This is a genomic window from Glutamicibacter sp. AOP38-B1-38 (assembly GCF_052377485.1).
Lineage (GTDB): Bacteria > Actinomycetota > Actinomycetes > Actinomycetales > Micrococcaceae > Glutamicibacter.
In genome coordinates this window covers 1-113,166 of record NZ_JBQSWU010000002.1, presented here as the reverse complement: position 1 = coordinate 113,166, position 113,166 = coordinate 1, and the positions used below count along the sequence as shown (strand labels likewise).

At 63.1% G+C, this 113,166-nt stretch carries 109 protein-coding genes (1 of these 109 only partly in view); 27 read left to right on the top strand and 82 right to left on the bottom strand.

From position 1 onward, the window contains the following. The 5 genes from ACT3TP_RS01650 to ACT3TP_RS01630 form a co-directional block, all read right to left on the bottom strand. On the bottom strand, positions 1-41 hold the beginning of the coding sequence (locus ACT3TP_RS01650) for a ComEC/Rec2 family competence protein (RefSeq protein ID WP_444618965.1). 2,230 nt of this gene lie to the left of the window's left edge; 41 of the gene's 2,271 nt are visible here — the first part of the coding sequence; the start codon lies at positions 39-41; its stop codon lies beyond the left edge, outside the window. Further along, positions 38-670 carry a helix-hairpin-helix domain-containing protein gene (locus ACT3TP_RS01645; protein WP_444618963.1) on the bottom strand — a complete coding sequence of 211 codons (633 nt, stop codon included), beginning with the start codon at positions 668-670 and terminating at the stop codon, positions 38-40. The genes ACT3TP_RS01650 and ACT3TP_RS01645 overlap by 4 nt, the downstream gene beginning before the upstream one ends. A 21-nt stretch (positions 671-691) precedes the next feature. After that, positions 692-1,624, bottom strand: a complete 933-nt coding sequence (locus tag ACT3TP_RS01640; RefSeq protein WP_096284752.1) for a DegV family protein — start codon at positions 1,622-1,624, stop codon at positions 692-694. Between the two features lie 9 nt (positions 1,625-1,633). Further along, on the bottom strand, positions 1,634-4,153 hold the full coding sequence (leuS, locus tag ACT3TP_RS01635; RefSeq protein WP_444615669.1) for a leucine--tRNA ligase: 2,520 nt from the start codon (positions 4,151-4,153) through the stop codon (positions 1,634-1,636). Positions 4,154-4,415: 262 nt separating this feature from the next. Next, positions 4,416-4,700, bottom strand: coding sequence for a hypothetical protein (locus ACT3TP_RS01630; protein ID WP_444618961.1), 285 nt, complete (start codon positions 4,698-4,700; stop codon positions 4,416-4,418). 143 nt (positions 4,701-4,843) lie between these two features. On the opposite strand from ACT3TP_RS01630, the gene ACT3TP_RS01625 reads away from it, so the two are divergent. Continuing rightward, on the top strand, positions 4,844-6,634 hold the full coding sequence (locus ACT3TP_RS01625; protein ID WP_444618959.1) for an HNH endonuclease signature motif containing protein: 1,791 nt from the start codon (positions 4,844-4,846) through the stop codon (positions 6,632-6,634). Between the two features lie 111 nt (positions 6,635-6,745). Here the strand turns inward: ACT3TP_RS01625 and glpK are convergent, their stop codons facing one another. Genes glpK through ACT3TP_RS01610 form a run of 3 tightly spaced genes read right to left on the bottom strand, consistent with a single transcriptional unit; the run spans position 6,746 to position 10,749 of the window. Continuing rightward, on the bottom strand, positions 6,746-8,266 hold the full coding sequence (glpK, locus tag ACT3TP_RS01620) for a glycerol kinase GlpK (RefSeq protein WP_096284756.1): 1,521 nt from the start codon (positions 8,264-8,266) through the stop codon (positions 6,746-6,748). 17 nt (positions 8,267-8,283) lie between these two features. Continuing rightward, on the bottom strand, positions 8,284-9,015 hold the full coding sequence (locus tag ACT3TP_RS01615) for an MIP/aquaporin family protein (protein WP_096284758.1): 732 nt from the start codon (positions 9,013-9,015) through the stop codon (positions 8,284-8,286). Positions 9,016-9,069: 54 nt separating this feature from the next. Next, a complete protein-coding gene (locus tag ACT3TP_RS01610) occupies positions 9,070-10,749 on the bottom strand; it encodes a glycerol-3-phosphate dehydrogenase/oxidase (RefSeq protein ID WP_255248380.1) in 1,680 nt (559 codons plus the stop codon). A gap of 162 nt (positions 10,750-10,911) precedes the next feature. On the opposite strand from ACT3TP_RS01610, the gene ACT3TP_RS01605 reads away from it, so the two are divergent. Together ACT3TP_RS01605 and ACT3TP_RS01600 are read left to right on the top strand one after the other, a co-directional pair. Then, on the top strand, positions 10,912-11,865 hold the full coding sequence (locus tag ACT3TP_RS01605) for a sugar-binding transcriptional regulator (protein WP_258137891.1): 954 nt from the start codon (positions 10,912-10,914) through the stop codon (positions 11,863-11,865). Positions 11,866-11,875: 10 nt separating this feature from the next. Beyond that, entirely contained in the window at positions 11,876-12,742 is an 867-nt protein-coding gene (locus tag ACT3TP_RS01600; protein ID WP_444618956.1) for an alpha/beta fold hydrolase, read from the top strand. Between the two features lie 7 nt (positions 12,743-12,749). Here the strand turns inward: ACT3TP_RS01600 and ACT3TP_RS01595 are convergent, their stop codons facing one another. The 27 genes from ACT3TP_RS01595 to ACT3TP_RS01465 form a co-directional block, all read right to left on the bottom strand. Further along, positions 12,750-14,711 (bottom strand): primosomal protein PriA, encoded by a 1,962-nt coding sequence (locus ACT3TP_RS01595; RefSeq protein ID WP_444618954.1) that lies wholly within the window; start codon positions 14,709-14,711, stop codon positions 12,750-12,752. Positions 14,712-14,718: 7 nt separating this feature from the next. Further along, on the bottom strand, positions 14,719-15,924 hold the full coding sequence (gene metK, locus ACT3TP_RS01590) for a methionine adenosyltransferase (protein WP_096284766.1): 1,206 nt from the start codon (positions 15,922-15,924) through the stop codon (positions 14,719-14,721). Positions 15,925-16,001: 77 nt separating this feature from the next. Continuing rightward, a complete protein-coding gene (coaBC, locus tag ACT3TP_RS01585; RefSeq protein WP_444618952.1) occupies positions 16,002-17,237 on the bottom strand; it encodes a bifunctional phosphopantothenoylcysteine decarboxylase/phosphopantothenate--cysteine ligase CoaBC in 1,236 nt (411 codons plus the stop codon). A gap of 67 nt (positions 17,238-17,304) precedes the next feature. Continuing rightward, the gene (gene rpoZ / locus ACT3TP_RS01580) at positions 17,305-17,583 is read right to left on the bottom strand and encodes a DNA-directed RNA polymerase subunit omega (protein ID WP_096284770.1); all 279 of its coding nucleotides are present in this window, start codon (positions 17,581-17,583) and stop codon (positions 17,305-17,307) included. After that, positions 17,576-18,139, bottom strand: coding sequence for a guanylate kinase (gene gmk / locus ACT3TP_RS01575; protein ID WP_096284772.1), 564 nt, complete (start codon positions 18,137-18,139; stop codon positions 17,576-17,578). Before gmk ends, rpoZ begins: the two co-directional genes overlap by 8 nt. A 3-nt stretch (positions 18,140-18,142) precedes the next feature. Next, positions 18,143-18,478, bottom strand: a complete 336-nt coding sequence (gene mihF / locus ACT3TP_RS01570) for an integration host factor, actinobacterial type (protein ID WP_047119171.1) — start codon at positions 18,476-18,478, stop codon at positions 18,143-18,145. Positions 18,479-18,611: 133 nt separating this feature from the next. Continuing rightward, complete coding sequence (gene pyrF / locus ACT3TP_RS01565) at positions 18,612-19,445, bottom strand: orotidine-5'-phosphate decarboxylase (RefSeq protein ID WP_096284774.1); 834 nt, start codon at positions 19,443-19,445, stop codon at positions 18,612-18,614. Beyond that, positions 19,438-22,716 carry a carbamoyl-phosphate synthase large subunit gene (carB, locus tag ACT3TP_RS01560; RefSeq protein WP_444618949.1) on the bottom strand — a complete coding sequence of 1,093 codons (3,279 nt, stop codon included), beginning with the start codon at positions 22,714-22,716 and terminating at the stop codon, positions 19,438-19,440. Before carB ends, pyrF begins: the two co-directional genes overlap by 8 nt. Beyond that, a complete protein-coding gene (gene carA / locus ACT3TP_RS01555; RefSeq protein WP_444618947.1) occupies positions 22,716-23,885 on the bottom strand; it encodes a glutamine-hydrolyzing carbamoyl-phosphate synthase small subunit in 1,170 nt (389 codons plus the stop codon). The genes carB and carA overlap by 1 nt, the downstream gene beginning before the upstream one ends. Next, positions 23,886-24,395, bottom strand: coding sequence for a PH-like domain-containing protein (locus ACT3TP_RS01550; RefSeq protein ID WP_105552154.1), 510 nt, complete (start codon positions 24,393-24,395; stop codon positions 23,886-23,888). Beyond that, entirely contained in the window at positions 24,388-25,692 is a 1,305-nt protein-coding gene (locus tag ACT3TP_RS01545; RefSeq protein ID WP_444618944.1) for a dihydroorotase, read from the bottom strand. The genes ACT3TP_RS01550 and ACT3TP_RS01545 overlap by 8 nt, the downstream gene beginning before the upstream one ends. A 10-nt stretch (positions 25,693-25,702) precedes the next feature. Further along, positions 25,703-26,665: an aspartate carbamoyltransferase catalytic subunit gene (locus ACT3TP_RS01540; protein ID WP_105552156.1), complete on the bottom strand. Its 963-nt coding sequence runs from the start codon at positions 26,663-26,665 to the stop codon at positions 25,703-25,705. After that, complete coding sequence (pyrR, locus tag ACT3TP_RS01535) at positions 26,662-27,231, bottom strand: bifunctional pyr operon transcriptional regulator/uracil phosphoribosyltransferase PyrR (RefSeq protein WP_105552157.1); 570 nt, start codon at positions 27,229-27,231, stop codon at positions 26,662-26,664. Before pyrR ends, ACT3TP_RS01540 begins: the two co-directional genes overlap by 4 nt. Before the next feature lie 420 nt (positions 27,232-27,651). After that, a complete protein-coding gene (nusB, locus tag ACT3TP_RS01530; protein WP_096284788.1) occupies positions 27,652-28,062 on the bottom strand; it encodes a transcription antitermination factor NusB in 411 nt (136 codons plus the stop codon). Continuing rightward, entirely contained in the window at positions 28,062-28,622 is a 561-nt protein-coding gene (gene efp, locus ACT3TP_RS01525) for an elongation factor P (protein ID WP_105552158.1), read from the bottom strand. The genes nusB and efp overlap by 1 nt, the downstream gene beginning before the upstream one ends. Positions 28,623-28,705: 83 nt before the next feature. After that, positions 28,706-29,236 carry a tetratricopeptide repeat protein gene (locus ACT3TP_RS01520; RefSeq protein WP_105552159.1) on the bottom strand — a complete coding sequence of 177 codons (531 nt, stop codon included), beginning with the start codon at positions 29,234-29,236 and terminating at the stop codon, positions 28,706-28,708. Positions 29,237-29,238: 2 nt separating this feature from the next. Next, on the bottom strand, positions 29,239-30,330 hold the full coding sequence (gene aroB, locus ACT3TP_RS01515) for a 3-dehydroquinate synthase (RefSeq protein WP_096284794.1): 1,092 nt from the start codon (positions 30,328-30,330) through the stop codon (positions 29,239-29,241). Between the two features lie 62 nt (positions 30,331-30,392). Further along, the gene (locus ACT3TP_RS01510; RefSeq protein ID WP_096284796.1) at positions 30,393-30,887 is read right to left on the bottom strand and encodes a shikimate kinase; all 495 of its coding nucleotides are present in this window, start codon (positions 30,885-30,887) and stop codon (positions 30,393-30,395) included. A gap of 7 nt (positions 30,888-30,894) precedes the next feature. After that, the gene (gene aroC / locus ACT3TP_RS01505) at positions 30,895-32,094 is read right to left on the bottom strand and encodes a chorismate synthase (RefSeq protein WP_096284798.1); all 1,200 of its coding nucleotides are present in this window, start codon (positions 32,092-32,094) and stop codon (positions 30,895-30,897) included. A 29-nt stretch (positions 32,095-32,123) separates the two neighbouring features. Next, positions 32,124-32,951: a shikimate dehydrogenase family protein gene (locus ACT3TP_RS01500; protein ID WP_105552161.1), complete on the bottom strand. Its 828-nt coding sequence runs from the start codon at positions 32,949-32,951 to the stop codon at positions 32,124-32,126. Next, complete coding sequence (mltG, locus tag ACT3TP_RS01495) at positions 32,951-34,276, bottom strand: endolytic transglycosylase MltG (protein WP_444618941.1); 1,326 nt, start codon at positions 34,274-34,276, stop codon at positions 32,951-32,953. The genes ACT3TP_RS01500 and mltG overlap by 1 nt, the downstream gene beginning before the upstream one ends. A 32-nt stretch (positions 34,277-34,308) precedes the next feature. Further along, positions 34,309-34,782, bottom strand: coding sequence for a Holliday junction resolvase RuvX (gene ruvX, locus ACT3TP_RS01490; protein ID WP_105552163.1), 474 nt, complete (start codon positions 34,780-34,782; stop codon positions 34,309-34,311). Beyond that, entirely contained in the window at positions 34,775-37,465 is a 2,691-nt protein-coding gene (gene alaS, locus ACT3TP_RS01485; RefSeq protein WP_444618939.1) for an alanine--tRNA ligase, read from the bottom strand. The genes ruvX and alaS overlap by 8 nt, the downstream gene beginning before the upstream one ends. Before the next feature lie 19 nt (positions 37,466-37,484). Beyond that, entirely contained in the window at positions 37,485-37,694 is a 210-nt protein-coding gene (locus ACT3TP_RS01480) for a hypothetical protein (protein ID WP_096257770.1), read from the bottom strand. Between the two features lie 11 nt (positions 37,695-37,705). Beyond that, the gene (locus ACT3TP_RS01475) at positions 37,706-38,077 is read right to left on the bottom strand and encodes a DUF948 domain-containing protein (protein WP_096284808.1); all 372 of its coding nucleotides are present in this window, start codon (positions 38,075-38,077) and stop codon (positions 37,706-37,708) included. Positions 38,078-38,201: 124 nt separating this feature from the next. After that, a complete protein-coding gene (gene rpsD, locus ACT3TP_RS01470; protein WP_096284810.1) occupies positions 38,202-38,825 on the bottom strand; it encodes a 30S ribosomal protein S4 in 624 nt (207 codons plus the stop codon). A 190-nt stretch (positions 38,826-39,015) separates the two neighbouring features. Continuing rightward, positions 39,016-40,389 carry a replication-associated recombination protein A gene (locus tag ACT3TP_RS01465; RefSeq protein ID WP_444618937.1) on the bottom strand — a complete coding sequence of 458 codons (1,374 nt, stop codon included), beginning with the start codon at positions 40,387-40,389 and terminating at the stop codon, positions 39,016-39,018. 45 nt (positions 40,390-40,434) lie between these two features. Between ACT3TP_RS01465 and dtd the strand changes: the two genes are divergently transcribed. After that, positions 40,435-40,872 carry a D-aminoacyl-tRNA deacylase gene (gene dtd / locus ACT3TP_RS01460; RefSeq protein ID WP_096284812.1) on the top strand — a complete coding sequence of 146 codons (438 nt, stop codon included), beginning with the start codon at positions 40,435-40,437 and terminating at the stop codon, positions 40,870-40,872. Here dtd and ACT3TP_RS01455 read toward each other — a convergent pair. The 4 genes from ACT3TP_RS01455 to hisS form a co-directional block, all read right to left on the bottom strand. Beyond that, positions 40,869-41,192: a PadR family transcriptional regulator gene (locus ACT3TP_RS01455; RefSeq protein ID WP_096284814.1), complete on the bottom strand. Its 324-nt coding sequence runs from the start codon at positions 41,190-41,192 to the stop codon at positions 40,869-40,871. The two genes, dtd and ACT3TP_RS01455, sit on opposite strands and share 4 nt — an antisense overlap. Next, on the bottom strand, positions 41,185-42,303 hold the full coding sequence (locus ACT3TP_RS01450; protein ID WP_444618935.1) for a hypothetical protein: 1,119 nt from the start codon (positions 42,301-42,303) through the stop codon (positions 41,185-41,187). Before ACT3TP_RS01450 ends, ACT3TP_RS01455 begins: the two co-directional genes overlap by 8 nt. A 172-nt stretch (positions 42,304-42,475) precedes the next feature. Next, a complete protein-coding gene (aspS, locus tag ACT3TP_RS01445) occupies positions 42,476-44,272 on the bottom strand; it encodes an aspartate--tRNA ligase (protein ID WP_096284818.1) in 1,797 nt (598 codons plus the stop codon). Positions 44,273-44,344: 72 nt separating this feature from the next. Then, complete coding sequence (gene hisS, locus ACT3TP_RS01440; RefSeq protein WP_444615658.1) at positions 44,345-45,670, bottom strand: histidine--tRNA ligase; 1,326 nt, start codon at positions 45,668-45,670, stop codon at positions 44,345-44,347. Positions 45,671-45,813: 143 nt separating this feature from the next. Here hisS and ACT3TP_RS01435 point away from each other — a divergent pair, with 143 nt between their 5' ends. Both ACT3TP_RS01435 and ACT3TP_RS01430 read left to right on the top strand, forming a co-directional pair. Further along, positions 45,814-47,172 (top strand): DUF349 domain-containing protein, encoded by a 1,359-nt coding sequence (locus tag ACT3TP_RS01435; protein WP_105569036.1) that lies wholly within the window; start codon positions 45,814-45,816, stop codon positions 47,170-47,172. Positions 47,173-47,230: 58 nt separating this feature from the next. Next, positions 47,231-47,836, top strand: a complete 606-nt coding sequence (locus ACT3TP_RS01430) for a hypothetical protein (RefSeq protein WP_444618932.1) — start codon at positions 47,231-47,233, stop codon at positions 47,834-47,836. 57 nt (positions 47,837-47,893) lie between these two features. Here ACT3TP_RS01430 and ACT3TP_RS01425 read toward each other — a convergent pair whose 3' ends face one another. The 9 genes from ACT3TP_RS01425 to pdxT all read right to left on the bottom strand — a co-directional run bounded on the left by ACT3TP_RS01425 (position 47,894) and on the right by pdxT (position 57,382). Beyond that, complete coding sequence (locus ACT3TP_RS01425) at positions 47,894-50,161, bottom strand: RelA/SpoT family protein (RefSeq protein ID WP_096285285.1); 2,268 nt, start codon at positions 50,159-50,161, stop codon at positions 47,894-47,896. 222 nt (positions 50,162-50,383) lie between these two features. After that, positions 50,384-51,358 (bottom strand): protein translocase subunit SecF, encoded by a 975-nt coding sequence (gene secF / locus ACT3TP_RS01420; protein ID WP_096284826.1) that lies wholly within the window; start codon positions 51,356-51,358, stop codon positions 50,384-50,386. After that, on the bottom strand, positions 51,351-53,048 hold the full coding sequence (gene secD / locus ACT3TP_RS01415; protein ID WP_444618930.1) for a protein translocase subunit SecD: 1,698 nt from the start codon (positions 53,046-53,048) through the stop codon (positions 51,351-51,353). Before secD ends, secF begins: the two co-directional genes overlap by 8 nt. Before the next feature lie 57 nt (positions 53,049-53,105). After that, positions 53,106-53,513, bottom strand: coding sequence for a preprotein translocase subunit YajC (gene yajC, locus ACT3TP_RS01410; RefSeq protein ID WP_096284830.1), 408 nt, complete (start codon positions 53,511-53,513; stop codon positions 53,106-53,108). A gap of 140 nt (positions 53,514-53,653) precedes the next feature. After that, the gene (gene ruvB / locus ACT3TP_RS01405) at positions 53,654-54,703 is read right to left on the bottom strand and encodes a Holliday junction branch migration DNA helicase RuvB (protein ID WP_096284832.1); all 1,050 of its coding nucleotides are present in this window, start codon (positions 54,701-54,703) and stop codon (positions 53,654-53,656) included. A 9-nt stretch (positions 54,704-54,712) separates the two neighbouring features. Further along, the gene (gene ruvA / locus ACT3TP_RS01400) at positions 54,713-55,330 is read right to left on the bottom strand and encodes a Holliday junction branch migration protein RuvA (RefSeq protein ID WP_096284834.1); all 618 of its coding nucleotides are present in this window, start codon (positions 55,328-55,330) and stop codon (positions 54,713-54,715) included. Positions 55,331-55,391: 61 nt separating this feature from the next. Continuing rightward, the gene (locus tag ACT3TP_RS01395) at positions 55,392-56,000 is read right to left on the bottom strand and encodes a crossover junction endodeoxyribonuclease RuvC (RefSeq protein WP_096284836.1); all 609 of its coding nucleotides are present in this window, start codon (positions 55,998-56,000) and stop codon (positions 55,392-55,394) included. Between the two features lie 8 nt (positions 56,001-56,008). Then, positions 56,009-56,767: a YebC/PmpR family DNA-binding transcriptional regulator gene (locus ACT3TP_RS01390; RefSeq protein WP_096284838.1), complete on the bottom strand. Its 759-nt coding sequence runs from the start codon at positions 56,765-56,767 to the stop codon at positions 56,009-56,011. 3 nt (positions 56,768-56,770) lie between these two features. Then, positions 56,771-57,382, bottom strand: coding sequence for a pyridoxal 5'-phosphate synthase glutaminase subunit PdxT (gene pdxT / locus ACT3TP_RS01385; protein WP_105569034.1), 612 nt, complete (start codon positions 57,380-57,382; stop codon positions 56,771-56,773). Positions 57,383-57,593: 211 nt separating this feature from the next. Between pdxT and ACT3TP_RS01380 the strand changes: the two genes are divergently transcribed. Further along, positions 57,594-58,424, top strand: coding sequence for an aldo/keto reductase (locus tag ACT3TP_RS01380; RefSeq protein WP_258133851.1), 831 nt, complete (start codon positions 57,594-57,596; stop codon positions 58,422-58,424). Between the two features lie 101 nt (positions 58,425-58,525). Here the strand turns inward: ACT3TP_RS01380 and ACT3TP_RS01375 are convergent, their stop codons facing one another. Further along, a complete protein-coding gene (locus tag ACT3TP_RS01375; RefSeq protein WP_105649100.1) occupies positions 58,526-58,936 on the bottom strand; it encodes a hypothetical protein in 411 nt (136 codons plus the stop codon). Positions 58,937-59,076: 140 nt separating this feature from the next. Beyond that, positions 59,077-60,216 (bottom strand): CapA family protein, encoded by a 1,140-nt coding sequence (locus ACT3TP_RS01370; protein ID WP_444618926.1) that lies wholly within the window; start codon positions 60,214-60,216, stop codon positions 59,077-59,079. Positions 60,217-60,420: 204 nt separating this feature from the next. Here ACT3TP_RS01370 and ACT3TP_RS01365 point away from each other — a divergent pair, with 204 nt between their 5' ends. Both ACT3TP_RS01365 and ACT3TP_RS01360 read left to right on the top strand, forming a co-directional pair. Then, positions 60,421-62,301: a M3 family metallopeptidase gene (locus tag ACT3TP_RS01365; protein WP_444618924.1), complete on the top strand. Its 1,881-nt coding sequence runs from the start codon at positions 60,421-60,423 to the stop codon at positions 62,299-62,301. Further along, positions 62,301-63,065, top strand: a complete 765-nt coding sequence (locus tag ACT3TP_RS01360) for a GNAT family N-acetyltransferase (protein WP_096284850.1) — start codon at positions 62,301-62,303, stop codon at positions 63,063-63,065. Before ACT3TP_RS01365 ends, ACT3TP_RS01360 begins: the two co-directional genes overlap by 1 nt. 73 nt (positions 63,066-63,138) lie before the next feature. On the opposite strand, the gene ACT3TP_RS01355 is transcribed toward ACT3TP_RS01360, so the two are convergent. Next, complete coding sequence (locus tag ACT3TP_RS01355) at positions 63,139-63,699, bottom strand: dihydrofolate reductase family protein (RefSeq protein WP_096284852.1); 561 nt, start codon at positions 63,697-63,699, stop codon at positions 63,139-63,141. A 381-nt stretch (positions 63,700-64,080) separates the two neighbouring features. Between ACT3TP_RS01355 and ACT3TP_RS01350 the strand changes: the two genes are divergently transcribed. Then, complete coding sequence (locus tag ACT3TP_RS01350; RefSeq protein WP_141393501.1) at positions 64,081-64,275, top strand: hypothetical protein; 195 nt, start codon at positions 64,081-64,083, stop codon at positions 64,273-64,275. Between the two features lie 234 nt (positions 64,276-64,509). Here ACT3TP_RS01350 and pdxS read toward each other — a convergent pair whose 3' ends face one another. The 5 genes from pdxS to ACT3TP_RS01325 all read right to left on the bottom strand — a co-directional run bounded on the left by pdxS (position 64,510) and on the right by ACT3TP_RS01325 (position 69,902). Next, positions 64,510-65,418: a pyridoxal 5'-phosphate synthase lyase subunit PdxS gene (gene pdxS / locus ACT3TP_RS01345; protein WP_096284856.1), complete on the bottom strand. Its 909-nt coding sequence runs from the start codon at positions 65,416-65,418 to the stop codon at positions 64,510-64,512. 165 nt (positions 65,419-65,583) lie between these two features. Continuing rightward, entirely contained in the window at positions 65,584-66,180 is a 597-nt protein-coding gene (locus tag ACT3TP_RS01340) for a hypothetical protein (RefSeq protein WP_096284858.1), read from the bottom strand. Positions 66,181-66,540: 360 nt separating this feature from the next. Then, complete coding sequence (locus tag ACT3TP_RS01335; RefSeq protein ID WP_444619048.1) at positions 66,541-67,107, bottom strand: HIT family protein; 567 nt, start codon at positions 67,105-67,107, stop codon at positions 66,541-66,543. 23 nt (positions 67,108-67,130) lie between these two features. Further along, positions 67,131-69,146, bottom strand: a complete 2,016-nt coding sequence (gene thrS / locus ACT3TP_RS01330; RefSeq protein ID WP_444618922.1) for a threonine--tRNA ligase — start codon at positions 69,144-69,146, stop codon at positions 67,131-67,133. A 120-nt stretch (positions 69,147-69,266) separates the two neighbouring features. Continuing rightward, positions 69,267-69,902 (bottom strand): helix-turn-helix domain-containing protein, encoded by a 636-nt coding sequence (locus ACT3TP_RS01325; RefSeq protein ID WP_444618920.1) that lies wholly within the window; start codon positions 69,900-69,902, stop codon positions 69,267-69,269. Positions 69,903-69,981: 79 nt separating this feature from the next. On the opposite strand from ACT3TP_RS01325, the gene ACT3TP_RS01320 reads away from it, so the two are divergent. Together ACT3TP_RS01320 and ACT3TP_RS01315 are read left to right on the top strand one after the other, a co-directional pair. Beyond that, positions 69,982-70,542: a hypothetical protein gene (locus ACT3TP_RS01320; protein WP_444618918.1), complete on the top strand. Its 561-nt coding sequence runs from the start codon at positions 69,982-69,984 to the stop codon at positions 70,540-70,542. A 33-nt stretch (positions 70,543-70,575) separates the two neighbouring features. Further along, a complete protein-coding gene (locus ACT3TP_RS01315; protein ID WP_444618916.1) occupies positions 70,576-71,478 on the top strand; it encodes an MFS transporter in 903 nt (300 codons plus the stop codon). Positions 71,479-71,832: 354 nt separating this feature from the next. Here the strand turns inward: ACT3TP_RS01315 and ACT3TP_RS01310 are convergent, their stop codons facing one another. Further along, positions 71,833-72,060 carry a hypothetical protein gene (locus ACT3TP_RS01310; RefSeq protein ID WP_096284868.1) on the bottom strand — a complete coding sequence of 76 codons (228 nt, stop codon included), beginning with the start codon at positions 72,058-72,060 and terminating at the stop codon, positions 71,833-71,835. Between the two features lie 65 nt (positions 72,061-72,125). Continuing rightward, a complete protein-coding gene (locus tag ACT3TP_RS01305) occupies positions 72,126-72,677 on the bottom strand; it encodes a hypothetical protein (RefSeq protein ID WP_096284870.1) in 552 nt (183 codons plus the stop codon). Positions 72,678-72,851: 174 nt separating this feature from the next. Here ACT3TP_RS01305 and ACT3TP_RS01300 point away from each other — a divergent pair, with 174 nt between their 5' ends. Beyond that, positions 72,852-73,292, top strand: a complete 441-nt coding sequence (locus tag ACT3TP_RS01300) for a VOC family protein (protein ID WP_096284872.1) — start codon at positions 72,852-72,854, stop codon at positions 73,290-73,292. 31 nt (positions 73,293-73,323) lie between these two features. On the opposite strand, the gene ACT3TP_RS01295 is transcribed toward ACT3TP_RS01300, so the two are convergent. The 4 genes from ACT3TP_RS01295 to ACT3TP_RS01280 all read right to left on the bottom strand — a co-directional run bounded on the left by ACT3TP_RS01295 (position 73,324) and on the right by ACT3TP_RS01280 (position 79,065). After that, a complete protein-coding gene (locus ACT3TP_RS01295) occupies positions 73,324-73,932 on the bottom strand; it encodes a GrpB family protein (protein WP_444615663.1) in 609 nt (202 codons plus the stop codon). Positions 73,933-73,941: 9 nt separating this feature from the next. Beyond that, a complete protein-coding gene (locus ACT3TP_RS01290; RefSeq protein ID WP_444618914.1) occupies positions 73,942-77,397 on the bottom strand; it encodes a DNA polymerase III subunit alpha in 3,456 nt (1,151 codons plus the stop codon). 71 nt (positions 77,398-77,468) lie between these two features. Next, positions 77,469-77,783, bottom strand: a complete 315-nt coding sequence (locus ACT3TP_RS01285) for a hypothetical protein (protein ID WP_444618912.1) — start codon at positions 77,781-77,783, stop codon at positions 77,469-77,471. Between the two features lie 355 nt (positions 77,784-78,138). Continuing rightward, positions 78,139-79,065 (bottom strand): helix-turn-helix transcriptional regulator, encoded by a 927-nt coding sequence (locus ACT3TP_RS01280; protein ID WP_176484121.1) that lies wholly within the window; start codon positions 79,063-79,065, stop codon positions 78,139-78,141. A gap of 137 nt (positions 79,066-79,202) precedes the next feature. Here ACT3TP_RS01280 and ACT3TP_RS01275 point away from each other — a divergent pair, with 137 nt between their 5' ends. From ACT3TP_RS01275 to ACT3TP_RS01260, 4 genes are all read left to right on the top strand, one after another. After that, the gene (locus ACT3TP_RS01275) at positions 79,203-79,646 is read left to right on the top strand and encodes a DUF1772 domain-containing protein (RefSeq protein WP_096284882.1); all 444 of its coding nucleotides are present in this window, start codon (positions 79,203-79,205) and stop codon (positions 79,644-79,646) included. A gap of 154 nt (positions 79,647-79,800) precedes the next feature. Further along, the gene (locus ACT3TP_RS01270) at positions 79,801-80,886 is read left to right on the top strand and encodes an S-(hydroxymethyl)mycothiol dehydrogenase (protein WP_096284884.1); all 1,086 of its coding nucleotides are present in this window, start codon (positions 79,801-79,803) and stop codon (positions 80,884-80,886) included. Next, complete coding sequence (locus ACT3TP_RS01265) at positions 80,886-81,515, top strand: MBL fold metallo-hydrolase (protein WP_096284886.1); 630 nt, start codon at positions 80,886-80,888, stop codon at positions 81,513-81,515. Before ACT3TP_RS01270 ends, ACT3TP_RS01265 begins: the two co-directional genes overlap by 1 nt. Before the next feature lie 102 nt (positions 81,516-81,617). Next, on the top strand, positions 81,618-82,154 hold the full coding sequence (locus ACT3TP_RS01260; RefSeq protein ID WP_444618910.1) for a hypothetical protein: 537 nt from the start codon (positions 81,618-81,620) through the stop codon (positions 82,152-82,154). On the opposite strand, the gene ACT3TP_RS01255 is transcribed toward ACT3TP_RS01260, so the two are convergent. Further along, entirely contained in the window at positions 82,151-82,876 is a 726-nt protein-coding gene (locus tag ACT3TP_RS01255) for an SOS response-associated peptidase (protein WP_444618908.1), read from the bottom strand. The genes ACT3TP_RS01260 and ACT3TP_RS01255 overlap by 4 nt on opposite strands. 148 nt (positions 82,877-83,024) lie before the next feature. Between ACT3TP_RS01255 and ACT3TP_RS01250 the strand changes: the two genes are divergently transcribed. Further along, the gene (locus tag ACT3TP_RS01250; RefSeq protein ID WP_096284893.1) at positions 83,025-83,303 is read left to right on the top strand and encodes a glutaredoxin domain-containing protein; all 279 of its coding nucleotides are present in this window, start codon (positions 83,025-83,027) and stop codon (positions 83,301-83,303) included. A 95-nt stretch (positions 83,304-83,398) separates the two neighbouring features. On the opposite strand, the gene ACT3TP_RS01245 is transcribed toward ACT3TP_RS01250, so the two are convergent. Further along, complete coding sequence (locus tag ACT3TP_RS01245) at positions 83,399-84,136, bottom strand: lipoate--protein ligase family protein (RefSeq protein ID WP_444618906.1); 738 nt, start codon at positions 84,134-84,136, stop codon at positions 83,399-83,401. Positions 84,137-84,257: 121 nt separating this feature from the next. Between ACT3TP_RS01245 and ACT3TP_RS01240 the strand changes: the two genes are divergently transcribed. After that, positions 84,258-84,869, top strand: a complete 612-nt coding sequence (locus ACT3TP_RS01240) for a uridine kinase family protein (RefSeq protein ID WP_444618904.1) — start codon at positions 84,258-84,260, stop codon at positions 84,867-84,869. On the opposite strand, the gene ACT3TP_RS01235 is transcribed toward ACT3TP_RS01240, so the two are convergent. After that, on the bottom strand, positions 84,866-85,684 hold the full coding sequence (locus tag ACT3TP_RS01235; RefSeq protein ID WP_444618902.1) for a thioesterase family protein: 819 nt from the start codon (positions 85,682-85,684) through the stop codon (positions 84,866-84,868). The genes ACT3TP_RS01240 and ACT3TP_RS01235 overlap by 4 nt on opposite strands. 72 nt (positions 85,685-85,756) lie before the next feature. Beyond that, complete coding sequence (locus ACT3TP_RS01230; protein WP_096285289.1) at positions 85,757-86,338, bottom strand: helix-turn-helix domain-containing protein; 582 nt, start codon at positions 86,336-86,338, stop codon at positions 85,757-85,759. Between the two features lie 77 nt (positions 86,339-86,415). Here ACT3TP_RS01230 and ACT3TP_RS01225 point away from each other — a divergent pair, with 77 nt between their 5' ends. From ACT3TP_RS01225 to ACT3TP_RS01215, 3 genes are all read left to right on the top strand, one after another. Continuing rightward, positions 86,416-87,345 carry an NAD(P)/FAD-dependent oxidoreductase gene (locus tag ACT3TP_RS01225; protein ID WP_096284899.1) on the top strand — a complete coding sequence of 310 codons (930 nt, stop codon included), beginning with the start codon at positions 86,416-86,418 and terminating at the stop codon, positions 87,343-87,345. A gap of 46 nt (positions 87,346-87,391) precedes the next feature. Then, a complete protein-coding gene (locus tag ACT3TP_RS01220) occupies positions 87,392-88,402 on the top strand; it encodes a MerR family transcriptional regulator (RefSeq protein WP_444618900.1) in 1,011 nt (336 codons plus the stop codon). A 534-nt stretch (positions 88,403-88,936) separates the two neighbouring features. Then, positions 88,937-89,140, top strand: coding sequence for a cold-shock protein (locus tag ACT3TP_RS01215; RefSeq protein ID WP_096254701.1), 204 nt, complete (start codon positions 88,937-88,939; stop codon positions 89,138-89,140). 77 nt (positions 89,141-89,217) lie between these two features. Here the strand turns inward: ACT3TP_RS01215 and ACT3TP_RS01210 are convergent, their stop codons facing one another. The 10 genes from ACT3TP_RS01210 to ACT3TP_RS01165 all read right to left on the bottom strand — a co-directional run bounded on the left by ACT3TP_RS01210 (position 89,218) and on the right by ACT3TP_RS01165 (position 100,715). Beyond that, the gene (locus ACT3TP_RS01210) at positions 89,218-90,447 is read right to left on the bottom strand and encodes an FAD-dependent oxidoreductase (protein WP_096284903.1); all 1,230 of its coding nucleotides are present in this window, start codon (positions 90,445-90,447) and stop codon (positions 89,218-89,220) included. 51 nt (positions 90,448-90,498) lie between these two features. After that, positions 90,499-91,770, bottom strand: a complete 1,272-nt coding sequence (locus tag ACT3TP_RS01205) for an MFS transporter (protein ID WP_096285291.1) — start codon at positions 91,768-91,770, stop codon at positions 90,499-90,501. A 140-nt stretch (positions 91,771-91,910) separates the two neighbouring features. Beyond that, positions 91,911-92,885 carry a class 1b ribonucleoside-diphosphate reductase subunit beta gene (gene nrdF / locus ACT3TP_RS01200; RefSeq protein WP_096284905.1) on the bottom strand — a complete coding sequence of 325 codons (975 nt, stop codon included), beginning with the start codon at positions 92,883-92,885 and terminating at the stop codon, positions 91,911-91,913. A 210-nt stretch (positions 92,886-93,095) separates the two neighbouring features. Further along, positions 93,096-95,234: a class 1b ribonucleoside-diphosphate reductase subunit alpha gene (gene nrdE, locus ACT3TP_RS01195; protein ID WP_444618898.1), complete on the bottom strand. Its 2,139-nt coding sequence runs from the start codon at positions 95,232-95,234 to the stop codon at positions 93,096-93,098. Between the two features lie 2 nt (positions 95,235-95,236). Then, a complete protein-coding gene (gene nrdI / locus ACT3TP_RS01190; RefSeq protein ID WP_096284909.1) occupies positions 95,237-95,719 on the bottom strand; it encodes a class Ib ribonucleoside-diphosphate reductase assembly flavoprotein NrdI in 483 nt (160 codons plus the stop codon). Between the two features lie 67 nt (positions 95,720-95,786). Continuing rightward, entirely contained in the window at positions 95,787-96,017 is a 231-nt protein-coding gene (nrdH, locus tag ACT3TP_RS01185) for a glutaredoxin-like protein NrdH (RefSeq protein WP_096284911.1), read from the bottom strand. A 450-nt stretch (positions 96,018-96,467) separates the two neighbouring features. Continuing rightward, complete coding sequence (locus ACT3TP_RS01180) at positions 96,468-97,283, bottom strand: PfkB family carbohydrate kinase (protein ID WP_444618896.1); 816 nt, start codon at positions 97,281-97,283, stop codon at positions 96,468-96,470. After that, entirely contained in the window at positions 97,280-98,032 is a 753-nt protein-coding gene (locus ACT3TP_RS01175) for a YggS family pyridoxal phosphate-dependent enzyme (RefSeq protein ID WP_444618894.1), read from the bottom strand. The genes ACT3TP_RS01180 and ACT3TP_RS01175 overlap by 4 nt, the downstream gene beginning before the upstream one ends. 94 nt (positions 98,033-98,126) lie before the next feature. Beyond that, positions 98,127-99,851, bottom strand: coding sequence for a ubiquinone-dependent pyruvate dehydrogenase (poxB, locus tag ACT3TP_RS01170; RefSeq protein ID WP_096284915.1), 1,725 nt, complete (start codon positions 99,849-99,851; stop codon positions 98,127-98,129). Between the two features lie 84 nt (positions 99,852-99,935). After that, positions 99,936-100,715 (bottom strand): YggS family pyridoxal phosphate-dependent enzyme, encoded by a 780-nt coding sequence (locus ACT3TP_RS01165; RefSeq protein ID WP_444618892.1) that lies wholly within the window; start codon positions 100,713-100,715, stop codon positions 99,936-99,938. 135 nt (positions 100,716-100,850) lie between these two features. On the opposite strand from ACT3TP_RS01165, the gene ACT3TP_RS01160 reads away from it, so the two are divergent. Then, the gene (locus ACT3TP_RS01160; RefSeq protein WP_444618890.1) at positions 100,851-101,465 is read left to right on the top strand and encodes a DUF2249 domain-containing protein; all 615 of its coding nucleotides are present in this window, start codon (positions 100,851-100,853) and stop codon (positions 101,463-101,465) included. Here the strand turns inward: ACT3TP_RS01160 and ACT3TP_RS01155 are convergent. Further along, positions 101,462-102,544 (bottom strand): PLP-dependent cysteine synthase family protein, encoded by a 1,083-nt coding sequence (locus ACT3TP_RS01155; protein WP_444618888.1) that lies wholly within the window; start codon positions 102,542-102,544, stop codon positions 101,462-101,464. The two genes, ACT3TP_RS01160 and ACT3TP_RS01155, sit on opposite strands and share 4 nt — an antisense overlap. Positions 102,545-102,935: 391 nt before the next feature. On the opposite strand from ACT3TP_RS01155, the gene ACT3TP_RS01150 reads away from it, so the two are divergent. Next, entirely contained in the window at positions 102,936-103,292 is a 357-nt protein-coding gene (locus ACT3TP_RS01150) for a hypothetical protein (RefSeq protein WP_444615667.1), read from the top strand. A 354-nt stretch (positions 103,293-103,646) separates the two neighbouring features. Here ACT3TP_RS01150 and ACT3TP_RS01145 read toward each other — a convergent pair whose 3' ends face one another. The 3 genes from ACT3TP_RS01145 to ACT3TP_RS01135 form a co-directional block, all read right to left on the bottom strand. After that, positions 103,647-103,952 carry a transcriptional regulator gene (locus ACT3TP_RS01145; RefSeq protein WP_096284927.1) on the bottom strand — a complete coding sequence of 102 codons (306 nt, stop codon included), beginning with the start codon at positions 103,950-103,952 and terminating at the stop codon, positions 103,647-103,649. After that, on the bottom strand, positions 103,936-104,400 hold the full coding sequence (locus ACT3TP_RS01140) for a hypothetical protein (RefSeq protein ID WP_444618886.1): 465 nt from the start codon (positions 104,398-104,400) through the stop codon (positions 103,936-103,938). The genes ACT3TP_RS01145 and ACT3TP_RS01140 overlap by 17 nt, the downstream gene beginning before the upstream one ends. A gap of 171 nt (positions 104,401-104,571) precedes the next feature. Continuing rightward, positions 104,572-107,136 (bottom strand): esterase-like activity of phytase family protein, encoded by a 2,565-nt coding sequence (locus tag ACT3TP_RS01135; RefSeq protein WP_444618884.1) that lies wholly within the window; start codon positions 107,134-107,136, stop codon positions 104,572-104,574. A 234-nt stretch (positions 107,137-107,370) separates the two neighbouring features. On the opposite strand from ACT3TP_RS01135, the gene ACT3TP_RS01130 reads away from it, so the two are divergent. Continuing rightward, positions 107,371-108,222, top strand: a complete 852-nt coding sequence (locus ACT3TP_RS01130; RefSeq protein ID WP_096284933.1) for a 3-hydroxyacyl-CoA dehydrogenase — start codon at positions 107,371-107,373, stop codon at positions 108,220-108,222. Positions 108,223-108,305: 83 nt separating this feature from the next. Further along, a complete protein-coding gene (locus tag ACT3TP_RS01125; RefSeq protein ID WP_444618882.1) occupies positions 108,306-109,988 on the top strand; it encodes an ABC-F family ATP-binding cassette domain-containing protein in 1,683 nt (560 codons plus the stop codon). A gap of 139 nt (positions 109,989-110,127) precedes the next feature. On the opposite strand, the gene ACT3TP_RS01120 is transcribed toward ACT3TP_RS01125, so the two are convergent. Continuing rightward, the gene (locus tag ACT3TP_RS01120; protein WP_444618880.1) at positions 110,128-111,867 is read right to left on the bottom strand and encodes an FAD-binding protein; all 1,740 of its coding nucleotides are present in this window, start codon (positions 111,865-111,867) and stop codon (positions 110,128-110,130) included. A gap of 78 nt (positions 111,868-111,945) precedes the next feature. Here ACT3TP_RS01120 and ACT3TP_RS01115 point away from each other — a divergent pair, with 78 nt between their 5' ends. Next, entirely contained in the window at positions 111,946-112,893 is a 948-nt protein-coding gene (locus tag ACT3TP_RS01115; RefSeq protein ID WP_444618878.1) for a LysR family transcriptional regulator, read from the top strand. Here ACT3TP_RS01115 and ACT3TP_RS01110 read toward each other — a convergent pair. Continuing rightward, positions 112,883-113,166 (bottom strand): pentapeptide repeat-containing protein (locus ACT3TP_RS01110; protein WP_444618876.1); only part of this gene is annotated, 284 nt, incomplete at its 5' end. The genes ACT3TP_RS01115 and ACT3TP_RS01110 overlap by 11 nt on opposite strands.

Sequence of the window (113,166 nt, the reverse complement as noted above, 5' to 3'; positions counted from 1 at the left end):
GCCCCGGCCAAGATCCAAAGCCCGCGGAAGTCCGTCTTCATGGGATCACCAATTCCGACAGCTCCCCCAAGAGCACCGGGCCTATTCCAGAGACAGCGTCGAGTTCCGCGACGCTGGTGAACGGGCCATTTTTGTCCCGGAAGTCGATAATGCGTTTGGCTAGTGCCGGGCCGATGCCCGGCAGGGTCTGCAGGGTCTGCGCATCGGCCTGGTTCAGCGAGATCTTCGCGTTTGGCCCTTGGGCTTGCGGGGCGCCCGGAGTTGCCGAGGCATCACTAGTTCCGGGCAGGATGATCTGCTGCCCGTCGGCGAGTTTGGCCGCCAAATTCAATAGCTCCGGGCGGGCTTTTTTGCTCATCCCGCCGGCTGCTTCGATCGCATCGGTGATCCGCGAACCATCGGGAAGCTCGTAGACGCCGGGCTTTTTCACGGCCCCGACCACATGCACGGTGAGCGTAGCCAGCGGTTCGGTGGCGGCCGGGTGTTCGGGGTCGGCCACCAGCGGAATGGAATCCAGCTCTTCGGCCGCCGGCGGAGGCGAGAAGATGATCGAGAAGGCCACCCAGGCCAGGACCACGAGGACCAGCACGAGGGCAGCGACCCGCGACACGGCGAAGCGCAACCTGGTCGGCCGTGGCGCAAGTTTACTGAAGAAGTCGTGGCGCCCCATGGCCGATAGTTTGCGCCACTACTACGAAGGGAGGGTGTCCTCCGGCTCGGATTGTGGATTCAACGGTCCCACGGCCACGGCGAGCACCCCGATGCCGGTATGCGCCGCGAGCACCGCCGGCAGGGATTCGATCAGCACCTGCTGCGCGCTGAGCGGAGCGAGCTCGTTGGCGATCTCGGTGGCGAGTTCGGCCGCGCCGAAGTGCATGACGCCGATGCGTACCGGCCCCTGGGCCGCGGTAGCAGCCTGGGCGCCAAGCGCCACCAGCCGCGCCTGGGCCCGAGCGAAGGAGCGCGGCTTTTCGATGGGCTGGATCACACCCGCGTCGATGCTCAGGATCGGTTTGACGTTCAGCAGGTTGCCAAGCACCGAAGAGATGGTGCTGATCCGTCCACCGCGGCGCAGCTGCTCCAGGCTCGGCACGGCGAAGTAGACGGAATTCCGCGCCGCGCCGCGGGCGATCTGCTCGAGCATTTCCAGCGGGGCTCCGGCATCGCGCGCGGCCAGCACGTCGGTGACCGCAAAGCCCTGGGGCATGGCGACGGTGCGCGAATCGATGACCTGCACCGGGATTTTGATGTCGGCGGCGGCCAAGCGCGCGGCCTCCACCGTCCCGGAAAGCTGCCCGGAGAGGTGAATGGAGATGATCGACTCGCAACCGGCGGCGGCCAGCTCCCGGTAGGCCCGGGCGAATTCTCCGGGCGCCGGACGCGAGGTCTTGACGGATTTTCCCATGGCGAGCCCCATCATCAGGGCGTTCAGATCTTCGCCGTGCACGTGGTTGTCCACGATGATCGGGATTCCCAGGCAGGCGAAGTCTTCGCTGTCCAGCAATTGTGCTGGCAGGCAGGCGGCGGAGTCGGTGACTACGCCGATTCGGGTACGCGCAAGCCCACGCGGGGCCAGCCATTTAGGCAGCCAGCCCGCGCGTGGGCCCTTGGTGCGTTCGTTCATGCCTTGAGCTTACGGTGCCGGAACCACATTCACGAGCTTCGGCGCACGGACGATGACCTTCAACGGCTCCTTGCCGTCGAGCATGCGAATCACCGTCTCATGGGCCAAGGCCTGCTCGCGCAGGTCATCCTCGGAAATGTCGATCGGAACTTCCAGGCGTGCGCGGACCTTGCCCTTGATCTGGACCACGGCGGTGACGGTATCGTCAACCAGCAGCGACTCATCGACCTCCGGCCAGGCGCTGTTCACGACGCTCGGTGCGTAGCCGAGCTCGGCCCACATGTCCTCGGCGGTGTAGGGGGCGAACATGCTCAGCAGCTGGGCGGTGACGGTGGCCGCCTCGCGGACGGCCGGGTCGGCGGCGCCGGCTCCCGAATCGATGGTCTTGCGCGCCGCGTTGACCAATTCCATGGTCTTGGCGATCACCACGTTGAACTTGCCCGAATCCAGCAGCGCGGCTGCCTCGTGCACGGTGCGGTGGGTGACCTGGCGCAGCGCCTTCTCACCGGTGGTGTAGTCCACGTCCTGTGCGCTGGTGACGTCCTGGGCGATGCGCCAGGCGCGGGCCAGGAACTTCTGCGAACCGCTTGGGGACACATCGGCCCAGTCCACGTCGTCCTCCGGAGGGGAGGCGAAGATCATGGTCAGCCGCACCGCGTCGACGCCGAACTTGTCCAGCTGCTCGCCGAGGTCCACGCCGTTGCCCAGGGACTTGCTCATGGCCTTGCCGCCGTTGAGCACCTGGCCCTGGTTCAGCAGCGCGCTGAACGGCTCGGTCGCGTCGATCAGGCCCAGGTCGTGGATGACCTTGGTGAAGAAGCGCGAGTACAGCAGGTGCAGGATCGCGTGCTCGACGCCGCCGACATACTGGCCTACCGGCATCCAGTCGCGGACCGCCTGCGGGTCGAAGGGGCCCTCGGTGTAGTTCGGGGAGACGAAGCGCAGGAAGTACCAGGAGGAGTCCACAAAGGTGTCCATGGTGTCGGTGTCGCGCTTGGCGTCCGCCCCGCACTTCGGGCAGGGCACGTTGACCCACTCCGCCACGGCGGCCAGCGGGCTGGTGCCCTTCGGCGCCAGCTGCTCACCGCGCAGGTTATCGGGCAGGCGCACCGGCAGCTGGTCATCGGGTACCGGGACCTCGCCGCATTCGGCGCAGTGGATGATCGGGATCGGGGTGCCCCAGAAGCGCTGGCGGCTCAGCAGCCAGTCGCGCAGCCGGTAGTTGACCGTGTGTTCGCCGGTGCCGGCGGCTTCCACGATTTCGATCGCCTTGGCGACCGCTTCGGTCTTGTCCAGCCCGGTCAGCTCACCGGAGTTGACCAGCTTGCCCTCGCCGGCGGTGGCGGTTCCCGACACGGCCGGGTCCTCTTCGCCGGTCTCCACGACCACGCGCACCGGCAGGTCGAAGGTGCGGGCGAAGTCCAAGTCGCGCTGGTCGTGCGCGGGCACGGCCATGATCGCGCCGGTGCCGTAGTCGGCCAGCACGTAGTCCGCCGCCCAGACCGGCAGCTTCTCACCCGAGAGCGGGTTGATCGCGTAGCGGCCGGTGAACACGCCGGTCTTCTCGCGCTCGCTGGACTGGCGTTCGATTTCCGAGAGCGTCTTGACCTGCTCCTGGTAGGCTTCCAGCGCTTCGCGGTGCTGCTCGGTGACCAGCTCGTTGGCCAGCGCGGCATCCGCGGCGACCACCATGAAGGTCGCCCCGTAGAGGGTGTCCGGGCGGGTGGTGAAGACCGGGATCTGCACCTCGGCCAGTTGCTCGTGGGCTTCGATCTGGAAGGTGACCTGGGCGCCTTCGGAACGGCCGATCCAGTTCTTCTGCATCAGCAGCACGCGCTCGGGCCAGTGCCCCTTGAGCGCATCCATGTCCTCGAGCAGGCGGTCGGCGTACTCGGTGATCTTGAAGTACCACTGGTTCAGCGACTTCTTGGTCACGGCGGTGCCGCAGCGTTCGCAGGCGCCGTTGACTACCTGCTCGTTGGCCAGCACGGTCTGGTCCTTCGGGCACCAGTTGACCGGGTGGTCCTTGCGGTAGGCCAGGCCCTTTTCGTAGAACTTGTTGAACAGCCACTGCGTCCAGCGGTAGTACTCCGGATCCGAGGTGTGCAGCCGGCGATCCCAATCCGCGGAGATGGCGTAGCGCTTGAAGCTCTCGGCCTGGGTGTCGATGTTCTTATAGGTCCACTCGGCCGGGTGCGCATTGCGCTTGATCGCGGCGTTCTCCGCCGGCAGGCCGAAGGAATCCCAGCCGATGGGGTGCATGACGTCAAAGCCACGCAGGCGCCAGTAGCGTGCGACGACATCGCCCATGGCAAAGGCCTCCGCGTGGCCCATGTGCAGGTCACCGGAGGGGTAGGGGAACATATCCAGCACGTAGCGACGTTCACGGGTGCCATCGTCGGCCGGCTTGAACACTTCTAGTTCATCCCAAACCGGTAGCCACTTGGACTCGAGGTCCTTGAAGTCGTAGGTTCTGGTCTCGTTCGTCGATGATGTCACTGAGCTCGTCTCACAAACTTGCGGAAAAATTTCCTGACGGAAAAACTTGGTATTGTCTCCAGACACAACAAAAGCCCCCAAATATCCACTCGGGGGTACGGCCGCAGGCCGCTCTTAGACTAGGTCGCGCTGAAAATGCATACAGCGATTCTATCGCAGTTCCCGCCGCAGAGGTGCATCGATGAAGTGCGCGCTGCGCCACGGCAAAAACGGCATGCCCACGATCGCTTCCCCGGCCGCCGGCTGGCACCGCAGCCCAATGAACCCCCTACCCGTCGGCAAACATGGATCCCTACGCTTCGACGCCGCGGATACTCGGCGAATCCAGCAGCCCGTGCATGGGGCCGATCCGTTCGATCATGGCGGGCAGCGGCCTGGTAGCCGTCGAGGAACGCGCTGAGATCCGCCGGGTCATTGCCCGAAAAGCCTGCGCGGCATAGGCCAAGTCCCCCAATCTGGTACTCGGCTCGCCAGCATCCCAGTCGATGAACACCCAGCGCTCCCCTGGCCAGATTCCACGGGGCCAGATCGGGCTGTCGAAGTCCTCGCCCAACGCGGACCATTCTGCCGCATGCATCCAGCCCAGGGGCTCCCCGCTGGATACGAAATGCCGGGGGTTTCCATCGCGCCCAAGGCCGGCGCAAGAAATATTCCGCCAAGCTATCCACAGCCCGTGGACGAAGCCGCGGCGCAGGGCCGCCCCGGCGTAATCATGGAGGCATGAACACGCCAGCACTCATCTCAGCGCTGCACACCCTGTGCAGGGCCCCGCTTCAGCTCGGGGCGCACCTCACCGGTGCCATGCTCGTGCGCCTGGGGATCCTCTGTCTGGCCTTGTTCACCGCCATCGGCCAGCTGGTCCACCAGACCCGCGACCCGCGCCTGGTCCTGGCCCATGCGGATCTGGTCGAGAAGTTCTCCCAACAGGTCCACCTCGCCCAGCTCACCACCGCACTGGATGCGGAGGCCAGCGGCGCGCACGCGCTCAGTCTGGAAACCTACGACGGGCTGCGCGACGGCACCTGCAGCTTCGAGGCGCAGCCCGAACTAGCCGCCGGCCGCACCTGCTATCAGAGCACCGGCGATCTGCTCGCCGCCTGGCTCGGACTGAATTACTTCGAGGCCCAACGCCGTATCGACGATGCCCACCTGCTCATCGGCCGCCGTACGCCGCAAGGCACGATCTGCGAGCCGCGCTTCGCCCAGCTGGCCGAGGTCTATGCCAAGGGCGGCGCCGACCGCCGCAGCATCGCAGCCACCGCACGTCGCCTGGAGAAGCTCGAAGCCACCGACACCACCTTCGACGGCGTGCCCACCGAGCTGAAGGCGCGCGACACCGACGGCCGCTTCCTGGAGGAGCATGCCGCCGAGTCACTGCGGAGCCTGGGGCCAGATGAAGCACGCAAAGACATCAGCTCCCGGATCAGTCTCTACAAGCAGCTCAAAGGCGACAAGCTCCCACCGAAGCTCGGGCTGTTCATCGGCCCGGTGGTCCAAGGCGTGCACGAATTCACCCTTCGCACCCTAGCCACGCAGGCCCAGCTGATCCGTTCGATCGCCGTGCAGGCCAGCGCCCCGCGCACCAAGGCCGGCCAGGCAGCCCGGACCCCCGTGCAGCCCGATGGCAGCACCGAAGCAGCCGATCAGCCCGCCACCGAGCCAACGGCTGCCCGGGCGGCGGAATCCGCCGAATCTATCGACCGGTCCGGCACCGCCGAGGAACCAACAGCCGGAGCACCAACATGGCTGCGCACCGAAAATCCCATGCCCGACTGGGCCCGCGCAGCGGAAGAACCCTCCGGAGCCAAACCCGAGCTGCCAGCGGACGATGCTGAAGCAACGCCCGGGAAGAGCATCCCGGCCAACGCAGAAGTTGCCTCGGACCGCGAGGAGGTCAGCGTCGCACTGCGCAGGCTCAACGCGCTCATGGCGATTCTCGCCACCCCCGCAGGAGGCAAGGCCAAGGCGGTCATCCCGCGATTCATTGTCTACATGTGGCTCAGCGATCTGCAGAATCTGGACCGCGCTTATGGGACTACTTCCAACGGCGTTCGGCTCCCGCCCGGCGAGCTCAGACGGGCTCTTGCCAAAGCCAATGTGATCCCCGTGGTGCTCGGCGGCAACAGCCAACCCCTGGACATGGGAAGATCCAGACGCTACCACGAGGGCTACGTGCGGGCGGGTGTGCTGGCGCGTGATCGCGGATGCATTGTGCCCGGCTGCACCACGGCTCCCGATCACGTGGAGATCGATCACTATAAGCTGCCCTGGGCCGAGGGTGGCACCACAAGTGTTAAATCCGGGGCGGCGGTCTGCCCCGATGGCCACCATAGCCGCCATCTCGGACAGCTTAAGATCGTGGACGTCAACGGCCTGCCGCACGTCATCCTGCCTCCGCATCTGGACCCGGAGCAGAAACCGCGGCGCAACACCTATTGGGATGCGCTGCAGCTCGGTGATGCTCCCGACCCCGATGTAGCTGATCCGGAGCCACCGGAGAACGACGAGTGATGTCCCGGCGTTGAGGGTTAACGACAGCGGGACCCCGAATCAACGATTATCAGTTGATTCGGGGTCCGCTGCTATCGGCTCATCGACAAGGTCGAGGGCGGCGAGGCCGAGTTAGGCCTTCGTGTCCTCATCCACCCAATCGAAGGTGCGAGTCACTGCCTTCTTCCAAAGGCGCAGGCTGCGCTCGCGCTCTTCTTCACCCATGGCCGGTTCCCAACGCTTGTCCTCGGACCAGTTGGTTTCCAGCTCGCCCAGGCCCTTCCAGAAGCCCACGGCCAGGCCTGCGGCATATGCGGCGCCCAATGCCGTGGTTTCGGTAACCTTTGGACGGACCACCGGGACACCTAGGATGTCCGCCTGGAACTGCATCAGGCTCTCGTTGGCAACCATGCCACCGTCAACCTTCAGCTCGGTCAGAGGCACCTCGGCGTCGGCGTTGACCGCATCAAGCACCTCGCGGGTCTGGAAGGCGGTGGCCTCCAGCGCCGCGCGGGCAATATGGTTCTTGTTCGCGAAGCGGGTCAGGCCCACAATGGCGCCACGAGCCTCGGCACGCCAATACGGGGCGAACAGGCCCGAGAACGCCGGGACGATGTAGACCCCGCCGTTATCCTCCACCTTGGCCGCCAGCTCTTCAATCTCGGGAGCCGTGGCGATCATGCCGATATTGTCACGCAACCACTGCACCAGCGAACCGGCCACGGCAATCGAGCCTTCCAAGGCATAGACCGGAGCGGCATCGCCCAGCTTGTAGGCCATGGTGGTGAGCAAACCGTTAGAGGAATGCACGATCTCGGTGCCGGTGTTGAAGATCAAGAAGCAACCGGTGCCGTAAGTGTTCTTCGCGGTACCGGCGGTGAAAGCGGCCTGGCCGAAGGTGGCTGCCTGCTGGTCGCCCAGGATGCCGGCCACGGGTACTTCGCGCAGCAGCTGATTGCCGGCCACGGTGCCATACACCTCTGAGGAAGAGCGAATCTCGGGCATCATCGAAGCTGGCACACCGAAGTCCGCCAGGATCTGCTCATCCCAGGTCAGGGTCTTCAGATCCATGAACAGGGTGCGCGAAGCGTTGGTCACGTCGGTGACGTGCACGCCGCCGTCCACGCCGCCGGTCAGGTTCCACAGCACCCACGTATCAGTGGTGCCGAAGATCAGGTCGCCGGCTTCGGCACGCTCCCGAGCGCCTTCGACGTTGTCCAGGATCCACTTGATCTTGGTTCCGGAGAAATACGTGGCCAGTGGCAGGCCGACGCGGTCCTTGTAGCGGTCGACTCCCCCGTCCTTGGCCAGCTCGTCGACGATGTCCTGGGTGCGGGTGTCTTGCCAGACGATCGCGTTGTACACCGGCTTGCCGGTGTTCTTGTCCCAGACCACGGCGGTTTCGCGCTGGTTGGTGATGCCGACAACTTCGATGTCGTGGCGGGTCAGGTTTTGCTTGGACAGGGCTTGGCCGATGACTTCTCGGGTGTTGTTCCAGATTTCCGCTGCGTCGTGTTCAACCCAACCAGCGGCCGGGAAAATCTGTTCGTGCTCCAGCTGGCCGACCGAGACAACCTCGCCTGCATGATCGAAGACGATGGCTCGGGAACTGGTCGTTCCCTGGTCAATGGCGATGACATATTTTTCACTCATGATTCACATCTCTCTTTCTAGAACAGGAAGCCGGCAGCGACGCCGCCAAGTAGACCACCAATGACCGGACCGGTGATGGGCACCCAGGAGTAGGCCCAGTCGGAAGAACCCTTGCCCTTGATAGGAAGGATAGCGTGTGCCAGTCGCGGACCGAGGTCACGGGTCGGGTTGATGGCGTAGCCGGTAGCTCCGCCGAGGGACAGGCCGATGGCCACCACGAGCAGTGCGACCGCTAGCGGGCCGAGCTGGTGCGGGGTCTTTCCCAGACCGGCGATGACGAAGACGAGCACAAACGTGCCGAATACCTCGGTGACGACGTTCCAGCCATAGGAGCGGATCGCCGGACCGGTGGCGAAGACGCCAAGCTGGCTGCCGGCGTTCTGCTTGTCATCGAGGTGCTTTTTGTAGGCCAGCCAGACGCCAACGGCGCCAAGGAAGGCACCAACGAGCTGCGCCAGGAAATAGAGCATGGTGTTGGCGAAGGTGATGGCGACGCCCGGTGCGTATTCGGTGATATCTGGGTTGATCATCAAGCCCAGGGTCACCGCAGGGTTCAGGTGAGCACCTGAAATACCGGCGATCCAGACACCGCAATAGACGCCTAGACCCCAGCCGAAGCTGATGGCAAGCCATCCGGCGGCGCTACCGAGGGTGCCTTTCAACGCGACGTTGGCGCAGACACCGCCGCCCATGAGTAGGAGAATGAATGTGCCGGCTAATTCGGCAAGAAACACGTGAGTGGACAACATTGACCTCTTAGTGATTTCGTAGGCCGACGGCAACCTGCCGCCGGCCGGTGCAGGTTACGCGAGGATGACCCCATGGCTATCTGCAAGTACCGAGAGCGAATGGTCGATCTCGGCTTCGGTCTGGGACTGATCCCAGCCCATTGGCGTCACGAGGTGCGAGGCGACCTCGATGACCAAACTTTTGGTGACCAGCCCGCGGAAGGCGAGGTTGGTGCGCCGGATGAACACGTCGATCAGGCGACCGACCTGCTCATGCTCGGCTAAGTAGGCAAGTTCTTCAACGGACAGTTCGCTGCTGTGCTCCAGGAGCTGCTCGTGCTGGCCGAGCTGCTCCAGCACGCTGTCGGCCCCGGTGCCGTAGCGCTCGAGCAGCACGCGCAGGCGTGAATGCGGCGCACGCTGCTCGCGGGCGGCATACCAGGCGGCAAGTTCGCCGTCGTTCTTCGGGAAGTTCTTGCCTCCGCCGATGGCCACACCTTCGGTGCTGACCTTCGCGCTTTCGCCCAGGAAATCCAACGCCTTGCCCCCGAGGTTCTCGGCCAGCGCGCGGAAGGTGGTCCATTTGCCGCCGATCAGCGAAAGCATCGTAGTGCTATCGGTCAGGCGGGTTTCTTTCACCTGGTAATCGCGCGAAACGAAGCCCGGAGCGGTATCGTCGTGGTTTGGCAGCGGACGAACGCCGGAGAATTTGTAGACGATATCTTCCTTGGCCACCTCGATCCGCGGGAAGACCTGTTGGATCAGGTCGAAGAAGTAGTCCACTTCCGCCTCGGTACACACCGCAGGATCACGCATATCGTGTTCCAGGTCGGTGGTGCCCACCAGGACGCGGCCGAGCATCGGGTAAATCAGCACGATGCGGCCGTCTTCGTTTTCGAAGAAGATCTCACGCCCGCCGGTGGCGGCAAGCAGTTCCGGGTGGTCCAGCACGATGTGCGAGCCCTTGGTGCCGCCGGTCCATTTGGTTTCCTTGCCAAGCTCCGCGTTGGTCAGGTCAACCCAGGCGCCGGTGGCATTGATGATGACCTCGGCGTCGAAATCAAATTCCGCGCCGCTGAGCACATCGCGCAATTTCGCGGTTCCCGATTCAACGCCGGCAAGCTCCACGTAGTTCGAGGCGCGCGCTTGGTCGCTGGCCTTCAGTCCGTCGCGCAAGACGTCCAGGGTGAGCCGCTCGGGGTTATGCACCGAGGCGTCGAAGTAGGTGGCGGTGTACTTCACATCGTCGCGCAAAGCGGGCAGATCCTTGCGGGCGGCCTTGGCTCCCTTGAAGTTATGCCATGGGGTATTGCGTCCGCCGATGCCGGCGAAGACGTCATACATGATCAGGCCCGCCTTGATCAGCGCCGCACCTCGTTCGGTGGGCTTTCCCGACTTGTGGCTCAAGAAGCGCATTGGAGCGCTGAGCATGCCGGAGAAGGTGGAGAAGATCGGAATCGTGGTCTGCAGCGGTTTCACATAGTGCGGGGCGATCTCCAACAGGGAGTTGCGCTCCTGGACCGATTCGTGGACCAGACGGAACTCTCCGTTCTCCAGGTAGCGGATGCCACCGTGGATCATATGCGAGCTGGCACCCGAGGCGCCTTGGCAGTAGTCCCCGCGTTCCACCAGCGCCACATCGATTCCCTGCATCGCCAGGTAGCGGAAAGTTGCTACGCCATTGATGCCGCCGCCGACAACGAGCACGCGCGCCTTTGGCCGTGCACGAAGTTGCTCTAGCTGGTCCCGATTCACGATTACATGCCCCTTTATTGACGATTGGTACGTGTCAACAGTTAGTCTGGTCACCATGGAACGAAACGGTCAAACGAAATGCACAAACGTGCAGAAAAGGTCCCATTGATGCAGATATCCCCCAGCTCCGGTCCGTACAAACTGCCAAATCCTGGCACATCCGTGCAAGCCAGCCCCAAAGCGAAGGATGCGTTGCGGGCGGCCCAGCTGTATTACCTGCAGGACATCAAGATGGAGGTAATCGCCCGTGAACTCGGGGTTTCACGCTCCACGGTCTCCCGCCTGCTCGCTCATGCCAAACGCACCGGCATGGTGTCGGTGAAGATCAACCCTTCCGCAAATATGTCCGCGCTGCTCGGCAACCAGCTCGCCGAGCAATACGGGATCAGCGTGCATTTGGTGCCTACCGACGGTTCGATGGACGATACCGAACTCCTCCAACGCGTGTCGGCGCACGCCGCCTACCACTTGGGCACCATGGTCTCCTCATCGATGACCATTGGCGTGGCCTGGGGGCAAACCATGCAAGCGGTTTCCGCCGCCTTGAACAGCCATCCCACCCATGATTCGGTGGTCGTCCAATTGAATGGGGCCGCCAACCCGGTATCCAGCGGTGTGCGCTATGCAAGCGAAATCCTCACCCGCTTCGGCCAGGCCTTCACCGCGCGCACCGAACAGTTCCCGGTCCCGGCCTTCTTCGACAAGGCCAGCACGCGGGAAGCGATGTGGCAGGAAACTTCCGTGCGACGCGTGCTGAATATTCAGGAGGAAATGAACCTGGCGGTCTTCTCGCTCGGCGCGGCCGACTCAAAACTCGCCTCCCAGGTGTACCGCGGTGGTTACCTGAGCGAAGCCGAAACGAGGCAATTGCGAGAGAAGGGTGTGGTGGGCGACGTGGCCACCGTGTTCTTCGACAAGCATGGAAATGACGCGAAAATCGAGATCAATGCCCGGGCTACCGGCCCCACCCTCGCCGCGCTGCGCCAGGTGCCACGGCGCTTCTGCGTGGTGGCCGGCCGAGGCAAGATCAACGCCGTTCGCGGCGCACTCAATGGCGGGCTGATCACCGAACTGGTCATAGACGAGGGCACCGCGATGGCCCTCTTGGACGGGTAGGCTTAAGGCTATGAGCCCACGCACCGAATTGGTCACCACCCACGCCCTGTACGGCTCGAACACCAGGGTCTTCAGCTATCCGGCCAGCACCGCAAGCAGCGCCGGGGTCATCTTTGCGATCCATGGATTCCGCGGGGATCATCACGGACTGACCCGGATCATCGAGCAGCTGCCGCAATATACGATCATCGTGCCGGACCTGCCGGGGTTCGGCGCATCCACCTCGATGCAGCTGGCTCACGACGTCGACGGCTATGCCCTGGCGCTCAACGACCTGGCCGACGAACTTCACCTGCCGGCGCACAGCATCTTGCTCGGGCATTCCTTCGGCTCGCTGGTCGCCGCCAAACTCGCCACACAGCGCGGCTTCTCCGCCCTGCTGCTGCTCAACCCCATCTCCGAGTTGGCCCTCGAATCCTCCCAAGCCTTCATCGCCAAGCTCACCGGCTGCTACTACACGCTCTGCGCCAAACTCCCTGCGCCCCTTGGCGAGGCGGTGCTCCGCTCGAAGCTCTTCTCCGACGCGATGAGCCTGGTCATGACCAAAAGCAAGGATCCGGCAATGCGTGCGTACGTGCGCGAGCAACACCGCGCCTACTTCGGCGGTTTCCATTCACGCGACACCCTGGCCCAGTCCTACCAAGCATCGATCAGCTGCACGGTGGGCGGGTACGCCGGGACAATCGGCATCCCGGCCTTGCTGGTTGGCGGCATGCTCGATGAGCTGGGCACCGCGCAAACCCAGGAAACCCTGCGGGCGAGCTTCGCGCACGCCGAACTGGTGATGCTCGAAGACGTCGGACACCTGATCCACTACGAAAAAGCACCCGAGACCGCCGCGGCGATCACCAAATTCCTGGCTCGGATCGACGCCTAAACGGGGATCAGAGCACCTCGTCGGGATCCACCGCGATATTGACCACCGGGTCCTTGGCCGCGGACATCCGCGCGCGCAGGGCGCGCAGCGCCGAGGTCACTGCCGCTCCCTCGGCGTAGGAGTAGAAGACCACATAACGGTGTTCGATCGGTGGCCCGTCGATAATGGTCGGCCCATGGATTTGAAGCCGTTCGCGCATTGCCGGGTCCAGTGCGGCGATCAGCCGTTCGGCCCCGGGGCCGGAGATCACGGCGCTGCGCACCGCTGGCGGCAGGCCAAGTTCACGCCGCTCCCCCAGCTCCCGCTCGGCAAAGCTCGCCGGGTCGTACCTGACCAGCGCGGCCCCGGCCGGGCTGGGCGTTCCGGTGAGCACCACGACCCCGGAGCTGCTGGCCAGGGAGGCTGCGGTGAACCACCGGCTGAGCACCTCTTCGGTGTTGCGCAAGGAGTCATGGGCCATCATCTTGTCGACGTCCAAGAGGAGCACCGCACGGTATCCGGCTTCCACGAAGGGTTCGACCCCCGGAGTGGCGACGACAAGCGCCGGCTTGCCGCTCAGCCGGCGCACCGGCTTCGCACCGGTGGAGGAAATCACCGGCACCTTCGGGAAGGCGAGGCCCAACTCGTCGGCGGTGCGGTCGGCGCCGATGCTGGCGGCGCGGATGCGCGGAGAGCTGCACTCTGCGCACCGGTACTCGCGATACTGCTCTCCGCACCATTTGCAGGCCACATGATGACCGGAGCCGCCCAGCTGCAGCGGACCTTGGCATTGCGGGCAGCGCGCGAGCGTGCGGCAGTCCTGGCAGGCTAGAGCGGGCATGAACCCGGTGCGGGCCACCTGGACCAGCACCGGGCCGGTTTCCAGGGCCTTGGTGGCCTCACGCCAGGCGAGGGACGGGATTCGGGCCCGGGCCAGCACCGGATCTCGTTCCAGTTCAAAATCATTGGTGGTCGCCACCACGCGGGCGGTGTGTGCGCGTAAAATCTCACGCGGCATCTTCAACTCGATGGCCCAGCCGGTAGCGACCAGGCGTTGGGCCTCCACCGAACGTGATGGCGAGGCGATCAGCAACGAGCAGTTTCCGTGCGTGCTGCGCAACAACGCCACCTCGCGCGCATGCTGGTAGGGCGCGCGTTGCTCGCGATGGGATTGGTCCGAATCCTGCCACAGCACGATCAGCCCGAGGTCCGGCACGTGGCATTGGGCCGCCGAACGGGTGCCGATCACGATGTGCACGTGGCCGCCGATGGCGCGCAAGAAATTCCGGTAGCGCGGAGTCGGCCCGTCATCGGCCTGCAAGCGCGCATAGCAATCCTTGCCATAGTGCTCGTCCAGAAGCTCGGCTAGGCGTTCCAGATCGCTGGCATCGGGCACCAGGAGCAGGACCCGTTCCTTGCGCGCCAGCACCGGGCGGCAGGCATCCAGCAGGAATCCTGGCCAGGAGCCAAAGAAGTTCGGCACCCAGGTGGCCACCGCCCGCAACGTGTCCCCATTGGCCCAGGCTTGCAGCGCTTGGGCGCCCTGCTCGTAGTGCTCTAGCTGATTCGGTGATTCGGGCAGGGTGGGCAGCTGGTCGAGCAGCTCTTCTTTTTCCACCTTCGCCGCGCGCGGCGGCACCGCAAGGCGCACCACATCCCACACGGTGCCGGCATAGCGGTTGGCCACCAGCTCGGCGACCTCGAAGACCGGACGGTGCAATACAACCTGGTCGCTGACTAGTTTCGCCAGCGCCTTCAGCTTGATTGGCGAGGGATGGTCTTCGAGGATTTCGGTGATGAACCCGGGCAGCTGCTGCGGGCCGAAGGGCACCTTGACGCGCGCACCCACTCTCGCGCCTTGAACCATCGAGGGCGGCACCTCATAGTCGAAGAGCCGGTCCAGGTGCGGGACCGAAGAATCAATCAGCACCCGGGCAACCCGTTTGATACGGGCCGGCTCGGGTGCTGAGATCAGGGCATCCTGCTGCACCTGGTTCCTAGGCGTTGAACCAGTTGCGCAACGCGTCCACGCGGTCCAGACGCTCCCAGGTGAAATCGTTGTCGTCGCGGCCGAAGTGGCCGTGCGCGGCGGTCTTGCGGTAGATCGGACGCAAGAGGTCCAGATCTTCGATAATGCCCAGCGGGCGCAGGTCGAAGATCTCGTTGATGGCGTGGGTGATCTTGGCCGGGTCAACCGTTTCGCTGCCGAAGGTCTCCACATAGAGTCCCACCGGACGCGCCACGCCGATGGCGTAGGCCACCTGCACCTCGGCGCGGCGGGCCAGGCCTGCTGCGACGACGTTCTTGGCTACCCAGCGCATCGCGTAGGCCGCCGAACGGTCAACCTTCGAAGGGTCCTTGCCGGAGAACGCGCCACCACCATGGCGGGCGAAACCACCGTAGGTGTCCACGATGATCTTCCGGCCGGTCAACCCGGCATCCCCCACCGGACCGCCGATGACGAACGGGCCCGAAGGGTTCAGAATGATTTTCACGTTCGAGGTATCCAGATCCACGCGCTCCAGAATCGGCGCAACCACCTCTTCGGCGAGATCGGCCTTCAGCGTCTCCAGCTCGTACTCGGCGGCGTGCTGGCTGGAAACCACCACGGTATCCACCGAGACCGGGGTGTCCCCGTCGTAGCCGATGGTCACCTGGGTTTTGCCGTCCGGTCGCAGCAACGGCATGCGTCCGTTCTTGCGCACCTGGGTCAACCGCTCGGAGAGGCGGTGAGCGAGGAAGATCGGGGTGGGCATCAGCGAATCGGTTTCATCCGAGGCGTAGCCGAACATCAGGCCCTGGTCGCCGGCGCCCTGCAGGTCGCGCGGCCCCTCGGCGGTACCCTCGCGGGATTCCAGCGAGTTGAACACGCCGTCGTGGATTTCCTGGGACTGCTGGCCGATGGAGACCGACACGCCGCAGCGGGCGCCGTCGAAGCCGTTGGCCGAGGAGTCATAGCCGATATCCAGGATGGTGCTGCGCACGATCTCGGGGATCTCGACATAACCGTTGGTGGTTACCTCGCCGGCCACATGCACCAGTCCGGTGGTGGTCAGCGTTTCGACCGCAACCTTGGAGTTCGGATCCTGCGCCAGCATGGCGTCGAGGATTGCATCCGAGATCTGGTCGCAAATCTTGTCCGGGTGTCCCTCGGTGACGGATTCCGAGGTGAAAAGACGAAGTTCGGGGCTAGTTGAAGTCACCTTTTTACTCTATCTGGTCTGACCGACCGATTGCTTTTAGTTGCGACGTTACGTGACCAAGCGCTATATGGCGCGGCTCACTTTGTGACGCGTGAATGTCCGATTATTGCGTCGGCGATCTGCTCTATGACGACCCGTGCCACGTCCAGCTTGCTTCCCTGGGCCTGCACGCTGGGCGCCTGCGAGGCGAATAGCACCTGAACGCTATTGGTGTCCTCCCCGAAGGTCAGCTGCGCGCCGACCTCGTTGACCACCAGCATTTCGCAGCCCTTGCGTTCGAGCTTGGAGCGGCCGTAGTCCAGCACGCTGCCGTGCTCATCGCCCGTCTCGGCGGCGAAGCCAACGATCAACCCGGGCAGGGTGGCGTCCGCGGAACGCGCCTGGACCACCTCGGCAAGGATGTCCGGATTGCGCACCAGGGTGATCACCGGGGCGGAGTGCTCGTCGCGTTTCTTGATCTTCGAATTCTCGATGGAAGCCGGTCGGAAGTCGGCGACGGCCGCGTTCATGATCAGCACATCGTTTCCCGGCGCTTCGGCAAAAACCGCAGCACGCAGTTCCAGTGCGCTGGAGGCGTGGACCAGGCGGACCCCATGCGGGGCCGGAACCTCAAGGTGCGTCGCGAGCAGCGTCACCTGCGCACCGGCATCACGGGCGGCCTGCGCCAGAGCGACGCCTTGGCGGCCCGAGGAACGGTTGCCCAGGAAGCGCACCGGATCCAGCGGCTCGCGCGTGCCCCCGGCGGTAATCAGGACGCGCTGTCCGGCCAGCAGGGGGGTGCTCAGCAATGGCGCGATCTCGGCGAGGATCTCTTCGGGCTCCGGAAGCCTTCCGGGGCCGGTGTCCTTGCCAGTCAGGCGCCCGCTGGCGGGTTCGATAACCTTCACTCCGCGGCCGCGCAGCGTGTCGACATTTGCTCGTGTGGCCGGGTGCTGCCACATTTCGGTATGCATGGCCGGGGCCATTACCACCGGGGCGCGCGTGGCAAGCAGCGTGCCGGTCAACAGATCATCGGCGATCCCGGCCGCGGCCTTGGCCATGATATCCGCGGTGGCCGGGACGACGAGCACCAGATCTGCCTGCTGGCCCAGACGCACGTGGTTCACCGATTCGACGGCGTCGAAGACCTTGGAGGTCACCGGGTTGCCGGAAATGGCCTCCCAGGTGGCGTTGCCTACGAAGTTAGCCACGTTCTCGGTGGGGATCACGTCCACGTGATGCCCGGCCTCGCGCAGCAAGCGAAGCAACAACACTGACTTATAGGCGGCGATCCCGGCCGAGACGCCCAAAACGATACGCTTCACGCAGTTCATCCTTGGTGATTTATAACCTGGTGGTTAAAGAAAAAGATGGCGTCCGCTCGGGACGCCATCTTTGCTATTAGTCTTCGGTGGCCTCGGCCCGCGAGACCTTGAGCAGCTGATTGTCCAGTTCGCGAAGTGCGATGGTCAATGGCTTCTCATTCAACTTGGTCTCAACCAATGGACCAACATACTCGAACAGGCCTTCGTTCAGCTGTGCGTAGTAAGCGTTGATCTGGCGTGCGCGCTTGGCCGAATTCAGCACCAGCGCGTACTTCGAGTCGTTGGTCTCAAGCAACGAGTCGATCGATGGGTTAATGATTCCCTCTAGATTGGACACAGGACTCCCTTTAGTCATTCTTCAGCCCCATGAGGGCAACAAGCTCTTCGGCGGCACGTGGAACATCGTCATTAACGATGGTTACATCGAATTCCGATTCGGCCGCAAGTTCCAGTTTAGCGGTTTCTAGCCGGCGCTGCTGCTCTTCGGCGGTTTCGGTACCGCGCCCGATCAGCCGGCGCACCAATTCGTCCCAGGATGGCGGGGCCAAAAAGACGAACTTCGCATCGGGCAGCGTCTCTTTAACCTGCCTCGCGCCCTGCAAATCTATTTCCAGCAGTACTTTCTTGCCGTTGGCCACCGCGTCATTAACCGTTGAGCGAATGGTGCCGTAGCTATTGCGCCCGTGCACCACCGCCCATTCCAGCATGTCGTCGTTGTCCACCAGCTGATGGAACTTTTCCGGGCCCACAAAGAAGTAGTGGACTCCATCTTGTTCCCCCGGCCGAGGCTCCCGTGTCGTTGCCGACACCGAGAGCCAGACATCAGGATAATTGTCACGGATGTAGGTAGAGACGGTGCCCTTGCCTACGGCCGTAGGGCCGGCTAGAACGGTTACCGACGCAGCGGTCATTGACTACACTTTCGTTTTTGGCGGAGATTGTTTGAAGTGTTCGGTGATTGCCGTGCGCTGCTTGCGTCCCAATCCGCGCAAGCGACGCGAAGGGGAAATGCCAAGACGCTCCAGCAGATTCGCTGCGCGCACTTCGCCGACACCCGGCACCGACTCCAAGAGGTCCATGACACGCATGCGTCCCACAGCCTCATCTTCGTATACCAAGTCTAGTACCTCCGTGATGGAGATTTTGCCGGCACTGAACTGGGCTTTAATTTCCGCACGGCGGGTGCGGGCGGCCAATGCCTTGGCGCGAGCCCGGATGCGGTCTTCGTCTGAGAGTTCTCGCAGTACCATCGTTCAGCCATCCTTAATGTGTAGTGGACTATGGCTATGTTGTGAACATAGCGATCAAACGCGGTTTTTGCAAGAGTAATCGCGTTGTGGCTACCAGAAACTGTAATAGCCACAACGCGATTCTGCTATTTATTTAGCCGGCGGCCAATAATTCATCGCGTACTTGCAACGCTTTTGCGCGCAATGCGTTTACACTAGGCCCCGCCTGGAGGATGTCGCGGCTGCTCGTGCCTAGCACCTGGCGGTAGCTGCCGGCGAAAGCGGTGGCGATATCCTGTGCTGTAGCCCCTTGGGCGCCGAGACCCGGGGTGAGCAAGGGAGCCTTGGTCAGACTCAGGTCGATGCCCAATTTCTTGGGGGCATCTCCGATCGTTGCGCCGACCACCAAGCCCACATGGCCCATATCTTCAGCATCCGCATTTTCGGCACTGACTTGGTCAATAATCGATTTTGCAACCGACTTTTCCCCGCCTACATGCTGCACGGAGGGCCCCTCCGGGTTCGAAGTCAGCCCCAAGACGAACACTCCGCGACCGGTCTGCGCGGCCAGGTCTATGGCCGGGCGCAGGGACTCGTAGCCCAGGTATGGGCTCAGCGTCACCGCGTCGCTGGCCAGTGGCGAGGCATCGTCCAACCACGCGGTCGCATAGGCTGCCATGGTCGATCCGATGTCGCCACGCTTGGCATCCGCGAGGGTTAAAATTCCCGCGGATTTTGCTGCGCGCAGAGTTTCTTCCAGGGCGGCGAATCCGGCCGAGCCAAATCGCTCATATAAAGCGACCTGCGGCTTGAGAATTGCGGCCGCCCCGGCCATGGCTTCCACCACGGTCAGTGAGAAAGATCGCACTCCGGCGGCGCTGTCCTCCAGCCCCCACGCCCGGAGCAGCCCCGGGTGCGGGTCGATGCCCACACACAGGGGCCCCGAGGCCTCCATCGCCGCCCGAAGGCGGGTTCCGAAGTTAGGCATTGCGGGCCCCGCGCAGGTTCTTGTCGTGCTCCTGCAAGCTGGTGACGTCCCACTCGTATTCGCGCAGCGCGTCGATGGCCTGCACACAGGCGCCGAACTCGGCCACGGTGGTGATGATCGGGGTGCCCACCGAAACGGCGGCGGCACGGATCTCGTAGCCGTCCCCGCGGGCTTCGGAGCCCGTCGGAGTATTCAGGATCAGGCCGATCTGGCCGGCGTTGATCAAGTCCACGATCGACTCGCCGCCTTCGTGGACCTTGCCCACCACCTGGGTCGGGATGCCGTTGCGGCGCAGCACCTCGGCGGTGCCGCCGGTGGACAGGATCTCGAACCCGATGTCGGCCAGGTGCTTGACCGGGATCACGATGGAGCGCTTGTCGCGGTTGGCGACCGAGACGAAGACCTTGCCGCCGGTAGGCAGCGGGTTGTTCGCCGCCGCCTGGGACTTGGCGAAGGCGGTGTCGAAGTACTTGTCGATGCCCATCACCTCGCCGGTGGAGCGCATCTCAGGGCCCAGCAGCGAGTCGACGACCTTGCCCTCCGGGGTGCGGAAGCGAGCGAACGGAAGCACCGCTTCCTTCACCGCGATCGGTGCCGAATCCGGCAGGTGGGTGCCGTCGCCGGTGGCCGGCAGCGAAGTGCCGCGCATTTCGGCGATGCTGTGCCCGACGCCGATCAGGGCGGCGACCTTGGCCAGCTGCACGCCGGTGGCCTTCGAGGTGAACGGCACGGTGCGCGAGGCACGCGGGTTCGCCTCGATCACGTAGAGGATGTCGCTTGCCAGCGCGAACTGGATGTTGATCAGCCCGCGCACGCCCACGCCCTCGGCGATGGCCCGGGTGGCTGCCGCCACGCGGTCGCGCACATCCGGGCCCAAGGTGATCGGAGGCAGGGTGCACGACGAGTCGCCGGAGTGGATGCCGGCCTCTTCGATGTGCTCCATGATGCCGCCGATGTACAGGTCGGTGCCGTCGAACAGGGCGTCCACGTCGATCTCGATGGCGTCTTCCAGGAAGCGGTCCACCAGCACCGGGTGGTCCACGGTGATCTCGGTGGCGTTGGCGATGTAGCGCTCCAGATGCGCCTCGTCATACACGATTTCCATGCCGCGTCCGCCGAGCACGTAGCTCGGGCGCACCAGCACCGGGTAGCCGATGGAGTCCGCAATGGCCTTCGCGTCGGAGAAGGACACCGCGGTGCCGTTCTTCGGGGCGATCAGCCCGGCGTTGTCCAGCACCTGCTGGAAGGCGCCGCGGTGCTCGGCCAGGTCGATGGCCTCCGGGGAGGTACCCAGGATCGGCACGCCGGCGGCCTTCAGCTCGGCGGCGAGCTTCAACGGGGTCTGCCCGCCCAGCTGCACGAAGACGCCGAGCACCCCGCCGGACTGCTCTTCGGCGTGGATGATTTCCAGCACGTCTTCCAGGGTCAGCGGCTCGAAGTACAGGCGGTCGGAGATGTCGTAGTCGGTGGACACGGTTTCCGGGTTGCAGTTGATCATCACGGTGTCGTGCCCGGCGGCGCGCAGCGCCATCACCGCGTGCACGCAGGAGTAGTCGAATTCGATGCCCTGGCCGATGCGGTTCGGCCCGGATCCGAGGATGATCACCGAAGGCTTCTCGTGCGGGAGCACCTCGGTTTCCTCGTCATAGGTCGAGTACATGTACGGGGTGAACGCCTCGAACTCGGCAGCGCAGGTGTCCACGGTCTTGAAGACCGGGCGCACGCCCAGCGCGTGGCGGATCCCGCGGATGACCGCCTCGGACTTGCCGGTCAACGCCGCGATCTGCGCGTCGGAGAAGCCGTGGCGCTTGGCCTCGCGCAATAGCTCCTCGGACAGGTCCTTGTTCGCGGCGATCAGCTGCGCGGTCTCGTTGATCAGCGCCAGCTGATCCAGGTACCACGGGTCGATGGCGGTGGTTTCGAACAGGCGCTCGATGGACACTCCGGAGAACAGCAGGCGCTGGACCAGCGACAGGCGCTCGGTCGAGCCCTTCACGATGGAGGCCAGCACGGCCTCGTGCTCCGCTTCCGGGATCGGCTCGAAGGACAGCTCGGAGCCCTTCTGCTCCAGCGAGCGCAGGGCCTTCTGCAGCGCCTCGGTGAAGTTGCGGCCCAGGGCCATCGCCTCGCCGACGGACTTCATCGTGGTGGTCAGGGTCTTGTCGGCCGCCGGGAACTTCTCGAAGGCGAAGCGCGGAACCTTGACCACCACGTAGTCCAGGGCCGGCTCGAAGGAGGCCGGGGTCTTCTTCGTGATGTCGTTCGGGATCTCATCCAGGGTGTAGCCCACGGCCAGCTTGGTGGCGATCTTGGCGATCGCGAAGCCGGTGGCCTTGGAGGCCAGCGCACTGGAGCGCGAGACGCGCGGATTCATCTCGATGACCACGACGCGGCCGGTGTCCGGCTCGATGGCGAACTGGATGTTGCAGCCGCCGGTGTCCACGCCGACTTCGCGGATGACCGCGATGGAGATGTCGCGCAGGTTCTGGTATTCACGGTCGGTCAGCGTCATCGCCGGGGCGACGGTGATCGAGTCGCCGGTGTGCACACCGACCGGATCGAAGTTCTCGATGGAGCAGACGACCACGACGTTGTCGTTCTTGTCGCGCATCATCTCCAGCTCGTATTCCTTCCAGCCCAGGATGGACTCCTCCAGGAGCACCTCGGTGGTCGGCGAGTACTGCAGCCCGGCGCCCGCGATGCGGCGCAGGTCTTCGGCGTTGTAGGCCATGCCCGAGCCCAGCCCGCCCATGGTGAACGAAGGACGCACGACCACCGGGTAGTTCAGGATCTCGACGGCGGCGAAGGCCTCCTCCAGGGTGTGCACGATGACCGACTTGGCGGACTCGGCGCCGCAGCGCTCGACAACGCCCTTGAACTTCTCGCGGTCCTCGCCCAGCTCGATGGCTTCGATATTCGCGCCGATCAGCTCGACGTTGTACTTTTCCAGGGCGCCGGACTTGTCCAGCGCGATGGCGGTGTTCAGCGCGGTCTGGCCGCCCAGGGTGGGAAGGATCGCGTCCGGGCGTTCCTTGGCGATGATCTTCTCCACGACCTCCGGGGTGATCGGCTCCACGTAGGTGGCGTCGGCGAATTCCGGGTCGGTCATGATGGTGGCCGGGTTGGAGTTGACCAGGATGACCCGCAGGCCCTCCTCCTTGAGCACGCGCAGGGCCTGGGTGCCGGAGTAGTCGAATTCGGCCGCCTGGCCGATGACGATCGGACCCGAACCGATGACGAGTACTGAGTTGAGATCGGTGCGCTTAGGCATTACTTGCTGTCCTTATCTGCGGCGGAATTCATCGCGGAAACGAAACGGTCGAATAGGTAGGCGGCATCGTGGGGGCCGGATGCTGCCTCCGGGTGGTACTGCACGGAGAACGCCGGGATGTCCAGGCAGGACAGGCCCTCGACCACGCGGTCGTTCAGCGAGAAGTGCGAGACCTCCACCTGGCCGAAGCGGGCCACCGGTGCGGTGACGGCTCCCTCCAGCGGCGCGTCGACGGCGAAGCCGTGGTTCTGGCTGGTGATCTCCACCCGCCCGGTGGATTTGTCCATCACCGGCTGGTTGATCCCGCGGTGCCCGAAGCGCAGCTTGTAGGTGTCGAAGCCCAGCGCGCGGCCCAGGATCTGGTTGCCGAAGCAGATGCCGAAGTACGGCATGCCGGCGTCCAGCACGGAGCGGACCAATTCCACCTGCTTGGTGGCGGTGGCCGGGTCGCCGGGGCCGTTGGAGAAGAACACGCCGGTGGCGCCGGTGGCCTTGATATCCTCCAGGGTCGCATCGTGCGGCAGCACGTGCACGCGCAGTCCGCGCTCGGCCAGGCGGCGCGGGGTCATCGACTTCATGCCCAGGTCCACGGCGGCGACGGTGTGCAGCGGTTCGCCGGTGTAGCCGTGCTCGGCCGGTTCCACGGTGTAGGCCTTGTCCACGGAGACCTCCGCGGAGATGTTCCGCCCGGCCATTGCCGGCTGCGCCTTGACCAGCGCGACGAGCTCCGCGTCGGAGCGGTTGGCCTCCTCGCCGGAGAAGATGCCGGACTTCATGGCGCCCGCGTCGCGCAGGTGGCGGGTCAGCGCCCGGGTGTCCACGTTGCGGATGCCCACGATGCCGTAGCCGACCAGGTCCTCGTCCAGGGTGCGCTCGCTGCGCCAGTTGCTCGGACGGCGGGCCGCGTCGCGGACCACATAGCCCGAGGGCCACATGCGCTTGGACTCCGGGTCTTCGCTGTTCACGCCGGTGTTGCCCACGTGCGGGAAGGTCTGGACGACGATCTGGTGCGCGTAGGACGGGTCGGTCAGGGTTTCCTGGTACCCGGTCATTCCGGTGGTGAACACTGCTTCACCGAGGGTCGTGCCCACGGCGCCGTAGCTGCGTCCACGGAAGATGCGGCCATCTTCGAGTACCAACACTGCTGGTAGGTTGCTCAGGGAATTCACTTAGTTTGTCTCCTGCTCGGCCGCGTCGGCTTGGTGCGACGCCAGCAACTGATAAATCTTGGCGGTGTCCTCGTGGTAGCGAGGACGGAATCCGGTGTCGAAGGTGAAATCATCCTTCACCCAGGTGATCACGATCAGCCCGTCTTTTTCGACGAACTTTCCGACCATGCCCGAGGAGCGGGTCACCTTCACGTAGGCGGTCCAGGGAATGTGCACATCGCTGGTGCCCGGGCGCATCAGGTGGATGCCGGCCTCGCCGAGCTCCAGGCTGGCGTTGGCGCGGACCCCGAGCTGGTGCACGGCGATCCGGTCAAGCCAGTCCTCGAACCGGGTGGTGGCCACGTACATGCCCTCGAAGCTGTGCTCGCGCCGGTCCGCGAACCCGGCGTAGGGTGCCGGGATGCCGGACTGCCGGCGTTTCATATTGCGCCAGCCGATCAGGATCAGCGCACAGAACAGTACGACGATCCCGAGGGTGACCAGCGCCGAGGTGAGTTCGCCGCTAGTCATTGGCTACCCGCGGGCTGGCCAGCGCGCCATCGAGCACCGTGGCGTGGCCGTGGTAGAAGGTGGCGTGCACGGCGCCGGGCAGCTCCATGCCGGCGAACGGCGAGTTGCGCCCCTTGGTGGCCATGGCGGCCGGGTCGACGATCCAGCGCGCTGCCGGATCGACCAGGGTCAGGTTGGCCGGCTCCCCCACGGCGATCGGCCGGCCCTGATCGCTCAGGCTGCCGATCTTCGCCGGGGTCTGCGAGGTGATCCGGGCGACGTCGGCCCAGGAAAGCAGTCCGGTCTCCACCAAGGTGTGCTGCACGATCGACAGGGCGGTCTCCAGCCCCGTCATGCCCATCGCGGCCGCTCCCCATTCGCAGTCCTTGGCCTCGGAGGGGTGCGGTGCGTGGTCGGTGCCGATCACGTCGATGGTGCCGTCGGCGACGCCGGCGCGCAGCGCCAGCACGTCCTCTTCGCGGCGCAGCGGCGGGTTGACCTTGAACACCGGGTCGAAGGTCTTGACCTTCTCATCGGTCAGCAGCAGGTGGTGCGGGGTGACCTCGGCGGTGACCTGGATGCCGCGGGCCTTGGCCCAGCGGATGATCTCCACCGAGCCGGCGGTGGAGACGTGGCATACGTGCAGGCGCGCGCCGACATGCTCGGCCAGCAGCACGTCGCGGGCGATGATCGACTCTTCGGCCACCGCCGGCCAGCCGGCCATGCCGAGCACCGCGGAGACCTCGCCCTCGTTCATCTGCGCACCCTCGGTGAGCCGTGGCTCCTGGGCGTGCTGGGCGATCACCCCGTCGAAGGCCTTCACATATTCCAGCGCGCGGCGCATCAGCAGCGGGTCCGAGACGCAGATGCCGTCATCGGAGAACATGCGTACCTTGGCGCGCGAGTCGGCCATCGCGCCGATTTCGCTCAGCTGCGCGCCGCCGAGGCCCACGGTGACCGCACCTACCGGGCGGACGTCCACCCAGCCGGCCTTGCGGCCCAGTTCGTAGACCTGCTCCACGACGCCGGCGGTATCGGCCACCGGGGTGGAGTTGGCCATCGCGTGCACCGCGGTGTAGCCGCCCTTGGCGGCGGCCTTCGATCCGGTCTCCACCGTTTCGGCGTCTTCGCGGCCCGGTTCGCGCAGGTGGGTGTGCGGGTCCACGAGGCCCGGCAGCAGCACCATGCCGGCGGCGTCGATCACCGTGGCGCCTTCGGCAGCGGTGATGGTGCCGATCTCGGCGATCTTGCCGTCACTGATCAGCACGTCGGCGCGTTCGCCACCGAGCACAGAGGCCTGTCGAATCAAATACGTCATAATCAGTTCCTTAGATCAGGTCGCCGGAGAGGAGCATATACAGGCTTGCCATGCGCACCGCGACGCCGTTGGTGACCTGTTCCAGGACCATCGAACGCGGCGAGTCGGCGGCAGCCGAAGAAATTTCCAGGCCGCGGTTCATCGGGCCCGGGTGCAGGATGAGGGTTTCGTCCCCGTTGGCTTCCAGGGCCTTCAGCCGGGTGTCGTCCAGTCCCCAGTAGCGCGAGTATTCGCGCGGGTTGGGGAAGAAGGCGTCTCGCATGCGTTCGCCCTGCACGCGCAGCATCATCACCGCGTCCACCCCGGAGGCGATGACCTCGTCGAGGTTGTAGCTGATGGTGCACGGCCAGGCGCTCGCGCCCACCGGCAGCAGGGTCGGCGGGGCGACCATGGTCACCGAGGCGCCCAGGGTGTTCAGCAGCCAGAGGTTCGAACGGGCCACGCGGCTATGCAGGACGTCGCCCACGATCGCGACCTTCAATCCGTCCAGTCCGCGGCCGGCCGGGCTGACTCCCTCGCGCAGGGCCAGCTGGCGGCGCAGGGTGAAGGCGTCGAGCAGCGCCTGGGTGGGGTGCTCGTGGGTGCCGTCTCCGGCGTTCACGATCGGCAGCCCGATCCAGTCGGTGGCCGCCAGCCGGGCCGGCGCCCCGGAATCCGGGTGGCGGATGACTACCGCGTCGGCGCCGATGGCCAGCAGCGTCTGGGCGGTGTCCTTCAGTGATTCGCCCTTGGACACGCTCGAGCCCTTGGCGGAGAAGTTGATCACGTCCGCGCTCAGCCGCTTGGCGGCGGCCTCGAAGGAGATGCGCGTACGGGTGGAGTCCTCGAAGAACAGGTTCACCACGGTGCGTCCGCGCAAGGCCGGAAGCTTCTTGACCTCACGGGTGCCGGTTTCGCGCATTTCCTCGGCGATATCGAGGATGGCAATGGCTTCGGCGCGGCTTAGATCCGCGGTGGAGAGCAGGTGCTTCATGCGCTGGCCTCGATGACTACTTCGTTGCTTGAATCGACTTCGGCCAGGTGCACGCGCACCTTTTCGCTTTTTGCCGTGGGCAGGTTCTTGCCCACGTGGTCCGCGCGGATGGGAAGTTCGCGGTGCCCGCGGTCCACCAGGACCGCCAGCCGCACGATGCGCGGGCGTCCCCAATCGGAGAGTGCATCCAAGGCTGCGCGGATGGTTCGTCCGGAGTAGAGCACGTCGTCCACCAGCACGACGACCTTGCCGTCGATGCCGCCGGCCGGCAGGCGGGTTGGCGCCGGGGTGCGGGTGGTGGTGTGCCGCAGGTCGTCGCGGTACATGGTGATGTCCAGCTGTCCGACCAGCGACGCGGGGTCAAGCTGGGTCGGCGCGGAAGCGGCGATGCGCCGTGCGAGGCGTTGGGCCAGCGGATATCCGCGGCTTGGAATGCCTAATAGCACCAGATCTTCGGTGCCCTTGTTGGCTTCGATGATCTCGAAGGCCACACGGGTCAGTACACGTTCGATATCCTCGCCGGTCAATACCGTGCGAGCCACATCGGGCTGTGAATTTTCATTCATCCTGTGCACCTCTCCCTTCTCCGCCTCACGGGACGGGATTTAAAGGAATATTGCTAGTTCAAATTATCACGATCCGGCCGCCATTCCCTAGCGGAAAGCTATGCATGACACTGAATGGGCGGTGATCTCCCTCACGGCGCCATGCGGGCTCGCGCGGCCAGCCCCGCTATTGGCGGGAAAGTACCGCAGCGCCCGAGGTTCGAAGGGCTTGAATTGTTGGCTTCGCCACAGCGGATCCTCGGAAATGCCGAAGAAGCAATGTTGAGTTTTTCACGCTGCTACCCGTCGCGGCGCAGAATCGCCTAGGCCTGGGCGGGTGCTGTCTCCGGGGCAACGCGCGGGGCCGGGACCCTGCGGGTTAAATACCGCAAGCCGGAACCCAGCAGGTTCCGGCTTGCGGTAGTTCAGGAGAATCGAGGATCAGTCGACCAGGGTGTCCTTGACGCTTTGAATGCGTCCGAGCACGCCGTTGACGAACTCGGGAGACTCGTCGGTGGACAGCTCGCGCACATTCACGACGGCTTCGGCCACGGCAACCGCGTCCGGAACCTCGTCGTTGTACAGCAGCTCCCACACCCCGATGCGCAGCGCCATGCGGTCCACGGCGGGCATCCGCTCGATGGTCCAGCCCTTGACATAGCTTTCGAGCACCTCGTCGATGCGGTCCAGGTGGGCGGTGACGCCCTCGAGGATCGTCAACGAATACTCGTTGAGCACGATGTCAGAATTTTCGCGGCGCGCGATGGCTACGCTGAGCGCATCGACGTCGCGGGCCTCGGCTTCGAAAAGAAACTCAAGTGCACGACGACGCGCCTTGGCGCGGGCCCTCACTAGGAGACACGTCCCAGGTAATCGCCGGTGCGGGTATCAACCTTCACCTTGGTGTTCTGATCGACGAACAGCGGAACCTGGATTTCCTTGCCGGTTTCCAGGGTTGCCGACTTGGTGCCTGCCGAGGAGCGGTCGCCCTGAAGGCCCGGTTCGGTGTAGGTGATTTCCAGGATGACCGAGGCCGGAAGCTCCAGGTACAGTGGGCTGCCGTCATACATGGCAATGGTCAGTTCCTGATTTTCCAACAGGAATCCGGCCGAGTCGCCCACGGTCTGGCCGGGAACGGTGATCTGGTCGTAGTCTTCCAGGTTCATGAAGACGTAGTCTTCGCCGTCCTGGTAGAGGTACTGGTAGTCGCGGCGGTCAACGTTGGCCAGCTCGATCTTGGTGCCGGCATTGTAGGTCTTGTCCAGAACCTTGCCCGAGAGCACATTGCGCATCTTGGTGCGCACGAATGCGCCGCCCTTGCCCGGCTTGACGTGCTGGAAGTCGATGATGGTCCACAGTTGGCCATCGATCTTAATGACCTGACCATTCTTGATGTCAGTTGTATCCGCCACGGGTCCTCAAATCCTCTATTTTCGCCAGCGTGCACTGGCATTATCAAAAATCCATTTATTACTATAGCAAACCGCGGTGAGAGCTAATTTCGCGCGCGTTCCTCGGCAAGCGCCAGGCATGCGGCCGACGCGTTGACCAGGTGCTCGGCCGAACCCATCTGCTGGCGCTGCTCCAGGGCCGCACGGAAGCGGGTAGCCGCGGCCTTGTAGTCGCCCTTTTCGAAGAAGGACATCGCCAGGTGGTGCTGCATCAGCGGCTCGTAGTAGGTGCCGGAGAATTCGTCCACCAGCTTGCGCAGGCGATTGATCGCGCGATCGAAATCACCTTGCAGCCGGGTCAATTCGGTATCCAGCACGCGCAGGTGCGCGTTGGTCGGGTCGCTTAACCGCGACTCGGCGATCAGGTTGCCGGCCTGGGCCAGTTCCCCGCGGGCCATGTGGATCACCACCTGGTCGGTCGGGGTGCCAGAGCGCATCGAACGGTCCGCGGCTTGTTCATCGGTGATGAATGGCCGCAGGTTGCTCGGGTCGATCAATACTCCGTCGATGGAGGTGCCCACGCCGTCGTGGTTCACCGATGCGACGTCGATGGCGTATGCGGTGAATTCGCTCATGCTTACTCTCCGATTTCTTGGTAGGCGGCGAATAACAGCGAGTTATCCGGCACCTCGTAGATACGCGGCTTGCCGATGGCTTCGAGTACCACGAAGCGCAGCTGGTCGCCACGGGTTTTCTTGTCGCGCTTCATGCCGTCCAGCAAGGCCATCCACTTGTCGTTGCGGTAGCTGGTGGGCAAGCCCAGGGACTTCAGGATGCTGAAGTGCCGATCGGTCACCGCATCGGAGGTGTAGCCCACCGAACGGCCTAGTTCCGCGGCAAAGCACAGCCCGATGGAGACCGCGGCCCCGTGGCGCATCGCATAGCGCTCGGAAAGCTCGATCGCGTGGCCCAGGGTGTGGCCATAGTTCAAGAATTCGCGCGGACCCGATTCCTTCAGGTCCTTGGAGACCACCTCGACCTTCACCGCGATGGTGCGTTCGATGATTTCGCGCAGCCGTGCGCTGTCGGGGCGGATGGCGTCTTCTGGATCCTCTTCGATCAGTTCCAGAATGCGCTCGTCGGCGATGAACCCGCACTTGACCGCTTCGGCCAGCCCGGTGACCAGTTCGTTCTTCGGCAGCGTTGCCAAAGCGTCGAGATCCGCGAGCACGCCGGCCGGTGGGTGGAAGGCACCGACCAGGTTCTTGCCCTCGGCGGTGTTGATGCCGGTCTTGCCGCCCACGGCCGCGTCGACCATGCCCAGCAGCGAGGTGGGAATGTGGATGACCTTGACCCCGCGCAGCCAGGTGGCCGCCACGAAGCCTGCCACGTCGGTGACGGCTCCGCCGCCCACGGCAACCACGGCGTCGGTGCGGGTGAAGTCGTTCTTCCCCAGGACTTCCCAGCAGAACCCGGCAACCTGAATGTGCTTGCCCTCTTCGGCATCCGGGATTTCCGCGGTCAGCGAGGTGAAACCGGCCTTTTCCAGATCGTCGCGGACCACGTCTCCGGTGGCGCGCAAGGCCCGCGGGTGGATCACCAGGACCTTCTTAACCGCCGAGCCCAGCAGTTCGGGCAGGTGTCCCAATAGTCCGTTGCCGACCAGAACCGGGTAAGACTCCGCGGGGGTGGTTCCGGTGACTTGAAGTGTGGTGGGTGCTAGTGGCATCCGAGAAGATCCTCCTGATGGTGCTGATCTGTAAAGCCTACGCGGGAGCGTACCGGGATTCGCTATCTCGTGCTGTGAATCACATGGCTCTCGATGGCTTCGACAAGCTGCGCAACGCTCAGATTGTCCACCTGTAAGGTCAGATCAGCAAGGGTTTCATAAATATCGTGGCGGGCTTCGTAGAGCCTGGTCCAGGTGGTGAGGCTTTGGTCACCGGCCAGCAGCGGGCGGTTTGTATCCCCTGCCAGGCGGCGTTTGGCCGTGGCGAGGGTCATCGCCAAGTAGATCACGGTCCCGCCGCGCAGCACCGCCTGGTTTTCTTCGCGCAGCACGGCCCCGCCGCCGGTGGCGATCACCCCGGCCCGCAGTTCGGCCAGTGCGGCGACCTCCAGATCACGGAAGTAGGCTTCGTCGTGTTCGGCAAAGATCTGCGGAATCGAACCATGGGCGGCGACGATGTGCGCGTCGGAATCGGCGAAATCGGTGCCCAGCGCCTTGGCCAGCGCCTTGCCCACAGTTGACTTGCCGCTGGCCATCGGCCCAATGAGGTAAATCATCTGCCGGTTAGACTCCGGTCGACCCTAGATTGGCGGGAATGCTGGCCAGGTAGCTTTGGATATTGCGCTTGGTTTCGGTGACCGAGTCTCCGCCGAACTTCTCCAGCAGCGACTGGGCCAGGACCAGTGCGACCATCGCCTCGGCGACAACGCCGGCGGCAGGCACCGCGCACACATCCGAACGCTGGTGGTGGGCGGTGGTTTCCTCGCCGGTGGCCGTGTCGATGGTGGCCAGGGCGCGCGGCACGGTGGCGATCGGCTTCATCGCCGCACGCACGCGCAGCACCTCGCCGATGCTCATGCCGCCCTCGATGCCGCCGGCTCGATTGGTTTCGCGCTTGATTCCGCCCGCGGTGGCCGGCACGATCGCGTCGTGGGCGGCCGAACCGCGTCGGGCGGCGGTGAGGAAGCCGTCGCCGACCTCAACACCCTTGATGGCCTGAATGCCCATCAGCGCGCCGGCCAGCCGGGAGTCCAGCCGGCGGTCCCAATGCACGTAGGAGCCGATGCCCGGAGGCAGGTTGTAGGCCAGCACCTCCACGACGCCGCCCAGGGTCTCCCCCGCCTTGTGCGCGTCATCGACCTCGGCGACCATGGCGGCCGAGGTCTCCCCGTGGAAGCAGCGCAATGGATCCGCGTCCAACGCCGCAACGTCCCCCAGGGTGGGCAGCGGTGCGTCGAGGGGCGCCGCGACGGCGCCGATGGCGGTGGTGTGCGAGACGAGTTCGATGCCCAGATCGGCCAGAAAGGCCTGGGCTACCGAGCCGAGGGCCACGCGGGCCGCGGTTTCGCGGGCGCTGGCGCGCTCGAGCACCGGACGGGCATCGTCGAAACCGTACTTCTGCATGCCGGTGAAGTCCGCGTGCCCCGGACGCGGGCGGGTCAGCGGCGCGTTGCGCGCCATCGAGGCCAGTTCGTCCAGGTCAACCGGGTCCGAGTTCATCACGCGTTCCCATTTGGGCCATTCGGTGTTCCCGATTTCGATGGCTACCGGTCCGCCCTGGGTCTTTCCGTGGCGCACGCCACCGAGGAAGGTGACCTGGTCCTTTTCAAACTTCATGCGCGCGCCTCGGCCGTAGCCCAGGCGCCGCCGAGCCAGTGCATCGCGCACCGCTTCGCTGTCCACCGAGACTCCGGCGGGTAGGCCTTCAAGAATTCCAACTAGTGCCGGGCCGTGTGATTCGCCCGCCGTCAACCAACGCAACATGGATTCTATTTTGCCATGACATGGCCTCATTAACCGCGTCGATGAAGCCCCAGTGAGCGATACATCGCATTTGTGACGTTTTCGCGGGTGTGCGTGTCGAAGTCTGCGGCGCTGAAATAACGGGCCTGCTCCACCGCCTGGTGCACCAGCATATGAAGCCCGGAGATCACCGTGCCGGCCCAGGACTCGGCCAGTTTGCTCGGCCACGGGTCATAGGCGACATCCAGCAGCAGCCCCTGGCCGCGGCCCAGATGCGGCACCCAGCTGTCGGCGGCGCGCGGCGGCAGCGTGCTGATCACCAGGTGGTCCGCGGCGATGCCGCCGGCACCCAGATCCTGCACCTGCACCAGCTGCACGCGCAGGCCCAGCTGGCCGGCCAGTGCGGTGGCCCGCTGCGCACGGGTGGCGTCGCGCACCACCAGCTTGAGTTCCTCGACGCCAAGTTCCGCGGCCGCTTCGATGGCCGCCAAGGCCGTATTGCCGGCGCCCAGCACGGTGGCCCTCGATGCTTGGCGCAGCCGCGCGTCGGCCAGCGCCAGCACGATCCCGTCCACGTCGGTATTCTGCCCAAAGAGGGCGCCGTCGGGGCGCACCACGATGGTGTTCAGCGCGCCCAGGCGCGCCACGCGCGGTGAAACCTCATCCATCAGCGGAACGAAGACATCCTTCAACGGCATGGTCACCGAACATCCGGCCCACCCGCCGGCACGCATTTTGGCCGCCTGCTCCGGGGCCTGGGACGGGTCCAGCTCGATGGCCCGATAGTCGATGTCGGCGCCGAGCAGCTCATAGGCCGCCCGATGCAGCACCGGGGATTTGGAATGCTTGATGGGTTGGCCCAAGACGGCGGCGCGCATTACTTGCAGACCTCCGCATTCGCCGCGCACCAGGCGCGGAATTCGTTCTGGTTCACCTGGTGCTCGGCATAGTTCGAGGCGAATTTCGTCTCGCCGCTCTGCGTATTGACCGTCACCCAGTAGTAGAAGCCGTTATCCGCCGGGTTGACCGCCGCATCGATCGCGGAGGTTGCCGGGGAACCGATCGGGGTCGGCGGCAGCCCGGTGTGCACATAGGTGTTGTACTGGTTGCCTGCGTCCCTTTTCTCGGTCGCGGTGAACTGCAAGGAGTACCGGTCAAGCCCGTAGATCACCGTGGAGTCGGTCTGCAGCAGGCCATGGGTCTCCACGTTGTTCGGGTTCAACCGGTTTTCGATGGCTCCGGCCACCGTGGCATAGTCCTTCGGGGTGGCTTCGGCCTGCAGAATCGAGGCGACCTTCAACGCCCGGTAGCCTTCGCCCAGGTCATTGACTCCGGCATCTTGCAAGGCGGTCTTGGTCGAATCCACCAGTTCGGTGAGCACCTTCTCGGCGCTGGTATCCAGGGCAAAACGGTATTCGCCCGGGTGCAGCCAGCCTTCGAGGTTCTTCACCGACTCGGGCAGCCCGAACTTCTCGGGCTGGTTCGCCAGCTCGCCCAATTTCTTCTCGTCGAGCCCGGAGCCCTTGGCGATTTCGGCCAGCGAGGCCTGTAGCCGCAGATTCGCCTTCAACCCGATGTAGAAGACCTTGTCCGGACGATTATCGACCAGCACCTCGGTCGCGTCCGCGGCTGGCATCTGCAGCTTCAGCGGATAGGTTCCGGGGTGAATGACCACATTGTCCGCCTTCGAGTCCTCCAGCGCGTCCATGAACAGCTTGTCGCTGGCCACCACGTCGAGTTCCTCGAGCTTGCGCGAGATCAGCGCCGGACCCCAGCCGTCCTCCACGGTGAATTCGACCGCTTGGCCGCCCGGGCCCGGGTAGTCATCCGGGTTGAACTGCTTGACCAGCGAACGGATGAAATAGAAGGACCCGGCGACCACGACGGCGAAGATCAAGAAGGTTGCGAGCATCACCAGGTTGCGGCGGCGTTTGCTGCGCTTCTTGCGCGCCTTCGCCGCGCCGCTGGCGGGCACCGTGCCGAGCAAGGACTCGGGCGCCGGCTGCGGCTCGGCGTCTGCCATGGCCGGTTCCGGCTCGCGGTGCAGCTCGGCCGCGGCCGAATCTACACCGCCGTAGAGCTGCTCACCGGTCAGTTCCGGGGTAGTTGGTGTTGCGAGGCCTTGCGGCTCGCCGGCTGCAAAACGCGCGTAAAGCTCGGAAAAGGTTTCACGCTGCCGTTCGCGGCGGGCTTCTTCTCGCATCAATTCTCCCTGTGGATTCTCGCGGCGCGCTGTTACTTCAGCACGATGCGGCTGGCTTGAACGCGCACACCATTACGTCGCATTTCAAGCACCTGTTGCAGGATTTCAATGGCGGCCGCCTGGTCAACGACCTGACGATGGTCTTGCATGCGGCGCCCCGAGGCGTGCAACGAGCGGTGCGCGCTGACCGTGCTCAAACGCTCGTCAACCAAGAAAATCTCAACCTCGATGCTAGCCGCATTTGCCTCCTCGGCCAAGGCTATCGCGTAGTCACGAGCCATTTTCGTGGATTCCGTGGAATTCCCGGCCAGGGATTTCGGTTCCCCGATGAACACCTCGGAGACCTCACGGTCAACGATCATGCGCAAGAGCAGGCGGCGATCGGAGTTCTTCTTCACATCGCGGCGCAGGGTCATCACCGGGGTGGCGAGGATTCCCGACGGATCGGAGACGGCGACGCCGACGCGGGCCAGGCCCACGTCGACGCCGAACGCTAGCTTAGCCATTGGCAAGGGCCGCCCGGATTGCGGCCAGCGCGTCGTCGATCTTCGATTCGTCCGCGCCGCCGCCCTGGGCCATATCGTCCTTGCCGCCGCCGCCGCCGCCGAGCACCCCGGTTGCGGTGCGCACCAGCGCGCCGGCCTTGAAGCCGTTGGCGCGCGCCTCGTCGTTGGTCACCGCGAGCACCAGCGGACGGGAATTCGACACGCCGATCAGCACGATCACCGCGGCCTGCGCGCCGAGCTTGCCGCGCAGGTCAAGGGCCATGGTGCGCAGCGCGTCGGCCGAATCGATCTGCCCGGCGTTGTGCGCCAGCAGCCGGGTGTTGCCGATGGTCTGCACCTGCTCCAGCAGGCTGGCCGACTGGGCGAGCATCGCGGCGCTCTTGAGCTCCGCGATCTGCTTCTCGGCGGCCTTCAGCTTCGCCACCGTGTCGTTCACGCGCTCGGAAACCTGGTTGGACGGCACGCGGAACAGGCCCGAGAGCTCGGAAACCAGCGCACGCTCGGCGGCCCCGTGGCGGAACGCCTCCATGCCCACCAGCGCTTCGACGCGGCGGTTGCCCGAACCCACCGAAGCCTCGGAGAGCAGGGTCAGCTGCCCGATGCGGGAGGTGGACGGCACGTGGGTGCCACCGCACAGCTCGCGCGACCAGGCCCCGTTCATCTCCACCACGCGCACGGCGTTGCCGTACTTTTCGCCGAAGAGGCTCATCGCGCCCAGCTTCTGCGCCTCGGCCATGGCCATCTCGTTGGTGATCACCTGGTGGTTCGAGGCGATCGCCAGGTTCACCACCTCTTCGACCTCGGTGCGGGCCTGTGCGGAAAGCGCCTCGGCCCAGGAGAAGTCAAAGCGCAGGTATCCGGCCTTGTTGAAGGAACCGGCCTGGGTGGCGGTGTCCCCGAGCAGCTCGCGCAGGGCCGCGTGCACCAGGTGCGTGGCCGAGTGGGCCTGCTCCCCGGAGTGGCGGCGCGCCGCGTCAACCTGGGTGCGCACCAGCGCCTCGGCGGGAAGTTCGCCTTCGCGCACGATCACCTTGTGCACGTTCAGCCCCTTGATTGGGGCCTGCACGTCGGTGACCTCCAGCACGAAGCCGTCGCCGGTGATCAGGCCGATGTCGCCGGCCTGGCCGCCGGCCTCGGCGTAGAACGGGGTCTCGTCGAGCACCAGCTCGATTTCCTGGCCCTGTTCGGCGAAGTTCACCACCTGGCCGTCGGCGACGATGCCGCGGATCTTCGATTCGCCCACCAGCGTGTCGTAGCCGGTGAACTCCACCTTGCCCGCCTCGGCGAGCTTGGTGAACACCGACAGGTCCGCATGCCCGGCCTTCTTGGACTTCGCGTCCTTCTGCGCCCGGGTGCGCTGTTCGGTCATCAGTTCGCGGAAGCGCTTTTCGTCCACCGCCAGGCCCGCCTCGGCGGCGATCTCCAGGGTCAGGTCGATCGGGAAGCCGAAGGTGTCGTGCAGCGCGAAGGCGTCGTCGCCGGTCAGCTCGCGGCCCGCGGTTTTGGCCTGCTTCAGCGCGTCGTCCAGCCGGGTGGTGCCCGAGGCGATGGTGCGGCGGAAGGCGCGCTCCTCGGCGTAGGCGATGCGCCCGATGCGGGCGAAGTCCTCTTCGACGATCGGGTAGACGCCCTTCATCGCGTCACGCGAGACCGGCAGCAGCTCGGGGAGCACCTCGGAGTCCACGCCCATCAGGCGCATGGCGCGCACCGCGCGGCGGATCAGCCGGCGCAGCACGTAGCCGCGGCCCTCGTTGCCGGGGGTGACGCCATCGGAGATGAGCATCAGCGAGGAGCGGATATGGTCCGCGATCATGCGCAGGCGCACGTCGTTGGCGTGGTTCGGATCTTCCGGGTCCTCGGTGGAGGTGTAAACGATGCCGGCAAGTTCGGCGGCCTTGTCGAGCACCGGACGCAGCTGGTCGGTCTCGTACATGTTCTCCACGCCCTGCAGGATCATCGCCAGGCGTTCGAGTCCCAGGCCGGTGTCGATATTGCGCTTGGGCAGTTCGCCGGCGACGTCGAAATCGGTTTTGGAACGCACCGCGGAGAGCCGGTACTGCATGAAGACCAGGTTCCAGATTTCGATGAAACGGGTTTCGTCGACCGCCGGTCCCCCGTCCAGGCCGTACGCCGCGCCGCGGTCGTAGTAGATCTCCGAGCAGGGACCGCCGGGGCCGGGCTGGCCGGTGTTCCAGTAGTTGTCTTCCTTGCCGGTGCCCACCACGCGTTCGCGCGGGATGCCGATCTGCTCTTCCCAGATGCGCCGGGCTTCTTCGTCCTTCTCCGCGCCGTCTTCGTAGACGGTGACCCAGAGGCGTTCGGGATCCAGGCCGTAGCCGCCGTCCGCGAGCGAACCGGTCAGCAGCTCCCAGGCGAAGTGGATCGCTTCCTTCTTGAAGTAGTCGCCGAAGGAGAAGTTGCCGCACATCTGGAAGAACGTGCCGTGGCGTACGGTCTTGCCGACCTCTTCGATGTCTCCGGTGCGGATGCACTTCTGCACCGAGGTGGCGCGCGCGTACGGCGCCTCCTCCTGGGCGGTCAGGTAAGGGATGAATGGGACCATGCCGGCCACCGTGAACAACAGCGACGGGTCAGATGAGACCAGCGAGGCGCTGGGTACCGCTGTGTGCCCCTTCGCGACGAAGAAGTCGACCCAGCGGCGTGCAATTTCCTGCGTTTTCATCGTGTTACGGATGATCCCTTCACTTAGCGGTGTCCACGCCCAAGGCGGAACGTAATTCTACTTCGCGGGAGTTCATTCCTTCGCGGAATGCCCCCACTACCTCCGAGATGCGGTCGGCGTACTTGCCGACCTGACGGTTCAGGGCCGCCCCGGAGGATACTTCGGTGTATTTCTTGGTGGCGAGGACTCCGACGCCCACGCCGATAACAACCCACAAAAGCTTTTTCATTCTAGTCTCCCCTAACGGCTGCGGCGGCCCTTGCCGCTGGTGTTCGCATTGATCGCTGCCTGCACACCCGAGGTGAATGCGGCGATCTTGATCAGTGGCTTGCCCACGGTGGCTGCCACCAAGGAGGACAGCGCGGAGACGTTGGCGCTCGCATCGGAGACGTTCGAGGTGATCGCGTCGACCTTCTTGAGCTGGTCGTTGGTCGTGGCGACGGTATTGGCAACTTCGCCAATCAGCGGGGTCGTCCCGTCCGAGAGGTCCTTGATCGAGTTGCGAAGCTCATCAAACACCCTGCCCAACTTGATGATCGGCACCGCCAACAATGCCACCAGAATGGCAAAGACGCCGGCTGCGATGAGCCCTGCAATATCCGAACCCGACATGTGCTTCCTCTTCTGCTTTGGGTGTTTGCTGCCAGTCCAGCTTAGCGAACCGCGAGCTGATATAGGTAGTTAAGCCAATGGCCCGCAACCGAGTCGGTTGCGGGCCATTGAACACGCGCTAGATTTAGCGTGCGTAGTACTCGACCACGAGGTTCTCTTCGCAGGTCACTGGGATCTCTGCACGCTCAGGAGCGCGCAGGTAGGTAGCCTGCAAGGCTTCCAGCTTCACGTCCAGGTAGGCAGGAGCTGCTGGCAGCACCTGTGAGTGCTCACCTGCTGCTGCCATCTGGAATGGAACCATCTTCTCGCTGCGTTCGTGCACGTGGATCAGCTGACCCGGCTGCACCTTGAACGATGGACGGTCCACGCGCTGGCCGTTAACCAGGATGTGGCGGTGCACAACCAGCTGACGGGCCTGCTGGATGGTGCGGGCGAAGCCTGCACGCAGCACCAGGGCATCCAGGCGGGACTCGAGCAGTGCCAACAGGTTGTCACCGGTCTGGCCGCCGAGGCGCTTGGCTTCCTTGAATGCGTTCAGCATCTGAACTTCGCGGATGCCGTACTGGGCACGCAAACGCTGCTTTTCGCGCAGACGAACCGCGTAATCGCTGTCCTGCTTCTTGCGGGCACGGCCATGCTGGCCGGGACCGTAGGGACGACGCTCCATGTACTTTTCAGCTTTTGGAGTCAGGGCAAGGCCGAGTGCGCGCGAGAGGCGCACGGTACGGCGGGCACGGGCGTTAGCCATATGTGTGTCCTTTTCGTTTTAGCGACGGGATCTACTGGCCTCCGGGACGGAGAGTGTTGGGGCGTCGCGGCCCTCGACCACTGCAACCTTGCCTCCCGAACGATGACTCGCGCGGGTGGCATGGCTTGCCAGCCAAGGATCAAGTCTACACGATGCACCCCGGCCAGCAGGTGAGCTGTAACGAAGCTCGCTAACGTTTCTTCTTGTCCTTGCGCCGAATGATCTCGCGCAGCCGCGCCAGCCGATCGCTCAGCGAGCGTTCGGTCCCGTTGGCGTTGGGGCGGTAGTAGTCGGTGCCGATCAGGTCATCGGGCAGGTACTGCTGGCTGGCGATCGAATGCGGGGCATCGTGGGAGTAGATGTAGCCCACCCCGTGGCCCAGCGCCTTGGCCCCCGGGTAGTGCGCGTCGCGCAGATGGTCCGGGACCAGCGCGCCCTTGCCGGCGGCCACGTCGGCCAGCGCCTCGTTGATCGCGTTGTAGGCGGCGTTGGACTTCGGCGCGGTGGCCAGGTGCACGGTGGCGTGCCCGAGCATGATCCGCGCCTCCGGCATCCCGGTCAGCGCCACCGACTGCGCGGCGGCCACCGCCAGCGGCAGCGCGGTGGGATCGGCCATGCCGATATCCTCCGAGGCGCTGATCATCAGCCGGCGGGCGATGAACCGCGGGTCCTCCCCGGCCGAAAGCATGCGCGCCAGATAGTGCAGGGCCGCATCCACATCCGAGCCGCGGATCGACTTGATGAACGCGGAGATGATGTCGTAGTGCTGGTCCCCGTCCTTGTCGTAGCGCTGCACCGCCTGGTCCATGGCCAGCTGCACATGCTCGTCGCCGATCTCGATCGGCGGCTGCCCCGCGGTTCCGGCGGCATTCCAGGCCACCGCGCCAGCGGCTTCCAGCACGGTGAGCGAACGGCGGGCATCGCCCTGGGCCAGGCGCACGATCGCGTCGCGCTGCTCGGCCGGCAGGATCACCTGCGCATCGAAGCCGCGCTCATCGTCAACCGCCCGCTCCAGCAGCGCGGCCACATCCGCGTCGGTCAGCGGGCGCAGGGTCAGCAGCAGCGAGCGCGAGAGCAGCGGCGAGATCACCGAGAAGGACGGGTTTTCGGTGGTGGCCGCGACGAGCACCACCACCCGGTTCTCCACCCCGGGCAGCAGCGCATCCTGCTGGGCCTTGTTGAAGCGGTGGATCTCGTCGAGGAACAGCACGGTGGTCATCCCGCGCAGGTCGCGGTCGTCCTTGGCCTGGTCGATCACCCGGCGCACATCCTTCACCCCGGCGGTGATCGCCGAGAGCTCGACGAATTTGCGGTCCGTGGCGCGGGCGATCACATGCGCGATGGTGGTCTTGCCGATGCCCGGCGGGCCGTAGAGAATCACGCTGGCCGGGCCGGCCAACCCGGTTTCCGGGTGCTCGGCGAGCTGGCGCAGCGGGGAACCGGGCCCCAGCAGGTGCTGCTGGCCGACCAGCTCATCGAGCGTCTTGGGGCGCATGCGCACCGCCAGCGGCGGGCGCGGGCGCTTGATCGAACCGTCGTCCAGGGCATCCAGCAAATCGTTCACTCCCCCAGCCTACCGATACTCTGGTAGCTGCGAAGAAAGGATCACATGCGCGCAGTATTACAACGAGCCAGCCGGGCCAGCGTCGAAGTCGAGGGTTCGATCGTCGGGCAGCTACCGGGCCCGGGGCTCGTGGTGCTTCTAGGCATCACGCACGAGGATGACGAGGCTACCGCCCGCAAGGTGGCGCAGAAGATCTACGGGCTGCGCATCTTGGAGGACGAGGCAAGCTGCGAATCGCTTGGCGCGCCGCTGCTGGTGGTCAGCCAGTTCACGCTCTACGCCGCGGTGCGCAAGGGCCGACGCCCCTCCTGGTCGGCGGCGGCGCCCGGCGCGCACAGCGAACCGCTCTACGAATACTTCGTGGACTACCTGCGTGACCTCGGCGCCAGCGTGGAGACCGGGGTGTTCGGCGCGATGATGGAGGTCAACCTCACAAATTCCGGCCCATTCACGGTGATCGTGGATTCCGCAGAGCTGGCCTAGCGGCCCGTGGCCCGGACCAAGTGCACGAGCCGGTCGAAGCTGGCGCGCTGTGCCTGCAGTTCGGAGCGGCCGGCGGCGGAGAGCTCGTAGACTTTTCGCCCCGGTCCGCCTTGGCCTTCCTCCCACCGTGTTCCGAGCAATCCGGAGGCTTCCAGCTTGGCCAGTGCGGGATAGAGCGTCGCGCCCTTGATCGGCCCGAATCCGCGTTCCTGCAAGGATTTGGACAGCGCATAGCCATGCGCTTGACCGCCGGACAGCTCTGCAAGCAATAGCATCGGCAGCATCGCGCGCTGCCAGGAGCCGGGAAATTCGCTACTCATCGCGGCCTTCCTGCAGCGCCTGTGCATGCGCCCGGCGTTCGGCAAGCTTGGCTTGCACGTAGTCCGCCCGATCGGCGCGGCGCAGCTGGTAGAGCGAGATGCCGATGAACACCATGAATGCTATCGCGATGAAAATATTCCAACCGCTGATCCCTGCTTCCAGCAGCTCCGGAATAAGGCTCATGCCATAGACGCATGCGACGGCCAGCGGCAGCAGACGACGGAGCAGCCAGCGCCGCTTGAGCGCACTTTCGGTATTCACCGCCAGCCCGATGGCAAAGGTGCTGGGTGACCCGAATTCCTCGAGCATGTCCACGCTGCTTCCTGCCGCACCGAGATCGGAACCATGCTGGCGTGCCGCAGCCAGTGCCTCCCGGGCTTCCTTCGCGTTCATTCCGTAGCGGCCACGCAGCAACCGCGCTACCTCGTCGAACCAGCCGCTCGGATCAAGGGCTGCCGTCGTGCTGGCTGAGGGTTTTTCCTCGGCCCTGGTGAAGGGCAGGAACCAGGAGCCGAGCGCTGCCGCCGCCCCAAGGAGCGGCGCCAGCCAATTTGGCACCGGCAGGTGGCCTTCGCCGCCAAGGACGGCGATCCCAATAGCCGCGGCGATGCTTGCCAGGCACCCGGAAATACCGATCAGCCAGGAAGCTTCGAAACGCCCCTTCAAGCGGTAGAACCACCAAAGGTGGGCCGAAGCGGCAATGCCAACCCCTCCGGCCAGGGCCGCCAGCTGCCAGTAGTGCCATGAATAATTCGCCCATCCGTCGCGGAAGCCAATCCATAGGCCGAAGCCCACGCAGATCAGCCCGGCCAGCATGCCAACGACGGCGAGCAGCGCGGTACCGGTCTGCACCGTGAGCTCTGCGTTGGCCCGCTGCTGGGGCGTAAGCGTTGCTTGGGCACGTTGCACGCCGTATTTCCACGGATCGCCAAACAGTTCGTCGGCACCGGTACCGCTATCGTGCACGGCAGCAAGCTGATTGCGCAGCTCGTTGCGGCATTGCTCGTTGGAGAGGTCGTTCCAAGCGATGGAAACCAGGAAAGTTTGGGCCCATGAGCGGTCTGCTTCTGGGTACTCTTCGATGATTCCGCTGGGAGATTCCGGGGACATTGGCTGCTCCGAACTGCCTTCAGATAACTAGGTCAAAATTCAACCTAGTTCAAAAATTATCCCGTGTCCAACGACACCGCAGCTGTTCGAAAACAAAAAAGGAGCAGGTTGAAACGAATAATCGTTTCAACCTGCTCCTTGCGGCTGTAGTCCGCGAAGCTGAACTATGAACCTACTTGGCGGCTTCGGCCACCGGGGCCTCGGCCTTCTTCTTCTCGGGCTTGAAATCGATGCCCGCTTCCTTGCGCTGCGCCGGGGTGATCGGCGCAGGAGCGGCAGTCAGCGGATCGAATCCGCCACCGGTCTTCGGGAAGGCGATGACGTCGCGGATCGACTCGGAACCGGTGAGCAGCTGCAGCACGCGGTCCCAGCCCAGGGCGATGCCGCCATGCGGCGGAGCGCCGAATTTGAAGCCCTCCAGCAGGAAGCCGAACTGGGTCTGCGCCTGCTCGTCGGACACGCCCATCAGCTTGAAGACACGTTCCTGCACGTCGCGCTGGTGGATACGGATCGAACCGCCACCGATTTCGTTGCCGTTGCAGACGATGTCGTAGGCGTAGGACAGGGCCGAGCCCGGATCCGTGTCGAAGGTGTCCATGAACTCTGGCTTCGGGCTGGTGAAGGCGTGGTGCACTGCGGTCCAGGCGCCGGCGCCCACCGCCACGTCGCCGGAAGCGACGGCCGCGGAGGCTGGCTCGAACATCGGCGCATCAACGATCCACACGAACGCCCAGTCGCCGTCCTTGATCAACCCGGTGCGGTGCCCGATCTCCACGCGCACCGCACCGAGCAATGCCCGGGATTCGGCCTTGTCGCCGGCGGAGAAGAAGATGCAGTCACCGGGCTTCGCGCCGGTGGCCTGCGCCAACCCGGCCTTCTCCTCATCGGAGAGGTTCTTCGCCACCGGGCCGGCCAGCTCGCCGTCTTCCTTCAGCAGCACGTAGGCAAGTCCCTTCGCGCCGCGCTGCTTGGCGAATTCCTGCCAGGCATCCAGGGTGCGGCGCGGCTGCGCGGCGCCACCTGGCATGACCACGGAGCCGACATAGGCGGACTGGAAGACCTTGAAGGAAGTGTTCGCGAAGTACTCGGTCATCTCGGTCAGTTCCAGGCCGAAGCGCAGATCCGGCTTGTCCGAACCGTAGCTGGACATCGCGTCGGCGTAGGTCATACGGCGGATCGGGGTCGGGATCTCAACGTCGATCAACGACCAGATTTCCTTGACCAGCTTCTCGCCGAGCTCGATGATGTCATCTTCCTCGACGAAGGAAGCCTCGATATCCAGCTGGGTGAATTCCGGCTGGCGGTCCGCACGGAAGTCCTCATCGCGGTAGCAGCGCGCGATCTGGTAGTACTTCTCGAAGCCGCCGACCTGCAAGAGCTGCTTGAACAGCTGCGGGGACTGCGGCAGCGCGTACCAGGCGCCCGGGCTCAGTCGGGCGGGCACGACGAAGTCGCGGGCGCCTTCCGGAGTGGAACGGGTCAGCGTCGGGGTTTCGATCTCGACGAAGCCCTCGTCGTGCAGCAGGTTGCGCGCGGCACGGTTGACCTCGGAGCGCAGACGCAGGTTGCGGGCCGGGGTCGGCCGGCGCAAATCCAGGTAGCGGTGGCGCAGCCGCGCCTCCTCGCCGACCTCGACGTGCTCATCGATCTGGAAAGGCAGCGCCGCGGCGGTGTTCAGCACGATCACCTCATCGGCGATCACCTCGATCTCACCGGTTGGCAGGTTCGGGTTCTCGTTGCCCTCGGGGCGACGCTCAACGGTGCCCTTGATCTGCAGCACGAATTCATTGCGCAGCGGGTGGAAGTCCTCTTCGTCGCGCACCACGATCTGGGCGAAGCCGGAGGCGTCGCGCAAATCGAGGAACGCCACACCACCGTGGTCGCGTCGACGCGCGACCCAACCGGTGAGGGTGACCTGCTGTCCAATGTGCTCGGCGCGGAGTTCGCCCAGCTGATGAGTGCGTAGCACTACGATCCTTTCGGTCGGTTGAGACGTGAAATCTCTTCAGTTCTTCTCGATGACGAGTTTAGTGCACCGCAGCTAGTTGACGGTGTTGTGCAGATCTTCGGCCGGCGGCGTCCAGCTGGCGGCATCCGCGGCCAGCTGCTCGCCGGAGCGGATGTCCTTCACCTCGTGAGTGCCGTCCTCCTGGGTGAACCAGACGAACGGAATCCCGCGGCGGTCAGCGTACTTGATCTGCTTGCCGAACTTCTCGGCACTCGAGGCCACCTCGCAGGCGATGCCGCGGGCACGCAGCGCGGAGGCGACGTCTTGGGCCTGGTGCCAGGAATCGGCGTTGGCCAAGGTGACATATACCACCGAGGGCACGGCGCGCGCGGCGCTGGCCAGCTCCTCGGCGAGGATGCGCGAGATCAGCCGGGTGACACCGATGGACAGGCCCACCCCCGGGTAGTTCTTCTTGCCCTTCGAGGCCAGCGATTCGTAGCGTCCGCCGGAGCAGATCGAACCGAGGGACTCGTGTCCGACGAGCACCGTCTCATAGACGGTGCCGGTGTAGTAATCCAGCCCGCGGGCGATGGACAGATCCGCCATCACCTTGCCCGGGGCACGCTTCGAGGCGGCGTCGATGACCTGGGCGAGCTCGTCGAGCCCGGTGTCCAGCAATTCGTGCTCCACGCCCAGGGCGCGCACCTGGGCGACGAAACCGGTGTCCAGGGTGCGGATCGCCGCGAGCGCCAGCGCGGCACGGGCCTGCTCTTCGCTGGCCCCGAGCTCGGTGACCAGGATCTTGGCGACGCCGTCTTCGCCGATCTTCTCCAGCTTGTCGATGGCGCGCAGCACCGCGTCCGGGTCTTCCAGGCCCAGCCCGCGGTAGAAGCCCTCGGCCAGCTTGCGGTTGTTCACGCGCAGCCGGAAGTCGCCGATGGGCAGGGCGGAGAGCGCATCCGCGATGGTCAGCGCGAGCTCCACGTCGTAGCTGAAGGGCAAGCTGCCCTCGCCGACGACGTCGATATCCGCCTGGGTGAATTCGCGGAAGCGCCCGTCCTGCGGGCGCTCGCCACGCCAGACCTTCTGCATCTGGTAGCGGCGGAACGGGAAGGCCAGGTGTCCGGCGTTTTCCACCACGTAGCGGGCGAAGGGCACGGTCAGATCGAAGTGCAGCGCCAGCGCGTTGGGGTCGTTCTTGTCCTCAGCTTCGGCGGCCAGCCGGGAGAGCCCGTAGACTTCCTTGTCGATTTCGCCCTTGCGCAGCAGCTGCCCGCGGGTTTCCACCGCGCGCGTTTCGATATTGGCGAAGCCATGGAGTTCGAAGGTGCGACGCAAGGTGTCCAGCACATGCTGTTCGACGGCCCGCTCGGCCGGAAGCCATTCGGGGAAACCTGATAGTGAGGCCTTGCGTGCCATGAAACTCCTTAGTACAAATTGGTTGCCCATCTATCCTACGACGCAACACATTGGATTACTGTGCACGTCGGCTTACTAAGAAACGGAGGTCACAGGTAGAGTTACCTCTAGCAAGCGAACAGTAAAGCGAAAGAGTTTCAGCGGTGACCACCAGTCAGAAATCCGACGACAGCCCGAACATCCCCTTGCCACAGGCCCATAAGCCAGTGGCGAAGCCGGTAGTGGCTCAGCCCGTCGACCACAGCACTCCCCTCGAAGAAGCGGCCAAATTTGCCCGTGTGACCGACGATGGGCACGTGTTTGTCATCATCGACGGCACCGAGCATCCGGTCGGGCAGTACCCGGACGCCAGCGAAGAAGAGGCCCTGGCCTACTTCGTGCGCAAGTACGATGACGTCGTCTCGCAGCTGATGCTGCTCGAACAGCGCGTCGCGGCCAAGGCGCCCAGCGGCGACATGCCCAAAACCCTCGACACCCTCGCAGCGACCGTGGCCGAACGCCACCTGGTCGGCGACATCCGCGCCATCGAGGCCCGCATCGAGTCCTTGCGCGGCGCGGTGAGCACCCTGTCCGCCGCACAGCGCCAGGCGAATGAGGCCGCTCGCGCCGAGCAGCTCAAGGTCCGCGAAGGACTGGTCGAGCAGGCCGAGGCACTGGCCGGGAAGCGTCCCGAGCAGATCCAGTGGAAGACCGCGTCCTCCGAGATGAACGAGCTGTTCGACACGTGGAAGGAAACCCAGCGTTCCTCCGTGCGGTTGCCACGTGCCACCGAAGATGCCCTGTGGAAGCGCTTCCGCGCCGCCCGCACCACCTTCGACCGGCACCGCCGCGCCTACTTCTCCCAGCTGGACGCGACCAACGCGCAGGCCAAAACCGTTAAGGAAGAGCTGATCGCGCGCGCCGAGGCGCTCGCGAGCTCCACCGACTGGGCGGGAACCGCCGCCGAGTACCGCAAGCTGATGGACGAGTGGAAGAAGTCCCGCCGTGCCTCGCGCAAGGACGACGACGCGCTCTGGAGCCGCTTCCGAGCCGCACAGGATGTGTTCTTCCAGGCCCGCGCCGCCGAAAACGCGAAGGTCGACGCCGAATACGCGCAGAACCTCGTGGTGAAGGAGGCCCTGCTCGAAGAGGCCCGCGCGCTGCTGCCGGTGAAGGATCTGGCCATCACCAAGCAGAAGCTCGACGTCATCCGCGGCCGCTGGGAAGAGGCAGGCAAGGTTCCGCGCGCGGATCTGCAGCGTGTCGAATCGGCGCTGCGCCAGGTCGAAGAGGGCGTCAAGGGCGCCGAAGACGAGCAGTGGCGCCGTTCCAACCCGGAGACCAAGGCCCGCTCGAATTCGATGCTCACCCAGCTGCAGGAGACTATCGCGGCTCTCGAAGCGGATCTTGAAGCGGCGAAGAAGCAGGGCAATGCCAAGCGCATTGCCAAGGCCCAGGAGGCCTTGGACGCCCGCCAGATGTGGTTGAACACCCTGGAGAAGTCGGCAGCCGACCTGGACTAGAATCCACAGTTCGGCAGAACACCCCCTACGCGGCGGCGCTTGCTGGTTCAGTAGCTTCATGGAGAAAGCTACGAGACAGCGCGTCGCCGCGTTGCGTATCCCCGAAGACCTGTTCATCGTCGGCGAACCCTTCACCCGCAATGAGCTCGGCGCCATGGAAACCCATGGGCTGCTGCGCGAATCCATTGGCGGGTGCTTTGTGGAGACCAGGTTCCGTTATGACTCGAGCGCCCGCGCCGGCATCGCCGCGTTCCTCGCCGGGCGCCAGCTGGGCAGAGCCGACGTGTTCTGCCAGCAAACCGCGGCCTGGATCCACGGATTGCTGCCGCATGTGAATACGATCTGCATCTCTTCGAATGCCTACCATCGGCCCTACCGCCCCGGAAATTCGCTGAGCTTCGAATTTGTGCAGTTGCCGATCGAGGAGGCGGATCTGGTGAACCGCAAGCGGGTGAAGCTCACCGGATTGCTGCGCACCGTGTGCGATGTGGCCTGCTTCGACCCGTTGCCGATCGCGACGAGCGTGCTCAACCAGATCCAGCGGCTCCAGGATCCGTTCCTGAACCTGGCCGCCGTGGGCGAACGGCTCGCGGGACTCGATTCCGCTCCCCCGGTGGAACGCGCGCTGCGGCTGGTGCAGTCCTACCAGGCGCGCGCGGCATAAAGCGAACCCCGCCACCGCTGACCTCGGGTCGCGGTGGCGGGGTTCGCTTTATGCTGCTTACCGGCGGCTGCCGGCGGTGGTGCGGTAGACGTCGTACACGCCATCGATGCGGCGGACCTGGTTGAGCACGTGGCTCAGGAACTTCGGATCGCCCATCTCGAAGGAGAAGCGCGAGATCGCCACGCGTTCGCGGCTGGTCTGCACGCTGGCCGAGAGGATGTTCAGGTGGCTTTCGGACAGGATCCGGGTGACATCTGACAGCAGCTGCTTGCGGTCCAGCGCCTCCACCTGGATTTCGACCACGAACACCCCGTGGTGCTTCTCCGCCCAGGCGACCGAGACCAGCCGGTCCGGCTGCTGGGCCAGCTGAGCCAGGTTCAGGCAGTCGGTGCGGTGCACCGAGACGCCGGCACCTCGGGTGACGAAGCCTTCGATGTCATCCGGGGGCACCGGGGTGCAGCAGCGGGCCAGCTTGACCAGCACATCGCCCACGCCCTGGACGATGACGCCCGCGTCGTTGCCCGTGGTGGGCTTGGCGAGGCTCGGAGTGACCGTGGCTTCCTCGTCGACCTGTTCGCCCGCTGGCGGGCCGGTGAGCGCCACCAGATGCTCGATGACGTTCTGCGCACTGGTATGCCCGTCGCCCACGGACTGGTAAAGCGCCGAAATGTCCACGTGGTGCAGGTTCGTGGCCACCGTGGTCAGCAGCTCGTGGGTCATCAGCCGCTGCAGCGGCAGCTGATTGCGGCGCAGCTCCTTGGTGAGCAGCTCCTTGCCCTTTTCGATCGCTTCTTCGCGGCGCTCCTTGCTGAAGTAGGCGCGGATCTTCGCCTTGGCGCGCGGGGATTTGACGAAGTTCTGCCAGTCCTGTGAAGGACCGGCATCCTCGGCCTTGGAGGTGAAGACCTCCACCACGTCGCCCTGCTTCAATTCGGTGTGCAGCGGAACGAGCTTGCCATTGACCCGTGAGCCGATGGTGCGGTGGCCTACATCGGTGTGGATGGAGTAGGCGAAGTCGATCGGCGTGGCCCCGACCGGCAGCGACATGATGTCGCCCTTCGGGGTGAACACGTACACCTCGGCGGAGTTGATGGTGTAGCGCAACCCGTCGAGGAATTCCTCGGAGTCGGTGGTGTCTTCCTGCCACTCCATCAACGAGCGCAGCCATTCCATGTTCTTCTCCGCGGAGAGCATCGAATCGCCGCGTTCGCCGTGCTTGTACTGGAAGTGCGCGGCCACCCCGTTCTCGGCGTGCAGATGCATCTCGTGGGTGCGGATCTGGATCTCCACCGGCTTGCCTTCGGGACCCATCACCGTGGTGTGCAGCGACTGGTAGAGGTTCAGCTTCGGCAGCGCGATGTAGTCCTTGAACCGTCCGGGCAGCGGATTCCATTCGGCGTGCACCACGCCCAGCGCGCCGTAGCAGTCCTTCACCGAGTCGACGGTGATGCGCACGCCCATCAGGTCGTGGATGTCGTCGAAATCCTTGCCGCGCACGATCATCTTCTGGTAGATCGAGTAGTAGTGCTTCGGGCGCCCGGTCACCGCGGCGTGCACGTTCAGCTCGCCGAGTTTGCTGTTCAGCCGTTCGCGGAGGCTGGCCAGGTATTTTTCGCGTTCCGGGGTGCGGTCCCCCACCATGCGCACGATCTCCTGGTACACCTTGGGGTGTAAGGCGGCGAAGGAGAGGTCTTCCAGCTCCCATTTGACCGCGTTCATGCCCAACCGATGGGCCAGCGGCGCGAAGATCTCCAGGGTTTCCTTCGCCTTGCGGGAGCTGGACTCCGGGGACACGTAGCGCCAGGTGCGCGCGTTGTGCAGCCGGTCGGCGAGCTTGATCAGCAGCACGCGGATGTCGCGGGACATCGCGACCACCATTTTGCGGACGGTTTCGGCCGGGGCCGCGTCCCCGTAGGTGACCTTGTCGAGCTTGGTGACGCCGTCCACGAGCATCGCGATCTCTTCGGAGAATTCCTTGGTGACCGATTCCAGCGAATAGTCGGTGTCTTCCACGGTGTCGTGCAGCAGCGCGGCGGCGAGGATCGAACCGGTCATCCCCATTTCGGCGAGGATCGTCGCTACGGCCACCGGGTGGGTGATGTAGGGGTCCCCGCTCTTGCGCTTTTGCCCCTCGTGGTGCTTCTCGGCCACTTCGTAGGCGTGGATCAGCAGGTCCAGGTCCGCCTTGGGATGCTTGGACTTCACCGTGCGCAGCAGCGGCTCCAAGGTCGGCGAGGTGCTCGGTGTGCTTCCTCGGCCCGCAAAACGTACTAGGCGTGAGATCGAGCGCCGCTTCGAATTGTTCAGGTTCGGCGTGTTTGCCATGCCTCGCTCCTTCCCACCGTCGCCGGTCATAACGGTGCTAGGTGCCAAGCTCGTGAGGCCGGCTCCATGCATTGTTTTAGTTCATTCGTTATAGCACGTTCGCGCGGTGACAACTAATTACGCGAACTTTTCCGAGACGAGAAAGTGCCTCGGATCGGTGGATCCGAGGCACTAGTCGTTCAGCTTCTCCGCACGGAATCTGCGGTGGAAGCGACCGGATGCCTAGGCGTCGAGCGCTTCGAGCTTCTGGGTGTGCTTGCGCACGTCCTCGTCGCGGTGGCGCAGCCAGCTGTACAGCGGCGCCTGCACGAACAACGTGGACAGGTTGGAGATGATGATGCCGATGAACAGCGCCAAGGACAGGTCCTTGAGCGTACCGGCGCCCAACAGGTAGGAGCCGATGAACAGAATCGACGCGACCGGCAGCACCGCCACCACCGAGGTGTTGATCGAACGCACCAGCGTCTGGTTCACCGCGAGGTTCACCAGCTGCTGGAAGGTGCGCTTCTGCTGCTGTTCATAGTCCTTGGTGTTCTCGCGGACCTTGTCGAACACCACCACGGTGTCGTAGAGCGAATAGCTCAGAATCGTCAAGAAGCCGATGATCGCACTCGGGGTGATCTCAAAACCGGAGAGCGAATAGATTCCGGCGGTGATGATGATGACCACGAACAGGCCCCCGATGGCGGCGACCGACATCTTCCAGGTGCGGAAGTACGCGGCCATCAGCAACCCGACGAGCACCACGAAAGCCAGCAGGCCCAGCATCGCCTGGCGTGAGACGTCCTGTCCCCAGGTCGGGCCGATGAAGTTGCTGGTCACCTCGCTGGAGTCCACCCCATAGGTTTCGGCCAGCTCGCCGGCCACCGTGATGGTCTGGTCGTCGCTGAGCCGTTCGGTCTGCACGCGCATGGTGCCCGGGGCGATATTCGTGACGGTGGCTTCGGCGCCGGAGGCGGCGGTTTTCACCACGTCCTCGCCGAGGCTGATGTCGGTATTCTGCACTCCGGAAACCATGAATTCCGAGCCACCGCGGAAATCGATGCCCAGGTTGAAGCCGCCCTTGACCACCGGGACCAGGATCGAGGCGATCACCAGGATCGCTGCGATCAGGAACCACAGGCGGTGCTTCTGCGTGAACGGGTAGGACGTTTTCCCGGTGTAGAGCTGGTTGCCCCACTCTGCGAGCTTATTCATTGTTCTCCTCCCGGTTTGCTTCGGCGCGGCGGCGTTCGGCGATGGTCATGCGCTTGGCAGCCTCGCCGCTCGCCTTGGAGTTCTTCTTGCCCCGGTTCGTCTCAACGTTCTCGTTGAAGCGGCGGACCTGGCCCGCGCCGCGGTACAGCGGCACCACGCCGAGCAAGGATGGATCCAGCCCGGAGAGGCGGTGTCCATCGGCGAAGAACTTCGTGCGCGCCAGCAGCATCAGCGTCGGGTGGGTCAAACCGTAAACGACGACGAGGTCGATGATTGCGGTCAGGCCCAGGGTGAAGGCGAAGCCTCGCACGTTGCCCACCGCCACCACGTAGAGCACGACGGCGGCCAGCACGTTGACCGCCTTGGAGGCCAGGATGGTCTGCTTGGCGCGGGACCAGCCCACGTCCACGGCGCTGGCCAGCGAACGGCCATCGCGCAACTCATCACGCACGCGTTCGAAGTACACGATGAAGGAGTCCGCGATCAAGCCGATCGCGACGATCAGACCCGCCACACCGGCCAGCGACAGGCGATAATTCATCGCCCAGCCAAGCAGCACGATCGCCAGATAGGTGAGCACGCCGGAAACCAGCAGCGACAAGATCGTCACCAGGCCCAGTGCGCGGTATTGGAAGAGCGAGTAGATGAACACCAGGACCAGGCCGATGACGCCGGCGATGAGGCCGGCCTTGAGCTGGTCGCTACCGAGGGTGGCGGAAACCTGCTGCTCGGACTGGATCTCGAAGCTGATCGGCAGTGCGCCGTACTTCAGCTGCTGGGCCAGCGCCTGGGAGGATTCTTCGGTGAAGCCGCCGGAAATCTGCGGGCGGCCATCGGAGATCACCGCGTTGGTGGTCGGAGCGGAGATCACCGTTCCATCGAGCACGATCGCGAACTGGTTCTGCGAACCCTGCAATGCAATCAGGCGCTGGGTGGTTTCCGCGAAGGTTTCGGCACCCTGCTTGTTGAACTCGATGACCACGACCCATTCGCCGGTGACCGCACCCTGCACGCCGCGCGCCAGATTGGCATAGGCATCGGAAATCTGGTCACCCGGAATTTCCTGCGGGCCGAGGATGTACTTCACACCCTGGCGCGGGTCGCAGGAGATCGTGGGCTTAGTAGGATCCTGCTCGGTGGTTTCACGCTCCGCGAGCACCGTGGGGCAGTCATAGGCTTCGAACTCTTTGTAGATCTCTTTGCTGATCCAGTTGGTGTCCGAAGGGTTCTCCGGCTCGCCATTTGGTTCTGGCACGTCCGCCTCGGCGGTGCGCTGCTCCTCGGGCGTAGCCTCGAAGGAACCGGTGATCAACACCGGGCGGAATTCCATATTGGCCGAAGCCTGGATCAGCTCGCGGGTTTCGGCGTCCGGGGTACCGGGCATCGAAACGACGACGTTGCGCCCGGACTGGGTGGTGATTTCCGTTTCGGAGACACCCGAGCCGGCTACACGCTGGCGGATGATCTCCACCGCCTGGTCCAGCTGCTCCTGGCTGATGCTTTCATCCCCCTTGACTTGCGGGGCCAGGATCATCTGGGTGCCGCCTTCAAGGTCTAGCGCAAGCTTCGGGGCGGCGCTGGTCTGGCCCGTCGATACACCAGCAACTAGGACTCCGGTTGCGATGATGAAGACGACCAGTAACCACAGCAACGCCTTGCGTGCCTGTTTTACAGGTCCAATTGATGACATCTATTGTGCTTTCTTGAACTGGTGGCGTGATGGTTTACCACCGCGATGGTGCCTGCCTTAGGCGTTGCGGTCGTCCTTGCCTTCGCCGTTCAAACGACGCAGGCTTTCCTCTGGGGATTCGGCGACGGCAGGAGCCTGCTCGGCGTCTTCGGCCGGGGCGGCGGGCGCATCGGCGTCCAGGAAGGTGGAGATGGCCTGGCGGTGCAAGGTGAGCACGACGCCGTTGGCGACCTCGACGAGCACGCGATCCTGCTCATCGATGCTGATGATGGTGCCGAAGATCCCCGAGTTGGTCATCACCTTGGCGCCCGGAACCGACTTGGTCTTCAGGGCTTCCTGCTGCTTGGAGACCTTCTTGCGGCCGCGGATCATCATGATGATCAGCACTGCGAACAGCGCCACCATCAGGATTATGGATGGGTTGAAGCCGCCACCGGCTGCCTGGGCAAGGACGAGGGAATTCACGTGTAATACCTGCTAACGATTCGTTAAAAGAATTAAGACGCCCGGGCATGCCAAAATCGGGGCATGTGTCGGGCGTCTCCAGTCTAATGGCTGAAAGCAAATCGCCTAGCCATTTACGCGGGCAGAGTAGAGTTATTCACCTAATCCACATCGGTTTCATAGTTTTGGGCTCCGGCAAAAATCGCGTCCTTGGGCATCACTAGGCCCAGATGCTCCCACGCCGCGGGCATCGCGATACGGCCACGCGGGGTGCGCCCCATCAAGCCTTCGCGGACCAGGAAGGGCTCGGCGACGGTTTCCACCGTCTCGCTTTCTTCTCCGACGGCGATCGCCAAGGTGGATAGCCCCACCGGGCCGCCGCCGAACTTCTTGCACAGCGCTTCGAGCACCGAACGGTCCAGCCGGTCCAGCCCCCTCGGGTCGACCTCATACATTTCAAGGGCAGCGGCTGCGGCGCTGGCATCGATCTGCTCGAGCTTGTTGACCAGCGCCCAGTCGCGCACGCGGCGCAGCAGGCGGTTGGCAATACGCGGGGTGCCTCGCGAACGGCTAGCGATCTCGCTGAATGCGGAGGAGGTCACGCGCAGGTCGAGCATCATCGCCGAGCGGCGCAGCACCAGTTCCAATTCTTCGACCGCATAGAATTCCAGATGCCCGGTGAAGCCGAAGCGGTCACGCAACGGCCCGGGCAGCAGCCCGGCGCGCGTGGTCGCACCCACGAGGGTGAACGGTGGAATTTCCAGCGGGATCGCGGTGGCTCCGGCCCCCTTGCCGACAATGATGTCCACACGGAAATCTTCCATCGCCATGTAGAGCATCTCTTCGGCCGGACGGGACATGCGGTGGATTTCATCCAGGAAGAGCACCTCCCCCTCGGTGAGCGAGGAGAGGATCGCGGCGAGGTCGCCGGCGTGCTGGATGGCAGGGCCGGAGGAAATGCGCAGCGGGGCGTTCATTTCGGCGGCGATGATCATCGACAGCGTGGTCTTGCCCAGCCCCGGAGGTCCGGAGAGCAGCACGTGGTCGGCGGTTCGCTCGCGGATTTTTGCCGCTTCCAACACCAGCGAAAGCTGCTGGCGCACCCGCCCCTGGCCGACGAAGTCATCCAGGTTCCGCGGGCGCAGGGCGGCCTCGATCACCCGTTCTTCCGGTTCGCTTCCGGCGTTTGTCAGCTGCGTGGACTCATTCACGGGGTCATCCTATCGGGCGCGGGCGCCGGTGGACATGCTGCGCAGGGCCGCACGCAGTATTTCGGAGACGTTGCCGGTTTCGACAACCTCTGGATTCGCCTTGCCCAGCGCCGTGAGCGTGGACTGGGCATCCTTTTCGGTCCAGCCCAAGCCGGTGAGTGCCTCGATAACCTGCGGCTCCCACACCGAGGCGGTGCCCGGGCGGCCTGTTGCGGTATCCACTCCGGTAGGTACGAGTTTTCCGTTCAGCTCCAGCACGATGCGGCTGGCGCCCTTCGGTCCGATGCCGGAGACCTTGGTGAAGGCGGCGGTGTCCTTGGTGTTCGCCGCGATGCGGACCTCTTCGGGGGTGTGCACCGCCAGGATCGCCAATCCGGTGCGCGGGCCAATGCCCGAGATGCCGATGAGCACCTCGAAGACCTCGCGTTCATCGGGCGTGGCAAAACCGAAAAGGGTCATCGAGTCTTCGCGCACCACCATCGAGGTGTGCACGGTGGCCTCGCGGCCCAGGTGCAGGGTGGACAGCGTGGCGGGGGTGGCGTGCACGAGCATGCCGAAGCCGTTGACGTTGATAACCGCGGAATTCAGGGTTGCCGCCTGGACCGTGCCGGTCAGTGAGCTGATCATGCCACTCCTCAAAAATATGTTCGAACGATCCCAGCTTATCGAAGATACCTACGAATGGCGATTAGCGGCGGGTTGCCCGGCGCTTCGACGAGGCTTCGGCGGCGATCCACGCCTGCTGGGCGGCGGTGAGCTGGTTCGAACCGACCCGCCCGGCGGTGGCCGAGGCCGAGGCCGAGGCGTTGGACCCGACCGCCGCACCGCGCCACCCGTGGGCGATGGCCAGGGCCACCGCATCGGCGGCATCGGCGGGCTTGGGCGGCTCGTCGAGCCGGCAGATCTTTGCGACCATCTTGCCGATGGCAACCTTGGTGGCCTGGCCGCTGCCGGTGACCGCGGCCTTCACCTCGGTCGGAGTGTGCAGAGCCACGGGAATGCCGCGGCGAGCCGCGGCGAGAATCACGATGCCGGTCACCTGGGCGGTGCCTATCACCGTGGACACGTTCGCCGAAGCGAAGACGCGTTCCAAGGCGAGCACGTCGGGCTGGTGCAGTTCGAGCCAGGCGTCGATCGCCTCGGCGATGGCCAGCAGGCGCGCGTCCAGCGGAGTGCCCGTCGGGGTGCCGGCCACGGTGAAGCCAACCAGTTCAACCTGCCGATTGGCGGCGACGTCGACCGCGGCCAGCCCGCAACGGGTCAGGCCGGGGTCGACGCCTACGATGCGCAGGGCCAAGCCGGTGCTTAGTTCTCTTCGTCGAGGGCCGCGCGGACCTCGTCGGAGAGGTCGGCGTTGGTGTAGACGCTCTGCACGTCATCGAGCTCTTCCAGCGCGTCGTACAGGTGCAGGAACTTGCGCGCCCCTTCGACGTCCAGGTCCACCTTCATCGACGGGATGAATTCCATCTCGTCGGTTTCGTAGGCGATCTCGGCTTCGTCCAAAGCCGCGGCCACGGCACGCAGATCCGAGGGATCGCAGACGATGGCGAAGTTCTCCTCTTCGTCCAGGATCTCGTCGGCGCCGGCATCGAGCACCACCATCAGCAGGTCATCCTCGGTCAGCTCGCCCTTGGGCAGGCGGACGACGCCCTTGCGGGCGAACAGGTAGGAAACCGAGCCGGGGTCGGCCACGGAGCCGCCGTTGCGGTTGATGCCCACGCGGACCTCGGAGGCCGCACGGTTCTTGTTGTCGGTCAGGCACTCGATCAGCAGCGCCGAGCCCTGCGGGCCGCGTGCCTCATAGATGATCTCGGTGTAGTCGACGACCTCGCCGGTCAGCCCGGCGCCGCGCTTGACGGCACGGTCGATGTTGTTGATCGGGACCGAATTCTTCTTCGCCTTGCTGACCGCAAGTTCCAGGGCCGGGTTGCCGGCCATATCGGCGCCGCCGACACGAGCGGCGACTTCGATGCCCTTGATGTACTTAGCGAAGGCCTTGGCGCGCTTGGCGTCGATCGCGGCCTTCTTATGCTTAGTGGTTGCCCATTTGGAGTGGCCTGACATGCTTTAAGCGTCTCCTCGCGTGATATTAATGAAAAATTCGTGGATAGCGCGGCTACCGGTAACTTCCGGATGGAAGCTGGTTGCCAACAAATTCCCCTGGCGTACTGCAACGATTCTACCTTGTGCGCGGCTTTCAGGGGCCGGAACCGTACTGAGCACCTGCACGTCGGGCCCGACTTCGAGGGCTTCGGGTGCGCGGATGAACACCGCATCGAGGCTGTGCCCGGCGAATTCCAGCGGGTATTCGAAGGAGTCGACCTGCCGCCCGAAGGCGTTGCGGCGCACTAGCATGTCGATCCCGCCCAGGGTCTGCTGCTGCAACCCGATGCTTGAAACCGCCGGGTTGTCCAGCCGGTCCGCAAGCATGATCATGCCCGCGCAAGAGCCATAGGCGGGCATTCCGGCGGCCAGGCGCGCCTTGATCGGTTCGGCCAGCCCGTAGCTGCGCGTCAGCCGGTCGATCACCGAGGATTCACCGCCCGGGATGATCAGCGCATCGACCGCCGCCAGCTCCTGGACGGTACGCACCGCGCTGGCCTTGACCCCGAGCCCGGAAAGGGCGTTGAGATGTTCGCGGAAGTCGCCTTGGAGCGCGAGCACGCCGATAACCGTCATGAATCTACCTTCGAATATTGCTTGGCTGAAGTGGCGCCGGAAAATTAGCGACGGATCAACGGTAGTTCCTGGTGGCACGTGACGCGGCGCATGTTTCCCGGTGTGTCGTGGATACGTTGGCCGCCGGCGGGCAATGTTGATAGCTTGCTTTGAGGTTCGGCGCGAAATCCGCCGGCCGTTGACGCCACCCGATTCGCCAAGGAGCTACCCGTTGGATGCCCAGCACAAAACCCTCGAACTGCCAGGCGGAGTGGATATGCCCGCGCTGGCCCTAGGCACCTGGCCGATGCGCGGGAACGAAGCGCGCGACGCCGTCGCCAGCGCCCTGCACCTGGGCTACCGGCATGTAGACACCGCCGAAAACTACGAGAATGAAGAGGCGGTGGGCGCCGGGCTGCGCGCCAGCGGGCTGCCGCGCGACCAGGTGTTCTTGACCAGCAAATTCAACAAGCGCTGGCATTCGTTCTCCGGGGTGGGCCAGGCGTTCGAGAATTCCGCGCAGCGCCTGGGTGTGGACTACCTGGACCTGTTTCTGATCCACTGGCCGAACCCGGACCAGGGCACCTTCACCGACGCGCTGGCCGGGCTCATCGAATTGCGCGAACAGGGAAAGATCCGCGCGGCCGGCGTCTCGAACTTCAAGCCGGCGCATCTGCAGGCGGTACGCGAGGCCGGGCTGCTGCCGGCGGTGAACCAGATCATGATCGACCCCGAGCACCTGAACGCCGAGACGCTGGCTGCCAATGACGCGCACGGGGTGCGCACGGTGGCCTATACCCCGCTGGGCCGGATGGGTGCATTCCTGCAGGCCGAGGCGATTAGCGCCCCGGCGGCGCACTACGGGAAAACCCCGGCGCAGATCACCTTGCGCTGGCATGTGCAGTCCGGTCGCGGGGCCGCGCCGAAGTCGGCGGATCCGCGGCGGCAGGCGGAGAATCTGGACATCTTCGATTTCGAGCTGACGGATGCGCAAATGCGCGCGATTGATGCGCTGGATTCCGGGGACGGCCCGAAGATGGACTCGGACAGCTTCGGGCACTAGTCCCGCATCAAAAGGCGGTGGACTTCATTAAAAGACGGTCTTCGACTGCGGATTGCGACCCAGGGACTCCTGGATAAGCAGGGTTGGCCCATCGCCTTCAATCAGCGCAGTCCCAAGCCCAGGCGCCTGTACGCCTCGGCTCCGAAGCCGCTGGCCTGATGCGCTTTGAGCACGTTGAAGGCCTGCTCCTGGTTTCCGACGAGCCGGGCAACCAGCCGGATCGCTTCGGCCAAGTCAATGCTCCCGGGCTCCTGGGCTTCGGCGAGAACAGGGAACGGCTCCAGCATCGATGGCTGGCTGACCTGCCGCGGTGCTTCTCCTAGCGCGCGACTCTGGATGGAGCCCAACACCAGAATCAAGGCGGCTCGTGTTTGCCCGGCGACTTGGTTATAGGCAAGCGCGGCCTCGAATGCCATATCTTCCCGGTACTGCACGCTGAGCGTGAGAGAAGTCAGCAGATCTCGCAGTTCCGAGATTTCTTCTTCCAATTTCGCGATGCGGTCTTCGGCCATGATTTGATCCTATAAGTTGAGGCTGCCAAAAAATTGCAAGAGTAACCGCAGTACGCCTCGGACAGCTGTTGCGATGACCTGGGCGCCTCCAAGGCCCACGGCCTTGGAGGCCACCGTAGATCTGGGCGCGGGGCAACTGGCTAATCGACTTCCCATGGCACCAGTCCGTCGTCGAATGCATCAAAGGCGTTCACGGTTTGTGTGGTGCGCGCAAGCGAAGCCTTGGCGTCGGCGGCCGGCAGGCAGTCATCGGCGGTGGCGACCTGGCACCAGCGCACCGGGGACTCGCTCAATTGATGCGGGACCCAGGCCAGCTCACTGAGCCCCCAGTCCTCCTTCGGGTCGCGGGTGAAGGTGGCCTTGATGCTGATCCCCTCGCGGTTCAGGATCGTGGGGGTGGCATGCTTGGCCACCGAGTTGCCCAGGCCGTAGACGATCCACGTCCCGGCGTGCTTCTCGATGGGCAGCACCGAATGGGTGTGGTGCATGTAGATGAAGTCGAAGGCGCCGGATTCGGCCAGGGCGCGCCCGAGCCGGCGTTGCGCCTCGGTGGGTTTGCTGCTGTATTCGGCGCCGTCGTGGATCGCGGCGACAACGATTTCGGCCCCATCTTTGGCCGCTTGCTTGGCCCGCTGGATGAGTTTGGCCGCGCCCACCCCGGTATCCACTTGCCAGTCGGCGTCCGCGCGCATCCCGTTCAGCGAATAGGTGCTGGCGATGATCCCGAACTTCACCCCATCCACCGTCATGATCGGCGGCTCCGCGGCCTCCTTGGCGGTGCGGTAGGAGCCGGTGGCGAACAGGTCCTGTTGCTCCAGGGTGTCCAGGGTGCGGTTGACCCCGGCGGTGCCCTTGTCCACGGTGTGGTTGGTGGCGGTGGTGCAGCCGTCGTAGCCGAGCTTGGCCAGGTCCGTGACGATCTGCGCCGGGACGCTGAACATCGGGTAGCCGGAGTACGGCGCGGTGCCGATCGGCGTCTCCAGGTTGCACAAGGCTACGTCCGCGTCCTGCACATAGGGCTCCAGCCCGGCCAGCAGCGGAGCGAAATCATGGCCATCGCCCGTTTCCGCCTCGGCAAGCAGCTGCGGGTGCAGCAGCACATCCCCGGTGGCCATCAGCGAGAGCTCCTGCGGTTCGGGAGGAGGGCTGGGGGTGCTTGGGACGGGCACTGGCTTGCTTTGCGGTGCGTTGGCCGTCGGCGTCGGCTCACCGGAGGTGTTCGCAGAACAGCTCGTGAGCAGGAGGAATGCGAGGAACACCGGGAGCGCGCGTTGCTTCATGGGCTCCAGCCTAGCGGCTGGGCGACCGTGTTAATGCAAGCTAAATCACGTGTCCTGTGGTTATCTGGCACTATGCCAAACCCGCTTCTGAACCCCAGCCAGCTGCCCTACCAGTGGCCAGATTTCGCGAATATCACTGCCGAAGATTACCTGTAGGCCGCCCATGCCGGTGCCGAGGAGCACCTTGGACAGATAGCGGCCATCGTGGCCGACTCTGCCCCGGCGAGCTTCGAGAACACCTTCCTCGCGCTGGAACGCAGCGGGCAGTTGCTGCGCCGCACGCTCATGGCCTATTTCAGCGTGCTTTCGGCGCACGGCACCGAAGAGCTGCGCGAGATCCAGTCCGAACTCAACGGCATCCTGACCGCACAGCGCGACGAGATCCAGCTGAACCCGGATCTCTATGCGCGGCTGCGCGGTGTAGACCTGGAAACACTGCAGGGCGAAGATGCCCGGCTGGCCGGAGAGACGCTCAAATCTTTCGAGCTTGCTGGCGCCCGATTGGACGCGCAAGCCAAGGAAGAGCTCAAGTCGCTGAATGCGCGGCTTTCCCAACTGTCCACCGAGTTCTCCAGCAAGGCGCTGGAAAACCAGAACGCCCACGCGGTCTACTTTGCCGATGCCCAAGAGCTTGAAGGCCTGGAACCGGCCCAGCTGGACTCCGCCCGCGCCGCGGCCGCAGCCGCCGGGCACGAGTCCGGATGCCTCTTGCCGCTGGTTTCCCCCACCGGGCAGCCAGTGCTGGCATCCTTGGCTCGGTCGGAGTCCCGGCGCAAGGTATTCGAAGCGTCGCTCAGCCGCGGCTTGAGCGAAAATTCAACGCTGCCACTGGCCGCGGAGATGGCCGCGCTGCGGGCCGATCGGGCGGCACTGCTTGGCTATGCCAACCATGCCGAAACCGTGCTGGCCGACGCGACGGCACCCTCCACGCAGGCGGTGGCCACGCGCCTGAAGGAGCTGACCCTGGCCGCGGTGCGGAACGCGGATGCAGAAGCGGAAACGCTGCGCGAATTGGCCGGCGGTCAGCTGAACGCCTGGGACTGGTCCTACTATTCCAATCAGGTGTTGCGCGAGCGCTATGCGGTGGATTCGGCGGCCCTGCGCCCCTACTTCGAGCTGGACTCGGTGCTGCACCAGGGCGTGTTCGCCACCGCCGGAAAACTCTATGGGCTCAGCTTCAGCGAACGCTTCGATTTGCCGACCTACCATCCGCAGGTGCGGGTGTGGGAGGTATTCGATGCCGACGGGAGCCCGCTGGGCCTGTACAGCGGAGACTTCTTGGCACGCGAAACGAAGAAGGGCGGGGCCTGGATGACCTCGATCCGCGACGCCGCCGCGGATCTTCACGAACGCCCTATCGTCACCAATACGCTCAATATCCCGGCCCCGGGGCCCGGGCAGCCGATCCTGCTGACCCTGGATGAGACCAATACGCTCTTCCACGAGTTCGGCCATGCCCTGCACGGTCTGCTTTCCGACGGGAAGTATGCGACGCTCTCGGGGACCTCGGTGCCGCGGGACTTCGTCGAATTCCCCTCGCAGGTCAACGAGATGTGGGTGCTGCATCCCGAGGTAGTCGGCGGCTATGCGCGGCACCATGAGAGCGGCGAGGCGCTGGCGGATGAGCTGATTGAGAAGATCCGCGCGGCCGAGCTGTGGGGCCAGGGGTTCGCGACCACCGAATACCTGGCGGCCAGCGTGCTCGACTGGGCCTGGCATACCTTGGAGCCCGGCACGCGCATCACCGACCCGGAAGAATTCGAGCGTGAGACATTAACCAACTTCGGGTTCACCCCAGAACTGATCCCGCCACGCTATCGGACCGCGTATTTCCAGCATATATTCGCCAACGGCTACTCGGCCGGGTACTACTCCTACATCTGGTCCGAAGTACTGGATGCCGACACTGTGCAGTGGTTCGAGGAAAACGGGGGCTTAATGCGCGAAAATGGAATGCGGTTCCGTGAGGAATTGCTCGCGCGTGGAAATACGCGCGATCCACTTGAGTCTTACGAAATGTTCCGCGGCCGCAGCGCACGGGTCGAACCGCTGTTGCGCCGTCGAGGATTGGTGAACGCAGAATAATGACGACAATTGCCTCCGCGCAGGAAGCTCTCAGCCATTGGCAGCAGGCCCTCGCGGTAGCCACCGGCGGCAAGATCTTTACCACCCACGGCTGTTCTTGGGCCTGGCAGCCGGTGCGCAAGCGCCTGGTGCTGCTCTTCCCCGAGCAGGCCGAGCCCGCGGGCCTGCGTCCGGCGCTGGCCGAGGGAATGCGGCTGGGTGCCCAACGGGTGGAGGCCTGGGTGAACTCCGGGTCCGATGCCAAGGGGCTGAAGGAAGCCGGCTTCACCGACAGCGCGCAGATCGCTTGGCATGCCGGACGGCTGGCGATCCCGATGAATCGCTGGGAGGGAAAAATCCGTTTGGGCAACAACGTTCCCGAGGCCACCGGCCCGGATGCCGCCGAGCTGAAGGTGACGAATCTGTGGCGCGAGACCTCCACACAGCTCTCCAGCGGCCACCCGGCGCTGCGCCGCGTGGAGCACGCGGTGGCGCGCACCGAGGAGGGGGATATCGTCGGACGCGGATTCGTGCAGCAGGGTCTGGGCGGGCAGCTGATGGTGCATTCCCTGGCGGTGGGCACCGGCTATCGGCGCCAGGGCGTGGGGACCGCGCTCTTGCACGGGCTGTCGCGTTCGCTGATCAACCCGCTGGATCCGCCCGATGAGGAAAAAACCCAGGAGCTGCTGGCCGCGTGCACCCCGGGCAGTGCCGAATTCTTCAGCTCCAATGGGTTGCGTCTGCTCGGCCGCGGAAGGCATATGATTCTGCGTTCCTGGAACTAGATTGCGGCTTGCGGCTGTGGCGGGACACCGGTTTTCACCGGGTCCCGCCACAGCCGTTTAACTCCTGTTTGCCCTAGGCCAGGGTTTTGACCCGGTAGACCAGCCGGGCAAAGGGGCCAGCCTGGCGCGCCTCGGCCAGCTCCAGCCGCTCGCTGCCGATGCTGCGCGGCAGCAGGGCCGCTCCCCCGGCCACCGTCGCCGGAGCAATGGTCAGCGCGAGTCGATCGAGCGCATCGATATCGAGGAACTGGCCGAGCAGTTCCCCTCCGCCGAGCACCCAGATATCAGCTTCGCCCGCCGCGCGGCGGAGCTCCGGCAGCTGCTCGGAGGCCGAGCCGCTGACTAGTTTCACGTTCGCCCCCTCGGGGATCGGCAGCTGCCGATGGGTGAAGACGTAGGTGGGCTTGTCCCCGTAGAGCTTTTGCCACTTGGCCGGTTCGGCCAGCAGATTTTCGTGTTCCAGCACCCATAGGTAGGTGTTGGCGCCCTCCACGTGCACGCCCACGTTCTGCGGCAGCAGTCCCGGATCGGGTTCGCCGGCACCGGGCACGTCGAAGAGCCATTGCAGGCTGTGGTTCTCATCGGCCAAGAAGCCATTCAGGGTGACGGCCGCGTCGAAAATGATCTGTGTCATGGGCTCAGTCTGCCATTTTTCGGAGCTACTGCAAGCTCGGCACCGGCGCCTGCACGGAACTCTTCGCGAAGGCCGAAAACCCTCGGCGGTTGCCGGCTGTCGACTGGCAAGAACTGATCGTCGTTCGCATTGGCAACGGCGCATTCGCCTCCAGAAGAGGCAGGTGCTCAAGCTCATTGCGCTAGACTTCTAGTCATCATGATCAGCCCGTTGCCGCAAGGCGCGGGCTGATTTTCTTTGTTGGCAGGCCCATGGCGGTGTACATGAAGCCGTGGCTATCCGTCGAGGAACAGATTGATCGACTCATTGGGCACTACGGGAATCCGCAGAACGCACCGGGCCAGCGCAACGTCGGGTTAGTCCTCGCGCTCGACCACTCGCGTGACGAAAATGCCTTGGCGGTTGAACTATGGGCTCAAGGACGAGCTCGGCATGATCTCCCGCGGGGAGACGTCGCACGAGCGGTGGCAACATAAGCGGACAGCGAAGGGCGCGGCCCGCATCTGGTTCTATGTCCACGAGCGCACGGTCTTCCTGGAACAGGTTGACACGAGCCACCCGAATGAAACGAAGTAGCCCCTTTTTTCGAATGAACTACGTGGACTCGCCACTGTGCGGGCGGGTCGTGCCAAGCTGTGCCCGCCTCCAGTGCAGATTCATATTGCGTCTCGTGCTCGTCGGAAGTTCACCATCTGCCAACCGCAATTATCCGTTGATCGACGCATCTCCCTGCAGCGACGGGCATAACGAACCGGGGCCACGCCACCAATTACAGGCAGCGTGACCCCGGAGAGTGTCAGTTGGCAGCTATTACCAGCCGCGCTCGGAGAGGCGGTGCGGCTCTGGCAGCTCGTTGACGTTGATGCCGACCATCGCTTCGCCCAGACCGCGGGAGATCTTGGCCAGCTCATCCGGGTTGTCGTAGAAGGTGGTGGCCTTCACGACGGCAGCGGCGCGCTGCTCCGGGTTGCCTGACTTGAAGATGCCCGAGCCGACGAATACGCCGTCGGCGCCCAGCTGCATCATCATCGCAGCGTCGGCCGGGGTGGCGATGCCACCGGCGGTGAACAGCACCACGGGAAGCTTGCCGGTGTGCGCGATTTCCTTGACCAATTCGTACGGGGCCTGCAGTTCCTTGGCCGCCACGTAGAGCTCGTCCTCGGGCAGGGCCGCCAGCTTGGCGATTTCGGCGCGGATCTTGCGCATGTGCCCGGTGGCGTTCGAAACGTCGCCGGTGCCTGCTTCGCCCTTGGAACGGATCATTGCCGCACCCTCGTTGATGCGGCGCAGGGCCTCGCCCAAGTTGGTGGCGCCGCAGACGAACGGCACGGTGAATGGCCACTTGTCGATGTGGTGCTCGAAGTCCGCCGGGGAAAGGACCTCGGACTCATCGATGTAGTCCACGCCGAGGGACTGCAGGATCTGCGCCTCGACGAAGTGGCCGATGCGGGCCTTGGCCATCACCGGGATGGAGACCTCGGCGATGATCGAGTCGATCATGTCCGGGTCGCTCATCCGCGAGACGCCGCCCTGGGCGCGAATGTCGGCAGGAACGCGTTCAAGTGCCATCACTGCCACCGCACCGGCATCTTCGGCGATGCGTGCTTGTTCCGGGGTGACAACGTCCATGATGACGCCGCCCTTAAGCATTTCGGCCATGCCGCGCTTGACGCGCTGGGAGCCGACGACGGTATCGCGACGCTGATCTGCTGATGACATTTTCGGGAAATTCCTTTCGAACACGTGATTGCACAATGGTGCTATGCCAGTAATCGTAGGAGCGCTTTGCTTTATTACCTCCCGTGTTGCGTCACAAACGACTACAGGTAGATTCATCCCCTAATTATCGGTTAGTGCGTAACATTGAGATTCCACGTTTAAGCACTAGTCAACACGTTTTTTGAATGGGACTTTAGGCTCGGCGTCCAGGGCGTCCGCAACCCGGTATTTTTCCGGCTGTCCGCTCCCTTCAGGATTTGCCCGCTCCAGGCGCGCCACCTCAGCGGAGATATGTCGCAGCAGCGGCGCATCGTTGCCAATATCCGCTGCCACCGAACGCAGTTGCCCTGCGTAGGCCAGAAGGCGCGAGGTGTAGCGCTTGGTGAAAGAGGGATCCGGATCGCTGGCGCGGCGATGGGTCGATTCGAAGTTTTCGGCCAGCTCCTCGACGGCTGGCTCCACTGAGTCCAGTACCTGCAGCAGTGCGCGATCCGCCGCCTGCGGGATCGCGCACAGACCCAGCTGGTAGAAGTGCCGGGTGCGCACCGCGGCCGCTAGGCGCTCCAGCGGGCTGAGTGTTTCCAGCCAGCCGCGCAGGAACTTGTCGCACGCCTCGTCGTAGTCAAATTGCAGCTCTTCGAGCAACTCGATCAGGGTGCCGATGGAATACCGCGCGGCGCCTTGGACCGCGAAACGCATTTCATGCTCTGTCCCGCCGATGATCCAGGCACGCAGCTCCTCAAGGGTTCCGGTCGGTGTCATGGCGCGCACCCGGGCGGGAAGTCGCCACGATGCTTGGCGGATCCGGCGTTATCGCCCCAGGACAGGGCCGCGAGGTTTGCCACTTCGTGCTTGACCATTCTTGGCCCGCAGGACGCCTCCGGCATTTCGCGTGGCTCTGCGGCACTTGGCAGCGGCTGGGACGCAGCGCCGGCACTAGGGTTCATGGATTGCCTCCGGCGCTGCGGGTGGATCTTGAGCGGACAGCCTCAGTCTAGCTACGTAGCTGCGGATTTGATCCAGCAAATCACCAGATAAGGCGGGGCAGAACGGCATTAAAAGACTCGGGGCGGCAAGAACGATTCAACGTTCTTGCCGCCCCGGCTCAAGCAGTGGCGAATCCTAGGCTGGATTTTCACTTTCCCATGCGCCGGCAATGGCCTCGCGGACCTCGGAGAGGGTCTGCGGGATGGCCTTGGTCTGCGCGATGATCGGGAAGAAATTTCCGTCCCCGCTCCAGCGCGGCACGATGTGCTGGTGCAGGTGCGCGGCGATCCCCGCGCCTCCGGCCTCGCCCTGGTTCATGCCCAGGTTGAAGCCGGCTGGGTTGGAGACCTGGCGCAGCACGCGCATCGACTGCTGGGCCAGGGCCGCCATCTCCGCGGTCTCCTCCAGCGTGATGTCCGTATAGTTCGGCACGTGGCGGTAGGGGCAGACCAGCAGGTGGCCCGGGTTGTACGGGAACAGGTTCAGGATCACGTAGCAGGTTTTCCCGCGGTGCACGATCAGCGCTTCTTCATCGGTGCGCTTCGGACCGGCGCAGAACGGGCAGCTGGCCTCGTCCTTGACCTGGTCCTGCCCGCCCTTGATGTAGGCCATGCGGTAGGGAGTCCACAGGCGCTGGAACGAATCCGGCACGCCGGCGAGTTCAAAATCGTCGGTGACGGACCGATCTGCGTGGTGTTGCATACCCATGGACTCCCTTGCCCGTACTAGTTGCTGTTGTCGCGGCTCTTGATGGCCTCGACGATGCGGGCTACCGCGTCATCGACCGGAACCTGATTCTCCTGGCTGCCATCGCGGAAGCGGAAGGAGACCGCATTCGCGTCGGCATCCTCTCCACCGGCGATGAGCACAAACGGGATCTTGTCCTTGGAAGCGTTGCGGATCTTCTTCGGGAAGCGATCCGAGGAGTCATCAAGCTCCACGCGCACGCCCTGGGCCTTCAGCTTCGCAACAACCTCGCCGAGGTAGTCGTTGAAGGCCTCGGCCACCGGAATGGCACGAACCTGCACCGGGGAGAGCCAGGCCGGGAAGGCACCGGCGTAGTGCTCGGTGAGCACACCCAGGAAACGTTCGATGGAACCGAACTTCGCCGCGTGGATCATCACCGGCTCCTGGCGGGAACCGTCGGCCGCCTGGTACTCCAGGCCGAAGCGGGCCGGCTGGTTGAAGTCGTACTGCACGGTGCCCATCTGCCAGGTGCGGCCGATGGCGTCCTTGGCCTGCACCGAGATCTTCGGGCCGTAGAAGGCCGCGCCGCCCGGATCGGCGACGAGCTCGACGCCGGATTCGGTGGCCACGCGCTCTAGCACCTCGGTGGCTTCCTCCCACTGCTCTGCGGTGCCGATGAACTTATCGGATTCCGGATCGCGGGTGGATAGCTCCAGGTAGAAGTCGTCCATGCCGAAGTCGCGCAGCAGCGAGAGCATGAAGTTCAGCAGGTGCTCAACCTCGGCCGGCGCCTGCTCCTTGGTGACATAGGAGTGGCTGTCATCCTGGGAGAAGCCGCGCACACGGGTCAGTCCGTGGACCACGCCGGACTTCTCGTAGCGGTAGACATGCCCGAATTCGAAGAGGCGCAGCGGCAGCTCGCGGTAGGAGCGGCCACGGCCACGGAAGATCAGGTTGTGCATCGGGCAGTTCATTGCCTTCAGCCGGTACTCCTGGCCCTGCTTGGTGATGTTGCCGTCCTCGTCGCGCTCCTCATCGATGTGCAGCGCCGGGAACATGGTGTCCGCGTAATACGGCAGGTGGCCCGAGGTGTGGAAAAGCCCATCCTTGGAGATGTGCGGGGTGCCCACGTACTGGAAACCCTCTTCGACGTGGCGATCGCGCACGTAGTCTTCCATCTCGCGCTTGATGATGCCGCCCTTGGGGTGGAACACCGGCAGACCCGAACCCAGCTCGTCCGGGAAGGAGAACAGGTCAAGTTCCGCGCCGAGCTTGCGGTGGTCGCGGCGTTCGGCCTCGGCCAGGCGCTCCTGGTAGGCCTTGAGATCTTCCTTGGTTGGCCAGGCGGTGCCGTAGATGCGCTGCAGCTGCTTGTTCTTCTCGCTGCCCAGCCAGTAGGCGGCGGCCGAACGGGTCAGTGCGAAGGCGTTCTTGATCAGCTTGGTGTTCGGCAGGTGCGGGCCGCGGCACAGGTCCTTCCAGACGGTCTCCCCGCTCTTGCGGTCGACATTGTCATAGATGGTGGTTTCGCCGGCGCCGACCTCGACGTTGACGCCCTCACCGGAGGTATCATCGGAGTCCGCCTTGGCCAGCAGCTCGCACTTGTAGGGCTCGTTGGCCATTTCGGCCTTGGCCTCATCGGGGGTGACCTCGCGGCGCGCGAAGAGCTGGTTCTGGTTGATGATCTTCTGCATCATCTTTTCCAGCTGCTTCAAATCTTCCGGGGTGAACGGCTCTTCGACATCGAAGTCGAAGTAGAAGCCGTCGGTGATGTAGGGGCCGATGCCGAGCTTGGAGTCCGGGCGCAGCTGCTGCACGGCCTGGGCCATGACGTGAGCGGTCGAGTGGCGCAGCACCTCCAACCCTTCCGGATCGCTGATGGTGACACGGGTGACGGTGGTGCCTGCTTCAAGCTCGCGGGCCAGGTCGCGCAATACGCCGTCGACGTGCATGACAACCACGTCTTTATCCTTGGCGTAGAACTGCAAACCGGTTGTTCCCGCGTCCACCTGGACCTGCTCGCCATCGATGGTGAGAGTGCGCTGCTCGCTCATGAGATCGGGTTCTGCCTTTCAATCTGTGATGGCTTCATAGCTTGTGGCATACCTTGGCCACAGCCAGCCATCATCCAGTTTAGTTCAGGTCGCCGACATAGCGTGCTTTCACTACAGGTTTTACGGCGTTTGATCCTCGCCATATGACTCATTCAACAAGGACTCCTCGGTGAACAGGCTCATGACATGCCACACCTGGCGTGATTCCACCGGCTGGGCGCTGGCGATCTTGCCGCTCTTCAAATCCTCGCGGAAGGCCGGGACCACCTCTTCCATCCGGTGGATGAGCTCTTGCATTTCATCCTGGGTGAGCATGAGATTGCTCGTTTGCATCTGCGCCTTGACCGGCCCGGGTCCCTGCCCCCGATAGTGCTGTTCGGCATGGCGCAAGGCAGCCTGGAGGCGCCGCTGCTCATCGTGGATGGCCTGCCCCAGATATGCATCCATGGCGGTTCCGGTTTGATCTTCCGGCCGCTCCCCTACCTCGCCGGTGGTGTACCCGCGCGCCGCGGGCTTCCACACGCGATCCCGCTTGTCGCGAGCCAGCTCGGGGACTTCGACGATCATCTCGGCTTTGGCCAGCTCGCGCAGGTGGAAGCTGACCTTATTTGCCGGAATCCCCAGGGTGAGCGCCAGATCTGCCGCACGAGCAGTTTCCATGGCAGAAAGCGTGTCGAGAATCTGCCGCCGCAGGGGGTTGGCGATGGCTTTGAGCATGGGTGTAGTGAATGTGACCGGCGGCTCGTTGTGGCTCATGAGCACAGCATAGCAATTCCCCAATTTAAATTGCGCAAGTTCTATTGCGCAATATTATTTGCGGACTTATGGTTGATTCATGACGCTCACCCCAGCTCCGGATCTACCCGCCGTTGCACCCGAGGCCACTCGGCTTCCCCGGCTTTCCTCCCAACCTGCCTACCGGCGCTGGTGGGCCGCGGACACCTCGGCCCTGCTGGCCGGCGGCATCTACCAATTCGCCCTCCCCCTGCTGCTGCTCGCGGCCACCGGCTCCCCCGCCCAAGCCGGCGCATTGGCGGCGCTGGGGCTGCTCGCCCGCACGAGCCTGACCATGGCCGGCGGAGCGATGGCGGACCGGGCCGAGCGGACGCGGATGATCGTGCTCGGCGGATTGACCGGCGCGGCGCTCTCCGGGGCGTTAGCGGTGGCGGCCTGGACCGGAACTCTCGGAGCATCGCTCCTCTGCGTGGCTCATGTGCTGATGGAGCTGCGCTCGGGATACTTCTCGAGCGCCAGCAACGCCGCGTTGAAGGATGCGGTGCACCCCGGGCAATTAGGCCGCGCAATGGCGGCAAACCAGGGCCGCGATGCGACGCTGGCCCTGGCCTCGGCGCCGCTGGCCGGGATGCTCCTGAGCTTCGGCGCGGGCCTCACCTAGCTTCTGGTCAGCGTCCTGCAGCTCATCTCGGCGGTGGCCGGGCGGATGCTCGCCGCCCCGCTGCGCAGCGCCCGCAGCAGGCCCGGTGCCTCGAAGCAGCCCGCCGAGCGCATCGCCGGCGGAGTGCTGCCGGGGATGCGCTGGTGCTTCGCCCGGCCCCAGCTGCGGACCCTGCTCTTATTGATCGTCGTGGTCAACCTGGGCACCAACGGCGTTGCCACCACGCTGATTTATGGCTTGCAGCAGCGCGGCGAGGCTCCGTGGGTGATTGGGCTGGTCGCCACGTGCATGGGCGTGGGCATGCTGCTCGGCTCGCTGCTAGCCACCGGGCTGATCGACCGTTTCCGCACCGGCCCCTTGACCTGCTTCTGCCTCACAACGCTAGGGCTGGGCAGCCTGCTCATGGGGTTCGGCTCCAGCCTGTGGTGGATGGGAGCGATGCTGGCGCTGTCCTTCCTCAGCGTGCCGGCGCTGAATGCCGGATCCGGAGGGTACTTCATGGCGGTGATCCCGGCAGAGATGGCCGGACGGGCCAGCGCGCTGGTGACCTTCATGGCACTCTCGGCCCTGCCGCTGGCGCCATTGTGCGCCGGTATCGGCATCCAGTGGCTGGGCATGGGACCCACGCTGGTCTTCTTCGGCTCGCTGGTGATGCTCGCCGCACTGGGCGCGTGGTGCTCCCCGCTGATTCGCGGCATCCCCGGCACCGGGCAGTGGAATGAAGTCCAACTGGCAACGACGGCGGATAAGCGGCAGCGCAGCGCCGAGGCGCCGGCGGACGCCAACGCCGGCGACGGGTCCCACCGCACCGGTGCATCGCGTGGCGGCAAAGCACTGGCCCGCACACACCATGGACGTTTCCCCGATCCCTACGGCCAGCAGCCGCACACCACCCATCGCCCGCTGCCGCCGACCGAGCAGTGGAATTACCTGTAGAGAAGCTCGCGCAATTTATCCCACGCCGCCCGGCCGTTCCGTTGAGAGCCGGGAAAATTCGGGTACGGCGATGTAAAGCGGTCCCGCGCCAGCACGCTCTGGGATCCCAGGAGGAGGCAACGGTGTTCAAACCCGCATATGGGCGAGGTGCGCCGGTGGTCAATAGCCGTCTTCTCGGCGCGAACAATATTCAAATGCACCACAGCATAGTTCTCGGGCTAGCGGATTCAGGAAAGCATGGGCTTATTAACTCATTCGCTTTCCAGCAGGCGCCCTCGGTAGACAGCGAAGAGCTGGCACTTAGCCGAAGCGATATGCGATCCGTCGCGGCTTGTGCCGCTGGAGCCTCCGCTGCTAACTGGCTTTGCCGGAAGACACCACTTTGTAGTTGAGTAAGGCAGCGGTTCGCTCATTGTTTCCATCGCCCAGGGATTCATTCAGAGTTGCAATATCGCGTGCGCGATCAGCGAGGATATGGAAGCGGTTTTCCGGAAGCGGACGACTCAATACCTTGCCCTGTGCATTTTTGAGGACATAGAGGCCCTCGCCGACGGGAACCAGCGATGCCTCATTCTCAGCCATTGCCTCGGCACGTTCGCTTCTTGAGCCCCTGACCCGAAATCGTCGTGCGTCGTTGGCCGGTACCTTCATCTGGTCTCGTCCCCTTCCACAAAATTCATACTGTCAGTTGAACTGATTGTACTCGGCGGGCCTGTATTTTCATCGGGCGAATCCTCGATGTGGATCTCCATTTCGAGGTCCAGGAATCTTTCCATCAACCGTCGAACATATTTCTTCTCCTTGGACGGAACCTTCCAGAACCCTCGGGCTTTGACCCAATGAACAATCACCTCCCCTGGCCCACCTGCCACCCCGGGAGATTCTGGTGCCACTTGCAACTGAAGTAGCGCATGGGCTTCCCCGGCCAGCGGGGCATCCCGTTTATTTGCAAGGTTCACTGCATACTCGACCCGTTTCCACCATTGGTCCGAGTGATCGACGCGTAGCCGTAGCCACAAGGTCCCGAAGGCAGCTACTGCCACGAGCGCTGCGATCACTAGTGTGGCCGCTGGAGCTATGACTACTAGGAGCTTGGCCCAATTTGGCAGGGAGCTGGCAAATTCGTCCATACGCGTATCGTACGACCAAAATAGCGCAATGAACTCGTTTATCCACAGCACCAATAAGCCACGGTTCATGCCGTTCTCCAAGTGGTGACTTTGCGACTCAGGCTCCTATAGTGTGAAGGCCGATTCGCGATGCACTATCGCAACTCTGAAGTCACGCACGGACATGGGCATCGAAGCCACAAGGGCTTGGTGGAGAGGTTCCCAACTCTTCCGAAAGCCGGACGCGAGTCCTAGGCTTGAGCCATGAACAAGTCGGCCCCACCGACCATCAGCGCAATCACCCTCGGCGTGCGCGATGTCGGTGCTTCAACAAGGTTCTATACCGAGGGACTGGGGTTCGAGCTGGTCCAGCCGGCCCACCCGGAGATCGCGTTCGTCCGCGCCGGACACGGACTGATGCTCGCGCTGTGGGATGTCTCGCAGATGCCCAGCGAATACGGCAACATCGGCCACGGCGAGAAGGCTCCCCCGGTGTCCCTGGGCCACAATGTGCGCTCCGATACCGAGGTCGAACATCACTACCGGCGAGCGCTGGATGCCGGGGCCAGCTCGGTGTCCGAGCCGACGGTGCAGCCGTGGGGCGGGATGAGTGCCTGCGTAGCCGATCCGGACGGGTTCCGCTGGGATTTTGTGCATAATCCGTCGTTCGTCATTGGTGCAGACGGGCATGTGACGTCGGTATAGCGGCTGCGGCTTGCTTGGTGGCCAGTCTTCTTCAGTGCGAGCGCCGCGCATGGATGAACTCCGCTTTGCCGGCGAGGTAGCCGATGCGGTCCCCGGGGTTCTGCAACGCCACGCGCCGCTTGAGCGCGCCATAGGCTTCGCGTTCGGTTGCGTGCGTTCGCAGGTAGTTCCGAAAGGCCAGGTAGCTACTCCACTCCGCCGCCCCGTGCTCGATGACGTGGGCGTTGACCAGCCGGATTCCCGGTTCGATTTCGAATCCATACATCAAATCCGGGCGGCAGGCGTCCTTTTCACCGAGGCAGAGAAAGCCCAGGCTCAGCAACCACGGATGAATGCGGTCCAGATCTGCCTCCGCCTCGAACCCGATGGCGAGGTCGAGGATCGGCTTGGCGGCGAGCCCGGGAACGGCGGTCGAGCCGATATGCTCGATGGCCCCGATACCTGCGGGTCGGGTCGCGTTCAAGACGTTCGCCACACCGGCGAAGACCTCGGTCCAGCGCGGCGACGGCGCAGCCAGGGCAACGGCTCCGCGGCGCAGCCCGAGGTCCGCCGCGCTCAGGCTTGCCACCAGGGCCGGATCCAGCGGTTTGGGAATTTCCGTTCGCAGGCGCCGCGGCCGGTTGTCTGGACTGGTGCTCATGCAATGATCCTAAGCCCCGCGCTGGTCCAGCCCCTCGGCGTTCATGCGCTTGGCCAGTTCGTCTACGCTCTGCCCTCCGGTGGCGCCTTGGCCGAGTTTGGGCCGGTAGCTGGGTTGCGGGCGGGCCGCCGAGTCAAGGTACCCGGCGCCCGGCAGCGTGTCCGGGGCGTGCAGGTCCCAGGCGTTCAGCGCCTGCAGGGAGATGCCACGCGGGCCGGTGCGCCGGGTGATGCCGTGGATCAGCAGCATGCGCGTGGAGAAGAGCAGCGGGCCGGTGCGCTGCTGGGTGTCATCGAAGAAGGTGGCGTCCACGCAGCCGGTCCCGTCATCCACGGATATGAACACCACCCGCTTGCCTCCGCGCATCGGCGGGGTCTGCGTGGCGATGCGCACCCCGGCGACCAGCACTTCGGCGCCGTTGCGCAGGTGCAGCAGTTCCACCGCCTGGGTGATGGGCAGGTGGGCCAGGCGTGTGCGGTAGGAGGTGATCAGGTGTTCGCTCACGTCCAGGTGCAGCAGGTCCAGTTCGGTGCGCACTACCTCTTCGGTGCTCAGCTGCTTGCCGGTGGCCTTGATGTGCTCAATGGCGCCCAGCGGCAGGGCGAGCTGTCCGGGGCCGGGCCGGTATTTGACCGGGATGCTGGCGTGCGCCATGGACTGGGTGTGGGCGATGGTGTCCGCCCTGCTGGTGCCGGCAAGGAGCGAATCGAAGACGCCGAGCGCCGCGAGGTTCTGGTAGCTGCGCCGGGACAGGCCGGCGCGTTGGCGGACGTCCGCGAGGCTGTCATAGGGTTGCCCGGCGACCAGCCGGGTGACCTCGCGTTCGCTCAGCTGGTGGATGTCGCGGAAGGCCAGGCGGATGCCGTATTGGCCGGGGCGGATGGTTCCGGCGGCGCGCGGGACGATCGGGGTGCCGTGCACGGCATGTTCGAAGACGCGTTCGACTCGGTAATGGCCGGTGGAGCGGTTGACGTCCAGCGGGAGGATGGGAATGTTCATCCGGCGTGCCTCGGAGACCAGCAGGCGTTTGGGGTACATGCCCGGGTCGTGTTCCCAGATGCCGGCGAGGAATGCCTCGGGGTGGTGCGCCTTCAGCCAGGCCGAATGGTAGGTGGGTACGGCGAAAGCCGCCCCGTGGGCCTTGCAGAAGCCGAAAGAGCCGAAGCCCGCGAGCACCTTCCAGACCTTGTCGATGATCTCCGGAGCGTAGCCCTTTCGCGCAGCGCTGGTGCGGAAGAATTTTTCGACCGCGGGTTCCTGGGCCGGGTTGCCCAGATGCCGCCGGTAGACGTCTGCCATCCCCAGGGTGCAGCCGGTCATCACATGGAGCATGCGCAGCACCTGTTCGTGGAAGACGGTGACCCCATGGGTTTCGGCGAGCGCGGGCTTCAGATCCGGGTGCAGGAACTGCTCGGGAGCGAAACCGTGGCGGTGCTCCAGGTAGGGCTTGACCATATTCGATTGCATGGGTCCGGGGCGGAAGAGCGAGATGTCGATGATGAGGTCGTTGAATTCGGTGGGGGCGAGCTTGCCGATCAGTTCGCGTTGGCCCGGGGATTCGATTTGGAAGCAGCCCAGGGTGTGGGTGGAGCGGATCAGCTCATAGGTGATCGGGTCATCCAGCGGAACGCGGGCGAAGTCGATCTGTCCGTTCTCTTCGATGTACTCCGAGCCCCGGTGTCCCCCGGCGCGGGCGACCGCCTGCTTCGAGGGATGCAGGCGCTTGATCTCCTCCAGCGTGTAGGCGATGGCCGATTGCATGCGCACCCCGAGCACGTCGAGCTTGATCAGCCCCATTAGGTCCATATCGTGCTTGTCGTACTGGCTCATCGGCAGCCCCATCCCGGAGGGCTGGACCGGGGTGCGGTCCAACAGGCTCGCGTCGGAGAGGATCACCCCGCAGGGGTGCATGGAGATATGCCGAGGCAGCCGGTCCAGGCGTTCGGTCGCGTCGATGAGGATGTCCAGTTGCCCGTCGGAGGTGATGCGCTTGGCCAAGGGGGCGAGTTCCGGCTTTTCCTCCAGCGCCTCGCGGAAGGAGGAGGCGGAGAAGCGCCAGAGCTGCTTGGCGATCTCGTCGACCTGTTCCTGCTCCAGGCCGAGGGCGGCTCCGGCGTCGCGGACGGCGCCGCGTGCCCGGTAGGCGTTTTGCATGCTCATCAGGCTCACACGCTCCTCCCCATAGGTGTCGAAGATCTTGTGATAGATCTCGTGGCGGCGCGCGGATTCCACGTCGATGTCGATATCCGGCAAGGTGGTGCGGGTATCGGAGAGGAAGCGTTCGAAGACCAGGTCGTGCTGCAGCGGGTTGACCTGGCTGATTCCCAGCAGGTAGTTGACCAGGGAGGAGGCGCCGGAGCCGCGGGCAGCCACCCGCACGCCCATGCCGGTGATCAGGTTGACGGTTTCGGCGACGGTGAGGAAGTAGCCGGCGAAGTCCAGCCTTTCGATCACCCCCAGCTCCAGGGCCAGCTGCTTTTCGATCTCGCTGCGCTTGGTGTTCGGCAGCAGACGCGGCGCGGCGGCGAAGACTCGTTCGGTCAGTTCCTGCTGGGCCGGACGGTGCAAGCCGATGATTGTCGCTTCGGGGATCACCGGCCGCTTCCAGCCAAGATCCGTATGCGCATCCAGCGCCGCCCAGTTAGCGAGCTGCTCGGTATTGCGCAGGAGCCTATAGGCCCAGGCACGTTCGGTCACCCGGGAGAGGTCTTGGGCTAGCTGGTGCATCTGGGCCGGGGTTTTCAGCCATCCCTGCCCGGTGGGCTGCAGCTCTTCCAGCGCGCTGAGCCTGCCCAGCACCCGGGCCGAGTCGAGGATGTCGGCGGTGACCGCCCCGTCGGCGTCGGCATAGCGCACCGCGTTGCTGAGCACCGGGGCGATGCCAAGCTCCGCGGCGAAGCGCAGCAGCTTGCTGGCGAAGCCCAGGCTGTAGCGCTTGCCGGGTGCGGAGAGGTGGGTGGTGATTTCTGCGCGCAGCTGCCCGCCGGCCAGCTTCTTCCAGTGGGCCATCAGCGCTCGGGCCTGAGAGTATTTGCCGCGCTCGATGGCCCGCGACACGTCGGATTCGGCACCGAGCAGCAGCACCAGTTGCCCGCCGGCCAGCCGCTGCGCCAGGTCGGCTTGGCTCAGCCCGATGATTCCGCGCGGGTTCTGGTGCGCCGCGGAGACCGCGCGGCACAGTGCGGCGTATCCGCGTCCTTGGGTGTTTCCGCGGGCGAGCAGGATAATGCGTCCGGCGGGTTTTCCCTGGCCGTCAAGTACCGCGAGGTTCACTCCGAGGATCGGGCGCAGCCCCTCGGCGAGGCAGGCTCCGACATGCTTGACCGCGCCGAAGAGCCCGTCTCGGTCGGTGAGCGCCAGCGCCTCGGCTCCCTGCGCGCGGGCGGCGGCCGCCAGCTGGGGCGGGCTGGAGACGCCATAGTGCGCGCTATAGGAGGAGGTGACGTTCAGGTGGGTGAAGCTCATGGGCGGATCCTTCGAAACAGCGTAGGAATACCATTAGAACAAAGTTTCGAAAGATGTGCATTTATGCCCGGTCAGGCGCTGATCGGCAACTCCTGATTCACCCGGATCAGCCGCCAGCGCGTGGATTGCGGATCAAAACTGACGTCAATGCTCCGCGCGGGGCCGCGGCCCGCAGCTTGGGTGATCTCCAGCCGCCAGATCTCGTAATCCGCTAGTCCAGCGCCAATTCCGCGGGGTATGCGCAGGTTTTCGTCCCACCATTTGCGGCGTTCGAACCACCGTTGCGGCTCGGCGACCAGCCGATACTCGCAACCCTGCCAGGAAACCCGCAAAGGCACCCCGCTTGGGGCGCAGGAAACCTGGATCGACTCGGTAAAAATGCCCACGTGCAACTCCTTCAACCCTACTAACTCAATCTTATTCGAATACGTGTTCGAACAACAGCTACGCTAGTCAGCTCGACGGACACTTTAGCGTCGGGGAAGTATCAAAGCCCCGTCCACGTCTAGGGCTCTGGTGCTACGCGGGTCCGCGCCCTGAAGCACGCAAGTCCAGGGCAAGGAAAGCTCTGAGACGAAGTTGGCTACCGGCCCGAAAACTTTTACGGCCGCTGGCCTATTACCTAAAGTGAGACCCGTCCGACCGGGAAGGAACTCCACGTTCGTTGGCCCGTGGTTCACGCCGCCAAGTGGCGTACCTTGACGTTGCGCAGCGTGAGGAACGGTTGAGCCGGCGGAGGGTTCAACCGTTCCTACGGAGCATCCGAATTTCAGAGGGACTTGCCGAATAGACCCGACGAATGGCAGCGCTCAGGGCAAAAGAGGAGGAATACCCGACCTCACGGGCTATCTGCCCCAATGGAGAATTGGTGTTCTGCAGGGCATCCCAGGCCAGCGCCAAACGCAACCGGGTGAGGTATCCAACCGGTGGCATTCCCATGGCTTCATGAAACGCCGCGGAAAAGGCCGAACGGGACATGGCAGCGATCCCGGCGAGCAGTGCCACACTCCAGGGCTCCGCCGGATCGGACCACATTGCCCCCACCGCGGCTGAAATCCCCGGTTTTGCACCCGGGACCATGCCGGCCCCCGGCATTTGCTGCAGCACTTGGAGCGCGAGGATATCCAAAAGCCGATCCAAGACCAGCGACTGCACAGGCCCTTGCCGCTCGGCTTCAAGGTGCAGCAGCTCAACCCAATTCCAGAGCGCTGCATCCTCTATCAGGCATAGCGCTCGCCCCTCGCAGATCAGGTCGGTAATCGCACTGGTTGTGGTGAAGGTGCAGACCAGCAATTGGTCCGCCCCGTCGCGGGCGTTACCCCACGAACGGACGCCGTGGCGCAGCGTCTCAGTGACCGGCCGCGCCGCAGGGCCGAGGCATTGCTGGCCTGGTCCAATTAGGTATGTTTCAACGGCGGCGGCACGCGGCCGTGCGCTGTCAGCAAACACCCGATAGGGCGCCGTCCCGTGAATGACCACTAGGTTTCCCGGTTCGGCTTGGATCGTTGTTTCGCCTCGCTGCACCGCGCAAGATCCGCTACGCACCGCCAGGATTGTCAACGCGCAGCGATCTTGGACTTCGACTTCCCAGTCCCCTGCCATGCTCATGCGCAGGATGAAGCCATCACGGGCACGCGGCCCCGCCGGAAAGGCATGTTGAGCGGTCACTCCCTCAGATTGGACGATGACGCATGTTTTGTCGAGTTTCAAACATTCTGCATCTGCGATCCGTGCGCTTGAATGAATACCATGCATAGGAAAACGGCTCCCCTCCCAGCTCTCACACCCCGGTCAGGGACGGTGGCATGATCCCCGAATGGCTAGCGGCCACATTGCTCATAACAACTATTAGCAGCGCCGGGATTGTTGCAGGTTTTTATGCCGCCTTCGCGCTGACGGTCCTCCCGGCCTTGGCCTCGGTCCAGGATTCGGCAGCCGGCGACTTCATGATCTCGCTGAACCAGCACGCCGAACGTCCCGCTTTTCTCAGCTTATTTTTCCTTAGCCTCTTCGGCAGTCTCGGCTACACCGCATACGCCTTAGTGCAGGGCCTCCTGGTCCCTGCACTGGGCTCGGCACTGGTGCTGTCCGGAGCCCTGCTCACCATCTTCCTCAGCGTTCCCTTGAACCGGGCCCTGCAACGCGCAACGCTACCGTGGGCGCGCTATTGGCCCCGCTGGCACCGGGTTAATGTGCTGCGTGCAGCAGGCTCCGCGGCCGGATCACTGCTGCTCCTCATTACGGCCTGATCCGCCGCATCGCCATAGCCGAGCGCAGCGCGGTCGGTGCCCCGACTACGCCGCGCGCGAAACTTCTTACGTCACTGTGTCCCGAATACTCGATTAGCTTGGAGCACACCGATAGCATCAAGACACACGAACAATTAAACTCAGGAGCAAATCCATGCCGCATAAGGTCAAAGCCGTTATTTCCCGCGCCAAAGACGCCCCGGTAGAGGTCGTCGATATCATCGTTCCGGACCCGGGACCCGGAGAGGTCATTGTCGATGTACTGACCGCCGGTGTCTGCCACACCGATCTGCACTACAAGCTCGGCGGCATCGGCAACGACTACCCGTACCTGCTGGGCCACGAGTCCACCGCGGTAGTCAGCCAGATCGGTGAGAACGTCACCAATGTGGCCGTGGGCGACCGGGTAATCCTGAACTGGCGTGCGGTCTGCGGCCAGTGCCGCGCCTGCGCCAAGGGGCAGGCGCAGTACTGCTTCAATACCGCGAATGCCACCCAGAAGATGACTTTGGAGGACGGCACCGAGCTCTCCCCGGCGTTGGGCATCGGATCCTTCGCCCAGAAGACCCTGGTCGCCGCCGGGCAGTGCACCAAGGTGGACGAGGACGCAGACGCCGCCGCCGTGGGCCTGCTCGGCTGCGGCGTGATGGCCGGCATCGGTGCGGCCATGAACACCGGTGAGGTCAAGCGCGGGGAGTCCGTAGCGGTTATCGGCTGCGGCGGCGTGGGCGTGGCAGCGATCGCCGGCGCCAAGCTGGCCGGAGCGACCACCATCATCGCCGTGGACCTGAACCCGACGAAGCTGGAGACCGCCACGCAGCTCGGCGCCACCCACACCGTCGATTCCTCGAAGGTCGATCCGATCGAAGCGATCAAGGAACTGACCGGCGGCTTCGGCGCCGACGTGGTCATCGACGCGGTGGGCCGCCCGGAGACCTACAAGCAGGCCTTCTACGCCCGCGACCTTGCCGGCCGCGTGGTGCTGGTTGGGGTGCCGACCCCGGAGATGAAGCTGGAACTGCCACTGCTGGACGTCTTCGGCCACGGCGGCTCGCTGAAGTCCTCCTGGTACGGCGACTGCCTGCCTTCGCGCGACTTCCCGATGCTCGTTGAGCAGTACAAGCAGGGCCGGTTGGACCTGGATGCCTTCGTCACCGAGCGCATCAAGCTGGACGAGATCGAGGCAGCCTTCGACAAGATGCACGAAGGCACCGTGCTGCGTTCGGTGGTGGAGCTTTAATGAGCGCGCAGATCGAGAACGTCGTCACCTCGGGCACCTTCTCCCTGGACGGCGGCACCTGGGAGGTCGATAACAACGTCTGGATCATCGGCACTGATTCCGAGGTCATGGTCATCGACCCGGCGCATGACGTGGAGAAGATCCTCGAGCAGGTTGGCGACCGCGAGGTGATGGCCGTCCTGCTCACCCACGGACACGACGACCACATCCGCGCCGCGGTCGAATTCTCCGATGCGGTCGAGGCACCGCTGTACCTGAACCCGGCCGACACGATGCTCTGGGAGAACGTTTATCCCGAGCGCAAGGTCGATGCCGAAATCCAGGAGGGCGATACCTTCACCATCGGTGAAACGACGCTGACCGCGCTGCATACCCCGGGCCACTCCCCGGGTTCCACCTGCTTCTACGCGGAAGACCTGGGGGTGCTGTTCAGCGGCGACACGCTGTTCCACGGCGGTCCGGGGGCTACCGGGCGCAGCTACTCCAGCTTCGAGACGATTATCGAGTCGATCCGCACCAAGCTGTTCGTCTTGCCCGAGCAGACCGTGGTGCACACCGGCCACGGAGATGCCACCACCATCGGCGCCGAGGCTCCGAATCTTGAAGAATGGATCGCGCGCGGGCACTAAACCGCGCAGCGTTCCTTGACTGCCGGCCAGCTTCCAAGCTGGCCGGCAGTTTTTAACTCCAGAGACAAGCGGTAAATGGCTGGACGTGGAAAGATGGTTCCCATGCCAGAATCTACAGCTCCGACACCGCGCAAGATCCCCGCGCTATCCTTCGGCCTCGGAATTCTCCTGCTGCTCGCCGGCAGCGCACTGCTCTGGTGGGACGGCCAGCAGATGGTGACGATCTATTCCGGGTCCTATGTGTCGTTGCGCGAGGATACGTTTTACTTCGGGCCCAGCGCCACGATGCTGCTGGGCCAGCTGCTGCTTGGCCTCGGGCTCGCCGCTTGCGGTGCGGGCTGCGGCTTTCTGCTCTCCCGGGGCACCTGGCTCGGCCGGATGGCACCCTGGGTCCCGCTCGGCCTCGGTGTGCTGCTGCTGCTCGCCGGCGGTGGCCTGCTGTGGTGGGATAGCGTGCAGGTGAAAACCTTTGGCTGGTTCGCCTACGCTCCGCTGAGCACCGCCGAGCTCCAAGGCCAGATCTCGGCGAGCGCCGCAGCGATTTTCGGAAAGTTCGCCTTGGGGTTCGGCTTCGCGATGCTGGGCGCCGGTGCCGGGTTGTCGCTCGGTCGGCGTGCCGCGCGGCGGGGCCAGGGCTAGAACAGCGACTTGTGCTCTTCGATGAGCTCTGCCGAATCATTGCGCACATTGCCTACCGCGGCGTCGACCTCGTGCAGGCTCCAGGTGGAAGCCACGTCGTAGGCCTGCGCGCGGACCTCTTCGATCAGCCCCTCGCCGTCGGCTTCACCCGGGTTCAGCCAGCGGGAGAGCTGCTCCGGATCCAGCGGGATCGGCAGCCGGTCATGCAGCCCGGCAAGCTCGCCGAGCACCCCGGGTTCCTCGGCGGAGGGTGAATCCATGGTGAGGATCGAGGTGGACAGGATCCAGTCCCCGTTTTCGTCCTTCCACCATTCGTAGAGTCCGGCGAAGAACATCAGTTTCCCATCCTCGCGGTGCACAAAGAATGGCCGCTTCTTGCTGCCTTCCTTCTTCCACTCGTAGTACCCCTGCATCGGGACGGCTGCGCGACGCTTTTTGACCGCCGCTCGGAAAGTCGGCTTGCTGGCCGCGGTCTCGCTGCGGGCATTGAAGGCGCGCACCCCCACCGAGAGTTCCTTGGCCCAGCCGGGCACCAGCCCCCACCGGGCCACGTGGACCTGGCGGTGCAGGGCATCGTCGATCAGCCGCTCGAGCACGATCGGCACATCCGTGGTGGGGGCGACGTTCCATGAGTGGCGCAGCTGGAGATTGTCATCCGCCTCGGCTTCGGCCTCCGCAACAAGGTCGCCGATCGCCTTGGCCATGACGTAGCGTCCGCACATGATTTTCGCCTCTCTTCGAACCTATCCGGTGGGCACCAGTGTAGTCCGCGCCCGGAGCTTGGGTGCGGAGAAATAGCGCATCGCAAAATTCTTCTGGCCCGCGGGTGCAATGTGGAACAAATCGATAGCTCACGTGGTTGCATGAAGTATGAGCAACGAATTAAATCTTGAGAAGTATGTTCCTGCTGCGGGCGGGGTCACCATGTTCACCACCAGCTGGTGCGGCTACTGCCGCAACCTCAAGCGGCTGATGGATCAGAAGGGCGTGGCGTACACGGAGGTGAATATCGAAGACGTTGAAGGTACCGCCGAGATCGTGGAGTCCTTCAACGGCGGCAACCAGACCGTGCCGACCCTGATCTTCCCCGATGGCACTGCGGCTACCAATCCGCGCATCGAAGAAGTCGTCGAGCGCGTCGGCGCCTAAGGCCCTGCGGTAGACCGCACTAAACATTCGAAGCCCGGCGCTTTTCCCTCCTGGGAAAGCGCCGGGCTTCACTTGTTGCACCAGCTGAGAGGAGTCTAGGCCTCCAGCAGTTCGGTGTGCTCCCGGTAGACGGCGAGTAATGCCTCGATAAAGCTCTCGACGGTGACCGAGGAGACCAGATCGTCGCCGGCACCCACAGTGGAGGGCTCCATGGGGATTTCCATCGCCCGGTACACGGTGTCGAGCACCGCACGCAGCGGGGCGGAATCCTCGATGACAAAGACGCTGCTGAACAGCCAGGCCCCGGAGATCACCCGTTGCGCGGTGCCGATAAGTTTTACCGGGACCTCGCTGCGTGACCCAGCTGTGGGCAGTCCGTGGACCGAGTAGTCCCCGGGGCAGTATTCGCCCGGGATCGGCCCCACATGCGCGTCAATCTTGAGCCGGCGAAAGGCTCGGGCGTAGAGGTCGGCAAAAACCTTAAAGCGTTGCTGCTGCCCGATAATCGCTTCGGCATGCGGTTCGATATGATCCACGATCAACGTGCCGCGATGATAGGCCGCCGCCCGTCCCCCGGCCTTGCGCACCAAGGGGGCAAAGCCGCGTGCCTCAGCCCCCTCGGCCGCACGCTGAAACCCGGGCAGGCGGACATCGCGTTGGCCAAAGGCCAGCGTTGGATCCGGCCGATAGAAACGCAGCAGCGGGCCGCGCGTACCGCCCTGCACCTCGCGTAGCAGCTGAACCCCGCGCTCCAAGTCAGCTTCGGGATCCCCGCTGGCTTCCTCAAACTGGTAGGACAGCGGCGCGCTCGATTCGGGATTCCAAAGGGTCATATTCAGAGTCTAATTCAGTCCGCTTCGTACACCGGTTCACCAAGGCTGAAAAGATCCTTCGGGGGCTGTGATGAGAGGCTCAGAATTCGGGTTCCGCGAGATTCTGCGTGATAATAATCTGGTGCCTAATTCTTCCACCCCCGTGATCCTGCTCGGCGGTCCATCCGGTTCTGGCAAGTCATACCTTGCCAACCGTTTCGGCAATCCGCACCTTCCGCTGGACGAGTTCTACCGGCAGATCAGCGAAGATGGGCACCCAGAATCTTTTCCGCGCACCGGATACGGCGAAATCGATTGGGACCATCCACGTACATGGAATCAGCACGCGGCCCTGAACGCGGTCGATGAGCTGCTGCGCCAAGGCTGCACGCAGGTGCCGAATTATTCGATTGCTACCTCCAGCTACAGCGGGCATCGCGAAGTGCATGGAACCGGCGGGCCGATTATCGCCGAAGGAATTTTCCTCTCCGAGGTGCTGGAACCATTGCGCGCCAAGGGAATCAATGTTCATGCCTACTACGTGGACGAACCTGCGTTGCTGACCACGATTCGACGCTTCATCCGCGACGTGTCCGAGCGCCGCAAACCGGTGCTGTTTTTGGTCAAGCGCGGCTATGCGCTGTTCCGCTCCCACGGTGCAGATCGCGAAACCTACCGTGCCAAGGGCTTCACCATCATGCCCAAGGCGCAGCTGAAGAAGCTATTGGCCGAATTAGCGGCTACCCACGCTTAGAGCTGGCGCACGGTCAGTATCTGTTCGGCACGGCCAAAGGGTCCATTGACATCGTGGAGCACGGTGGAGGTCAGGCCAATGCCGTCGGTACCGTAGCTCTGCTGCACTTCGAGGCCGAGCCATTCTCCTTCGGGCGCACGGTACATGTGGATCTGCAGATCCAGGTTCGGGAACATCCAGCTGCCATCGCCAGGCTCGACGCGGGGCACCACGCCATTCGCGGTATCCACCAGACCGATCAAACTTGCCAATCGCGAAGCCGGCACACCATCTAGCAGCGCATAAGGAGTCCGCAACCAGGCGATTCCCTTACCCGGGCGGCGGCCGGGAGCGGCACGGAATTCGATGGAGCGAATGTACCCGCCGGGCCACTGCACGGAAATATTCTGCGGCTCGCTGTCCTCGGGACCCGGCACGTCGGCATCTTCAGTTCCCGCAACCGCGGTTGAGTCCGCGGTAATCACTCGCCAGGCTCTGGCGACGATGCTGGTGCGCCCCTTGGCCGTCATTTCGGCTTCGATCAGTTCGATGGTTCGGCCCGGGCGAATCATCCGCGTGGTGACCTCAAATTCACCGGCGTGGATCAGCCCGTGAATTTCGAAGCTCAACCGGGCGATGCGCATGTCGTCGCGAGGCTGGAAGTTCTCCAAGGCATGCGTCAAGATCCCCGAGGCTGGGGCCATATGCTGTTCGTGAGGATTCCACGCTCCCTGGGTATGCCAGGAAGACCGATAGCGCCCTCCTCCCAGCTCTTCAAAGTAGAAGTCGCCGTTGGCAAGGATCTTGTCCAGTTCTTCTTCGAGCTGGTGTGTCATGAATCGATCTCCCGATCTGCAAGCTAAATGGTTCTTGATCACAGCCTAGCCAAACTTGGTCCGCGATGCGGCTTAGACCGATTGCCCGTCGTGATGGTGCGCGCGGGTGCCGGCGCTGTCCATCATGCTCAGCACCTCGGCGATACCGCCGAGGGCACGAATCGAGTGCGGTGTCATGGTGTCGAATTGTGCCGCCTGCCCGGCTTTCACGTGGAAGACTCGTTCGCCGAGCCTGAGCTGCACTTCGCCGGAGAGCACGGTGAACCATTCCTTGCCCGGGTGGACCCTGTCCTCCGTTGGGATCACCTGCTGCTGCGGGTCGTAGCGGATCTTCGTGACTACCACCCCGTTGACTGCGTCGTCGTCCGATAATTTCCACATCGTCATTCCCGGTACAGAGATCGGCTCGGGGCCGATGATCACGCCTTTTCCATCGGCGGGAGCCACCAGCTCGTCCAAGGTGGTGCCCAGGGACTTGGCGATCGGCACCAGCTGGTCCAGGGCGATCCTCCGGTTGCCGGTTTCGATCCGGCTCAGCGTCGAAACGCTGAGTTCGGCCCGGTTCGCAAGGGCTTCCAGGGACCACCCCTTGCCTTGGCGAAGGGCACGAATGCGCTGTCGGATGACCGAGTCTAAATCCAGTTCTTGCGTCATACGCAAAAACATACACGATCAATGCAATGTATCGATAGGTTGGATAGCGAATCAAAAACCCCGCGAAGGAGAGCACCATGGAAAAATACGACGCCATCATCATCGGAGGCGGCAACGCAGGACTAGCCGGAGCCATCGCGCTGGCCCGTTCCCGGCGCAAAGTCCTTGTGGTCGATGAAGGCAATCCACGCAACGCCGTCTCAGCGCACGCACACAATGTGCTTGGCCATGAAGGCATCAGCCCCCATGAGCTATTGGAGCTAGGCCGCAAAGAGGCAAGGGACTACGGAGTCGAGTTTGCCTCCACCCGCATTCAGTCGCTGGGCGGTTCGTTCGAAGAAGGATTCGCAGTTTCCACCGAGTCCTCGCAATGGCAGGCCGCACGAATTCTCCTGGCTACCGGACTAACCGATACCTTGCCCGAGATCCCAGGACTGCGAAAAGCCTGGGGAACCTCGGCCCTGCATTGCCCGTACTGCCACGGGTGGGAGGTGCGCGATCAGCGGATCGCCATTTTAGGTGTCAGTGAAATGAGCACACATCAGGCCCTGCTCTTTGGCCAGCTCAGCGGCACTGTCACCTACGTTAATCACGCCCCGCAATCGCTGACATCAGAAAACCGCGCACTGCTCGCCGCAGTGGAAATAGAAATCGTCGACGCGCAGGTCACCGACATAGCCGTCAGCGATGAAGGGCAGGTGCAGTCCTTGGCTTTGGACAACGGAAGCACCCTGGACGCTCAGGCCGTAGTGGTGGCAAGCCAGATGAAAGCGAACGCGTCATTGTTCCTCCAGCTAGGCGGTCACCTGAGCCAAAACCCCATGGGAGAGTTCATCTCGGTCAACGAGATGGGAGCCACGAGCGTGCCTGGAGTCTACGCAGCCGGCAACGCCTCGAACTTAGGGGCAATGATTGGTTTGGCGACCGCCGCCGGAACTATGGCAGGTGCCGCCATCAATGCTGATCTAGTTATGGAATCGGCCAAGAAAAAATTAGCGAAAAAGTGACTCTCGGCTTGAACCCTCCCCTAAGGGCAGAGAATACGATGTCCACATGGAGTACAGCATCGGAGAATTTGCCGCGTTAATGAACGTGACGGTGAAGACGCTTCACCACTATGAGAAGCTCGGCCTGCTCAATCCGGCTCGGGTCGATCAGTTCACTGGGTACCGAAAGTACAGCTCGGTTCAGTTTGAAACCATGATGCAGATTCGCCAACATCAGCATCTTGGACTCCCTTTGGCCGCTATCAAACGGATCATTAGCGGCGAAGTCGATGATGACTCGTACGAAGCGATCCTCGAAAACAGGAAAGACTCACTGCGAGACAGGATCACCAAGGATCTGCAAACCTACGGTGCGCTTGCTGCGACGTTGGGCATAGAAGATGAGCTTTCAGGTTTTGCCGAGATGTATTCGGCGATGCACACCATCGTTTGCGACAGGGTGCCACCGCCAATGCTCAGCGGATGCCTGCGTCCAATGCCACCCCACGTTGAGGACTCCGGCTTTACGCATGGTCCCCGCTCGGCCTTGCTCAGCGTTTCGGTACCGCTCGCATCCAGAAGCGTCGGCAATCTCAGGCAGGCAACAAAGGCGCTGGCCGAGAAGCTCTTGCCAGAAACCAAAGCCGAAGAAGCCAAGGACCAGATCTGGTATTGGATCGAGACGATGGACGACCCGGAGGAGGGGACGCTATTTAGAATGCACGCGGGCATCGAGGCAAGCGAGGAAATCTCGATTGCACCCGGAGCCGTGAAAACTAATTTGCCGGATTTCCAAATTTCTTTCACCGGACACGATTTCCGGGCATTTGGCTCTGGAGCGTGGCGGCAAATGACCAACCATATGCACCACGAAATGTACGAGCAGGGAGTCCTGCCAACTGGTCCATTATTTGTCCGGCTAGGCGAAAACTCCGATTATCCCGGGGAATCTTTGGCATTCCAAGGGGGCGTCCGCGACGATTCGATTCGCCGATCCTTTGACGGAGTCGACGACCTGGATGACGAAGACGAACCCGCCAACCCATTCGATCACTGGTACTCCGATATGGAGCTCTGAGCGCCCTTGCCCTACAGCCTGGCTCGCGATGAGAGGCCGGCTGTAGGACAAGCCCGGAAAATGATGGTACGCTTAATTTGTTACCTCGACGTTTGCAGGTGTGAGTCATCCGCCAGCGAATGTTAGCAGTTTAGATTTGTAGCAAGACAAGCAAATCGTCTGTGCAGCAAATCGGTTCAACGATTCTTCGGAATTAGCGAACTCCTATCGAAACGAATTTTCATCTTCTCTTCTTCACCGCTTACAGCTCGTCCAGGCGCTTCTCAGCGTTTCCACGATGCGGCTTCCAAATTCTACTCCACTGACTCTGGCCATTATTCCACAGTCATGTCTATGGACCGCAAGGACATTTAGCGTGCGTAGCGACCTCCGTTTTGGCCGGTATCGGCAAAATCAGCATTCGATCGCTGATACCGACGGCATGGAAATCGCCCAACATAGTACTGCTCGAGGTAACCACTAATTTTCCGTTTCGGATTTCGACTCGGCAACAAGGTCACGTAGTGGCCAATGAATAAATAAGGAAATAAAAACATGGCTACTGGCACCGTAAAATGGTTCAACGCTGAAAAGGGCTTCGGCTTCATCGCTCCTTCTGATGGATCGGCAGATGTGTTCGCACACTACTCCGCAATCCAGAGCTTCGGTTTCCGTAGCCTCGAAGAGGGCCAGAACGTTGAGTACACCCTGGAAGCCGGTCCAAAGGGCCCACAGGCAACCAACATCCAGGCTCGCTAAGCTTTAGCAAAAGCCAAACTTTTGGTGCAGTACCGTCCGTATCGGATGGTACTGCACCATTGGTGTTTCTAGGGGTCCTAGCGTTCCGCTAAATTTCGCTTTGCAGCTTCCGGCGGGCGTTCGCGCAGGATTCCTACCCCCAAAAGCCGGGCTGGAATCGAAGTGATCTTGGGAAAGGTACGCAAGATTCTCGCAATAGATGCCGGCAAGAGCACGTCATTGCTTGTTTTCATCAACCGCCGCAATCCTAGGTGCATCAGCCGCTGAGTGCTCTGGACCACGACGGTCGGGAGGATGCGCCGACTCTGGACAGCGGCCACATCCCGATCCGAAATCGTTCCGGCTTTGAGCGGCTCGGCAAGTATTCGAGCCGCCGCGACTGCATCCTGAACCGCCAGGTTCACGCCCACTCCCCCAACCGGACTCATCGCATGTGCCGAATCCCCGATGCACAACAGCCCGCGGCGCCACCACCGTATCGCGCGGTTGAGTTTCACGTCCAGTAATTTAGCGTCCTGAAGTCTCAGCGCCGGGACCCCTTCTTCAAGTTCGGGAGCGGCTTCGATAATCGCCCGGTGCCACGGTTCGGTACCCTGAGCACGCAGCTCTGCGTCTTTCCCCTTCGGCAAGAGCATCGCTGTCTGAACGTACCCGGGCCGTGGAATTAGCACGAAAGATCTGTCCGCGGTGAAGGCCGGGGACAAAACATTCTTTAGATTCAATGCTCCGGGGATCTTGAACCACCAGACATCAATTGGCACGGCGAACTCTTTAATAGCGAGCCCCGCAGCATCACGGATCTTCGACCATCTGCCGTCGGCCGCGATGGTCAACAGCGCGTGCATTTCGCCGATTCCGTCGGGCCCCGAATAACGTACGCCCACAATGCGTTCCCCCACGGTGAGCACGTCGGTCACGTCGCAATTCATGCGCAGGTCAAAATTCGCTTCGGATTCACCGGCGCGAGCCAATAGATCCAGGAAGTCCCACTGTGGAGCCATCGCGATAAACGGATAGGGATGGTTGAGCTTGGATAGGTCGAGAACCGTGGCGCGGGCACCGTCTCGTGCCGGAAATTGCGCTTGGGACACCTTGCTGTAGCCGATCTTTTCAAACTCTTCCATCAATCCAAGTTCCTCGAGCAGCAACATCGTGGATGGGTGGATGGTGTCGCCACGGAAGTCACGAAGAAAATCCCCATGTTTCTCAAATACCGTCACGGGGACTCCGCTACGCGCCAAGAGGAGTCCGGCCACCATGCCGGCAGGGCCACCGCCAACGATGACGCATCGAGTTCTAGGAACCATGCGAGCTATCCCTTCAGCGAATGTCCGTGAATTTCACCTTCGCACTAATTTCTATTCGTGGATAGTCTCCGACGTGGACCTTTTGATATTTAAGGTGATCATGATCATCGCCAGGGCTAGGAGGACTAGAGCCAGTCCTTGGAAACCGATAGCGGCTAGAATCGGTCCGGCGCAGAGCCCGCCCATCACCCCAGCCAAGCTCATGCAAAGATCTGAAGTTCCTTGCAGCTGCGGGCGTTCGTTGATTCCCACTGCACCGGAAATCATGGTTGATCCCGCTACCGTTGCGGCGGACCAGCCCAAGCCCAAACAAAGCAAGGCTATGGTGGTAACCACATGATCTGCGGAGTTGGTCCAAACCAGGACACTGGCGGAGATCAGTAGCGCCTGCCCTGCCAGAATGATCACCCGTGAACCGCATTTGTCGGTCAGCCACCCGAAGACCGGCGACAGGGCGTACATGCCAGCCACGTGCATGGATATGGTGAAACCGATTAAGGTGAGCGTTGCGCCATGGTGCTGCATATGAATCGGGGTCATCGACATCATCGACACCATATACATATGCGACAGGGCCACGGTGAGCACCGCCCGGCGCGCGGCTACGGACGTACGCAATATATGCCATCCACGGCGGCGGGCCTGCCCGGAATCCGGCCGACCCAAAGCCTGACGCTGCGCTATTCGCAGCGGATCGGGCCGGAGCCCGATCCAATAGACCAGTGCACCGGCTAGCTGTGCACACATGGCGATCAGGAATCCGCCGGTATAGGGCGGAAGGTTGATGTACTGGGCGATAACCTCGCCAGGCTCAAAGAGATTCGGACCGATGACCGCACCGATGGTCGTCGACCAGACGACTACCGAAAGATCGCGTCCGCGGGTGGCCTTCGTGGAAAGATCCGTGGCAGCGAATCGCGATTGCAGGTTCATTGCGGCGCCTGTGCCAAGAATCAGCATGCCCAGCATCAAAAGCGGCCAGAAGTCGAGGAATGCGGCGGCAATAATGACCACAATGCCGCTTGCCGCCAGTACTGCACCGCTCGAGAGGGATATCCGTCGCCCATGCTTCTGCGCCATCAACGCCAGCGGAATTGCCATGAGCGCCGCGCCCAGCGTATTCATCGTGGCGGCCATGCCTGCCAGCGAGTCCAGACCCGAGATGCTGACGATCAACAAGGACCCCAGGGTCAAGGTGGCGCCGCCGCCTAGCCCACCAAGGATTTGTCCAGCTGCAAGTACCGAAATCGATTTGCGTCGAACCCTTTGCACTTGCTGCTCGTCTAATGTGCCCAGATCATTGGATGCTGATTCGATCTGCACATTCACCCCCGCGTTCGTTCATCAGTGAATCCGTTACTGTCCAAGTATCCACGATATGCAGCTGGTCGGCGGGGTATTTCTTCGGGTATGGCAATGGCCCCGTTGAGAAACGGGGCCATCGCCGGGAAGAGACTAAGCGCTTAGAAGTCCCAGTCCTCGTCTTCGGTGTTCACTGCCTTGCCGATCACGTAGGAGGAACCGGAGCCGGAGAAGAAATCGTGGTTCTCATCGGCGTTCGGGCTCAGCGCCGCAAGGATCGCTGGCGATACGTCGGTGACGGTTGCCGGGAACATTGCCTCGTAGCCTAGGTTCATCAGGGCCTTGTTGGCGTTGTAGTGCAAGAACTTCTTGACGTCCTCGGACAGGCCTACCGGATCATAGAGATCGTGGGTGTACTGAACTTCGTTTTCGTACAGCTCATACATGAGTTCGAAGGTGTAGTCCTTCAGCTCCTGCTTGCGCTCTTCGCTTGCACCTTCCAGACCCTTCTGGAACTTGTAGCCGATGTAGTAGCCGTGAACGGCCTCATCGCGGATGATCAAGCGGATCAGGTCTGCGGTGTTGGTCAGCTTCGCGTGCGAGGACCAGTGCATCGGCAAGTAGAAACCCGAGTAGAACAAGAAGGACTCGAGCAAAGTTGAAGCAATCTTGCGCTTGAGTGGGTCTTCACCGTGGTAGTAGCTCTCAATGATCTGAGCCTTCTTCTGCAGGTTCACGTTCTCCGTGGACCAACGGAAAGCTTCATCGATTTCCTTGGTGGAAGCCAAGGTAGAGAAGATCGAAGAGTAGCTCTTTGCATGCACCGATTCCATGAAGGCGATATTGGTGTACACGGCTTCTTCGTGAGGCGTCAGCGCATCCGGGATCAGCGAGACCGCGCCGACGGTGCCCTGCAGGGTATCGAGCAGGGTCAAGCCGGTGAAGACGCGCATGGTGAGCAGCTTCTCGGCTTCGGTCAGAGTTCCCCACGACTGGATGTCGTTGGACAGTGGAATCTTTTCCGGTAGCCAGAAGTTATTGACGAGACGGTTCCAAACCTCTACGTCTTTATCATCCTGGATGCGGTTCCAGTTGATTGCTTCAACCTTGTTGGCGAGCTTAATCTTCTCGGTCATTGCCCCTCATCGAAACGCTAAAAATAGAATTAGTCTGCCTACAACTGTACCGCGAATCAGGCCGAGTGACGAACTTTGAATCGATTCGTTAGAACTTTATATACCAATCTGACTAGGCATTTAACGACAATCAACCAATAAGCGACAGTGTCGCTTATTGGTTGATTGGTGACATTAATGACGAAGAGACTCAGTCAAAAACTTGAGGCATTACAGTGCGCAGGAGACGCAACCTTCAACCTCGGTGCCTTCCAGCGCAAGCTGGCGTAGGCGGATGTAGTACAGGCTCTTGATGCCCTTGCGCCATGCGTAGATCTGCGCCTTGTTGATGTCACGAGTGGTCACGGTGTCCTTGAAGAACAGCGTCAAGGACAAGCCCTGATCCACGTGCTGGGTTGCAGCGGCGTAAGTGTCGATGATCTTCTCGTAGCCGATTTCGTAAGCGTCTTCGTAGAAGTCGATATTCTCGTTGTTCATGTAAGGAGCCGGGTAGTACACGCGGCCGATCTTACCTTCCTTGCGGATCTCGATCTTCGCTGCGACCGGGTGGATCGAGGAAGTCGAGTTGTTGATGTACGAGATCGAACCGGTTGGCGGCACAGCCTGCAGGTTCTGGTTGTAGATTCCGTGCTTCATGACCGAATCCTTCAGCGCACTCCAGTCTTCCTGGGTAGGAATGTGGATTCCGTCGAAGAGTTCGCTCACTCGCGCGGTGGCCGGAGCCCACTGCTGAGTGGTGTACTTGTCGAAGAATTCTCCGGATGCGTACTTCGAGTTTTCGAAGTTGTCGAAGGTTTCACCGCGTTCAATGGCGATCTTGTTCGACGCAGTTAATGCGTGGAACAGGATCGTGTAGAAGTAGATGTTGGTGAAGTCAATGCCTTCTTCGGAGCCGTAGTAGATGTGCTCACGGGCTAGGAAGCCGTGCAAGTTCATCTGGCCCAGTCCGATGGCGTGCGACTTCTTGTTTCCGTCAGCAATCGATGGCACCGAAGCGATGTAGGACATATCCGATACCGCGCTCAGGGCGCGAATCGCGATATCCACCGAGCCGGCGATATCCTTGCCGTCCATGGCCTTGGCGATGTTCATCGAGCCGAGGTTGCAGGAGATGTCCTTGCCGACCTTCGAGTAGCTCAAGTCATCTGCGAACTCGGAAGCCGAAGATACCTGCAAGATCTCCGAGCAGAGGTTCGACATCGTGATGCGACCCTCAATCGGGTTCTCACGGTTTACGGTGTCCTCGAACATGATGTACGGGTAACCGGATTCGAACTGGATCTCTGCCAAGGTCTGGAAGAATTCGCGGGCGCTGATCTTGGTCTTCTTGATGCGCGAGTCATCGACCATCTCTTCGTACTTTTCGGAGACCGAGATTTCGCTGAACGGCACGCCGTAGACGCGCTGCACGTCATACGGGCTGAAGAGGTACATGTCTTCGTTCTTGCGGGCAAGTTCGAAGGTGATATCAGGGATGACCACGCCGAGGGAGAGGGTCTTGATACGAATTTTCTCGTCGGCGTTTTCGCGCTTGGTGTCCAAGAAACGGTGGATATCTGGGTGGTGCGCGTTGAGGTATACCGCGCCTGCGCCCTGACGTGCACCAAGCTGGTTTGCGTAGGAGAAGGAATCTTCAAGAAGCTTCATCACTGGGATGACGCCGGATGACTGGTTCTCGATCTGCTTGATCGGTGCACCGTGCTCACGCAAGTTGGTAAGCGACAGTGCTACGCCGCCGCCGCGCTTGGAGAGCTGCAGCGAGGAGTTTACCGCGCGGGCGATGGACTCCATATTGTCTTCGATGCGCAGCAGGAAGCAGGAGACGAGTTCGCCGCGCTGCGCCTTGCCGGCGTTGAGGAAGGTGGGTGTTGCGGGCTGGAAGCGGCCGGCGATGATTTCATCGACCAGGCTCGTTGCAAGCTGCTCATCGCCGCGGGCCAGGTGCAGGGCTACCATGCACACGCGGTCCTCGTAGCGCTCCAGGTAACGCTTGCCGTCGAAGGTCTTCAGCGTGTAGGAGGTGTAGAACTTGAAGGCGCCGAGGAAGGTCTCGAAGCGGAACTTCTTCGCGAAGGCGCGCTTGAACAGATCGCGGATGAAGTTCATCGAGTACTGATCGAGGGTTTCACGCTCGTAGTACTCGTGCTTCACCAGGTATTCGAGCTTCTCATCCAGGTCGTGGAAAAAGACGGTGTTGTTGTTCACGTGATCCAAGAAGTACTGGCGGGCTGCGTAGCGGTCCACCTCGAATTGGATCTTGCCGTCTGGACCGTAGAGGTTCAGCATGGCGTTCAGATCGTTGTAGCTCAGGCCCTGCATATTTGCTGGGAGCTCTTTGGTGTCATTCATCGTTACTTCTTCTTGTGCGACGCTGGTGCCCAAAAGGTTTCAAGCCCTTCATTGACGTTGAGAACATCTTCCGGCGTTCCCATGAGTTCGAATGTGTACAAAACGGGTACGTCGCATTTGGCGGCAATTTTCTTGGCCGCGATGCAGTAGTACTCGCCGAAGTTCGTGTTCCCTGCGCCAATCACGCCACGCAAGTTTGCGCGGTTCTCTTCGTGACCCAGAAATTTCAAAATCTGGGGAAGGATTGAACGCTTCCCGCTTTCGCCGCCGTAGGTTGGTATGAGCAATACATACGGTGCCGTTGCGATCAGTTGCGGTTCGGTTGCAAAAACCGGGATGCGAGCCGCACTGAAATTCAATTTTTCCACGAAGCGCAAGGTGTTCTCCGATACCGAGGAGAAGTAAATCAAGTTGGTATCGGTGTATACCTTGGCTTCGTGAGCCTCAGCGTTTTGCCGTCGGTCGGCAACTGCTGCTGGTGGCATTTCTTCGCCTCCGCTAGGTGGTCGACGAGTAAGTTCCCTTGGACCCCGTGCGGGGCCCGGATGCCGACTAGTTGGCTACGGCCAAGGTAGCGATCTTGTCTGGGCGGAAACCCGACCAGTGATCGTTGTCGGTGATAACGACCGGAGCCTGCTGGTAGCCAAGGCCGCGGACGTGCTCTAGGGCGGCGGCATCCTGCGAGATGTCTACCTTGTTGTACTCGATGCCCTGCTTGTCCAAAGCGCGGTATGTAGCGTTGCACTGCACGCAGGACGGCTTCGTGTAAACGGTGATTGCCATTTCCCTGTTTCCCCTTTTTAAAAGTCCTTGTTTTGGCTCGGACTCCACCATTTCCTGGTGCTTCCGGCCATCCTCTCGGATGCCCCAAAATGCTGTCTATGGGGTGCTTTCGGTGTTTCACTCACCAACGGGTTCAATACTACATCTTGTGTTTGGCCGGTCAAGCGGCCACAAGATGATGTATTACAAGTATGTCATTCCTCCACCGGGCCGTCCACAGCCACTGTGGATATTAACGGTCATTTAAACCGCGATTTCTCGCGGTCGGCCAAAACTTGTCCACAGCCTCGAGGATGGTCGATGTGGTTTAAAAATTCTTCATGTGAGATGTTCCTCGGCGTGTTCCACGTCGTCCTGCCCGACGACCGGACACTAGATGTGCCCTAGCTCCAGTGTCGGGGGCCGGACCGACACTTTAGGCGCGCATCGGCGAACTGTGGGTAAGTGATCTCAGGCCTCTTGCACCGCGAAGGCCGGATGCACCCCGGCCAATGCCTCGGAGGTGCCGGCCACCGCGCGGGCCACGGCCTCGGGCAGGGCGAGGCCGGAAAGCAGCGCACCGGTGAGCTGGCCCAGGAAGCAGTCCCCGGCCCCTTTGGCCTCGGTGCTAATCCGGCCGGTGTCGAACTGCTCGAGCTCTTCCTCGTCCATCAGGAGCAAGCAGCCGATGAAATCTTCATCTTCGGTGGGCGCGGAGGTGGCGATCACATGCGCAGGGCCGGCATCCATGAGGTCCAAGGCCGCGTTGGCCGCGTCTTGCTCGTCATGGATCTGGGTTTCGGTGAGCAGCGCGAGCTCGAAGCAGTTCGGCGTCATCAGCCAAGCGTGTTCGACCAGATGCTCGGCATAGCTGGAAGCGACCTCCTCGCTCGCGTAGAGCCCGACATCCGTATCCCCGAAGGCGGGATCCAGGATCAGCCGCAGCTTCGGGTAGCGGGCCCGGGCGGCGCGGAACCAGTCGGCGATGATCCGCCCCTGGCTGGCCGCCCCGAGATAGCCGACGACCACGTAGCTGGCATCGCGCAGCGCGTCGCGGCTGAGCAGGTCCTCCAAAATGGCGCCAAGCCACTGATCCGAGATGGGGCCTCCGGCCACCGAGGGATAGTGCGGCAGATTGCTGAGCAGCACCGTGGGGACCGCCACCGTTCGGTGCCCGGCCAATTCGATCATTCGGGCGATGGCGTTGTTGCCCACCGATCCATAGGCCAGCTGGGAGCTGAGCACCACGGCGGCGACCGGGCGGGTATCTAGCTCAAAGCCGCTCATGCGTTCGCCTGCGGGTACTGGCGGGCGCCGAAGATCCCCTGACCCACGCGCACCACGGTGGCGCCTTCCTCGATGGCCAGCTCGAAGTCCCCGCTCATGCCCATGGAGAGCTGGTCGAAGTCTTCGGGGGCGCCGCCGTCGCGCAGCTGCGCCGCGGTGGTGCGCAGCAGCGCGAAGCTGGCGCGGATGGAGGACTCGTTCGTGGTGTTCGCGGCCATGGTCATCAGCCCTCGCGGGATGAGCCGATCCAGCGGGGCGATGGCTTCGAGCAGCGCACCGACCTGGCCGGCGTCGATCCCGGACTTGGTCTCTTCCCCGGAGGTGTTGACCTGGAGGAAGACCTGGAGGCTGCGGTCCTCGGCTTCCAGGCGGCGCTGCAGGGTTTCGGCGAGCTTCAGCGAATCCAGGGCATGGAACTCGTGGGCGAAGCGGGCTACGAACTTCGCCTTGTTGCCCTGCAGCGGCCCGATGACCGCATAGCGCAGTTCCGGGTAGTCGGCGGAGAATTCCTCGTATTTGGCCAGCGCTTCCTGGACCTTGTTCTCCCCCAGGGTGTCAACCCCGGCGTCGATGGCCAGACGCAGCCGGGCAGGTTCGATGGTTTTGGTGACCGGCAGCAGGCGCACCGCACCGGCTTCGCGGCCGGACCGGGCGGCGGCGGAGGAGATCTTCTGGTTGACGCTCGCCAGGTTCCGGGCGAAATCCTCGGTGGTTGCCGCCTGGGCCGCGGCCGGTTGCGAAGTTATCAAAGCGCCTGCGCCTCTTTCTGTTTGGTGGTGCTCGCTGCGAAAGCCGGCCCCGCTCACGCGGGTCCGGCTTCAAGCATAGGCATAGATCCCGGTGCTAGAACATTTGGCGCCAATTGGTCTTGGCCAGATCGAACAATTCGTCCCCGCGCCCGGAGAGCACCGTGCGGATGGCATAAAGCGCGAAGCCCTTGGCCTGCTCGACCTTGATGCTTGGCGGCATGGACATTTCCTGCCGGTCGGTGACCACGTCCAGCAACGCCGGCCCCTCGTGGGCGAGGAATTCTTTGACCGTGGCCTCTAGCTGCGCGGAGTCCTCCACCCGGAATCCCTTGAGTCCCGCGGCGTTGGCCACCGCACCGAAGTCGGGATTCTCCAGCTCGGTGGCATAGGTCACGAAGCCGGCGGCCTTCATCTCAAGTTCCACGAAGTTCAGCGAGGAATTGTTGAAGACCACCACCTTGATTGGCAGCTTATTCTGCGTGGCGGTCAGCAGCTCGCCGAGCATCATCGTCAGCCCGCCGTCCCCGGCGAAGGCGATCACCTGCCGCGTGCGGTCGATCGCCTGGGCACCGAGGGCGTGGCAGAGGGCGTTGGCCATCGAGCCGTGGTTGAAGGAGCCGAGCAGCCGGCGGTCTTCGGTCATGCTCAGGTAGCGGGCCGCCCAGATCACCGGGGAGCCCACATCGGCGGTGAAGATTGCGTCCTGGTCCGCCGCCAGATCGATCAGCCGGGCCAGGTACTGCGGGTGGATGGCCGCCTTGCCGCGCGAGGGGGTGGCCAGCTCGTCGAGTTTGGTGCGGGTTTTCGCGTAGTGCTCCAGCGCGTCATTCAGGTGCTTGCGCTTGCCCTGCCGGGGCAGTAGCGCCGAAAGCGCCGCGGCGGTGTCCTTCACCGTGCCCACCAGGGGCACATCCACGGTGGTGCGCCGGCCGAGCTGTTCCCCGCGCAGGTCGACCTGGATGATGCTGGCATGCTGCGGGTAGAACTGCTGGTAGGGGAAATCGGTGCCGAGCATCAGCAGCACCTCGCATTCCTCGATCGCCCGGTAGCCGGAGGCAAAGCCGAGCAGTCCGGTCATGCCCACGTCGAAGGGGTTCTCGTATTCGATATGCTCCTTGCCGCGCATCGAGTGCACGATCGGGGCGGCGAGCCGATCGGCCAGCTCCATCACCTCCGCGTGCGCCCCGGCGGTGCCGGCCCCGGCCAGGATGGTGACCTTGGCCGAGGATTCAAGCAGCTGCGCGGCGCGGGCAAGCTCCGCGTCGGCGGGCAGCACCCGCGGGCTGGTCTTGACGATCGCTTGGGTGCCGGCGCGTTCCATTTGGGAGAGCGCCACGTCCCCGGAGATCACCAGCACCGCAACCCCGCGCTTTTCGATCGCCTCGCGCATGGCGATGCGCAGCATCCGCGGCAGCTGCTTGGGGTCCGAGACCTGTTCGGCGTAGACCGAGCAGCCGCGGAAGATTTCTACCGGGTGGGTTTCCTGGAAATAGTTTGACCCGATCTCGTCGGTGGGGATCTGCGCGGCAATGGCCAGCACCGGCACCCGGGAGCGCTGCGCGTCGTAGAGCCCATTGATCAGGTGGAGGTTTCCCGGCCCGCAAGAACCGACGCAGACGGCCAGCTCCCCGGTGAGTTCGGCTTCGGCGGTCGCGGCGAAGGCTGCGCCCTCCTCGTGGCGATGATGGATCCATTCCATCTCCCCGTTTTCGCGCAGCGCATCGGTCAGCCCGTTCAGCGAATCTCCCGGGACCCCGTAGATGCGCTTAACACCCTGGGTGTGGAACTGTTCGATCATGTGTTCGGCGACGGTAGGCATTAATTTCCTCCTGCAAACAAGGGGCCGGAATCCACCGGTTGATAACGCTCAGCCTACGAGAGAAAAGCGCCGGCTGGCTAACCGCTAACCGGCAAAGCCCGGCCAGTAATGCGAATCGGGCAGCGCACGAGCACCGAAGATCCCCTGCCCTACCCGCACCACGGTCGCGCCCTCGGCGATGGCCAGCTCGAAATCCCCGCTCATCCCCATGGACAATTCCTCCAACCCGATCCCCTCGGGCGCCTGCTCGCGCAGCCGGTCGCGCAGTTCGCGCAGCGTGGTGAAGCAGGTGCGCACCGCCTGCTTCTCGGAGGAGAAGATCGCCAGGGTCATCAGCCCCTTCACCCGCAGCCGGTCCAGGCCGGGCAGGGAACGCAAGAACTCTGGGGCCGCTGCCGGGTCCAGACCGAATTTGGTTTCCTCGCCAGAGGTGTTCACCTGCACGAAAACAGCCAGGGTGCGGTCTTCGAGTTCCAGCCTGCGCTGCAGCGCGGTGGCCTGGCGCAAATTATCCAGGGCCTGGAATTCGTCGGCGAAACGGGCCACGTCCTTGGCCTTATTCGATTGCAGGTGGCCGATCACCGAATATTTGAGCCCCGGAATGTCGGCGAGGTTCTGGGCCTTGCGCGCGGCCTCCTGCACCTTGTTCTCCCCCAGCCAGTCCACGCCCGCCGCGATCGCCAGCCGCAGCCGCTCCTCGGGCACCGTCTTGGTCACCGGAAGCAGCCGCACGCTTCCCGGCTCCCGCCCGGCAGCGAGTTCGGCCGCCGCGATACGCTTGCGGACCGAGGCGAGATTTGCCTTGTACTGCGCCACGGTGTTCGCAGTGGGCGCGGCGCTTGAATCCGAGGTTGCCTGGCTCATACGGTATTGCTCCTGCATCCAACTGGAGATGTTGCTGATCTGGCTTCATCGTAATACGCCACGGGCCGCCCCGGGCTCAAAGCAACTAGGCTAGAGGCAACCAGCGGGCAGGCGAGCGAAACCTTGGAGGTTGCAGTGGAGGAACAGTCAAGCAGTCACGTGATCGATGCGCGGAACATCCCGAAACCCGAACGCCACGGAAAAATCATGGAGGCCTACGACTCCTTGCCCACCGGCGGGTACCTGAGCCTGCTCAATGACCACGAACCGGTGAACCTGCACGCGGAATTCGAACGCAACCTCCCCGGCACCTATATCTGGGAGGCAACCGAACGGATCGGCGGAGACTGGAAAGTCATCATCACCAAGCTCGCCGGCACCCCGGTGCCGCGCATCATGACGAACACGGCCTGGCTCGGCGAACAAGGCAGCACGGTAGACGGCGCCATCTGGAAGCTCGAACCGGAGGGCCGCGACCTGGATGCGAATGTCATCGCGCTGGCGCCAAGCCAGGAAATCGGCGAACACCGCGGCCCGGAACTGGACGTACTCATCCACGTGTTCGAAGGCACCGGGAAGCTGCACACCGAAACGGATTCGATCTCGCTAAAGCTCGGTGACGTGCTCTACCTTCCGGCACGTTCCAGGCGGCATTTCGTCGCCGGAGTCCACGGGCTGAAGTACTTCTCGGTGCATCAACGCAAGAAGACCTTGGGCCTGATGCCGGTGCTGCGCCCGGACGCCGATTAGCCTTCGAATCGTCCGGAGTCCAGGAATCCTTCAAGCTTCGCGCGGTGCGGTGCGAGGTCCAAACCTTGGGCGTCCAGCCACTGCTGGTTGTAATAGGTGTTGGCGTAGCGCTCGCCGGAGTCGCAAATGAGCGTGACGATGCTTCCCTGTTCCCCGCGTTCGATCATGCCTGCAATGATCTGGAAGACCGCGTAGAGGTTGGTTCCCGTAGACCCTCCGGTCCAGTGCCGGGTGTGTGCCCGCAGCAGGTACATGGCGGCCAGCGAGCCCGCGTCGGGCACCTGGATCATCTGGTCGATTACTCCGGGCACGAAGGACGGCTCGACGCTGGGTCGGCCGATCCCCTCAATCCGCGACCCGAGCCCGGTGGAGTACGCCATATTTCCGGTACGCCACCCCTCGTAGAAGGACGAGTTCTCCGGATCGGCCACGGCCACCTGGGTGTCATGCTGGCGGTAACGCACGTATCTGCCAAAAGTCGCCGAGGTGCCGCCGGTGCCGGCGCCGACCACGATCCATGAAGGAATCGGGTGGCGTTCGGCCGAAAGCTGCGAGAACACGGATTCGGCAATGTTGTTGTTCCCGCGCCAGTCGGTGGCTCGTTCGGCGTAGGTGAACTGATCCAGGTAGTATCCGTCGGATTCCTCGGCGAGCTGACGGGCCGCAAGGTCCACTTCGCCGGCGGCATCGACCAGGTGGCAGCGTCCGCCATAGAACTCGATGAGTTCAATTTTCTCCCTGCTGGTAGTCCGGGGTACTACAGCGATGAAAGGCAGGCCGAGCATGCGGGCGAAATACGCTTCGGATACCGCGGTGGAGCCGCTAGAGGCTTCCACAAGTGTGGTGTGCTCACCAATTTTGCCATTGACCAAACCGTAGAGCAGCAATGAGCGCGCCAAGCGGTGCTTAAGCGATCCGGTGGGATGCACCGATTCGTCCTTCAAATACAGGTCGATTCCCCACTGCTTTGGCAGCGGAAAGACATGGAGGTGGGTGTCTGCGCTGCGGTTCGCATCTGCGTCAAGCAGGGCGATCGCGGCTCGGACCCAATGGTTTGCTTTGCTAGTCTGCTCAGTCACGCACCCACTCTATCCCTAGTCCTTGACTTGGCGCAGAACGACTATACCGGCGGCCGTCGAGCTGCTTGTTGGAGGGATCTCGAATGCCATCTGGGGACGGCCCATTGAGGGGCTTCCCGGCCGGGAATGCACCAAGCTGCATTGCATTCCAAGGAGCTCTGCCCTGGCGCCTGCGCCTGAGCTGTCCGCCCCGGTGCGCCATAATCGTCAAATACGCTGCCGCCGAGTTTGATTGCGAGATCTCAAGATCAGCCTCGCGTACGCTGTGAGTTCGCAATGAGCTAAACCCTCCACTATTGAGAGTTATCTTCGGGCTGGCTAGGGTAGATTGAGTGGCCCGAGTTACCAAAAAGTAACAAACCACGGGATCCTCAACGAGAGTAGGGTAAAAATGTCAAAGACTGCCAAGACTTTCAAAGAAGTCGAGAAATCGCTGAACAAATTGGCTAAGTCAGCCAAGGCAGAAATCCCGAAGGATCTTCGCGAGACCTGGAATAACGCAATCTCCGGAGTGAACGGTGAAGCTATCGGCAACGCGGGCGCCAGCCTGATCGAAAGCGTCAGTGGCAATTCGAAGGCCGCACAGCGCACCCGTTCATCCGTTGAGAACGCAGTGAAGACCGCGCAGCAGAAGCTGGGCGCGCCAAAGAAGTCCTGCAAGAGCGGCAAGCTGCTGCTGGTCGGCGCGGTCGTTGCCGCGATTATCGCCGTCGTTGTTTCCAGCACTAAGAAGAGCGCCGCTCACTAATCTCTCGCATTCAAGCTAGCCAGCGTCTAAAACCGTGGTTCTGAAATTTTCGGAGCCACGGTTTTCGCGTGCACGGGGCAAAGCGAATAGCGGCGCTGCAGACAGCTGCGTGCCGCTATCTAGAAAATCGCCAGTATTCTAATCACGGCAAATCCCAAACCTCAAGGTCTCTAGCCAACGGCCGAATCGGCTTTCAGAATGCCTAATCCCGAGCGGAGCCAAAACGCTTTACGGCTCGGCTCGCCTGAGGCAAGATGAGAAAACGTGGCAAGTTTCCCATTCGTGAAGCAATAGCGTGATGCCATCCCACCGCGGGCCTCAAGCCGACAGCCTGGCCACGCGGGCGCCCAAAGACTAATAGCTACCTTCAGTAAGAGAACGAAGCGCTGCGACATGACGGACATAAGCCTGCCGTCCGTTGGGAGTGAGCATTAGCCGCACATGGCTTCTCCCACCTTTGGAGAATTTTTCCACGTCGATAAATTCGGCCTCGGAAAGCTGCTTCAGATGCTTGCTCAGTACAGAATCGGCAATTCCCAACGAATCACGCAGTTGAGCAAACTCGGCATATTTGAGTGGAGCCAAGCTGGCGCAGATACGCAGACGGATTGGGGCATGAATCAGTTCATTGAACTCACCGTGATCAGACACCGCGCTCATTCGCGTCCTTGAGCCGATTCTTGATCGTTGCCGTGCGCATACCGGTCATGCACAAACAAAGAACACCAAATAGCGCCAGCCATTTCAGGCCCGCCTCACCCCAGGACCCAGGTTCCCAGAAGTTAGCGACCTGCAAGGTCAACATAAACAGAAGAACATAGCCCATGTAGCGGCCTGAATGCCTGAGAACCGGACGCGCCCTGGGCCGCTTGCGCATCAACAGATAATACCAGAAACCCAGGGGAATGATCAGCAAAAACAGCGCAAAGAAGGCCGGCCATGACACGTAATTCACCAATGTACAGACCGTTGCCACGAAGGCCAGCACGGCATACATGATTTTACGCGGCGCCTCCGTGGCACCAACCATCGCCTCCGAAGCATCTTCTATTTCCGCGAGTGCTTCGCGCGGCTCATAGCCGCCCGCCACATGCTTTTCACTGTCCATCACACCCTACTTTCCGTTAAGGAAAGTCTTGACTTTCCATAATGGAAAGTCAAGGTTTCTCCGCGCTTCGCCAACCTGGCCGAGCTGCCTTCAACAGGATTTCGAGCCTGCTCGGATGGATCTCCAAGCAGACTCGATGCCTTGCAATGCCAACCACTAGTCTTTCAATGACTATCGACGAGCACGCGAGTTCTTGATTGCGGCTGCGAGCCCTAATCCTGCGGCAACCAAGCCGACCGGAATCAGCCAAAGACTGTTTGCCCCGGTGTCGGCGAGCCTATCGATTTTACGCTGTTCGGGCTCCTCCTCGGAGGGTTCTTTGGTCGGTTCGGAGCTTTGCTCCTGCTTGGGTTCCGTGGTTTCTTCGCTCGGGGTTTCATTCACCTCTGGACGTTGGGAAGGCTCGGCCGTGGGCGAAGCCTCCGGTGCTGCCGACTCGTCCGGAGTCTGCGACTCAACGGGACTCTCGCTTATCCCAAAGACCTCTTCGGCCGCACCCAAATTAGCGAACACCGTTTCACCGCTGGCATCATCCACCGCATCGTTGTCGGTGACGATATACACATCACCGCTGCCGGCGACGGCCAGGCCTTCGAGCTTCTCCTGGGTCCAGCCATTGGTCGCTTCAAGCACCGGAAGCACGTCTACTGCCAGTTCCTTTTCCAGCATGGTGACCTCACCGGCCGCACCTTCTGGAAGTTCAAACTTATACAGGGCCTTGAGCTGAGCATTCTCACCGTTGCGCTTGTCGCGCTCGATGACGGCGAACGATCCGTCCGGAAGCTCGGTGATTTCCGAGAGCCCATTCCACGATCCATCGTCACCGGCTGGCTCAAGCTGGTAGCCATACCAGGTGAATTCGGCAGAGTCCGGAACATACTTGCCGATGCGGACGAAGTCTTCGCCTGGCACTTCGCGCTGCAGGGTGAAGATCACCTCTTCTTCTGCGCCTTCACCGCGCACGCTGACACCTTCGAGTCCCTGTCCGCCGAGCTCTGCGACAACTTCCGCAGGCAGCGACACTTCCTCGATGACGGCCCCGGCTTCATCAATGCGCACCAGCGCATTTTCTGCGCCTTCCTGACCTTCATGCGCAGCCCAGAACCCTCCCTCGGCACGGGCCGCGATGCCTTCAAGATCAAATTCGGCAGGGGCACCGTCCTTGGTCACCGCCATGGAGCTCTCGACCAGCGTGGGCTTCTGCGCGGTGTCGATGGAGTAAATGCGTGGCTCATAAGCGCTGTCACTGACCGCGTAAAGCTTCTCCAACTCTTCCGGGTTCTCACTCAACCCGCTCAAGGCACCGAACGGCACCAGGTTCTCGATGCTGGATGCCAACGCCGGGAATTGCGCTTCGGTTGCACCGAAGGAGAATAGCGTAATCGACGATCGCACGCCCTTGTCTGCCTCATCGGTTTCCGAGGCCACGGCCAACAAGTCCCGGCCTGGAATCGGAAGGATGCCTTCCGGGCCGTTGGTGGTCGGCAGGGTCTGCACATATTCCGGATTGGTTGGATCGCTCAGTTCGTACACCGCGACGAAATTGCCGCGTTCCGAGGCAACGAAGGCGTAGTCGACACCGTTGAAGTTGTCGATCGCCAACCCCTCGGGTTCCACGCCCTTCTTGCCTGCGCGCTTCTCCGGGAACAGCCCCTGGGAGAGCGCCAACCGCTCGAAGGTGTTTCCTGCATCCCAAGCAACTTCGCCGGTTTCGGAATCGAAGATGGTGAAGCCTCGGCTGCCACCTTTCCAGTCCCCCTCGTTGGCGGTGGCGAGGTAGCGATCTTGGATCCAGCCGATCGCGTCCGGTTCGCGCGGAACGTCTTTCAGCGAGCCGGTGGGATCCAGTTTCCCGTCTTTTTCGATGTCTATGTTTTCCAGGTCAACGCTGCCCGCGCTGAAGGCGTCGGTAATGTCGCCGCTGGGCAGGTCGATGAGGACTACGCCGTTGTTTTCTTGGAGGGTTACCGCCAGTTGGTTTTTGGCATTGATGGTGACGTACTCGGGCTCCGGATCCTGTGGGGTGTCGAATCCGGCGTCGTTAAGCATCGGAAGCGCAATCGGGGCTTCGCGCGGCCCCGCGGTCAGCGGTACCTCGCGAACGCTCCAGGCTTCGGGGTTTTCGCCCACGAGATCCAGGATCTCGATAGCACCGGCGGGCGCCTGCGGCAGACCGCCATCTCCGGCGTCCTCGTCACGTTCGTTTTCGATGGCGATCGCCGCGTAGGCGCCGTCTTCAGAGATCGCGATAGAGTCCGGCTGTCCGGTCAATTCGATGCTGTGGACCAGCGTACGGTCAGCGATGCGCACAACGTCAACACGCCCCGAAGGGTTCGAGTAGCTTTCCGAGGTGTTGACTACGACAAAAACGTACTCTCCATAGGCGGCAACGCTAGTTGGCTCGTCTTCTGGGCTACCGAGCTGGTGCAGCGGGAGCGTTCCCAAACCCTTCGGTGCGGCGGGGTCGCTGATATCCACGAATCCCACCTGGCGGGCGAGCGCGTCAGAGTAGATCAGGGTTTTGCCGTCTTCGGAAACGGTCGAGATTTCGGAGGCAGTTTCGGCTGCGGCCCCGTCTGGGTCGTTCTGATACACCGGGTAGGTCGCGGTGCGTTCAAAGTAGCTCCCGGTTTCGGCGGTTGCGACCCCCGCCGTAGTCAATGGCGCAACGCCTACTGCGCCCACCACTATGGCTGCGGCGAGAATGCCTGCAGATTTCTTTGCAACTCGGTTCACGTTCCCTATCCCCATCAAGCTTGATATTTCCCATAAATTCCCTCTTAAGATTGGCAAATCAATCCGGCCGCGAGGTGAATTCCGGGCAACGGGAGTTGAACAAGTTGTAGCTAGTTCATTCACTCACATTTAGTTGAAATCATTCAACTAAATGTGAGTGAATGTGGGTGCAGGCATCTCGGTGCACCTGCGCGGCTTATTCAATTCACAAGGAAATTAAGAACGGACGTGCTCATGATCCTGAACAACACCACAGTCTTAGGTACCGGCGTACTTGGCTCCCAGATCATCTTCCAAACCGCCTACCACGGACTACCCGTGGTCGGCTACGACATCGATGATGCTGCCCTCGAAGCCGCCGCCGCCAGGCTGGATAAATTAGTCCCGGTTTACGCGGAGTACTTTGACGCCGGCGACAACACGAAAGCTCAAGCAGCACGCGATTCCATCCGGTTGAGCAGTGACTTAGCCGAGGCTGTCGAGGATGCGGACCTGGTGATCGAAGCGGTACCAGAAAGCCTGGAAATCAAGCAGGATACCTACCGGAACCTTGCGCAAACAGCCCCAGAACGCACCGTCTTCGCCACTAACTCCTCGACGTTGCTTCCTTCAGCTATTGCAGGGTTCACCGGCCGGCCCGATCGCTTCCTTGCGTTGCACTACGCCAACCGAGTTTGGCAAAACAATACCGGCGAAGTCATGGGCACCGAGTCGACCAGCGCCGAAGCCTACGAAGCAGTGGTGAACTTCGCCGAACGCACCGGGATGGTTCCAATTCGGGTGCTCAAGGAGCAGCCGGGATACGTGCTCAACTCGTTGCTCGTACCTTTTCTGCAGTCTGCGAGCCATCTACTGGTAAATGGCGTCGCGGACGCAGCAACCATTGACCAGACATGGAAACTGGGCACCGGAGCTCCCAAGGGTCCCTTTGAAATTTACGACATCGTCGGGCTGAACACCGCGTACAACATTTCACGTTCCGGAGATGAAACCAGCCAGAAATTCGCAGAACTGCTCAAAAACAACTACATCGAACACGGAAAACTCGGTACTGCCACGGGTGAAGGCTTCTACAAGTACGACTAGGTATTCCTCGGGCACACGCCATAGACCGGCATGCGCAAGTTCCTCATAGCAGCCGGGAAAGCAATCGCGGTTAGGATGGGCTGGTGGCACATATCGACGTTTCCGACATCCAATACTTCCTTTCCGACGGCACCCAGTTGCTCGGCGGGGTCACCTTCAAAGTGACCGCCGGCTCCAAAACCGCTTTAATCGGGCCGAACGGCACCGGTAAAACCACCCTGATCAAGATCATCTCCGGTGATCTCAAAGCCGACGAAGGCGCGATAAACCGCTCGGGATCGATGGGCATTATGCGCCAGTTCGTGGGCCAGGTTCGCGACGAATCGACGGTGAAGGATCTCTTGCTTTCCACCGCCGCCCCGTCCGTCGTTGCTGCAGCCGCCAAGGTTGCAGCGTGCGAAGCGAAGATGCTGGTCAGCGAGGACGAAAAGGTCCATATGCGCTACGCCGAAGCGATTATCGAGTGGGGTGACGCCGGAGGCTACGAGCTGGAAACCACTTGGGACAAGGTCTGCATGGCAGCGCTGGGCATTCCCTTTGATCGTGCCCAGGACCGCCAAGCGCGCACCTTGTCCGGCGGCGAGCAGAAGCGCCTGGTATTGGAGGCGCTTTTCGAAGGCAACGATGAGCTGCTGCTCTTGGATGAGCCGGATAACTATCTAGACGTACCGGGTAAGCGCTGGCTTGAAGCGATGATGGAGCGCTCCCCCAAGACGGTGCTATTCATCAGCCACGACCGCGAGTTGCTCAACAACGCGGCCACGCGCATCGTCACGCTGGAGCCCGGCCATGGTGGAGCCACCGCGTGGATCCACGGTGGTTCGTTCGGCTCCTACGTACAGGCCCGCAAGGAACGCAACGAACGCTTCGAGGAACTGCGCAAGCGCTGGGATGAAGAGCATTCCAAGCTCAAGGAATTGGTCATCATGTATAAGACCAAGGCGGCGTTCCGTTCGGATATGGCTAACCGGTATCACGCGGCACAGACACGCTTGGACAAGTTCCTGGAGGCCGGCCCGCCGCAGGCGATTCCGCTAGAGCAAAATGTGAAGATGCGGCTGAAGGGTGGACGCACCGCTAAGCGAGCGGTCGTAGCCGAAAAGCTCGAACTCACCGGGCTGATGAAGCCCTTCAGCAACGAGATCTGGTTTGGTGACCGTGTTGGCGTGCTCGGTTCCAACGGCTCGGGCAAATCCCACTTCCTGCGGCTGCTGGCTGCCGGCGGCACCGATCCCGAACGGGAGCACGAGCCGGTTTCAGATGTGAAGCTCGCCGAAGTTCCTCATGAGGGAACGGTAAAGCTCGGCGCTCGGATTCGCCCTGGCTACTTTGCCCAGACCCACACCCGCCCCGACCTATTCGGCCGCACCTTGCTGGAGATTCTGCACCGCGGTGACGAGCACCGTTCGGGGCTTGCCCGTGAGGCTGCCGCAGGCGCATTGGACGGCTACGGTCTGGCTGGCCAATCTGAGCAGAAGTTCGAGTCGCTCTCCGGAGGCCAACAAGCCCGTTTCCAGATCCTGCTCCTGCAGCTATCCGGAGCGACCCTGCTGTTGCTTGATGAGCCGACGGATAACCTCGACCTGCATTCCGGCGAAGCGCTCGAGCATGCGATCGATTCCTTTGAAGGCACCGTGCTCGCGGTGACTCACGACCGCTGGTTCGCAAAGTCGTTTGACCGCTTCCTGGTCTTTGGCTCAGACGGCAAGGTCTACGAGTCCGATACTCCCGTGTGGGACGAGAAGCGCGTGCAGCGAGAGCGCTAAGCGCACTGCGGATAGTCCCGCGTGAAGAACTGCCTTGCACAGCCAGTTCCTCGCGCGGGACTTTCGCGCCGAGAATTCCTCCATTCATCGAAGATGCGGCATAGCTGGCGTCTGCCGGTCGCCTGCCTGGTCGTGAAAATTATTCGACTAGCTTGCCTGCGGCGGAGACCTCTTGGATCAAGTCCGCTATTTCTGCTGGCACTTCCACGATGGCTTCTCGGGTGATCCCGGTCTTCGGCGACCAAATGAGATTCACCTGCAAGCCGGGGTCCATGGCTGGGAAGTCGCTGCGGTTGTGGCAGCCTCTGGTTTCGCGGCGTTCCAAGGCGGCCTCCAGGGTTGCCCGGGCGGCCAGCGCCGAGGATTTCAAGTCAAAGGCATGGGATAGGTCTTGGAACCCTGCGATGTCGGGATGAATTCCGATGTTTGCCATGCGCTGTTCGATCTTGTCGAGTTTCGCCAGGCCGGCAAGCAATCCTTGCTCGTCTCGCACCACTCCTGCGTGCGCGGTCATCACATCGCGGATGGCGCGCTGCAACGCACGTACGTTCTCCACGTCATCTGCGGCCAAGAGGTCCTCGATGTCGCGTCGTGCCTCGGCGATGGCTTCTGCGGATCGAGGCTGGGATTCCAGCCCCCTGGCATACGTGGCGGCCGCCTGTCCGACGATTCGCCCGAAAACCAAGAGCTCGATCAGCGAGTTGCCACCTAAGCGGTTGGCACCGTGCAGCCCGCTTGAGGCCTCACCGATCGCATAGAGTCCGGTGACTTCGGTTGCATGATCGTAAGGGTCCACCCAGACCCCGCCCATCGAATAGTGTGCGGTAGGTGCGATCTCGATGGGTTCGCGGGTAATGTCCAGCATCTGTTCTTCGAGCATCGTCTGGTACACCCTTGGCAGCCGCTCCATGATCAGCTGGCGCGGCAGGTGCGAAACATCGAGCCACACCCCGCCCTTTTCCGTTCCGCGCCCTTCGCGGATCTCGGTATAGGCCGCGAGCGCCACTCGGTCGCGGGTAGAAAGCTCCATGCGTTCCGCATCGTAGTTTTTCATGAAGCGTTCACCGAGCTGGTTGCGCAGGATTCCACCCTCCCCACGGGCGGCTTCGGAGATCAGGGTTCCTGCAGCCGATTCGGGTTCGATAATCCCCGAGGGGTGAAATTGCACGAGTTCCGGATCTCGCAGGCGGGCACCGGCCTCGACGGCCAAGCGGAACGAATCTCCAGTGTTTTCGTCACGTCGCGACGAGCTGCGCCGCCAGATGCGGTTGTGCCCGCCGGCGGCGAGGATGACCGAGTCGGCATGGATCAGGTATCGGGTTCCGTTGTTCACGTCGAAGCCGTAGGCGCCGAAGATTTGATTGTCCTTGACGAGCAGTCGGGTGATATACACCGTGTCAAGTATCGGAATCTCAAGTTGCTCGGCACGTCGAATCAGCGTGCGCTGGATTTCCAGTCCGGTGTAGTCCCCTGCAAATGCGGTGCGGCGGAACTTGTGCGCTCCGAAGAAGCGCTGTGAAATGCGGCCATCGTGTTCCCGGGCAAAATTCATTCCGTACCGTTCGAGATCCTCGATTCCGCGTTTCGCGCCCTGGGCCACGGTCTGCACGGTGCGCGGATCGGCGAGGAAATAGCTTTCCTTGATGGTGTCTGCAGCGTGTTGCTGCCAGCTGTCTTCTTCATCCATGGTGCCAAGGGCCGCGTTGATTCCACCGGCCGCCAAAGAGGTGTGCGCATCGTGACGCTGACGCTTTCCCACGGCCAGGACATCTACGCCGAGTTCGGCGAGTTCGATAGCGGCCCGGAGTCCCGAACCGCCGGTCCCGATAACTAGGACGGTGGTTGAAATCTGCTGTTCTTTGCTGCTGTAAGTGTTCATGACATCAAGCATCTGCCTCTAAGAAACATACGTCCAATGAATTATCTTCATGGTTTCGATAGCCGTATGCTATGGGATATGAATCTAGAGCAGCTGCGGGGTTTCGCGACGATCGCCAGGGTGGGGCACTTCACAAGAGCTGCCGAGGATCTGCATCTGACGCAACCGTCGTTGAGCCGTCAGATTTCCACCCTCGAACAAGATCTGGGCTCCCAGCTATTTCACCGCGCGCGGGGCAACATCACGCTGACTGCCGCCGGTGAAGCGTTGCTGCCGCTGGCACGCCGCATGCTCGCCGATGAAGAGAATGTGCGCACCGAAATGGCAGAGCTGGCAGGATTGCGGAAGGGTCGGGTTCGGCTAGGCGCTCCCCCAACCCTGTGCGTCTCGCTGGTTGCCGAAGTGCTCGATGTCTTTCACCGCCGATTCCCCGGCATTGAGCTTCACCTGAGCGAAGCCGGGTCGAAGGATCTGTTGGATGAGCTAGCTGGCGGGCTGCTGGATCTCGCCCTCGTTGTTACCTCGGAGCATTCTGCAGCGGAGAGAAGTCTGGCCAGTCTCCCGCTGCTATCCGAAGAACTTGTCGTCATCGATTCAACGGCTAAACCACGTCTCGGGGCCAAGGAATTCCTAGATCTCAAGGCCCTGTCGAGGCTTCCTCAAATAGTTTTTTCGCAAAGCTACGACCTGCGTGCAAGTACGATGAACGCCTACCGTGCACAGGGCCTGGCCCCCAACGTAATCCTAGAAGGCGCCGAGATGGACGCTGTCTTGCGCTTCGTCGAAGTCGGATTGGGGGTTGCGGTTGTCCCGGCGACCGTGCTGGTTGATCGCCCCGGGCTCAGCGCCACAGCGCTGAAAGATCCACAATTGACGCGGACCATCGGTCTGGCGCATCGCCGAGATGTTTCATTGACTCGTGCCGCAGCCGCCATGCAGGAAATCATTCTAAGCACGGCTCGGTCACTGGCCGAACGCCAGCCTCGAATCACAAGCCTGCTGTCTGCCAGCGAACTTAGTCCTTGATTCGCAGACCAAGATATGCGGCGAACTCATGCGACAGGGAACTCAACTGCTGCTCGCTGATCGTGGCACCGCGCAATCCTTCGATGCCTTGGACTTGCGAGATTTCCAACCCGGTCAGATCAACCGAGCTGAGAGTTGCACGCTCCACGCTCAGCACCCCGGTACGACAATTTTCAAAGCTCACGCGTTGCGCCTTGGCCTGCTGCAAATCAATTTCATCAAAGGTGCAATCCCGGAAGAGCACGTCCCGCAGCTGCGCGGAGCGAAGATTGA

Coding starts and splice junctions, on each gene's coding strand:
- ACT3TP_RS01335 (WP_444619048.1), bottom strand. CDS start 67,107: ATGCAACACCACGCAGATCGGTCCGTCACCGACGATTTTGAACTCGCC.
- ACT3TP_RS01475 (WP_096284808.1), bottom strand. CDS start 38,077: ATGTCGGGTTCGGATATTGCAGGGCTCATCGCAGCCGGCGTCTTTGCC.
- ACT3TP_RS01220 (WP_444618900.1), top strand. CDS start 87,392: ATGGAGTACAGCATCGGAGAATTTGCCGCGTTAATGAACGTGACGGTG.
- ACT3TP_RS01480 (WP_096257770.1), bottom strand. CDS start 37,694: ATGAAAAAGCTTTTGTGGGTTGTTATCGGCGTGGGCGTCGGAGTCCTC.
- ACT3TP_RS01545 (WP_444618944.1), bottom strand. CDS start 25,692: ATGACGTATTTGATTCGACAGGCCTCTGTGCTCGGTGGCGAACGCGCC.
- poxB (WP_096284915.1), bottom strand. CDS start 99,851: ATGCCTACCGTCGCCGAACACATGATCGAACAGTTCCACACCCAGGGT.
- secD (WP_444618930.1), bottom strand. CDS start 53,048: ATGTCATCAATTGGACCTGTAAAACAGGCACGCAAGGCGTTGCTGTGG.
- ACT3TP_RS01230 (WP_096285289.1), bottom strand. CDS start 86,338: ATGACGCAAGAACTGGATTTAGACTCGGTCATCCGACAGCGCATTCGT.
- ACT3TP_RS01320 (WP_444618918.1), top strand. CDS start 69,982: ATGACGCTCACCCCAGCTCCGGATCTACCCGCCGTTGCACCCGAGGCC.
- ACT3TP_RS01600 (WP_444618956.1), top strand. CDS start 11,876: ATGAGCCCACGCACCGAATTGGTCACCACCCACGCCCTGTACGGCTCG.
- ACT3TP_RS01375 (WP_105649100.1), bottom strand. CDS start 58,936: ATGGCCGAAGACCGCATCGCGAAATTGGAAGAAGAAATCTCGGAACTG.
- ACT3TP_RS01250 (WP_096284893.1), top strand. CDS start 83,025: ATGAGCAACGAATTAAATCTTGAGAAGTATGTTCCTGCTGCGGGCGGG.
- ACT3TP_RS01325 (WP_444618920.1), bottom strand. CDS start 69,902: ATGAGCCACAACGAGCCGCCGGTCACATTCACTACACCCATGCTCAAA.
- ACT3TP_RS01150 (WP_444615667.1), top strand. CDS start 102,936: ATGTCAAAGACTGCCAAGACTTTCAAAGAAGTCGAGAAATCGCTGAAC.
- ACT3TP_RS01115 (WP_444618878.1), top strand. CDS start 111,946: ATGAATCTAGAGCAGCTGCGGGGTTTCGCGACGATCGCCAGGGTGGGG.
- ACT3TP_RS01540 (WP_105552156.1), bottom strand. CDS start 26,665: ATGAAGCACCTGCTCTCCACCGCGGATCTAAGCCGCGCCGAAGCCATT.
- ACT3TP_RS01615 (WP_096284758.1), bottom strand. CDS start 9,015: ATGTTGTCCACTCACGTGTTTCTTGCCGAATTAGCCGGCACATTCATT.
- ACT3TP_RS01390 (WP_096284838.1), bottom strand. CDS start 56,767: ATGTCAGGCCACTCCAAATGGGCAACCACTAAGCATAAGAAGGCCGCG.
- ACT3TP_RS01360 (WP_096284850.1), top strand. CDS start 62,301: ATGACGACAATTGCCTCCGCGCAGGAAGCTCTCAGCCATTGGCAGCAG.
- coaBC (WP_444618952.1), bottom strand. CDS start 17,237: ATGAACTGCGTGAAGCGTATCGTTTTGGGCGTCTCGGCCGGGATCGCC.
- ACT3TP_RS01500 (WP_105552161.1), bottom strand. CDS start 32,951: ATGCGCGCCGCCGTCTTGGGCCAACCCATCAAGCATTCCAAATCCCCG.
- ACT3TP_RS01225 (WP_096284899.1), top strand. CDS start 86,416: ATGGAAAAATACGACGCCATCATCATCGGAGGCGGCAACGCAGGACTA.
- nrdF (WP_096284905.1), bottom strand. CDS start 92,885: ATGACCGAGAAGATTAAGCTCGCCAACAAGGTTGAAGCAATCAACTGG.
- aroC (WP_096284798.1), bottom strand. CDS start 32,094: ATGTTGCGTTGGTTGACGGCGGGCGAATCACACGGCCCGGCACTAGTT.
- ACT3TP_RS01550 (WP_105552154.1), bottom strand. CDS start 24,395: ATGACTAGCGGCGAACTCACCTCGGCGCTGGTCACCCTCGGGATCGTC.
- ACT3TP_RS01270 (WP_096284884.1), top strand. CDS start 79,801: ATGCCGCATAAGGTCAAAGCCGTTATTTCCCGCGCCAAAGACGCCCCG.
- ACT3TP_RS01625 (WP_444618959.1), top strand. CDS start 4,844: ATGAACACGCCAGCACTCATCTCAGCGCTGCACACCCTGTGCAGGGCC.
- carB (WP_444618949.1), bottom strand. CDS start 22,716: ATGCCTAAGCGCACCGATCTCAACTCAGTACTCGTCATCGGTTCGGGT.
- pdxS (WP_096284856.1), bottom strand. CDS start 65,418: ATGTCATCAGCAGATCAGCGTCGCGATACCGTCGTCGGCTCCCAGCGC.
- ACT3TP_RS01355 (WP_096284852.1), bottom strand. CDS start 63,699: ATGACACAGATCATTTTCGACGCGGCCGTCACCCTGAATGGCTTCTTG.
- mltG (WP_444618941.1), bottom strand. CDS start 34,276: ATGCGAGAAGAAGCCCGCCGCGAACGGCAGCGTGAAACCTTTTCCGAG.
- glpK (WP_096284756.1), bottom strand. CDS start 8,266: ATGAGTGAAAAATATGTCATCGCCATTGACCAGGGAACGACCAGTTCC.
- gmk (WP_096284772.1), bottom strand. CDS start 18,139: ATGACCGCTGCGTCGGTAACCGTTCTAGCCGGCCCTACGGCCGTAGGC.
- ACT3TP_RS01310 (WP_096284868.1), bottom strand. CDS start 72,060: ATGGCTGAGAATGAGGCATCGCTGGTTCCCGTCGGCGAGGGCCTCTAT.
- secF (WP_096284826.1), bottom strand. CDS start 51,358: ATGAATAAGCTCGCAGAGTGGGGCAACCAGCTCTACACCGGGAAAACG.
- nrdE (WP_444618898.1), bottom strand. CDS start 95,234: ATGAATGACACCAAAGAGCTCCCAGCAAATATGCAGGGCCTGAGCTAC.
- ACT3TP_RS01295 (WP_444615663.1), bottom strand. CDS start 73,932: ATGAGCACCAGTCCAGACAACCGGCCGCGGCGCCTGCGAACGGAAATT.
- ACT3TP_RS01425 (WP_096285285.1), bottom strand. CDS start 50,161: ATGGCAAACACGCCGAACCTGAACAATTCGAAGCGGCGCTCGATCTCA.
- ACT3TP_RS01520 (WP_105552159.1), bottom strand. CDS start 29,236: ATGAGCGAATTCACCGCATACGCCATCGACGTCGCATCGGTGAACCAC.
- ACT3TP_RS01120 (WP_444618880.1), bottom strand. CDS start 111,867: ATGAACACTTACAGCAGCAAAGAACAGCAGATTTCAACCACCGTCCTA.
- ACT3TP_RS01140 (WP_444618886.1), bottom strand. CDS start 104,400: ATGGACAGTGAAAAGCATGTGGCGGGCGGCTATGAGCCGCGCGAAGCA.
- rpoZ (WP_096284770.1), bottom strand. CDS start 17,583: ATGACTAAAGGGAGTCCTGTGTCCAATCTAGAGGGAATCATTAACCCA.
- ACT3TP_RS01370 (WP_444618926.1), bottom strand. CDS start 60,216: ATGAAGCAACGCGCGCTCCCGGTGTTCCTCGCATTCCTCCTGCTCACG.
- ACT3TP_RS01510 (WP_096284796.1), bottom strand. CDS start 30,887: ATGATTTACCTCATTGGGCCGATGGCCAGCGGCAAGTCAACTGTGGGC.
- aroB (WP_096284794.1), bottom strand. CDS start 30,330: ATGCCACTAGCACCCACCACACTTCAAGTCACCGGAACCACCCCCGCG.
- ACT3TP_RS01245 (WP_444618906.1), bottom strand. CDS start 84,136: ATGACCCTTTGGAATCCCGAATCGAGCGCGCCGCTGTCCTACCAGTTT.
- mihF (WP_047119171.1), bottom strand. CDS start 18,478: ATGGTACTGCGAGAACTCTCAGACGAAGACCGCATCCGGGCTCGCGCC.
- pyrR (WP_105552157.1), bottom strand. CDS start 27,231: ATGAATGAAAATTCACAGCCCGATGTGGCTCGCACGGTATTGACCGGC.
- ACT3TP_RS01290 (WP_444618914.1), bottom strand. CDS start 77,397: ATGAGCTTCACCCACCTGAACGTCACCTCCTCCTATAGCGCGCACTAT.
- ACT3TP_RS01450 (WP_444618935.1), bottom strand. CDS start 42,303: ATGTCCCCGGAATCTCCCAGCGGAATCATCGAAGAGTACCCAGAAGCA.
- ACT3TP_RS01260 (WP_444618910.1), top strand. CDS start 81,618: ATGCCAGAATCTACAGCTCCGACACCGCGCAAGATCCCCGCGCTATCC.
- ACT3TP_RS01145 (WP_096284927.1), bottom strand. CDS start 103,952: ATGAGCGCGGTGTCTGATCACGGTGAGTTCAATGAACTGATTCATGCC.
- pyrF (WP_096284774.1), bottom strand. CDS start 19,445: ATGCCTAACTTCGGAACCCGCCTTCGGGCGGCGATGGAGGCCTCGGGG.
- hisS (WP_444615658.1), bottom strand. CDS start 45,670: ATGGCACGCAAGGCCTCACTATCAGGTTTCCCCGAATGGCTTCCGGCC.
- ACT3TP_RS01630 (WP_444618961.1), bottom strand. CDS start 4,700: ATGCATGCGGCAGAATGGTCCGCGTTGGGCGAGGACTTCGACAGCCCG.
- ACT3TP_RS01165 (WP_444618892.1), bottom strand. CDS start 100,715: ATGAGCCAGGCAACCTCGGATTCAAGCGCCGCGCCCACTGCGAACACC.
- ACT3TP_RS01130 (WP_096284933.1), top strand. CDS start 107,371: ATGATCCTGAACAACACCACAGTCTTAGGTACCGGCGTACTTGGCTCC.
- ACT3TP_RS01275 (WP_096284882.1), top strand. CDS start 79,203: ATGATCCCCGAATGGCTAGCGGCCACATTGCTCATAACAACTATTAGC.
- ACT3TP_RS01640 (WP_096284752.1), bottom strand. CDS start 1,624: ATGAACGAACGCACCAAGGGCCCACGCGCGGGCTGGCTGCCTAAATGG.
- ACT3TP_RS01265 (WP_096284886.1), top strand. CDS start 80,886: ATGAGCGCGCAGATCGAGAACGTCGTCACCTCGGGCACCTTCTCCCTG.
- ACT3TP_RS01210 (WP_096284903.1), bottom strand. CDS start 90,447: ATGGTTCCTAGAACTCGATGCGTCATCGTTGGCGGTGGCCCTGCCGGC.
- ACT3TP_RS01455 (WP_096284814.1), bottom strand. CDS start 41,192: ATGAGTAGCGAATTTCCCGGCTCCTGGCAGCGCGCGATGCTGCCGATG.
- ruvA (WP_096284834.1), bottom strand. CDS start 55,330: ATGATCAGCTCACTGACCGGCACGGTCCAGGCGGCAACCCTGAATTCC.
- ACT3TP_RS01340 (WP_096284858.1), bottom strand. CDS start 66,180: ATGACACCGACCGGAACCCTTGAGGAGCTGCGTGCCTGGATCATCGGC.
- ACT3TP_RS01645 (WP_444618963.1), bottom strand. CDS start 670: ATGGGGCGCCACGACTTCTTCAGTAAACTTGCGCCACGGCCGACCAGG.
- thrS (WP_444618922.1), bottom strand. CDS start 69,146: ATGAGCGAGCAGCGCACTCTCACCATCGATGGCGAGCAGGTCCAGGTG.
- ACT3TP_RS01215 (WP_096254701.1), top strand. CDS start 88,937: ATGGCTACTGGCACCGTAAAATGGTTCAACGCTGAAAAGGGCTTCGGC.
- pdxT (WP_105569034.1), bottom strand. CDS start 57,382: ATGACGGTTATCGGCGTGCTCGCGCTCCAAGGCGACTTCCGCGAACAT.
- ACT3TP_RS01305 (WP_096284870.1), bottom strand. CDS start 72,677: ATGAACCGTGGCTTATTGGTGCTGTGGATAAACGAGTTCATTGCGCTA.
- ACT3TP_RS01235 (WP_444618902.1), bottom strand. CDS start 85,684: ATGACACACCAGCTCGAAGAAGAACTGGACAAGATCCTTGCCAACGGC.
- ruvX (WP_105552163.1), bottom strand. CDS start 34,782: ATGGCTAAGCTAGCGTTCGGCGTCGACGTGGGCCTGGCCCGCGTCGGC.
- dtd (WP_096284812.1), top strand. CDS start 40,435: ATGCGCGCAGTATTACAACGAGCCAGCCGGGCCAGCGTCGAAGTCGAG.
- nrdH (WP_096284911.1), bottom strand. CDS start 96,017: ATGGCAATCACCGTTTACACGAAGCCGTCCTGCGTGCAGTGCAACGCT.
- alaS (WP_444618939.1), bottom strand. CDS start 37,465: ATGAAAACGCAGGAAATTGCACGCCGCTGGGTCGACTTCTTCGTCGCG.
- ACT3TP_RS01430 (WP_444618932.1), top strand. CDS start 47,231: ATGGAGAAAGCTACGAGACAGCGCGTCGCCGCGTTGCGTATCCCCGAA.
- ACT3TP_RS01255 (WP_444618908.1), bottom strand. CDS start 82,876: ATGTGCGGACGCTACGTCATGGCCAAGGCGATCGGCGACCTTGTTGCG.
- nrdI (WP_096284909.1), bottom strand. CDS start 95,719: ATGCCACCAGCAGCAGTTGCCGACCGACGGCAAAACGCTGAGGCTCAC.
- ACT3TP_RS01300 (WP_096284872.1), top strand. CDS start 72,852: ATGAACAAGTCGGCCCCACCGACCATCAGCGCAATCACCCTCGGCGTG.
- rpsD (WP_096284810.1), bottom strand. CDS start 38,825: ATGGCTAACGCCCGTGCCCGCCGTACCGTGCGCCTCTCGCGCGCACTC.
- ACT3TP_RS01180 (WP_444618896.1), bottom strand. CDS start 97,283: ATGAGCGGCTTTGAGCTAGATACCCGCCCGGTCGCCGCCGTGGTGCTC.